Origin of the sequence: Rathayibacter sp. Leaf296 (genome assembly GCF_001423045.1) — a bacterium.
Classification (GTDB): Bacteria; Actinomycetota; Actinomycetes; order Actinomycetales; family Microbacteriaceae; genus Rathayibacter; species Rathayibacter caricis.
Genome location: NZ_LMNR01000001.1, coordinates 1,922,784 through 2,038,126, shown reverse-complemented (window position 1 = coordinate 2,038,126; position 115,343 = coordinate 1,922,784). Strand labels below are relative to the sequence as shown.

Below are 115,343 nucleotides of genomic sequence, written 5' to 3'. Positions count from 1 at the left end.
AGGGCGTCGCCCGCGATGTGCACGAAGTAGCCCAGGGTGGCCGCCACGCGCAGCCAGGCCCAGCTGCCGTCGGCGAGGCCGATCAGGAGCCCGCTGACCACTGCTGCGACGGCCCAGGCGAGCGGCCAGGACCGGGCGGTCCTGGTGGCCTTCGCCGCGAAGGCGAGCGCGGGGAGCGTCAGCAGCGCCGCCAGGGACACGGTGCCCAGCGGAGGGAGCGGGAAGCGCACCGCCGTCAGGACCGGCACGAGGTACCAGACCACGGCGATGGCGAGCAGCGAGTGCATGCCGTGGCGGTGGCCGCCGCTGATGCGTCCGGCGGTGGCCGTCAGGATCGACGCTCCCGGTGCGGAGCGGGAGATGGTCGCGCGGGCGTGATCGGCATCGGGGGCGAGCGCCCAGCCCGCGGCGACCCCGAGACCGACGAGACGGATGTCGAGCGGCAGGTCCGCGACTCCGAGCGGACCGGCGATCGCCGGCACGGAGGTGGCCACCGACCAGGCGAGAGCGGCGGAGACGGCGTGGGAGCGGCCCATCACGGCGGGTGGCACCTCGTGGTCGGATCGGAGCGGGACGGCGACGCCCGGGAGGGGCACGAGAAAACCCCCGGTGCCGCGCTGATGCACGGGCCGGGGGTGGGGGTGGGCGATACCGGACTCGAACCGATGACCTCTTCCGTGTGAAGGAAGCGCGCTACCAACTGCGCCAATCGCCCAGGAGGCCGTCTTGTGGACGACCCGAGAGACGATGTTAGCGGATCCCGGAGCGCGCGGAGCACCACGGCGGCGCGCCACGCCCGGGTGAACGGGGCGTGTCGGGGCGGTTTCCGGCGGAAAGACGGGCAAGTCGGCGACGTCCCCCCGGATCCGCGTCCGCTCGATTTGGTTTCTCGCGCAGCCGTCCTATAAAGTCTTCTAGGTCGAGCCGGGCAGCGAAAGCGCCGGGGAGACGAAGACCGGGAAGCGTCCGGCAAGACGCTGATCCGGAAGTGCTCGAAGAAGACAACTGAATACGACCTACATGCGGATGTGGCGCAGCGGTAGCGCATCACCTTGCCAAGGTGAGGGTCGCGAGTTCGAATCTCGTCATCCGCTCGAATATCGGCCTCCGGGCCGATGTTTCTGAGAGGGCCTCCGGGCCTTCTCCACCCCGGTCGGCTCGCCTCGCGGGTCGCCGACACCGAACCCAATACACGGTGGATTGGCCGAGAGGCGAGGCAGCGGCCTGCAAAGCCGTATACACGGGTTCGAATCCCGTATCCACCTCGATCGTTCCGACGAACGAGGCGCTCCTCGCGGAGCAACGGGCGATTGGCGCAGCGGTAGCGCGCTTCCCTGACACGGAAGAGGTCACTGGTTCGATCCCAGTATCGCCCACCACCTGGAACCCCGGCCCTCGGCCGGGGTTCCGTCGTTGACGGCCACCCACGCCGGCGGCTCGCCTCGAGGTTCTGCACGGGCGGCCGCGCGGACTACCCTCGGGACGTGCCCGCTCCGATCCGCCTCGACGAGAGCACGGTGCTCCGCCTCGTCGCCCGAGAGGACGGACCGGCGCTCTCAGCGGCCTACCGCCGGAACCGTCGCCACCTCGCTCCGTGGGAGCCGCTGCGCTCGGCCCGGTTCTTCGAGCCGGGTGGGCAGACGGACGCCATCGCCGACTCGCTGTTCGCCCACCGCTCCGGCAGCGTGCTGCCCCTCGTCCTCGTGCAGGGCGAGGAGATCGTCGGGCGGATCACCCTGTCGAACATCCTCCGCGGCGCCTTCGAGAGCGCCGAGATGGGCTACTGGCTCGACGCCCGCCTCGAGGGGCGGGGGACGATGACCCGCGCGGTCGGCGAGGCGATGGGGATCGCCGACGGCGAGCTGGGTCTGCACCGCGTCCAGGCGGGGACCCTCCTGCACAACGTCGGCTCGCAGACGGTGCTCGAGCGCAACGGGTTCGAGCGCATCGGCATCGCCCGCCGCTACCTCCGGATCGCGGGCGAGTGGCAGGACCACGTGCTGTTCCAGCGACTGCTCGAGCCCGCGCTGAACGCCCCGCTCACGCCGCCGGAGGGGCCGCAGCCGCCTCCGAGTCGTCTCGTCTAGGGTGGGCGACGGCCGCGCCGGTGATCCGTCGGCGCTCGGACCGAGAGGGACGGCTGGAGCATGACCCGCACCATCGGCGGACGCGAGTTCGACTTCGAGCGGCAGGTCGCCGTGATGGCGGTCGTGAACCGCACCCCCGACTCCTTCTACGACAAGGGCTCGACCTTCGCACTGGATCGAGCGGTCGCCGCCTCGGTGCGGGCGGCCGAGCAGGGCGCCGACTGGGTCGACATCGGGGGAGTGCCGTTCGGGCGGGGCCCGGCCGTCTCGCTGCAGGAGGAGATCGACCGGGTGGTGCCCGTCGTCGCCGGCATCCACGAGCGGAGCGACGTGGTCGTCTCGGTCGACACGACCCGGGCCGAGGTGGCCCGGCTGAGCATCGCCGAGGGCGCCTCCGTCGTCAACGACACCAGCGGGTTGCACGACCCGGAGATGCTCGCCGTCGTGGCGTCGTCCGAGGCGCAGCTCGTGATCACGCACAGCCTGGGCGCACCGCGCAGCGAGCCCGTGCGGCCCGAGTACGACGACGTCGTGGCCTCGGTGATCGCCCACCTGCGCGAGAGGCGGGACCGGGCGGTCGCGGGCGGAGTCCCGGACGAGCGCATCATCCTCGACCCCGGTCACGACCTCAACAAGAACACCCTGCACACCCTGGAGCTGACCCGTCGCCTGGGCGAGATCGCGGCGCTGGGACTCCCGGTGCTCGCGGCGGTGTCGAACAAGGACTTCATCGGCGAGACGCTCGACCGCCCGCAGGGCGAGCGGCTCGAGGGATCCCTCGCGGCGGCGGTGATCTGCATCCTCAACGGTGCGCGCATCGTGCGCATGCACGACGTGCGGCAGGCCGTCGACGCGGTCCGATTGACCGAGGCCGTTCTCGGCTGGCGGGCACCCGCCCACCTCCGTCACAACATCGAGGAGGAGCCCGTCGCATGAGCGCCGCGATCGACCGCCTGCACCCGTCCCCGCTCGCGGCGCTCGACGACGACACGCTCCTCGCGCTCTACTCGGCCGAGACCTCCGAGCCGTGGCTGCGGGTGAATTTCGTCTCGAGCATCGACGGAGCGGTCACCCGGGAGGGCGTCTCGGGCGCTCTGGGCGGGGACGCGGACGAGCGGGTCTTCGACCTCCTCCGTCGTCTCGCCGACGTGGTGCTGGTCGCGGCGGGCACGGTCCGCACCGAGGGCTACGGGCCGATGGTGCTGGGGGAGGAGTCGGCCGCGGCGCGCTCCGCCGAGGGGCGCCCCGCGCATCCGGTGTTCGCGATCGTCTCGGGCTCGCTGGAGCTGGACCCGGCCTCGCGGATCTTCACCGAGGCTCCGGTGCGCCCGGTCGTGGTCACCACCGGAGCGTCTCCCGCCCGTCGGCGCGCGGAGCTCGCCGAGGTGGCGGACGTGCTGATCTGCGGCGAGGAGGACCTGGACGCGGTGCGGATGCGCGACGCACTCGCCGATCGCGGTCTCGCCAGGATCCACTGCGAGGGCGGACCGGGGCTCCTCGGCACCCTGCTCTCGCAGGACGTGGTCGACGAGCTCGACCTCACCGTCAGCCCGACACTCGAGGCCGGCGACGGCGGCCGGATCGCCCGGGGCGAGGCGGAGGCGAGGACGCAGCGCCTCGCGCACGTCCTCGCCTCCGGCGACACCCTGCTGCTGCGCTACCTCCGCGCGCGCTGACGGTCGGGGCGCCCGGCCGGACGCCCCGACGGACGTCAGTCGGCGAGCACGAACTGCGGGGAGACCGCGCGCGGCACCAGACGCTCGAGCTGCGTGACGTGCGAGGGGTTCAACTCCTCGAGCGAGTTCACGCCCAGCAGGCGCATGGTGCGCGTGATCTGCTCGGACAGGATCTCGATCATCCGGTTGACGCCCGCCTCGCCGCCGGCCATCAGGCCGTAGAGGTACGCGCGGCCCACGAGGGTGAAGCGAGCGCCGAGGGCGATCGAGGCCACGATGTCGGCGCCGGACATGATGCCGGTGTCGAGGTGGATCTCCATGCCGGACGTGCTGCCCGTGCCGACCTCGCGCACCACGTCCGGGAGGAGGTGGAAGGGGATCGGAGCGCGATCGAGCTGGCGGCCGCCGTGGTTCGAGAGGACGACGCCGTCGACGCCGAGCTCGGCGACGCGACGTGCGTCGTCGACCGTCTGGACGCCCTTGACGACGATCTTCCCGGGCCACTGGTCGCGGATCCAGGCGAGGTCCTCGAATCCGACGGTGGGATCGAACATCGTGTCGAGCAGCTCGCCGACGGTGCCGGACCAGCGGTCCAGCGACGCGAACGACAGCGGCTCGGTGGTGAGGAAGTCGACCCACCACCAGGGGCGCGGCATCGCGTTCACCACGGTGCCCAGCGTCAGCTGAGGTGGGATCGAGAAGCCGTTGCGCTTGTCGCGGAGGCGCGCGCCGGCGACGGGGACGTCGACCGTCACCAGGAGCGTGTCGAATCCTGACGCGGCCGCGCGCTCCACGAGCGCCATCGAGCGGTCGCGGTCCTTCCACATGTAGAGCTGGAACCAGTTGCGGCCGTCCGGGTTCGCGGCCTTCACGTCCTCGATGGCGGTGGTGCCCATGGTGGAGAGCGAGAAGGGGATGCCCCACTTGGCCGCGTTGCGCGCGCCGGCGATCTCGCCCTCGGTCTGCATCATCCGGGTGAAGCCGGTCGGCGCGATGCCGAAGGGGAGCGAGACGGGAGCGCCGAGGACGTCCCAGCCGGTGCTGACCTCCGAGACGTCGCGCAGGATCGCCGGGTTGAACTGGATGTCCTCGAACGCCTGGCGCGCACGGCCGAGCGAGATCTCGGCCTCTGCGGCTCCCTCCGTGTAGTCGAACGCCGCCTTGGGCGTCCGGCGCTTCGCGATGCGCTGGAGATCGTGGATCGTCAGAGCCTTGTCGAGCCGGGCCTTCTTGAGGTCGAGCTCGGGCTTCTTGAACTGCATGAGGGGCGCGAGGTCGCGCACCTTCGGGATTCGTCGGTCGACCATGGTCAGTCCTTCTCCGCTCCAGTGGGTGTCAGGTGGGTCTCGGCGTAGTAGCCGGAGATGTGGGCCGCGACGAGCGCGCGGGCGCGGTCGGGGTCGGCGGCCGCGATCGCGGCGACCAGGGCGCGGTGCTCCGAGCGGAGCCGATCGCGGGTCGTCGGCCAGTCGGGCAGGGTGCGCGCGGCGGTGATCACGTAGCTCTCGACCGCGTCGCGCAGGCCCGCGGTCATCGCCGCGATCACCGCGTTCCCGGACGCCTCGGCGAGCGAGAGGTGGAACTGCGCGTCGAGGGCGAGGAACGCGTCGTGGTCGAGCACCTCGGCGTCCATCGCATCCAGGAGCTCGCGGCTCTCGCCCAGAGCCGGACCGGGCGTGCGGGCGAGGTCGTCGACGACGGCGGTCTCGAGCACGAGCCGGGTGCGGACGACGTCCTCCACCGCGAACCCGCTCGCGGCGACCTGGAGGCGCAGCAGCGCGCTCATCCCTCCGGTCGGCCGCGCCACGATCACGGCGCCCGCCGCCGGCCCGGAGCCGGAGCGGGTGCGGACGAGCCCCATCACCTCGAGGACGCGGACGGCCTCGCGGACCGAGGACCGACCGACTCCGAGTTCGAGGGCGAGGGTGCGCTCACCCGGGAGGCGGTCACCGGGTGCGAGTGCTCCGGTGAGCAGGAGGCCCTCGACATGGGCGAGGACGGCCTCCCACGCGCGTTCGCCGGTGTCGCTCATCCCGCTCCTCCTCGTGTGGTCTGACCACACCGTACCATGTGGTCCGACCACACGGCACACGCAGTGCCTAGGCTGTCGGGATGACCGGTCCGGACCTCGCGCGGCAGTACTCGCTCGAGGGCGCGGTGATCCCGGCGATCGCGCGACGGCTCGGCGGTGGCGATCCGGAGCTCGCCTGGCGCAACCAGGCGGACGGGCTGACCTTCCGCGTGCCGGCCGGGTACCTCAAGTGGAATCCCGCGGGCACAGGCATCGACCTGCGACGCGAATCGGCGCGGCTGCGCTGGCTGGAGGGTCGTCATCCGTCGCCCCGCGTGCTGGACGAGGGGGACGAGGACGGCGGCCAGTGGCTGCTCACGGCGCCGATCGCAGGGCGCAGCGCCGTCGATCCGCTCTGGATCGCGCGGCCCGGGACCGCGGTGCGAGCGATCGCACGAAACCTGCGGGCTCTGCACGCCGTCCCCGCCGGCGACCTGCCGGACGAGCTCCGCCGCGACTCCTGGTTCCACCGCGGGGCGGCACCGGAGCCCGAGCGGCCTGTGCTCGTCCACGGCGACGCCTGCGCACCCAACACGCTGATCGGCGACGACGGAGCCTGGAGCGGCACGGTCGACCTCGGCGACCTCGGTCTGGGCGACCGCTGGGCCGATCTCGCCGTCGCGACGATGAGCCTGCACTGGAACTACGGTGACGGCTTCACCGACCTGCTGCTCGAGGAGTACGGCATCGCCCCGGACGAGGAGCGGACCTCCTTCTACCGCGCGCTCTGGGCGGCGGAGTCCTGAGGGCAGGGACTCACGTCGACGAGTCGTCCTTCTTCCCGTCCTGCGCCGACTCCTTGTTCTCGGACGCGAGGCGCAGCCACCGGCCGTCGCGCAGGTCCTGCTCGTGCACGGCGGCCTTCTTGTCGCTGGCGGCGGTGTCGCGCGGCGGGAGCTGGATGGTCTCCTCCGCCTCGATGCCGGCCTGCAGCTCGCGGCCGCGCTCGAGCTCCGCGTCGAACTCCGCTCCGAAGAGCAGCGCGATGTTGGTGATCCAGATCCAGAGGAGGAAGACGATCACCGCGCCGAGCGAGCCGTAGGTCTTGTCGTAGTTCGAGAAGTTGGCGACGTAGAAGCCGAAGCCGATCGAGGCGACGAGCCAGATCAGCAGGGCGAGGACCGAGCCCGCTCCGATCCAGCGGAACTTCGGCTGACGGATGTTCGGCGCCCAGTAGTAGAGGATCGCGACGATCACGATCGCGATGACCAGCAGCACGGGCCACTTCGCGATGTTCCAGACCAGGAGGGCGGAGGACCCGAGGCCGACCACGTCGCCCACGGCCTCGGCCACGGGGCCGCTGAGCACGAGGATCAGTGCGGCGACGACGATCAGCACGACCGTGGCGAGCGTCACGCCGAGCATCGTCGGGCGCAGCTTCCAGAACGGGCGGCCCTCGTCGATCTCGTAGACGCGGTTCATGGCGCGGCCGAACGCGCCGACGTAGCCGGAGGCCGACCACAGGGCGCCGACGATACCGGTGACGAACGCGAGTCCCGCGGCCGGCGAGCTCGTGAGCGATTGGATGGGCTCGCGCAGCACGTCGACGACCTGTGCGGAAGCGAGATTCCCGACCAGCTCGAGCACGGTGTCGGTCGTGGCCTGCGCCTGGCCGAAGAGGCCGAGGACCGAGACGATCGCCAGCAGCGCCGGGAAGAGCGCGAGGACGGCGTAGTAGGTGAGTGCTGCGGCGAGGTCGGTGCACTGGTCGGCGCCGAACTCGCGCATCGTCTTCTTCAGCACGTAGCCCCACGACCGCTTCGTCAGGTCGCTCAGCTCGTCGGGCTTGCGCCTGTCGTCGGGTTCGGGCGCGCTCTTCTCGCGGGTCGTGCTCTTCTCGGCCATGCGGCCACGCTACGGCGCTCGGCGATCCGGTGGTGGCCCTTGACGGCGGTGCCCCGCGCTGTCAGGCGGCGCTCAGCCGACCGGGAGTCGCGGGGCCCGTCGCTGCCGTGCGGCGGCGATCGTTCCGAAGACGAGGAACGACGTCGTCGACGCGAGGACGACGAGCAGGGGAGCGTCCCACCCGCCGCTCGTGTCGTGCGCGATGCCGAGGACGGTGGGCGCCGTCGCGGCGACCGCGTAGCCGATGCCCTGGACGGTCGCCGAGAGCCGGGACGCGTGGGCGTCGGACTGCGAGAGACGGACCACGAGGACGAACACCACCGTGAATCCGCCGCCCTGCGCGATGCCGCCCAGAGCGCACCACAGCGCCCAGAGGTCGGGCGCGAGCAGCAGGCCGGCGGGAACCGTGCACCAGAGCGAGCCGACGAGCGCGATGCTGCCCAGCGGCGCGAGCCGGCGGACGAGCAGCGGGACGCCGAGCGCCCCCACGACGGCGGCGACCTGGAAGACGGAGGAGCTCGCTCCGGCGGTCTCGACCGAGAAGCCGTTGCGGTCGACGAGCAGGCTCGGCAGCCACGCGGTCACGCCGTAGTAGGAGAACGCCTGGCTCGAGAAGCAGACCGCCAGTGCGAGCACCGTGGCGCTGCGGAAGACGCGCGGGGGAGCGGCGGCGAGGCCCGCGGGGGACACCGGCCGGGGTGCGGGCCGGAACGCGCCCGAGGGGCCCGCGACGGCGAGCCAGCCCAGCAGCGCGAGTGCCGACAGGAGGAGCCAGGCCAGCAGGGCCCCGCGCCAGCCGAGCGCGTGCGCCAGGGGCGCGGTGCCGAGGGAGGTGATCGTGGAGCCGATGTTGAGCGCCGCCGTGTAGACGCCCGTCGTGAGGTCGACCCGTCGGGCGGGGACGTCGCGCCGGATGACGACCGGGACGACGACGTTGCCGATCGTGATGAAGACGCCGATGAGGATCGTCCCCGCGACGACCGCGACGGTGTCGCCGGCCGAGCGGACGACGGTGCCCAGGGCGACGCCGAGGACCGTCGCCGTCACGGCGGCGTCCGGTCCGGCGCGCCGGATGACCAGGAGGGCGAGCGGAGTCGCCAGGGAGAAGCAGAGCACGGGGATGCTCGTGAGGATCCCGGCCTGACCGGAGGACAGTGCCAGATCGTCGCGGACGGCGTCGATCACCGGGGCGACCGCCACGATCGGGCCGCGGAGGACCAGGGCGACGAGCGAGACGGCGACGACGAAGAGCCAGGGGGCGCTCCGACGCGGCGTCATCGGCGCATCGAGGGGGAAGCGGGGCGGCGCACCCGGCTCAGCTGCCGAGCTGGGCGAGGAACCCGGCGATGTTGACGAGGAACATGAGGCCGCCGACGGCGATGCCCACGATGCCCGTGATCAGACCGGCAGTCGCCATGCCCCGTCCGATCCCGGTCACCGTCGCCGCGGCCCGGCCGCGGACGGCGAAGACGATGGCGAGGATCGAGGGGACGAACAGCACGTTGAACACGAGGCTGAGGATCCCCATCACGAGGCTCGCGACGGCCATCGGATTGCGACCGGAGGCGGCGGTGGAGTCGTACGGATTCGACGCGTACGGATTCGTCGCGTACGGGTTCGCTCCGGAGGGCGCCGCTCCGTACGGGGTGGTCGGGGCGGCCTGGTCCGAGCCGTACGGCGCGGCCGGAGGAGTGCCGTAGGCCGCCCCGGCCGGATCGGCGTGCGGGGCGCTCGGTGTGCCGTACAGCGGGGCCTGCGGTGCGGACGGGCGCGACCGGTCGGTCCAGGCCGAGCCGTCCCAGTAGAGCTCCGAGCCGATGTCGGCGGGGTGCGGGTACCATCCGGGCGCGGGAGTGCGGGGGGAGTCGTCGGACATGGGGCGATTCTAGGGCGCGCCGATCGCCCGGGCGGTCAGTCCTTCGGCTGCTCGATGCCCAGCGCGTTGCCGTCGGGGTCGAGGATCCAGGCCGCCCAGACGCTGCCGCGATCGGCGATGCCGTCGACGGTGCGCAGCTCGTCGCTGTCGTAGTCCTCCGGCGTCACCCCGCGCGCGGCGAGGGCCTCGAGCTCGGCGCGGAGATCGTCGACGCGCCAGGCCGCCTTCGTCTGCTCGTCCTTCGAGCCGGTCGTGCTGGCGGTGACCGTCAGGCGCGTCCCTCCTGTCGAGTAGGCGACCGCGGAGTCGGACTCCTCCAGCACCTCCAGGCCGAGGGCGTCGGCGTAGAACCTGCGCGAGGCGGCGAGATCCTTCGAGAGGAGGACTGGGCCGATGGGTGAGTCGGAGAGCACGGGTGCACCTTTCGTCGAGGAGCCGCACGGGGCGGTGCGGGTGCTCCAGCCCACGCCGGAGCCGGTGGATCGACAAGGGGTTGCCAACGGCGCTGTACCGATCACGCACTGCGAAGGCGTTCCCCGCGACCCGCGCGCAGACTGTCCCCGGCGCGAGGAGGCGTGATGGACGGGCCCGAGGAACGGGACGCGGCGGTACTCGCCGATCTCGTCGCGGTGGTGGCCGGACTGGTCGGCGCCGGGGCCCTCGACGCTCGGCAGCGGGACGTGCTCGCCCGTGCCCTCGCCATCGAGGACTCCGGCGCGATCGGTCCGGGGCTCGCCGCGCTGGCGATCCGGCTCCGCACCGCGGGCTGACGCTCAGTCGCGGATCACGGCCCGCTCGAGCGCCGCCGCCAGCACCTCGAGCGCTCGGCCGGGAGTCGTCCCGCTCCCGGGCACGAGCATCCGCAGTCGCAGTCCGTCGACGAGCGCGAGGATCAGCTCCACGTGCTGCTCGAGCGGACCGCGCCGCAGCACGCCCTCCTCGGCGAGCAGATCGATCCAGCGCACGGTGCTCGCGCGGCTGCTCGCGTCGACGGCGGCGACGAGAGCGCGGCCCTGCTCCGTCGAGCCCGGACCGGCAGACGCGGCGTGGAGTGCGAACCAGCCGCCCAGGGCGGGAGGGGCGTCCTCGGCGGGGAGGAACTGCCCGACGCACTCCAGCAGTCTCTCGAGCGGATCGACGCGCCGGTCCTCGATCCGCAGGTCGCCGAGACCGGGGTCGAAGAGCTCCGCGACCACCGCGTCGTAGAGATCGCGCTGCGCGGGGAAGTGATGGCGCAGCGTGCTGGCCCCGATGCCCGCGCGCGCCGCGACGGCGCGGACGCTCAGCGCCGCGACTCCGTGCTCGGCGGCGAGCGCCCGGGCCGCCTGGAGGATCTCCTCGCGTCGGTTCATCGGATCCTCCTCCTGATCGGCCCATCGGTGTTCCATCGTGGCAGTGGAACAGTGTACCGGCACGCTGTGCCAAAGCCGTCTCGCACACCGTACCAGCGCGCAGGCGGGCTCGAGGAGCGGAGCCCGCCCGTCCGCCGTCCTGTACGGGAAACGAAGCCGGCGGGCGTTCCCCGGCTCTCTCCGCCGAAGGCTTCGCCAAGGTGGAGGGGACCCAGACGGACGCACGCGACCCGCGTCCGGGATCGGATGCATGGACACGGACCGCAGCGCGCTGCCGCTCTCCGTCGACGACGCCCTCGCGGTGGTGGCGGTCCTCGCCGTCCTCGAGGGCGCCCTCGTCTCGGACGCCCTCCCCCAGGGGGTCGAGGCCGTCCTCGTGCGCCACCTCGTGCAGAACGACCTGCTGCTCGACGGGGCCGATCGAGGCGAGCTCGTCGACGCCCTCCGCGGTCTGGACGAGCGCGTTCGGGCCGTGCTCGGCTGACGTCCGTCCGTCGCTGCCGCCGCCGGCTCCGGAACGTTCCGGCGCACGCGGGCGACTAAAGTCGAGGGGTTGGCGAAGCCCTGAGGAGTGTCCGCGCGTGTCGAACGAACCGTCGAATCCGTCCGAGAACGAGTCCGTCGCGGTGGTGACCGAGGCCGGGACGGGCTTCACGCACTTCTCCGACCGGGCCGTCGTCGCGATCCGGGTCAACGGCGAGCTGAAGGACCTGGCCGCCGACGTCGTGCCGGGCGACCGCATCGAGCCGGTCCTGATCTCCTCTCCGGACGGGCTGAACATCCTCCGCCACTCCGCGGCCCACGTGCTCGCCCAGGCGGTGCAGCAGATCAACCCGGAGGCGAGGCTGGGCATCGGCCCGCCCGTCACCGACGGCTTCTACTACGACTTCGATGTCGAGGAGCCCTTCACGCCGGAGGCGATGAAGGCGCTCGAGAAGGCGATGGACCGCATCGTCCGCCAGGGGCAGCGCTTCGTGCGCCGCGTCGTGACCGAGGACGAGGCCCGCGCCGAGCTGTCCACGGAGCCCTACAAGCTGGAGCTCATCGGCATCAAGGGCGGCGGCGGTGACGAGGAGTCCGTCGAGGTCGGCGGCGCCGAGCTGACGATCTACGACAACGTCGACCCGCGCTCGGGCGAGACGGTCTGGAAGGACCTCTGCCGCGGTCCGCACCTGCCCAACACCCGCATGATCGGCAACGGCTACGCGCTCACCCGCAACGCGGCGGCCTACTGGCGCGGCTCCGAGAAGAACCCCCAGCTGCAGCGCGTCTACGGCACGGCCTGGCCGACGAAGGACGAGCTGCGCGCGCACCAGGCCCGCCTCGAGGAGGCCGCGCGCCGCGACCACCGCAAGCTCGGGCACGAGCTCGACCTGTTCTCGTTCCCGGACGAGATCGGCTCCGGTCTCGCGGTGTTCCACCCCAAGGGCGGCATCATCCGCTACGAGATCGAGCAGTACATGCGGGAGCAGCTGCTCGCGCACGACTACGAGCTCGTCTACACGCCGCACATCACCAAGGGCGACCTCTTCACCACCAGCGGGCACCTGCAGTGGTACTCCGAGGGCATGTTCCCCCCGATGCACCTCGACGAGCTGCAGGACGAGGACGGCAACGTCACCCGCCAGGGCCAGGACTACTACCTCAAGCCCATGAACTGCCCGTTCCACAACCTGATCTTCCGCTCGCGCGGCCGCAGCTACCGCGAGCTGCCCCTGCGCCTGGCCGAGTTCGGCACGGTCTACCGCTACGAGAAGAGCGGCACGCTGCAGGGACTCACCCGCGTGCGCGGGCTCACCCAGGACGACGCGCACATCTACGTGACGCAGGAGGACGTGGCGGCGGAGCTCACCCGCAACCTCGAGTTCGTGCTGCAGGTGCTCCGCGACTACGGCCTGAACGACTTCTACCTCGAGCTCTCGACCAACGAGGAGGGCAACCCGAAGTTCGTCGGCGCCCCCGAGCAGTGGGAGGCGGCCATCGAGTCGCTCCGCGCGGTCGCGGTGGAGTCGGGTCTCGAGCTGGTCCCGGATCCGGGCGGAGCGGCGTTCTACGGTCCGAAGATCTCGGTGCAGGCGCGCGACGCGATCGGCCGCACCTGGCAGATGTCGACGATCCAGCTCGACTTCAACCAGCCCGAGCGCTTCGAGCTGGAGTACACCTCGTCCGACGGCAACAAGAAGCGCCCCGTGATGATCCACCGCGCGCTGTTCGGCTCGATCGAGCGCTTCTTCGCGATCCTCACCGAGCACTACGCCGGGGCGTTCCCCGTCTGGCTCTCGCCCGTGCAGGTGGTCGGCATCCCGATCGCGGACGAGTACCTGCCCTACCTCGAGGAGGTCGTGGGCGAGCTCAAGCGCGCCGGCGTCCGCGCCGAGATCGACTACTCCAGTGATCGGATGCAGAAGAAGATCCGCAACGCCACGCTGCAGAAGGTGCCGTTCCAGATCATCGTCGGCGAGAAGGACCGCGACGCCGGCGCGGTCAGCTTCCGCTTCCGCGACGGCACCCAGGAGAACGGGATTCCCGTCGCCGACGCCGTGGCGCGCATCCGCGAGGCGATCGCGTCGAAGGCGCAGGTGTGAGCGTGGACGGCCTCGTCCCCGAGGGAGCGGAGGGGTCCGCGCACCTCGCGGGAGTCCCCGACGAGTTCCAGCGCCTGTGGACCCCGCACCGCATGGTCTACATCCAGAAGGGACAGCCGGGAGCCGACGACTGCCCGTTCTGCGTCGCGCCCACGCTGAGCGACGAGGAGGCGCTGATCGTCGCCCGCGGCGGGCACGCGTACGTGCTGCTCAACCTCTTCCCGTACAACTCCGGCCACCTCCTCGTGTGCCCGTACCGCCACATCCCGCTGTACGACGAGGCCACCCCGGAAGAAGTGGCCGAGATCGGCGCCCTCACGCAGACAGCGATGCGCGTGATCCGCGAGGTGTCGAACAACGACGGCTTCAACCTCGGGATGAACCAGGGCGCGGTCGCCGGAGCCGGGATCGCCGCGCATCTGCACCAGCACGTGGTTCCGCGCTGGGCGACCGACGCGAACTTCTTCCCGATCATCGCCCGGACGAAGGCGCTGCCGCAGCTCCTGGGCGACGTCCGCGCGAGCATCGCGGCCGCCTGGCCCACCGAGTAGGCGGGGTCCGCGCAGGCGGACCTCGGTAGACTGGACGGCGCTGTCGGCGGCACGTGCGGCAGCGCCTCCGACGCGAGACGCCGCCCGGCCGTCGGCCCCAGACAGAGCCCAGCCGTCGGCGGGCGACAGAGCCCAGCCGTCGGCTGGAGACACAGCAGAGAAACAGGACCCGCGATCATGACCGACACCACCACTCCCTCCTCCTCCGCCGCGTCCGAGCAGTTCGGCTCGAGCCGCGTCAAGCGCGGTCTCGCCGAGATGCTCAAGGGCGGCGTGATCATGGACGTCGTCACGGCCGAGCAGGCCCGCATCGCCGAGGACGCCGGCGCCGTCGCCGTCATGGCGCTCGAGCGCGTCCCGGCCGACATCCGCTCGCAGGGCGGCGTCGCGCGGATGAGCGACCCCGACCTGATCGACGCGATCGTCTCCTCCGTCTCGATCCCCGTCATGGCGAAGGCCCGCATCGGCCACTTCGTCGAGGCGCAGGTGCTCTCGGAGCTCGGAGTCGACTACATCGACGAGTCCGAGGTCCTCTCGCCGGCCGACTACGTGAACCACATCGACAAGTGGAAGTTCACCGTCCCCTTCGTCTGCGGAGCGACGAACCTGGGCGAGGCGCTGCGCCGCATCACCGAGGGCGCGGCCATGATCCGCTCCAAGGGCGAGGCCGGCACCGGCGACGTCTCCGAGGCCACCAAGCACATCCGCACCATCTCGGCCGAGGTGAACCGCCTCAAGGCGATGACCAAGGACGAGCTGTACGTCGCGGCCAAGGAGCTGCAGGCCCCCTACGACCTCGTCGCCGAGATCGCTCAGACCGGCAAGCTGCCGGTCGTGCTGTTCACGGCCGGCGGCGTGGCCACTCCGGCCGACGCGGCGCTCATGATGCAGCTCGGCGCCGACGGCGTCTTCGTCGGCTCCGGCATCTTCAAGTCGGGCGACCCGGCCAAGCGCGCCGCGGCGATCGTCAAGGCGACCACCTTCTACGACGACGCGAAGGTCATCGCGGAGGCGTCCCGCGGACTCGGCGAGGCGATGGTCGGCATCAACGTGTCCGACGTCCCTGCGCCGCACCGCCTCTCCGAGCGTGGCTGGTAGCACCGGGCCCCGCGTCGCGGGGGAGGGCGAGACCCGCGAGTCCCTCGAGGGGCTCCGGGTCGGCGTCCTCGCGCTCCAGGGCGACTTCCGCGAGCACGCGGCCGTACTGCGCGAGCTCGGCGCGGAGGTGGTGCTCGTGCGCCGTCCCGCCGAGCTCGCCTCGGTCGCCGGCCTCGTCATCCCCGGCGGGGAGTCGACGGTGATGGACAAGCTCTCGCGCCTGTTCGGCCTCGCCGAGCCGATCGGCGAGGCGATCGAGGCGGGGCTGCCCGTCTACGGCACCTGCGCCGGCCTGATCATGCTCGCCGACCGCGTGCTCGACCGGATCGAGGGCCAGCACAGCTTCGGCGGTCTGGACGTGACCGTGCGCCGGAACGCGTTCGGCAACCAGCTCGACTCCTTCGAGACCGACCTCGACGTGCCGGTGATCGGCGACCCTCCCGTGCACGCGGTCTTCATCCGCGCGCCCATCGTGGAGGAGCTGGGGGAGCGGGCGACCGCCCTCGCCGCGATCGCGGACGGCAGGGTGGTGGCGGTCGAGCAGGGCAACCTGATGGGCACGTCGTTCCACCCGGAGATCACGGGCGACTACCGCTTCCACGAGCTGTTCCTGCGGAAGGTCGCGGCGACGCGCTTCGGAGCCTGACCGCCGGGGGTGGACCGCGTCGGTGGTGCGCGGCAGGGTAGGGCCATGCCCGAACTCCCCGAAGTGCAGGCGCTCGCGCGCGATCTCGACGGGCGGCTCGGCGGTCACGTCCTCGAGCGGCTCGACGTGTTCGCGATCTCGGCGCTCAAGACCGTCGCGATCCCTCCGTCCTCCCTCGCCGGGCAGCCGGTGCACGGAGTCGAGCGGCACGGCAAGTTCCTCGATCTCGCGGTCGGCGATGCGCACGTGCTCCTGCATCTGGCCCGCGCGGGCTGGCTGCGCTGGCGGCCGGAACGGCCGACGGCTCCTGTGAACCCCGGCCGAGGACCGCTCGCCGCCCGCTTCGTCCTCGAGGACGGCTCCGGGATCGACGTGACCGAGGCGGGCACGAAGAAGAGCCTCGCCCTCTCGATCGTGGCCGACCCGCGCGACGTCGAGCGCGTCGCCCGACTCGGACCCGATCCACTGGACCCCGCCTTCACCCGCGAGATACTCGGTGCCATCCTGGCGACCGCCGGCCGCGCCCAGCTGAAGGGCGTGCTGCGCGACCAGTCGCGGATCGCCGGCATCGGCAACGCGTACTCCGACGAGATCCTGCACGTCGCCCGCATGTCGCCGTTCAAGCCCGCGACGCTCACCGCCGACGAGCTCGACCGCCTCTACTCGGCCCTGCGCTACACCCTCGAGGAGGCCCTCGGCCGTGCCGAGGGGCTGCACGCCGCCGACCTCAAGAAGGAGAAGAAGCTCGGCATGCGCGTGCACGGCCGGACCGGCGAGGCCTGCCCCGTCTGCGGCGACACGATCCGCCAGGTGATCTTCGCCGACTCCACCCTCCAGTACTGCCCCACCTGCCAGACCAACGGGAAGCCCCTCGCGGACAGGGTTCTCTCGCGGTTGCTGAAGTAGCCGGCTCGGCCGGCCACTTCAGCAACCGCGTCCGAGCCGGTCCCTGCCCGGCTCGGCGCAGTCGGCTGTCCGAGGTGGTCTCGCGGGTGGAGCGTCCTGCGAACGCCTACGGCGATTCGCTGGCACGCGAATCGCCGGTTCGGCTCGCGGGTGGTCGCCGATCCGGCTCCTCCGAGACTGGAGCCCGCCCCCCTGCTGGTCGAGTAGGCGCACAGCGCCGTATCGAGACCCACCCGCACTGATCGTGCGGCAGCTGGCGCCTTCGGCGCCAGCGCGGGGCGGGAAGAGACGGATCTTCTGGGAGACGTGGGTCTCGATACGCCCCTTCGGGGCTACTCGACCAGCAAGGAGGCGGGCTCCTCCAAGGAGCCCCACCCTCACCTATCGTGCGGGAGTCGACGCCGCATCCCTCCTTCCGGCGTCCCACCTCCGCTGCTTCAGTGCACCACCCCCCCTGCTGGTCGAGTAGGCGCGCAGCGCCGTATCGAGACCCGCCCCTCCGGTCCTGCGGCAGCTCCCTGTCCTGCCCTGCGACTCAGCCCCTCCCGGCGAGCGGCAGCTGACTCGCTCCGCGAGGCGAACCGGCGATCCGCGTGGCAGCGGATCGGCGTAGCCGGACGCAGGACGCTCCACGTGCCGCACCGCCTGGGGAAGCCGACTGCGCGGAGCCGGGCGGGGACCGGCACCGGATGAGCACCGCCGGCTGCGCGGAGCCGGGCGGGGACCGGCTCCGAATGAGCACCGCCGGCTCTCAATTAGACTGATCCAGCTATCAGCGGCGCCTGCGGGGGTCGCATACGACGATTTTCCGAGGGAGCACCGTGTCCGGGCATTCCAAGTGGGCCACGACCAAGCACCAGAAGGCGATCAAGGACTCGCGTCGCGCGAAGTCGTTCGCCAAGCTGATCAAGAACATCGAGGTCGCCGCCAAGATCGGCGGAGCCGACCTCTCGGGCAACCCGACGCTCGTCGACGCCGTGCAGAAGGCGAAGAAGACGTCGGTCCCGAACGACAACATCGATCGCGCGATCAAGCGCGGCGCCGGCCTCACCGGCGAGGTCATCGACTACACGACGATCATGTACGAGGCGTACGGCCCGAACGGCATCGCCCTGCTCGTCGAGTGCCTCACCGACAACAAGAACCGCGCCGCGGCCGACGTCCGCACCGCGATGACCCGCAACGGCGGCACCATGGCAGACCCGGGCAGCGTGGCCTACAACTTCGCGCGCAAGGGCGTCATCAGCGTTCCCCACGGCGAGAGCGTCACCGAGGACGACGTCCTCGGCGCGGTCCTCGACTTCGGCGTCGACGACGTCCTCGACCACGGCGAGAGCTTCGAGGTCCGCGTCGAGCCGAGCGAGCTCGTGCCGGCCCGATCGGCGCTGCAGGAGGCGGGCATCGACTACGACTCCGCCGACGTCGAGTTCGTCGCATCCCTCCAGGTCGAGGCCGACGCCGAGACCGCCCGCAAGGTGTTCCGGCTGATCGACGCGCTCGAGGACTCGGACGACGTGCAGAACGTCTACACGAACCTCGACATCACCCCCGAGGTGCGCGCCGAGCTCGAGAACGAGGAGTGACCCGGTGACCCCGGATCGACGGGGAGGCGCGCACTGATGCGCGTCCTCGGGATCGATCCGGGGCTGACCCGGTGCGGCGTCGGCATCGTCGACGTCGCCCGCGACCGGCGGGCCACCCTGGTGCACGTCAGCGTGCTGCGCACTCCCGTCGACGACCCGCTCGAGCGGCGCCTGCTGGCGCTGGGCGACGGCATCGAGGCGCTCCTCGACGAGCACCGCCCTGACGCCGTCGCGATCGAACGCGTTTTCGCGCAGAACAACGTGCGCACCGTGATGGGCATCGCCCAGATCAGCGGAGTGGCGCTCGTCGCGGCCGCCCGCCGCTCCCTCCCGGTCGGCATGCACACGCCGAGCGAGGTGAAGGCCGCTGTCACGGGCTACGGAGCCGCCGACAAGCGGCAGGTCACCGCGATGATCCAGCGCGTCCTCCGTCTCGACGCGCCTCCGACTCCGGCCGATGCGGCCGATGCGCTGGCCCTCGCGGTATGCCATGCGTGGCGGGCTCCGCTCGCCTCCCGACCGTCGTCCGCGACGGAGGGGGAGACGCCGGCGCAGCGTGCATGGCGCGCCGCGGAGGCCTCCACTCGAACGCCTGTTCGAGCATCTAGACTGACGCGGTGATCTCCTCCCTCCGCGGCACCGTCCTCTCCGCCCGCGGGAGTCTCGCCGTGATCGACGTCCACGGCGTCGGCTACGCGGTCAACGTGACTCCGCAGCACGCGCTCGAGATGCGCGTCGGCGACGAGACGACGGTCACGACCACGCTCATCGTCCGCGAGGACTCGCTCACCCTCTACGGCTTCCCGGACGAGGAGCAGCTCGAGATCTTCGAGCTCCTCATCGCGGTGACCGGAGTGGGGCCGAAGTCGGCTCTGGGGGTCCTCGGAGCCGTCGAACCCGAGCGCATCGCCCAGGCCGTCGCCGACGAGGACGACGCCGTGTTCCGCAAGGTGTCGGGCATCGGCCCGAAGACCGCGAAGCTCATCATCCTGTCGCTCGCGGGCAAGCTCGCGGTCCGCCCGCGCGCCGCCCGCGGCTCGGGGCCGGGAGCGACCGCCGCGCAGAGCGTTCTGTCGGCGCTCGTCGGCCTCGGCTGGCCCGAGCGCATCGCCGCCGAGGTGGTCGACGAGATCCTCCTCGACGCCCAGGCGTCCGACGCCGCGAACGTGCAGGCGCTCCTGCGCCTCGCCCTCGCCCGACTCGGTCCGGCGGCCCGCTCGTGAGCGGCGACGGACTGCTCGGCCCCGAGGTCGTCTCCGAGGCCGAGATCGCCTTCGAGGGCGCCCTGCGGCCCAGGAGCCTGAGCGAGTTCGTCGGGCAGCGCAAGGTCCGCGGGCAGCTCGAGCTCCTGCTGAAGGCCGCGGCGATGCAGGCGCGGACGCCCGACCACATCCTGCTCGCCGGGCCTCCCGGTCTCGGCAAGACCACTCTCGCGATGATCGTCGCGGAGGAGAGCTCGTCGCCGCTGCGCCTCTCGAGCGGTCCGGCGATCCAGCACGCCGGCGATCTCGCCGCCGTCCTGTCGTCGCTCCTGCCCGGCGAGATCCTCTTCATCGACGAGATCCACCGCATGGCCCGCTCCGCCGAGGAGATGCTCTACCTCGCGATGGAGGACTTCCGGATCGACATCATGGTCGGCAAGGGCGCCGGAGCGACGTCGGTGCCGCTCGACCTCGCCCCGTTCACGCTCGTCGGAGCCACCACCCGGTCGGGCCTGCTCCCGAACCCCCTCCGCGACCGCTTCGGATTCACCGCGCACCTCGAGTTCTACGCCGAGGACGAGCTGCGCCAGGTCCTCGCCCGCGCCGCCCGGCTGCTCGAGCTCGACATCGACTCGGACGCGATCGCCGAGATCGCCGGTCGCTGCCGGGGCACGCCCCGCATCGCGAACCGTCTGCTGCGGCGCGTGCGCGACTTCGCCCTCGTGAACGGCGGCCGCGCCGACGTCACGGCCGTCCGGGCCGCGCTCGATCTCTACGACGTCGATGCGCTCGGCCTCGACCGCCTCGACCGCGCCGTCATGGAGATCGTGCTGACCCGGTTCGACGGCGGGCCCGTCGGACTCAACACCCTCGCCGTCTCGGTGGGAGAGGAGGCCGAGACGGTCGAGGCGGTGGTCGAGCCCTTCCTCGTGCGGATCGGCCTGCTGACCCGCACTCCGCGCGGCCGCGTGGCCACTCCCGCGGCCTGGCGGCATTTCGGGCTCGACCCGCGCGGGGCCGCCGGGTCCCAGCAGTCGCTCTTCGGGGATGACCTATAATCTTCAAGGCCCGACGGGCCGCTCGATCCCGCGCACCCGGCTGAGACGCCGCGCGGAGTCGCCACCCACTCCGGAAGGCTCACCCATGGATCCGACGATCATCCTGCTCGTCCTGCTGCTCGCCGTGATGATCATCTTCATGTTCCGCAACAACAAGAAGCGCCAGCGCGACGCGGAGAACATGAAGAACAACCTGGTCCCGGGGGTCGAGCTGATGACCGGCTCCGGCCTCTTCGGCACCGTCGTCTCGATCGACGACGACGCCAACAAGATCGTCATCGAGTCGACGCCCGGCACGCTGCTGACGATCCACCGCCAGGCGATCGCGCGCCTGATCGACCCGAGCGAGAACGAGGTCGCGGCCGACGAGGACGAGACCGTCGCCGTCGACGGCACCGCCCCCGCGTTCGGCGAGCGCGACGCCGCGCACCAGGCCGACCCGCTGGTCGACCCGATCGAGCGCGACCGCAAGCCCGACGCGCAGTAGTCTCCTCGGCGGGCACGGGCGCACGAGCGCCCGGCCCGCCCCTCGTTCCTCCGGGTCCGTCCCGGCACGTCATCGCCGACCGAAGAGAAAGCTGAGCCCTGGGTGGCCGCATCAACCCCCGTCCGGAAGGCCCGGCGCTCTCTGAGCTGGCTCGGTGTCCTGATCCTCGCTCTCGTCGGTCTGAACACCGCCGCCGTCCTCTGGGGCGGCGGATCCTGGACTCCGAAGCTCGCCCTCGACCTCGAGGGCGGCACGCAGATCGTGCTCCAACCGCAGCTGAACGACGGTGACACGGTCTCGACGGAGCAGCTGACCCAGGCCGTCTCGATCATCCGCCAGCGCATCGACGCGTCCGGCGTATCCGAGGCCGAGATCACGACCCAGGGCTCCAGCAACATCGTCGTCTCGATCCCGGGAACTCCCGACGACGAGACGCTGCAGCGCATCGAGGCGTCGGCGAAGCTCGACTTCCGTCCCGTCCTCGTCGGCAGCCAGGCCACGAACACCGCGGTCGGAGGCGACGCCACGTCCTCGCCGACGCCCACGCCGGTCGATCCCGCGCTCTCGACCGAGCCCACCGCGGAGCCGACCGACGCCAGCGACCTCGCGTACATCACTCCGGCCCTCGAGGCGCAGTACACCGCGTTCGACTGCGCGTTCCTCAACAGCCAGGACCCGAACCTCGCCCCCGCGGACCAGCCGCTGATCACCTGCGACGACACCGGGACGGTCAAGTACATCCTCGGCCCGGTCGAGGTGACCGGCGAGGACATCGCCGACGCCTCCAACGGCCTCGTCACGACGCAGTCGGGAGCCAGCACCGGGACCTGGGCCGTGAACCTCTCGTTCGACGACGCCGGCACCACCGCCTTCTCAGACGTCACGACCCGCCTCGTCGCCCTGCAGGGCGCGCAGAACCAGTTCGCGATCGTGCTCGACGGTCGCGTCATCTCGGCGCCGTCCACCAACGCCGCGATCACCGACGGCAACGCGCAGATCACGGGCTCCTTCACCCAGGAGTCGTCGAAGACGCTCGCGGACCAGCTGAAGTACGGCGCCCTGCCGATCGGCTTCCAGGTGCAGAGCTCGGACAGCATCTCGGCCACGCTCGGCACCGCCCAGCTCGCGAGCGGTCTGCTCGCGGGCCTGATCGGCCTGATCCTCGTCGTCGTCTACTCGCTCGCCCAGTACCGAGTGCTCGGAGCGGTCACGATCGCCTCGCTGATCGTCGCCGCGGTCGTCACCTACCTCGTCGTGACGCTCCTCTCGTGGCGGGAGGGACTGCGCCTCTCGCTCGCGGGAGTAGCGGGTCTGATCGTCGCGATCGGCATCACGGCCGACTCCTTCATCGTGTACTTCGAGCGGATCCGCGACGAGCTGCGCGACGGTCGCGGCCTGGAGTCGGCGGTCGAGGCCGGATGGCGGCGTGCGCTGCGCACCATCTTCGCCTCCGACATGGTGAACCTGCTCGCGGCGGTGGTGCTGTTCATCCTCGCCGTCGGCAGCGTCCGCGGCTTCGCGTTCACGCTCGGCATCACGACGCTGATCGACCTCGTGGTCGTGATCCTCTTCACGCACCCGATGCTGCAGCTGCTCGCCACGACGCGGTTCTTCTCAGACGGGCACAAGCTCTCCGGGCTCGACCCCCGAGCTCTGGGCGCCGTCTACCGGGGTCGAGCGGCGTTCCGGCCGCAGGACGCCGTCGTCGCCGGCAAGGGCTCCTCCGCCGCCCGCGAGGCAGCGAAGCGCCAGACCATCGCCGAGCGCAAGGCCGCCGAGGCGGCGCGCACTCCCGGCTCCTCCGACTCGACCAAGGACGCGTGATGGCCAGCTTCTCGCAGTTCGGCAACGACCTCTACACCGGCAAGCGCTCGATCGACTTCGTCGGACGTCGCCGCACCTGGTACCTGATCTCGCTCGTCCTGATCCTGATCACGGTGCTCGGGACGGTCGCCCGCGGCGGCTTCAACTTCAGCATCGAGTTCACCGGCGGCTCCGAGTTCACGGTGTCCTCGCCGTCGAGCCTCGACCAGGCGACGGCGACCGACGCGGTCACCGCGGTCTCGCCCGAGACCGTTCCGCGCGTCTCGGTCGTCGGCGACGACTCGATCCGCGTGCAGACCGACCAGCTCTCGACGGACGAGTCGACGGCGGTCCGCAACTCCCTCGCCGAGGCCTACGACGTCCCGAACGACCAGGTCACGTCCTCCTTCATCGGAGCGTCGTGGGGCAACGACATCACGCAGCAGGCCCTGCGCGGTCTGATCATCTTCGTGGTGCTCGCGTCGCTGGCCATGTGGGCCTACTTCCGCACCTGGAAGATGTCGCTCGCCGCGATCGTCGCCCTCGTGCACGACCTCGTGATCGTCGCCGGCGTGTACGGCATCACCGGCACGGAGGTGTCGCCCGCCGCGGTCATCGGCCTCCTGACGATCCTCGGCTACTCGCTCTACGACACCGTGGTGGTGTTCGACAAGATCCGCGAGAACACGGCCGAGGCGCTGGGCAGCACGACGAAGACGTTCGCCGAGACGGTGAACCTCGCCGAGAACCAGACGCTGGTCCGCTCGATCAACACGTCGATCGTGGCGGCGCTGCCCGTCGGCGCGATCCTCGTGATCGGCGCGTTCGTGCTCGGGGCCGGGACGCTCCGCGACATCTCGCTCGCCCTGCTCATCGGCATCATCGTGGGCACGTACTCGACGATCTTCGTCGCGGCGCCCCTCTACGCGCAGCTGCGCGGCCGGGAGGTCGACGTCGCCCGCAACGACAAGCGCGTCGAGGCGGCGCGACTGAAGGCGGGCACGCCGGCCGTCGAGCAGAGCGCGTAGGAGCAGCGATGGCCGAGTTCTCGCAGGTCTCCGCGGCCGACGCCGTCGGACTCGTCGCGCGCGACGAGGTGTGGCTCCTGGACGTCCGGGAGCCGCACGAGTGGGCGCTCGGCCACGCCGCCGCCGCGCACCACATCCCGATGAACCAGATCGGCGCACGCCAGGACGAGCTGCCCGCGGAGGCGCCGATCCTGGTCGTCTGCCACTCGGGGGTCCGCTCCGCGATGGTCGTGCAGGCCCTCGAGGGTGCGGGTTACGAGGCGGCCAATGTCGACGCCGGGATGACCGCGTGGGCGGCCGCCGGGGGAGACGTCGTCGACGACGAGGGGCGTCCCGGACGCATCGACTGACGGCTCCGGGGTTCGCCCCGGGCGGATCGGTCGGCGGCGCGTTCCGCAGGCGCGATAATGGGGCGATGGAGATGCCCGCGTGACGGAAACCACGACCACGTCGTCGACCGCTGCCCTGCGCAGACTGGTCCCCCGGATCTTCTCGCGCGCGCAGCCCTCCGGTGCGGTCGACACCCTCGTGCGCACGGTGCGGATGCACCACCCCAAGAGCGACATCGCCCTCATCGAGCGCGCGTACTCGGTCGCCGAGCGGGCCCACTCCGGGCAGAAGCGCCGCAGCGGCGAGCCCTACATCACGCACCCGCTCGCGGTCGCGCAGATCCTGGCCGATCTCGGCATCGGCTCGAAGACCATCGCCGCGGCCCTCCTTCACGACACGGTGGAGGACACCGACTACAAGCTCGACGAGCTCCGCGCCGACTTCGGCGACGAGGTCGCGATGCTGGTCGATGGCGTCACCAAGCTCGACAAGGTCAAGTACGGCGACAGCGCTCAGGCCGAGACCGTCCGCAAGATGATCGTGGCGATGTCGAAGGACATCCGCGTCCTGATCATCAAGCTCGCCGACCGCCTCCACAACGCGCGGACCTGGGGCTTCGTGCCCGCCGAGTCCGCCGCACGCAAGGCGACCGAGACGCTCGAGATCTACGCGCCCCTCGCGCACCGCCTCGGCATCCAGGCGATCAAGTGGGAGCTCGAGGACCTCTCGTTCGCGGTGCTCTACCCCAAGATCTACAACGAGATCGAGAGCCTCGTGAAGCGCCGGACGCCTCAGCGCGAGGAGTTCGTGCAGAGCGTCATCGACCTGATCGGCGAGGATCTGCGGGCCGGCAAGATCCGCGGCCGCGTCGTCGGGCGCCCGAAGCAGTACTACTCGATCTACCAGAAGATGGTCGTCCGAGGCCGCGAGTTCGACGAGATCTACGACCTGGTCGGCATCCGCGTGCTCGTGAACTCGGTCCGCGACTGCTACGCGGTGCTGGGGTCGATCCACGCGCGCTGGACGCCGATGCCGGGCCGGTTCAAGGACTACATCGCGACCCCGAAGTTCAACCTGTACCAGTCGCTGCACACGACGGTCGTCGGGCCCAAGGGCCGGGCGGTCGAGATCCAGATCCGCACCAACGAGATGCACCAGCACGCCGAGTTCGGCATCGCGGCGCATTGGAAGTACAAGGAGCAGATGGCGACGGGCAAAGTGCCCACGTCCGGCTCGAACGACACCGACCTCGCCTGGCTGGCGCACCTCTCGGACTGGCAGTCCGAGACGACCGACCCGAACGAGTTCCTCGACTCGCTCCGCTTCGAGATCGGCGCGAAGGAGGTCTACGTCTTCACTCCGAAGGGCCGGGTCATCGGCCTGCCCACAGGAGCGACGCCCGTCGACTTCGCCTACGCCGTGCACACCGAGGTCGGCCACCGCACGATGGGCGCCAAGGTGAACGGGCGCCTGGTGCCGCTCGAGTCCTCGCTGACCACCGGCGACGTCGTCGAGGTGTTCACCTCGAAGAACCCCGACAGCGGCCCGAGCCAGGACTGGCTGAACTTCGTGCAGAGCCCGCGGGCCCGCAACAAGATCCGCCAGTGGTTCACGAAGGAGCGCCGCGACGAGGCGATCGAGCAGGGCAAGGACTCCATCGCCCGCGCGATGCGGAAGCAGAACCTGCCGCTGCAGAAGCTGATGAGCCAGGACACCTTCACCGAGGTGGCCAGCCAGCTGCGCTACAACGACGTGGAGGCGCTCTACGCCGCCGTCGGCGAGGGTCACGTGTCGACGCAGTCGGTGCTCGAGAAGGTCGTCGCGTCGATCCAGGGCGATCCGGAGTCGGACGAGAACGAGGTCACGCTCCCGCGCTCCCCGCGACCCCGGAGTCGCAGCAGCGAGTCGGGCGTCCTGGTCAAGGGCGCGCCGGACATCCTGGTGAAGCTCGCGAAGTGCTGCACGCCGGTGCCGGGCGATCAGATCGTCGGCTTCGTCACGCGCGGAGCCGGGGTCTCGGTGCACCAGGCCAACTGCCACAACGTGCAGGAGCTCCTGAAGGAGCCCGAGCGGATCGTGGACGTCGAGTGGGCACCCTCCTCCAAGAGCATCTTCCTGGTGCAGATCCAGGTCGAGGCGCTGGACCGCTCCGGTCTGCTGAGCGACGTGACGCGGGTGCTCTCGGAGCACCACGTCAACATCCTCTCGGCGACGGTGTCGACCTCCAGCGACCGGCTCGCGATCAGCCGCTTCGTCTTCGAGATGGGCGACACCACGCATCTCGACCGCGTGCTGAACGCCGTCCGGCGCATCGACGCCGTCTATGACGTCTACCGGGTCAACGCGGGCTGAGAGGCCCTGACGGCGGCCGCGCGCCCAGCGCGGCCGTCAACCGGCGCTCGGCGATGCGGCGTCCGGCCACGGCGCTCCCCGCCGCGTCGAGCGCGGCGAGGACGTCCTCCAGGGCGGTGCCGGTCGTCAGCGCGAGCGACCGGAGCAGGGAGTCGTCGCACGCGTCCCGGGACGCGGGTCAGGTCGATCAGGGTGCGCACCGGAGTCGTGACCGGGCAGCCGCCGATCGAGACGACGTCCGCGGTGGGCAGCCGGACCTCGTGGAAGCGCACGCGGGCGCACGGCCGCGGACGCAGCCGGTGCTCCCGGTCGATCGAGGCGCTGTGCAGCGCGGGCGGCTCGGTCGTCGCTCCGTGCACCCATGCGGCGCTCGAGCGGTCGGCGACCGTGCCGCGCGGCAGGACCGCGAGGAGCGCGGCGCCCCGCTCCGCTGCTCCGGTCGGCAGATCGCACAGCACGAAGCCCTCGTCGAGGGCGCGGAGCTCGCCGTCGAGGCGGGCGGCGCACAGCTCGGCGAGCGGGAGATCGCCGGGGAGCAGAACGGAGGGGAGGCGCGTCATCCCTCGAGAGTGGACGACGCGCCTCCCCTCCGGAGGCGCTCACGACGATCTGTGGAGGGATCGGCGCGGGGGAGGGATCAGCCCAGGGCGTCCAACCACACCTTGCGGGCGTCGAGCGCCTCCTGCGCCTGAGCGATGGCGGCTCGGTCTCCGCGGGCCTTCGCCTCGTCGAGCTCGTCCTGCAGCTTCTGGATCGCCGAGGTGAGCTGCGACGCGAGACCCTCGGAGCGCGCCTTCCGCTCGGGGTTGCTGCGGTTCCAGTGCTCCTCGTCGAGCTTGCGCACGTGCGCCTCGACCTTGCGGAGCCGGTCCTCGATCGTGCGGACCTGCTCGCGGGGGACGCGGCCGACCTCGTCCCAGCGCTCCTGGATGGAGAGGAGCGCGCGCTTGGCCTTCTCGCGGTCCTGCTCCTGCAGGAGCGGCTCGGCCTCCTCGAGGAGGGCGAGCTTGCGATCGAGGTTCTCGGTGTACTCGACGCTCTCCTGCGCGACGATCTCGGCCTTCGCGCCGTAGATCGCATCGCCGGCCGCCTTGAAGCGTGCCCAGAGCGCGTCGTCGAACCGCTTGCCGGCGCGTCCGGCGACCCGCCAGCTCTCGAGGAGGGTGCGGTACTCGGGGATCGCGTCGGCGCCGCGCGGCACGAGCGCCTCGGCCTGGTCGATCAGCGACTGCTTCGCCGCCTTCGCCTCGCGGTGCGCGGAGTCGAGGTCGGCGAAGAACGCCTTGCGGTTCTGCTCGATCGTGGTGCGGGCACCGCGGAAGCGGCGCCAGAGCTCGTTGGCCTCGTTCTTGGGCAGCCGGGGACCCTGCTGCTGGTGGCTCTGCCAGCGGGCGAACAGCTCGTCGATCGCGGCGCTCGCCTGCTTCCACTGCGTCTTGGCGGGGTCGACGGCCGCGAGGGCCTCGGCCTCGGCCACGATCGCCTCGCGGTACGCGAGCGCCTCGGCCAGCACGGCCTTCGACTCGGCGGCCTGCTGCTCGGTGAGGTCCTCCACCGACCCGCTCAGGGCGCTGACGCGGGTCTGCAGGGCCTCGAGATCGCCGACGGCGTGCGCCTCGGCGATCGCCGCGGTCAGCGACTGCACCGTCCGGGCGACGTCGGCGGCGGGGGCACCGCGCTTCGCTCGCTGCTCGAGCAGGGAGACCTGCCCGGCCAGCTCGGTGTACTTGCGCTCGTAATAGGCGAGCGCCTCCTCGGGGGTGGCATCGGGGTACTGGCCGACCTCGCGCTCCCCGTCTCCGACTCGGACGTAGACCGTCCCGTCGTCGTCGACTCGTCCCCACGGCTGCTGGTCACTCATCGCTCGGAGCCTCACCTTGCTGTTCGATGTCGTGCTGTTCGATGTCCGTCGCGTCGGGTGGCCGATCGGGCTCGACGGCCGAGAGGCCGGGTACCGCGCTCGGCCGCGAACGGGCAGTGACGATCAGCCTATTGCACGGGGGCGCCCCCGGCTCCTGCCCGCGTGGGCGGCGGCCGGCCTCAGCGCGTCTACTGGACGGTGACGGAGGTGATCGCGACCGGCTCGGCGGGAGCGCCGTCGGTGGATCCGTCGGCGGTGCCCTCGGCGACGACGTCGGCGACGAGGGCGTCGAGACCCGAGGTCACCTGTCCGATGACGGTGTAGCCGCCGGCCGCGTCGGCGGGCAGGGTCGTGTCCTCGTAGACGACGAAGAACTGGCTCCCCTGGCTGTAGCCGTTGCCGGACTGCCGCGCCATCGCGATGGTCCCCGCGGGGTAGAGCCCGTCCTCCGGGGCGTTCTCGACGGGACCGTAGCTGTAGCCCGGCCCGCCGGTGCCGTCGCCGTCGGGGTCGCCGCACTGGAGGACGAAGAGGCCCTCGGTGGTCAGGCGGTGGCAGGAGACGCCGTCGTAGAAGCCCGACTGCGCGAGGGAGAGGAAGGAGGAGACGGCCTGCGGGGCCGCGGCGCCGGCGAGCGTGATCGTCAGTGCATCCGTGTTGATCGTCATCTCGCCGGTCCAGTCGCGGCCCTCGGCGATGTCGGCCGACGGCACGTCGCCCGTGTTCTCGCCGGTGGCGGCCGGCGTCGGAGTCGCACTCGCGCTCGAGGACGGCTCGGCGACGGGGGTGCCCGGTCCGCCGGAGAAGTAGAGGAGCTGGGCGAGGACGGCGAGGGCGATCACGACTACTCCGGCCACGGCGGCGATCACGTTGTCGCGTCGGCGGCGCTGCGCTCGCGTGCGGTGCAGGGCCTGGCGGGCCTGGTAGGCCCGGAGCCGGGTGCGGGCCTCGCGATCGTTCGACTTTCCCTGGGCCACGAGTTCCTCCGACGTCTCCGGTCGCGCCCCGGCGGCGCGGCGCTCCGCGCGCAGGCGCAGACCGAGAGGAGCCTACGAGAATCGGCGCGGCGACTCCACACGGCGCTCCGCCCGCGCCGGTGCCGTGTCGGAGCCCCTGGTTACGCTGGTGCGCATGACGATGCAGCAGGCAGGACTCCGCTCGGGGGCGACTCCGCTCGCCGTGCGGATGCGCCCGCGCAGCCTCGACGAGGTCGCCGGGCAGCGCCACCTGCTGACGCGGGGCTCCCCGCTCGTCGCCCTCGCCGCGGACACCACGGGGGAGCGCGGTGCCGTCTCGGTCATCCTGTGGGGGCCGCCGGGCACCGGCAAGACGACGCTCGCGCAGGCCGTGGCGCACTCGAGCGGGCGGCGTTTCGTCGAGCTCTCGGCGGTCACGGCCGGAGTGAAGGACGTGCGGCAGGTGATGGAGGAGGCGCTCTCCACGCGCGATCTCTACGGCACCTCGACGGTCCTGTTCCTGGACGAGATCCACCGTTTCACCAAGGCGCAGCAGGACGCGCTGCTGCCGGGCGTCGAGAACGGCTGGGTCATCCTGATCGCCGCGACGACCGAGAACCCGTCGTTCTCGGTGATCGCGCCCCTGCTGTCGCGCTCGCTCCTGCTCACCCTCGAGCCGCTGAGCGACGACGACCTCGGGATCCTGGTCGATCGCGCCCTCGTCGACGAGCGCGGGCTCCGCGGCACCGTCGCCCTCGATCCGGAGGCGCGGGCGAGCATCGTCCGGCTGGCCTCGGGCGATGCGCGCCGCGCGCTGACCGCACTCGAGGCGGCGGCGACGTCCGCGCGCTCCGATGCGAGGGAGGCGGACCGGGCCGCGCGCGCGTCCGACTCCGACGAGGACGAGGACGACGAGGACGACGACGCCCCCGTCGAGGACGACGCCCCGGCCCAGGAGCCCGAGCTCCCGCTCATCACGACCGAGGTCGTCGCGCGCGCGGTCGACCGGGCGCTGCTGCGCTACGACCGCAACGGCGACGAGCACTACGACGTCATCAGCGCGTTCATCAAGTCGATCCGCGGCTCCGACGTCGATGCGGCACTGCACTACCTCGCCCGGATGATCGAGGCGGGGGAGGATCCGCGGTTCATCGCCCGGCGCATCATCGTCTCGGCCTCCGAGGACATCGGCATGGCCGACCCGCAGGCCCTGGTCATCGCCGTGGCGGCCGCCGACGCCGTCCAGCTCATCGGCATGCCGGAGGGGCGGATCCCGCTCGCCCAGGCCGTCGTGCACCTCGCGACCGCTCCCAAGTCGAACGCGTCCTACACCGCGCTCGACGCGGCCATCGCCGACGTGCGCGCGGGCAAGGCGGGCCGGGTGCCGCCGCACCTGCGCGACGCGCACTACCCGGGCGCCAAGCGGCTCGGCCACGGGAAGGGCTACCGCTACCCGCACGACGCCGAGCTGGGCGTCCTGCAGCAGCAGTACCTGCCGGACTCGCTCGACGGCGCCCGGTACTACGAGCCGACCGAGCACGGCAACGAGCGCGACGTCTCGGCGCGGCTGTCGAAGCTGATGAGGATCATCCGGGGCTCCTGAGCAACCGAGTGAAGGCCGCCCGCGCCGGAGCCGATCCGGGCGGAGACCGCGCTGGGCTGAGGAACGCGGTCCCTCCGTGATAGTCTTCTCCGGTTGCCCACCGCTCTGTAGCCGAGCGGAGCAGCGCATCCCTCTGAATCGCGCAGCTCGTCACCGCGGTCACCCTTCCGCACGCACCCGCGAGCGGACACGACCACGGCGCCCGCGCTCCACCCGGAGCACGTCGGCGAGAGCTGCGACCGAACCTCTCAGACCTTGGAAGGACCACAGTGTCGACCACCTCCCGTTCTCGCTCGAAGACGCGCCTCTCGCGCGCCCTCGGCATCCCGCTGACCCCGAAGGCGGCCCGCTACCTCGAGAAGCGTCCCTACGCTCCCGGTGAGCACGGCCGCTCGAAGCGCAAGGCCGACTCCGACTACGCGGTCCGCCTGCGTGAGAAGCAGCGTCTGCGCGCCCAGTACGGCATCCGCGAGAAGCAGCTCCGCATCGCCTTCGGCGAGGCCCGCCGCACCCAGGGACTGACCGGTGAGAACCTGGTCGAGCTCCTCGAGATGCGCCTCGACGCCCTCGTCCTGCGGTCCGGCTTCGCCCGCACCACGGCGCAGGCCCGCCAGTTCGTGACCCACCGTCACATCCTCGTCGACGGCAAGACCGTCGACCGTCCCTCCTTCCGCGTGAAGCCGGGCCAGGTCATCCACGTCAAGCAGCGCTCCGAGGGCACCGAGCCCTTCCAGGTCGCCGCCGCCGGTGGACACGTCGACGTGCTCCCCAAGACCCCGGGCTACCTCGAGGTCGAGATCGACAAGCTCCAGGCGACGCTCCTGCGCCGTCCGAAGCGCGCCGAGGTCCCCGTGACCTGCGAGGTCCAGCTGGTCGTCGAGTACTACGCCGCCCGCTGATCCACTCCTGACCCGGTCGCTCGACCGACGTCCCAGAAGGCCCCGGCTCACCGCCGGGGCCTTCTGCCGTCCCGGGGGCGCACCGGCCGGAGCGCACGCCCGGCCGCAGCCCTGCCGACCCGGCCCGCGCCGCGTCGCTAGGCTGGAGTGCCGCAATCGGGCGGCGCCGAACGGAGGTCACCGTGTCCGGTGGAGACATCGCAGGACTCATCGCCGCAGGAGTGTTCGCGATCCTGGTCGCGATCGCCGCGATCCCGCTGTGGAAGCTGGGACGCGTGTTCGACAGCACCAGCGAGGCGATCAAGCAGGCCAGCGACGGTCTCACCCCGATCCTCGACGAGTCGGCCTCCACGCTCCGCGAGGCCAACCAGCAGCTCGCCCGCGTCGACACGATCACCAAGGACGTGGCGGAGGTCACCGGCAACGTGAACGCCCTCGTCGCCCTCACCGCGGCGACCATCGGCGGGCCGCTGATCAAGCTCGCCGGCTTCACGGCGGGCGTCCGCGCGGTGCTGGTGGCCGGGCGGACGGCCGACAAGGTCGGCGAGGCCGCCGGGCGGACCGCGGCGAAGCGCTCGAAGCCCACCCGCAGGTCCTCCTCCCGATAGCCGCAGGCTCGCGCCCTAGAATCGATCCGGTCGCCGCGCACCGCCGCGCCGTCCGCCACCCACCGCCGCGGAAGGAACCACCGTGAAGAACCTCGTCCTGGTCGTCGTCGGGATCGGCCTCGGCTTCGCGCTCGCGCACCAGGTCGCCCGCACGACCGCCGGCGCCCGCCTCTTCGAGGACATCAACCGGAAGGCGAAGGAGCTCGGCGACGCCGTCTCCGAGGGCTACCACCAGCGGGAGGCCGAGTTGAAGGCCGCCATCGGCGAGGGCTGATCCCGCCCGCACTCCCGGCCGTCCGGCCACTCCCGCGTCGACACCGACCGAACACGTAACGGAACCCATGCAGACCGCCGAAATCCGCACCCGCTGGCTCGACTTCTTCGGAAGCCGCGGTCACACCGTGGTGCCCTCCGCCTCGCTCGTCAGCGAGGACCCGAGCCTCCTCTTCACCGTCGCCGGCATGGTGCCCTTCGTGCCGTACCTGACCGGAGTGGTCCCCGCGCCGTACCCGCGCGCGACCAGCGTGCAGAAGTGCATCCGCACCAACGACATCGAAGAGGTCGGCAAGACCCCGCGTCACGGCACGTTCTTCCAGATGAACGGCAACTTCTCCTTCGGCGACTACTTCAAGGAGGGGGCGATCGGCTACGCCTGGGAGCTCCTGACCGGCGCCGAGGGCGACGGCGGCCTGGGCTTCGACGAGAAGGACCTCTGGGTCACCGTCTACAAGGACGACGACGAGGCCATCGCGCTGTGGAAGAAGATCGCGGGCCTGCCCGACGAGCGGATCCAGCGCCTGGACAAGGACACCAACTACTGGTCCACCGGCCAGCCCGGTCCGGCCGGCCCCTGCTCCGAGATCTTCTTCGACCGCGGACCTTCGTACGGCATCGACGGCGGCCCCGCCACCGACGACGACCGCTACGTCGAGATCTGGAACCTCGTCTTCATGCAGTACCTGCGCGGCGAGGGCACGAGCAAGGTCGACTTCGACATCCTGGGCGAGCTGCCGCGCAAGAACATCGACACCGGCATGGGGCTCGAGCGCGTCGCGTTCCTCAAGCAGGGCGTCGAGAACATGTACGAGATCGACCAGGTCCGCCCGGTCCTCGACCGCGCGGCCGAGATCTCGGGTCGCCGCTACGGCGCCGATCACGAGGACGACGTGCGCATGCGCGTCATCGCCGACCACGTGCGCTCCTCGCTGATGCTGCTGTCCGACGGGGTCACTCCGTCGAACGAGGGACGCGGCTACATCCTGCGACGCCTGATGCGCCGCACGGTGCGCGCGATGCGCCTGCTCGGCGTCGACACCGCTGTGTTCCCGGAGCTGTTCGCGGCCTCGCGCGACGCGATGGCCGCCGCCTACCCCGAGGTGCAGACGGAGTACGAGCGCCTGTCGACGAGTGCGTTCGGCGAGGAGGAGGCGTTCCTGCGCACCCTCGCCGCGGGCACCGAGATCCTGGATCTCGCGGTGCTCAAGACCAGGAAGGCCGAGGCGGAGACGCTCCCGGGCGACACGGCGTTCCTCCTGCACGACACCTTCGGCTTCCCGATCGACCTCACCCTCGAGATCGCCGAGGAGTCGGGGCTGAGCGTCGACCGCGAGGCGTTCGACTCGCTGATGTCCGCGCAGCGCGCCCGGGCCAAGGCCGATGCGAAGTCGAAGAAGTCGGCCCTCGCCGACCTCTCGGTCTACGCCGCGTTCCGCGCGCACGGCGAGACCCTGTTCACCGGCTACGACGTGCTGGACACCGAGTCCCGCATCGTCGGCCTCGTCGTGGGCGGTCAGTCCGTGACGAAGGCGTCGGCGGGCGACATCGCCGAGGTGATCCTCGAGGCGACCTCGCTGTACGCCGAGTCCGGCGGTCAGGAGGCCGACGCCGGCCGCATCGTCGGCAACGGCTTCGACCTCGAGGTCCTCGACGTGCAGAAGCCCGTCAAGGGGCTCATCAGCCACACCGTCCAGGTCGCGAGCGGCGAGGTCGGGGTCGGCGACGCCGCCACGTCGGTCGTCGACCGCGACTGGAGGCGCGGAGCGACGCAGGCGCACTCCGGCACGCACCTGATCCACGCGGCGCTCCGCCAGGTCCTCGGCCCGCAGGCGCACCAGTCCGGCTCCTACAACAAGGCCGGCTACCTCCGCCTCGACTTCTCCTGGAACCAGGCGCTGTCGCTCGACACCCGCAGCGAGATCGAGGACATCGCGAACACCGCCATCCGCGACAACCTCCAGGTCGTCACCCGCGAGCTGCCCCTCGACGAGGCCAAGGCGCTCGGCGCGATGGCCCTCTTCGGCGAGAAGTACGGCGACGTCGTGCGCGTCGTCGACATCGGCGGCCCCTGGTCGCGCGAGCTGTGCGCGGGCACTCACGTCGGGAGCTCCTCCGAGATCGGGCTGATCAGCCTCGTCAGCGAGTCGTCCGTCGGGTCCACGAACCGCCGGGTCGAGTCGCTCGTGGGTCGGGAGGCGTTCCAGGATCTGGCCGCCGAGCGCGCGCTCGTCAGCACGATCTCGTCGTCGCTGAAGACGCCGCGCGAGCAGCTGCCCGAGCGGATCGCCGACCTCGTCGCGAGCCTCAAGGCCGCCGAGAAGAGGATCGCCGCCTTCGAGGCGAAGGCCCTCGCGGACCGCGTCCCCGCGATCGTCGCGAACCAGCGCCGGATCAACGGCGTCACCGTCGTCGCCGAGAACGTCGGCACGGCGGGCTCGAGCGACGAGCTCCGCTCGCTGGTCACCTCGGTGCGCGAGCGCCTCGGCTCCGAGCCGGCCGTGGTGGCCCTCGCGGCCGACGTCTCGGGCAAGCCCGCCGTGATCGTCGCGACCAACCAGGCCGCGCGCGACTCCGGTGCCAAGGCGGGCGTGCTCGCCAAGCTGGCTGCGGGCGTGCTCGGCGGCGGCGGCGGCGGCAAGCCGGACCTGGCCCAGGGCGGAGGCTCGGACGTCTCGGCGATCGGCGCCGCCCTCGAGGCCGTGGTCGCGGAAGCGACCCGCTGAGCATGGACCGGTTCGGCGTCCGGCTCGGCATCGACGTGGGCCGCGCCCGCATCGGTGTCGCCCGCTGCGACGCCGACGGTCTGCTCGCGGTGCCGGTCGAGACCGTCGCCCGCGAGAAGGACGCCGAGGGGGACGCGGACATCTCGCGCCTCGCGGCGATCGCCGAGGAGCACGGAGCGGTCGGCATCACCGTCGGACTGCCCCTGTCGCTCTCGGGGGCCGAGACGGCCTCCACCGACGACGCGCGCGCGTTCGCAGCGCGTCTGGCCGCGGCGGTGCCGAGCGCACCCGTCCGGCTCGTCGACGAGCGTCTGTCGACGGTGACGGCGCAGAGCGCCCTCCACCGCTCCGGACGCGACACCCGCGGCTCCCGCGCCGTGATCGACCAGGTCGCCGCCGTGGTGATCCTGCAGCACGCCATCGATTCCGAGCGCTCCAGCGGTCTCCCCGCCGGCTCCCCGCTCGAACCGAACGAAGGACGACCCACCCGTGACCGACGTCCCCCCGAGCCGCCGCGACGCCCGCGGCGCCGATCAGCCGAGTCAGCTCCCTCCGAACCGCGGACCGCTCCCCGATTCGAGTGAGGCCGCGACGACGTCGTCCGGTGCGGATCAGCTCGACCGGCTCTTCTCCGGCCCCGACGTGCCCGTCGCCCGCGACCGCGGAGACGCGGTGGAGCCCGCCCACCCCGATGCGCGTGCGTCGACCCGAGGTCGCCGGGAGCGCTCCGGCGGAGCGACCCGCACGCGCCGCAGCCGTCGCGGGCTGATCGGCGGACTCCTCGCGTTCGGCGTCTTCGTGGCGCTCGTCGCCGTCGCGGTGACGATGTTCGTCGAGCCCGTCCGCGCGCTCTTCGCCGAGCCCGAGGCGGCCGACTACGCCGGCACCGGCACGAGCGAGGTCGTGTTCACGATCCACCAGGGCGACGGCGGCAGCGACATCGCGAGCAACCTCGTCGCGGACGGGGTCATCAAGTCGTACGCGCCCTTCTACGAGCTCCTGGTCTCCACGACCCCGGAGCCCGTGTTCCAGCCCGGCGCCTACTCGCTCAAGGCCGAGATGAGCGCGAAGTCGGCACTGGCCGCGCTGCTCGACTCCGAGTCGACGCGCCTGGCCAACACCTTCGTCATCCCGGAGGGGACGGCTCTCGCGGGCGCCCTCCCGCTGATCGCGGACGGCACGGGGGTCCCTCTGGAGGAGCTCCAGGCGGCGGCTGCGGACTTCGGCTCCTACGGGCTGCCCGCCGAGGCGACCAGCCTCGAGGGCTTCCTCTTCCCGGCGACGTACGACATCGATCCGAGCACCCCCGCCCACGACATCCTGCAGACGCTCGTGACGCGGATGTTCCAGGCGCTGGACGAGGCGCAGGTCGCGCCGGAGGACCGCTACCGGGTCGTCGTGTTCGCGTCGCTCGTGCAGCGCGAGGCGCGGATAGCCGACGACTTCCCGAAGGTCGCCCGCGTGTTCCAGAACCGTCTCGACCAGGGCTGGCGGCTGCAGTCCGACGCGACCGTGGCCTACGGCACCGGGGCGACGGACCGCGTGTCGACGACCGACGCCGAGCGCGCCGACGTGAACAACGTCTACAACACCTACCAGCGCGACGGCCTGCCGCCCGCTCCGATCTCGAACCCCGGCGACGTCGCGATCGAGGCCGTCCTGCGCCCCGCCGAGGGCACCTGGATGTACTTCGTCACGGTGAACCTCGAGACGGGTGAGACGGTCTACTCGACCACTGACGCCGAGCACAACGCCGCGGTCGACCAGTGGCAGGCGTGGATGCGGGCGAACCCGGAGTACCAGTGACGGCGGGTGCGCGCCTGGCGGTCCTCGGATCGCCGATCGCGCACTCGAAGTCGCCGGCCCTGCACGCGGCCGCGTACCGCGTGCTGGGGCTCGACTGGACCTACACGGCCCTCGAGACGACGGAGGCGACGCTCGCCGCCGTGCTCGCCGATCCGGTCGCCCGGTGGCACGGGCTCTCGCTGACGATGCCGCTGAAGCACGCGGTTCGGCCGCTGCTGGACGAGGAGGACCGGGTCGCCCGCGCGACCGGTGCGGTGAACACCGTGCTGCTCGAGCGCGAGGCCTGCGTCGTCCGGCGGAGGGGCTTCAACACCGACGTCGCCGGGATCGTCCGCGCGCTGAGCGAGGCGGGGGTCCCCGCCGCTGATCGGGTCGAGATCCTCGGCGCGGGAGCGACGGCCGCCTCGGCGATCGCCGCCGCGGCCGAGCGGGGAGCGACCCGCATCACCGTCACCGCCCGGTCGCCGCAGCGCGCCGAGCCCCTGCGACCGGTCGCGGCCGCCCTCGGCGCGGTGCTGGAGATCCGCTCGTTCGAGGACTGGGAGTCGGGGGAGCCGCATCCGCTCGTCGTCTCGACGCTCCCCGGTGGCGCGTCCGGTGCGCTCGCGGTGCCCGACGCCGTCGTCGCCGCCTCGACGCTCTTCGACGTCGCCTACTCGCCGTGGCCGAGCCCGCTCGCCGTCCGCTGGCGGGCCGGAGGCTCTCCCGTCGTCTCCGGGCTCGGGATGCTGCTGCACCAGGCTCTGGTGCAGGTCCGGATCTTCACGGCCGGGGATCCGGCCGCGCCGCTGCTCCGCGAGGACGAGGTCCTCGCCGCCATGCGGGCCGCTGCGGCCGACGGGGACTGACCGGCCGAGGAGCGAGCGCGGGCCCGCGGCCCGGCGGTGCGCTCCGGCCCCGTGTGCGAGAATCGGAGGATGCTCCGTTGGCTCACGGCCGGGGAATCCCACGGTCCCGAACTCATCGCCGTCCTCGAAGGACTCCCCGCGGGGGTCCCCGTCTCACTCGAGGACATCCGCAGCGATCTCGCTCGGCGAAAGCTCGGCTACGGCCGCGGCGCACGCATGAACTTCGAGCAGGACGAGCTCACCGTCTCCTCCGGCATCCGCCACGGCGCCACCGTGGGCAGTCCGATCGCCCTGCGCATCGGCAACACCGAGTGGCCGCGCTGGGTCGACGTGATGTCGGCCGAGCCGCGCGACCCCGAGACCCTTCCCAAGGGGCGCGGAGCCGCACTGACGCGTCCCCGGCCCGGCCACGCCGACCTCGTCGGCATGCAGAAGTACGGCTTCGCCGAGTCGCGCAACGTCCTCGAGCGCGCGTCCGCCCGTGAGACCGCGGCGCGAGTGAGCCTGGGCGCGATCGCCCGCCGCTTCCTCGGCGAGCTCGGCATCGAGCTCGTCAGCCACACCCTCGCGATCGGCCCCGTGCGCGTCCCCGAGGGCTCGCCGCTGCCGTCCGCTGCCGACGTCGACGCGCTGGACGCGGACCCGCTGCGCTGCCACGACGCCGCGACCAGCGCGCTGATGGTGGCCGAGGTCGACCGGGCGCACGACGACGGCGACACGCTCGGCGGCGTCGTCGAGGTCCTCGCCTACGGCCTCCCGCCGGGTCTGGGCTCCTACGTCCACTGGGACCGCCGCCTCGACTCGCAGCTCGCCGCCGCGCTCATGGGCATCCAGGCCATCAAGGGCGTCGAGGTCGGCGACGGCTTCCTCACGACGACCCGCCGCGGCTCCGAGGCGCACGACGAGCTGTTCCAGGACGCCGCCGGCATCTCGCGTTCCAGCGACCGCGCGGGCGGCACCGAGGGCGGGATGAGCACCGGAACGGTCCTCCGCGTCCGCGCCGGCATGAAGCCGATCGCCACCGTCCCGCACGCCCTGCGCACGGTCGACGTGGCCACCGGCGAGGCCGCCGGCGCGCACCACCAGCGCTCCGACGTCTGCGCGGTGCCCGCCTCGGGCGTGGTCGCCGAGGCGATGGTCGCTCTGGTGCTGGCGAACGCCGTGCTCGAGAAGTTCGGCGGCGACAGCATCGGCGAGACGCGCCGCAACCTGCGCGGCTACCTCGACGCGATCCCGGAGGAGCTGCGCACCGCCACGGCGAGCAACCCGGCCCTCGGAGCCTCCTGATGCCCGCCCCCGCCGCCCGGCGAGAGCGCTGATGGCCGGACACGATACCGGCGCGGCCCGCGCCCGAGTGGTGTTCATCGGTCCCATGGGGGCCGGGAAGACGACCATCGGGAAGCGGGTCGCGAAGTCCCTGGCCGCGCCTTTCGTCGACTCCGACGCCGACTTCGTCGCCGCCCACGGCCCGATCGCCGCCTACTTCGACGCCCACGGCGAAGCGGCCTTCCGCCGGGAGGAGCGGCTGGTCGTCGCGCGCGCGGTGCGCCGCGACGTCGTGCTGAGCCTCGGCGGGGGAGCGGTGCTCGATCCGCTCACGCGCGCCGACCTGGCCGACGTGCCCGTGGTCCTGCTGACCACGACGGCCGAGGCCGTCCGCGACCGCCTCGGCTCGGGCAGCAGACCGCTCGTGCGCGGCGGGGTCGCGGACTGGACGCGTCTGCACGAGCAGCGCCGTCCGATCTACGATGCGCTGGCGGACCTCACGGTCGACACCTCCCGCCGGCCGATCACCGCGATCGCCGCGGAGATCGCCGAGTGGGTGCGCACGAGCGCGACCGATCCCCGACACGACGCGACCGCCGCCGGCGGCCGTGCAGACGACCCGGCGGCCGCCTCCGGCCGCCCGAGCGGAAGACTCCCATGAACGACGGCTCCACCGCCATCACCGTGACAGGCGCCACCGGCTACGACATCACCGTCGGCCGGGGGCTCCTCGACGGCCTCGCCGACGCCATCGGCCCGCGCGCGGCCAAGGTGCTCATCGTGCACCCGCCGACCCTCGCCGTCCTGGCCGCCGAGATCCGCGAGAGCCTTCTCGAGCGCTACGAGGTGCTCCTGGCCGAGGTGCCGGACGCGGAGGCGGCCAAGCGCGTCGAGGTCGCAGCCTTCTGCTGGCAGGTCATGGGCCAGTCCGACTTCACCCGCACCGATGTCGTCGTCGGCTTCGGCGGGGGATCGATCACCGACCTCGCCGGCTTCGTCGCGGCGACCTGGCTCCGCGGTGTCGGCGTCGTGCAGGTGCCCACCACGGTGCTGGGGATGGTCGACGCCGCCGTCGGCGGCAAGACCGGGATCAACACGGCGGAGGGCAAGAACCTGGTGGGCGCCTTCCACGCGCCGCGCGCCGTGGTCGCCGATCTGGACGTGCTCTCGAGCCTCCCGCGGAACGAGATCCTCGCGGGCTTCGGCGAGATCGTGAAGTACGGCCTCATCGCCGAGCCGCAGATCCTCGACATCATCGAGTCCGACGTCGACCTGGCGACGGACCCGACGTCCGAGGAGTTCCGACGCCTCGTCGAGCTCTCGATCGGCATCAAGGCGCGGGTCGTCGGCGAGGACTTCACCGAGCAGGGGCTGCGCGAGATCCTGAACTACGGCCACACCCTCGGCCACGCGATCGAGCACGCCGAGCGCTACCAGTGGCGGCACGGCGCGGCGGTCTCGGTCGGGATGGTCTTCGCCGCTGAGCTCTCGCGGCTCACGGGATCGCTGAGCGATGCGGCGGTCGACCGCCACCGCAGCGTCCTCGAGTCGCTCACGCTGCCGACCAGCTACCCGCTGGGCCGCTGGGAGACGCTCCTCGCGGCGATGCAGCGCGACAAGAAGTCCCGCGCGGGCATCCTGCGCTTCGTGGTGCTCGACGACATCGCGCGCCCGAGCATCCTGCAGGGGCCCGAGACGTCCCTGCTGTTCGCCGCCTACCAGGAGATCGGCTCCTAGGGCCGCTCGGCCGCTCCGATCAGGTGCGGCCCTCGAGCGCCGCACGCCTCGCCGCGGTGTGCTCCTCGTCGCTGAGAGTGCCGTCGGCGTGCAGCCGGTCGATCTCGGCGAGTCGCTCGCTCAGCGGTCGACCGCCGCCGAAGCCGTCCTTCGCGAGCTTCGCCGCGAGATCGGTCTGGAGAGTGAGCGGATTCACTCCGAGCTTCTTCGCACGTCGCAGGTTCACGACGATCAGCACGACCATGAGGACGACGATCGCGGCGATGACGATCGGGACCGCGGTGAAGGCGGCGTCGACCGTTCCGGAGTCGAAGGGTGTCGTGGCATCCGCCATGGCGGGTCTCCTCTCGTGACGTCCTCCCACCCTCCTCCCTCCGCGAGGGCCGGGTGCGGATTCGCACCGGCCGTCCAGGCTCCCTCGGCCCCGCCGCGCCCATCGACTACACTCGACGGGTCAGCCGTACCGGCCGATATCGCCGCGCCCGGAGTCGGGCCCACCGGCAGCAGACTTCCACCGAAACGGATCCCCCTTCGCATGGCCTCTACCACCGACATCAAGAACGGCACCGTCCTCAACATCGACGGTCAGCTCTGGAACGTCATCGACTTCCAGCACGTCAAGCCGGGCAAGGGCGGCGCGTTCGTCCGCACCAAGATGAAGAACGTCCTCACCGGCAAGGTCGTCGACAAGACGTTCAACGCGGGCGCGAAGATCGACACGGCGAACGTCGACCGCCGCGACTTCCAGTACCTCTACCGCGACGGCCAGGACTTCGTCTTCATGGACACCTCGGACTACGACCAGATCACCGTCCCCGAGGCGGTCGTCGGCGACGCGGCCAACTTCATGCTCGAGAACCAGAACGTCACCCTGGCGCTGCACGACGGCGACCCGCTCTACATCGACCTGCCCGCCTCCGTGGTGCTCGAGATCACGTACACCGAGCCGGGCCTGCAGGGCGACCGCTCGACCGGCGGCACCAAGCCCGCCACGGTCGAGACCGGCTACCAGATCCAGGTCCCGCTGTTCCTCGAGCAGGGCACGAAGGTCAAGGTCGACACCCGCACGGGCGACTACCTCGGCCGCGTCAGCTGAGCCGGGCCGTCCGTGAGCGCACGCACGAAGGCGCGCAAGCGCGCCCTCGACATCATCTACAACGCCGACGTCCGGCAGATCTCCCTCGCCGACTCCCTGCGCGCCGAGGCGGAGCGGGCGGTCCACGAGCCCGCCCGTGAAGCCTCGTGGCTCTACGCGCGGGAGATCGTCGACGGCGTCATCGACCACGCCGCCGAGATCGACGCGCTGATCGAGCGGCTCTCGAAGGGCTGGACGCTCGCGCGGATGCCCCTCGTCGACCGCGCGATCCTCCGGATCGGCGTGTGGGAGATCCTGCACAACGACCAGGTGCCCGACGGCGTCGCGATCTCGGAGGCCGTCGAGGCCGCCACAGTGCTCTCGACCGACGACTCCGCGGGCTTCATCAACGGCCTGCTCGCGTCGGTGGCGGAGTCGCGCACCCCCGCCTGACCATCGAGTCCGAGCACTGCACCGCCGACCGGGCGGTCCGTCCCCGCAGGGGAACGGACCGCCCGGTCGCGTCTCAGGAGACGACGATCGCGTCGAGGATCAGGTTCGAGCCGCTCGAGGCCGCGTTCCTGGTGCTGCCGCGCTTGATCGTGATCGTGTGCGTGCCGGCGGGGAGCGCGTCGCTCGTCCACACGGTCTGGTTGTACTTCGTCGACGCGCTGTAGCGGTCGACGGTCGTGACGAGCACGCCGTCGAGGTACACCTCGTTGGTGCCGGAGGAGGACGTGCGCCGGCTCACCCAGCTGACCTTCGTCCCGGAGAACGTCAGCGCCGCCGAGGCTCCGACGCTGGTCGAGTACGAGATGCTGCCGCCGTTGTCCGCGGAGGACGACAGCGACGACCAGATCCCCTCGGTGACGATGAGGGCGTCCCCGTTCTGGTACGTGCCGGGCCCGGCCGCCGTCGGCGTGGGCGGGGTCGTGACGGGGGTGTTCTCGACGACGAAGGCGTCGAGGATGATGTTGGATCCGCTCGAGGACGGGTTCCTCGTGCTGCCGCGCTTGATCGTGATCGTGTGCGTTCCGGCGGCGAGGGGGCCGCTGGTCCACACCGTCCGGGCGTACGCGGTCGACGAGCTGTAGCGGTCGACCGAGGCGACCAGCGCTCCGTCGATGTACACCTCGTTGATCCCGGAGGAGCTCGTGCGACGGCTGACCCAGCTCACGGCGGTGCCGGTGAAGGTGAGCGAGGCCGAGGCTCCCGTGCTCGTGGAGTAGGAGATGCTGCCGCCGTTGTCCGCCGAGGCGGAGAGCGTCGACCAGGTGCCCTCGGTGACGATGGACTCCGACCCGTTCTGATAGGTGCCCGCTCCGGGTGCCGTCGGCTGCGGCGGGTTCGGCGTCTCGTCCACGGGCCCCTCGGCCAGCCAGCGGTCGAAGATGTCGAGCATGTCCTTGTTGGTCGCGCTCGGCACCACGTGACCGTACGGCGCGCCCTCGCCGGAGTGGCGGAGGATGCTCGTCTCCTTCGCGACCGGCAGCGCCTTCTCGTGCAGCGCGAGGCCGTGCTTCGCGAACGGGACGATGATGTCGTCGTCCGAGCCGCTGATCCGCAGACGCGTGCCTGCCCAGACGGACTGGGGCAGCAGTGCCGGGTTCGTGGCCGGGACGGTGGAGAGGTCGTTGCCGTAAGCGGGCAGGACGCGCAGCGGGTCGCGCTCGGCGATGTCGGCCATGTCGAAGGTGCCGCTGGCGATGTAGGCACCGCGGATGCTCGGCACGAGCCGGTTGCCGTACGCCCAGCTCAGCAGGGTGCCGCCACCGGAGTTGGAGCGGAGGAAGCTGGCTCCGACCTTCCACTGAGCGGTGACCCACTTCACGGCGTTGCCGTGAGCGGCGATCGCCTTGGGCCCGGTCCACTCGCTGCCGCCGTAGTTCGGGCAGATGCAGACGAAGCCGCGGTCGACGGCCTGGTCGGCCGCGTACTGGAAGGCGCCGGACAGAGCCGCGTAGCTGCTCCCGTTGGCGTGGTAGTACCAGAGGAAGGTCTTCGCGGAGGTAAGGCTCGGCGCGGCGGTGTGCGGCACGAAGAGCCGGGTCCGGTCACCGCCGATCGAGACGTCGATGACCTCGTAGGGGGTGCGGCCCACGCGCGACAGGACCGTGTCCGTGCGCGAGATCTCGCCGAGGAGCCTGGGGATCACCGAGTAGTTCGGCGCCGCGGCGGCGGGGGAGGCCAGCACGATCGTCGCGCCGATCCCCGCGATCGATCCGGCGAGGACGGTGCGTCGCGAGAGCGGGGATCCGCCGAAGGAGGACGTGGTCATGGAGGGGATCCTTACTTCCGGCGGGCACAGCGGCCGGGACAGGAGCAGTTCGCTCGGGAGAGTGCGCCGGGGGGCGTTCCGCGGGAGGGGGGCGTGCGGAACCAGCGACGGGAGGAGGGGCGGCGCGCCGTCGTCACCGGTCACAGGCTACCGGGGACCGAGCGGGAACGGGCGTTCTCTTCTCCCTGATCCGCCTCCCGAAAGGGGGTCCGTCGCGGTCCGGTCGATGATCCACGGCCGACTCGGGTCGTCGGCGGGACGAGGCCGTGCTCGGTCGAGCGCCCCCTATACTCGGGGGGACATTTCCTTTAAGGCCGTCCGGAGAGACGGGGAAGGAGGTCGGTGTGACGGCACGCATCGTGCTGAACGGCGCTGACATCTCGCGCGCTCTGACGCGCATCGCCCACGAGATCCTCGAGTCGAACCGGGGAGCGCAGTCGCTGGTGATCCTCGGGATCCCGACTCGCGGCGTGGTCCTCGCCCGGCGGATCGCCGACGCCATCGCCCGCATCGAGCCCGATGCCGCCCCCGTCTTCGCCGGTGCCCTCGACGTGACGATGTACCGCGACGACCTCTCCCGCCACCCGGTTCGCACCCCCGCGAGGACGACCGTCCCCGCGAGCATCGACGGCCGCACCGTCGTGCTCGTCGACGACGTGCTCTTCTCGGGGCGGACCATCCGCGCCGCGCTGGACGCCCTGAGCGACATCGGCCGCCCGCGCGCCGTCCGCCTCGCCGCCCTGGTCGACCGCGGCCACCGCGAGCTCCCCATCCGGGCCGACTTCGTGGGCAAGAACCTTCCGAGCAGTCTGAGCGAGAGGATCAACGTGCGCCTGGTCGAGACCGACGGCGAGGACCTCGTCGCCATCGAGTCCGCCCGCGACGGCGGGTCCGACGGACGGGGCGACGCGTGAAGCACCTCCTCTCGACCCGCGACCTCGACCGCTCCTCCGCGATCGGCCTCCTCGACATCGCCGAGGACATGGCGGACGTGCAGAACCGGGAGGTCAAGAAGCTGCCGACGCTGCGCGGGAAGACGGTCGTCAACCTCTTCTTCGAGGACTCCACCCGCACCCGGATCTCGTTCGAGGCGGCCGCCAAGCGGCTCTCGGCCGACGTGATCAACTTCAGTGCCAAGGGCTCGAGCGTCTCGAAGGGCGAGAGCCTCAAGGACACCGCGCAGACCCTCGCCGCGATGGGGGCCGACGGAGTCGTCGTCCGGCACAGCGCCTCGGGCGCCCCGGCCGTGCTCGCGGCGAGCGGATGGATCGACGCGTCGATCCTGAACGCCGGCGACGGAACGCACGAGCACCCCACGCAGGCGCTGCTCGACGCCTTCACCATCCGCCGGCGCCTGCACGGCCCGTCGGCCTCCCGCGGCAAGGGCCTGGACGGAGTCGCGGTGACGATCGTCGGCGACATCCTGCACTCGCGGGTGGCGCGCTCGAACGTCTGGCTGCTGACGGCGCTCGGCGCCGAGGTGACCCTCGTCGCTCCGCCCACCCTGGTGCCGGTCGACACCGTCGGCTGGCCGGCGACCATCCGATTCGACCTCGACGACGCGCTCGACTCGGGACTGCCCGACGTCGTGATGCTGCTGCGCATCCAGCTCGAGCGGATGTCGAGCGGCTTCTTCCCCAACGGCCGCGAGTACGCGCGCATCTGGGGGCTCGACGACGAGCGACTCGCCCGGTTGGGCCCCGATACCATCGTCATGCACCCCGGACCCATGAACAGGGGCGTCGAGATCTCCTCGGCCGCCGCCGATTCGAGCCGCTCCACGGTGCTCGAACAGGTCACCAACGGGGTCTCGGTCCGGATGGCCGCGCTCTACCTGCTGCTGTCCGGCGAACGGGAGATCCACTGATGAGCACGCCACTGACCAGCACCCGCGGACACGGTCGGATCCTGATCTCGGGGGCGACCCTCGCCGACGAGAGCACCGCCGACGTCCTGATCGACGGCGGAGTCGTCGTCGACATCGGAGCCGACCTCGACTCGAGCGGGGCCCGTGTCGTCGACGCCGACGGCCTGATGGCGCTGCCCGGCCTGGTCGACCTGCACACCCACCTCCGCGAGCCCGGCTTCGAGCAGAGCGAGACCGTGCTCACCGGATCGCGCGCCGCTGCCGCGGGCGGCTTCACCGCCGTCTTCGCCATGGCCAACACCTCCCCGGTGCAGGACACGGCCGGGGTGGTCGAGCAGGTGCAGAGCCTGGGCGAGGACGCCGGCTACGCGACGGTGCGGCCCATCGGAGCCGTCACCGTGGGCCTCGCGGGGGAGTCCCTCGCCGAGCTCGGCGCGATGGCCCGCAGCCGTGCGGCGGTCCGGGTCTTCTCGGACGACGGGAAGTGCGTCTCGGACGCGCTGCTGATGCGCCGCGCGCTCGAGTACGTGAAGGCCTTCGACGGAGTCGTCGCGCAGCACGCGCAGGAGCCGCGGCTCACCATCGGCGCGCAGATGAACGAGGGAGCCGTCTCGAGCGCCCTCGGACTCACCGGGTGGCCCGCGGTGGCGGAGGAGGCGATCATCGCCCGCGACGTTCTGCTGGCCGAGCACGTCGGCTCCCGCCTGCACGTCTGCCACGTCTCGACCGCCGGCTCGGTCGACGTGATCCGCTGGGCGAAGGCGCGCGGGATCGACGTGACCGCCGAGGTCACTCCGCACCACCTGCTCCTGACCGAGCAGCTGATCGCGGGGCACGACGGGGGCGGCGGCTACGATGCGCGCTTCAAGGTGAACCCGCCGCTGCGCCGCGACGAGGACGTCCTGGCGCTGCGCGAGGCCCTCGCCGACGGCACGATCGACATCGTCGCGACCGACCACGCCCCGCACCCCGTGGAGGCGAAGGACTGCGAGTGGGACGCCGCCGCGTTCGGCATGGTCGGCCTCGAGAGCGCGCTCCCGGTCGTCCACGCCGCCGTCGTCGATGACGGCCGGATGACCTGGTCGGACATCGCGCGCGTCCTCTCCGCCGCCCCGGCGCGCATCGGCAGGCTCGACGGCTACGACCGCGGTCTCGCGGTGGGCGCCCCGGCGAACGTCGTGCTCTACGATCCGGAGGCGCGCCGCCGCTTCTCCACGGCCGACCTGCGCGGTCGCAGCGCGAACTCGCCCTACCTCGGACGCGAGCTGCCCGGTCGCGTCGTCGCCACGTTCCACGACGGCTACCCCACCGTGCTCGACGGCCAGCTCGTCGACGCCGCCGAGGTCGCCGCCGCCGCGAGGTCCGCCCGTGGATAGGACCGTCATCACGATCGTCATCGCCGCGGTCGTCGTCCTGGTCTTCGCCGGGATGGCGCTGTCGTGGCGCGCGCGCCGCCGCCGCTCCGCCGACCTCGCACCCGAGGCCGTGCCGGCCGAGTCGCTGGGCGCCGAGCTCGAGTCGGTCGAGCTGCCCTACGTCGCCACGACCCGCTTCGAGCAGCCGCTCGAACGCGTGGTGCTGCCGGGCCTCGGCTTCCGCGGGAGGGCGACGCTGCGACTCCACGAGCGCGGCGTGGTCCTCGCGCCGGTCGGCGAGCGCGAGACCGTGATCCCGGCGGCCCTGCTGCGCGGGGCGGGCGAGGGCAGCTACGCCATCGACCGCGCCGTCGAGGAGGGCGGCCTGCTCGTCCTCTCGTGGTCGCCGCGCGGTGCCGAGACGGTCGACTCCTACCTCCGCGTCGCCGAACCGCCCCTGCGCCGGCACCTCGTCGCCGAGATCCGCCGGCTCGCCGGCCCCTCTTCCTCCCCCTCCACCCCGGGAGCCGCCGACGGCGACTCCTCCCCGACCCAGAAGGGCTCCTAGTCCGTGCCAACGTCACGCCTCAGCACCGAACCCACCGCCGTCCTCGTCCTCGAGGACGGGCGACGATTCTCGGGTCAGGCCTACGGCGCGCGCGGGCGCACCCTCGGCGAGATCGTCTTCGCGACCGGCATGACCGGCTACCAGGAGACCCTGACCGACCCGTCGTACGCCGGGCAGATCGTGGTGCAGACCGCACCGCACATCGGCAACACCGGGACCAACGACGAGGACAAGGAGTCGCGGCGCATCTGGGTCGCCGGCTACGTCGTCCGCGATCCCTCCCGTGTCGTCTCGAACTTCCGCGCCCAGCGGTCGCTCGACGACGACCTCGAGTCCGACGGCATCGTCGGCATCTCGGGTGTCGACACCCGCGCGATCACGCGCCACATCCGCTCGGCCGGCTCGATGCGCGCCGGCGTCTTCTCGGGCGACGACCTCGCCCTGGGGGAGGAGGAGCAGCTCGCGCTGGTCCTCGGCGGCGCGCAGATGGAGGGGATGAACCTCTCCTCCGCCGTCTCGACGACCGAGCAGTACACGGTGCCCGCCCAGGGCGAGCGCGTGGGCTCCGTCGCGGTCATCGACCTCGGAGTGAAGACCTCGACCGTGCACTACCTGTCGGAGCGCGGCTTCGACGTCCACGTGCTGCCGGAGTCGGTCACCGCCGAGGAGGTGCTCGCGCTCGACCCGTCCGCCCTGTTCTTCTCGAACGGACCGGGCGACCCGGAGGCCTCCGACCGCCACGTCGACCTCCTGCGCACGACGCTGCGCGCCGACCTGCCCTTCTTCGGCATCTGCTTCGGCAACCAGCTCCTGGGCCGCGCGCTCGGCTTCGGCACGTACAAGCTGCCCTTCGGCCACCGCGGCATCAACCAGCCGGTGCTCGACAAGCTGACCGGCCGTGTCGAGATCACCGCGCAGAACCACGGCTTCGCGGTGGACGCGCCCATCGAGGGCGAGCTCGACTCGCCCGAGGGCTTCGGCCGCGTCGAGGTCAGCCACTACAGCCTGAACGACTCCGTCGTGGAGGGCCTGCGCTGCCTCGACATCCCCGCCTTCTCGGTGCAGTACCACCCGGAGGCGGCCGCCGGTCCGCACGACTCGAACTACCTCTTCGACCGATTCCGCGCCATGGTCGTGCAGCGCACGGCCGAGCAGGGCGGCGCCGAGCCCGCGAACGACATCCTTTCGACCAGCACCACCGGAGAGCAGAAGTAATGCCGCGCAGGGAAGACATCAACAGCGTCCTCGTCATCGGCTCCGGCCCGATCGTCATCGGGCAGGCGGTCGAGTTCGACTACTCGGGCACCCAGGCGTGCCGCGTCCTGCGCGCCGAGGGGGTGCGCGTGATCCTCGTCAACTCCAACCCGGCGACGATCATGACCGACCCCGACTTCGCCGACGCCACCTACGTCGAGCCGATCACCCCGCAGGCGATCGAGGCGATCATCGCCAAGGAGAAGCCGGACGCGATCCTGCCGACCCTGGGCGGCCAGACCGCGCTCAACGCGGCGATCCAGCTGCACGACCTCGGGATCCTCGAGAAGTACGACGTCGAGCTGATCGGCGCGAGCTTCGAGGCGATCAACCGCGGCGAGGACCGCCAGATCTTCAAACAGCTCGTGCTGGACGCGGGCGCCGACGTGGCGAAGTCCTACATCGCGCACACCGTCGAGGAGGCGATCGAGTTCGCCGAGGACCTCGGCTACCCGCTCGTGATCCGTCCCTCCTTCACCATGGGCGGTCTCGGCTCCGGCTTCGCGTACACCCGCGAGGAGCTCGTGCGCATGGTCGGCGACGGACTGCACCAGAGCCCCACCACCGAGGTGCTCCTCGAGGAGTCGATCCTCGGCTGGAAGGAGTACGAGCTCGAGCTCATGCGCGACACCGCCGACAACACGGTCGTCGTCTGCTCGATCGAGAACGTCGACCCGGTCGGCGTCCACACCGGCGACTCGATCACCGTCGCCCCCGCGCTCACGCTGACCGACCGCGAGTACCAGAAGCTGCGCGACATCGGCATCCGGATCATCCGTGACGTCGGAGTCGACACAGGCGGCTGCAACATCCAGTTCGCGGTCGACCCCGCCGACGGCCGGATCATCGTCATCGAGATGAACCCGCGCGTCTCGCGCTCGTCGGCCCTCGCCTCCAAGGCGACCGGATTCCCGATCGCCAAGATCGCGGCGAAGCTCGCCATCGGCTACCGCCTCGACGAGATCCCCAACGACATCACGAAGGTCACCCCGGCGAGCTTCGAGCCCACCCTCGACTACGTCGTGGTCAAGGTCCCGCGCTTCGCGTTCGAGAAGTTCCCGGCGGCCGACAAGACGCTGACGACCACCATGAAGTCGGTCGGCGAGGCCATGGCGATCGGCCGCAACTACGCCCAGGCCCTGCAGAAGGCGCTCCGCTCGCTCGAGAAGCGCGGCTCCTCCTTCCACTGGGGCGAGCAGCAGCACTCGGTCGAGGAGCTCCTCGAGATCGCGAAGACCCCGACCGACGGCCGGATCGTCACGGTGCAGCAGGCGCTGCGGCTGGGAGCGAGCGTCGAGCAGGCCTTCGAGTCCACCAAGATCGACCCCTGGTTCCTCGACCAGATCGTGCTGATCAACGAGATCGCCGACCTGGTGCGCGAGCACCCGTCGCTGGACGCGGGGCTGCTGCGCCTCGCGAAGGACCACGGATTCTCGGACCTGCAGATCGCGGAGCTGCGCGGCCTCGAGGAGGCCGAGGTGCGCGCGACCCGCTACGAGCTGGCCGTCCGCCCCGTCTACAAGACCGTCGACACCTGCGCGGGGGAGTTCCCCGCGCTCACGCCGTACCACTACTCCTCCTACGACGAGGAGACCGAGGTCGTCGCGGCCGACCGCCGCAAGGTGGTCATCCTCGGCTCCGGCCCGAACCGCATCGGCCAGGGCGTCGAGTTCGACTACTCGTGCGTGCACGCCTCCTTCGCGCTCTCGGAGGCCGGCTACGAGACGATCATGATCAACTGCAACCCCGAGACGGTCTCGACCGACTACGACACCTCCGACCGCCTGTACTTCGAGCCGCTGACCCTCGAGGACGTCCTCGAGGTGATCCACGCGGAGTCGCAGTCCGGCGAGCTCGTCGGCGTCGTGGTCCAGCTCGGCGGCCAGACCGCTCTGGGCCTCGCGAAGGGCCTCGAGGAGGCGGGGGTCCCGATCCTCGGCACGACCCCCGCGGCGATCGATCTCGCGGAGGAGCGCGGCGCGTTCTCGCGCATCCTCGACGAGGCGGGCCTGCTCGCTCCCCGGAACGGCACGGCGATCGACCTCGAGGGCGCCCTCGGCGTCGCGACCGGCATCGGCTTCCCCGTCCTCGTCCGCCCGTCGTTCGTCCTCGGCGGCCGCGGCATGGAGATCGTGTACGGCGCCGCGCAGCTCGAGGACTACTTCGAGCGGATGGCCGACCAGGGCATCATCGACGCGACGCACCCGCTGCTCGTCGACCGCTTCCTGGACGACGCGATCGAGATCGACGTCGACGCGCTCTACGACGGCGAGCAGCTCTACATCGGCGGCGTGATGGAGCACATCGAGGAGGCCGGGATCCACTCCGGCGACTCGGCCTGCACCCTGCCGCCCGTGACGCTCGGCCGCCGGCAGATCGACGAGGTCCGCGACGCGACGCTCGCCATCGCGCAGGGCGTCGGGGTCCGCGGACTCCTCAACGTGCAGTTCGCGATCGGCCAGGGCGTGCTGTACGTCCTCGAGGCGAACCCGCGCGCTTCGCGCACCGTGCCCTTCGTCTCGAAGGCGCTCGGCATCCCGCTCGCCAAGGCGGCGTCGCGCCTGATGGTCGGCGAGACGATCGCCGAGCTCAAGGCCGAGGGCCTGCTGCCCGAGCGCGACGGCTCCGATGTGCCGATGGACTCGCCGATCGCGGTCAAGGAGGCGGTTCTGCCCTTCAAGCGCTTCCGCACCAAGGAGGGCCAGATCGTCGACTCCCTCCTCGGCCCCGAGATGCGCTCGACCGGAGAGGTCATGGGCATCGACCGCGACTTCCCCCGGGCCTTCAAGAAGAGCCAGGACGCGGCCTACGGCGGCATGCCCTCCTCCGGCACCGTCTTCATCTCGGTCGCCGATCGCGACAAGCGCGCGATCGTGCTGCCGGCGCTGCGCCTGCGCCAGCTCGGCTTCGAGATCCTCGCGACCGAGGGCACCGCAGAGGTGCTCAACCGCAACGGGATCCCGACCCGCATCGTGCGCAAGTACAGCGAGGAGGCCGTCGGCGACTCGCCGTCGATCGTCGAGCTGGTCAGCCGCGACGAGGTCGACGTCGTGATCAACACGCCCAGCGGAGGCGCCTCCCGCGCCGACGGGTACGAGATCCGGGCCGCCGCGGTCGCCGCCGACAAGCCGCTCTTCACCACCATCGCCCAGCTGGCCGCCGCCGTCGCCTCGCTCGACGTGGCCGGCGAGCCCTTCGAGGTCACGAGCCTGCAGGACTACGCCCTGCGTCGGGCGGAGCGCCTGGCGTGAGCGAGTCGTTCGGGGCGCGCCTCGAGCGCGCCTTCGACGAGCACGGACAGCTCTGCGTCGGCATCGACCCCCACGCGTTCCTCCTGGACGCGTGGGGGCTCGGCGACGACGCGGCCGGCCTGGAGTCGTTCGGCCGCCGGGTCGTCGAGGCCGCGGCCGGACGCGTGGGCGTGGTCAAGCCGCAGGTCGCGTTCTTCGAGCGCCACGGCTCGGCCGGCTACCTCGCGCTCGAGCGCGTCCTCGCCGACGCGCGCGCGGCAGGGCTCCTCGTGATCGCCGACGTCAAGCGCGGCGACATCGGCACGAGCGTCACCGCCTACGCCGAGGCGTGGCTGCGCCCGGGCTCGCCCCTCGAAGCGGATGCGATGACCGCCTCCGCCTACCAGGGGCTCGGCTCCCTCGACGGCATGCTCGAGCTCGCCGAGGAGGCGGGGAAGGGCGTCTTCGTCCTCGCCGCCACCTCCAATCCGGAGGCCGGACCGGTGCAGCGCGCTCTCGTGCAGGACGGCGAGCACGCGGGATCCCCGCTCGCCAGCGCCGTGCTGGCGGACGTGGCATCCTGGAACGCGCACCACGCGCGCTCCCCGATCGGCTCGGTCGGCGTCGTCCTGGGGGCCACGGTCGCCCTGGGCGACTACGGCATCCGGACCGACACGGCGCTCACCCCGGGGCTCCCGGTGCTGGCACCCGGCTTCGGCCACCAGGGCGCCGGCGTCGCGGACGCGCCCCGGCTGTTCGGGGCCCTCGCGGCGACGACCCTCGTGAGCGAGTCGCGCAGCGTGCTCGGCGCCGGTCCCGACGGGATCGCCGCCGAGATCGACCGCCGCGCCCGAGACATCCAGGAGACCCTTGTCCGCTGAAGCCGCCCCCGCCGATCCCGGGACCGTCGCCGCCCCCCGCCGGCCGTCGCCTCCCGAGGTCGACCGCCGCGCCGCCTCCGCCGCGGCCATCGCCGCCCGGCGCGCCCGTGCCGGCGTGAAGAAGGACGTCGCCTCCGGTGAGCGTCCGGCGACGGCCGTGCTCGCGGCCGCGCAGAGCGACCCGACCGGCGTCGAGGGGCGGATGCGCGTGAGCGAGCTCCTGCGCTCGGTGCCCGCCCTCGGCGTGGTCAAGACCCCGCGCGTGATGGAGCAGCTGCAGATCGCTCCGTCCAAGCGTCTGGGCGGCCTCGGCCGCCGCCAGGTCGAGGGGCTGCACTCGTTCCTCGAGCAGCGCGAGGCGCGTCAGCGTCGCGGGGAGCGCACCCGCCTCGTCGTCCTCGCCGGACCGACGGCGGTCGGCAAGGGCACCGTGTCCACCTACATCCGCGAGAACTACCCCGAGGTGCTGCTGTCGGTCTCGGCGACGACCCGCGCGCCGCGCCCGGGCGAGATCGACGGCGTCAGCTACTACTTCGTCGACGACGCCGAGTTCGACCGCATGGTCGAGGCGGGGGAGTTCCTCGAGTACGCGACCGTCCACAACGCCTACCGCTACGGCACTCCGCGCGGGCCGATCGACGCCGCCCTCGCGCGGGGGCGCCAGGTCATGCTCGAGATCGACATCCAGGGCGCGCGGCAGGTCCGCGAGCGGATGCCGGACGCCAGACTCGTCTTCCTCCTCCCGCCGAGCTGGGACGAGCTCGTGCGCCGGCTGGTCGGCCGGGGCACCGAGAGCCCGGAGGAGCAGCAGCGCCGACTGGCGACCGCGCGCATCGAGCTGGCCGCGCAGGACGAGTTCGATTTCGCCGTTGTGAACAGCACCGTGCCCGAAGCGGCTCGCGAGGTCGTAGAATTGATGTCGCCTCGTTCCGACGGCGCGCCCGCCGACCCGGGCCGCTGACGTCCGGGCCACCGACCACCTCCGGGCCGACGCCCCGATCGCCGACGGGGCTCCGCCCTCCGGTGCCGCGGCGTCGAGCGCCTCCGGAGCCGCAGATCGGCGCTCACGCGCCCCGCAGTGCTGACAAGCCACCAAGCTGACAAGCCAACAAGGAGACACCATGGCCAACAACCTCGGCATCATCGACCCGCCCATCGACGAGCTCCTCTCGAAGGTCGACTCGAAGTACGCGCTGGTGATCTTCGCCTCCAAGCGCGCGCGTCAGATCAACGACTACTACGCCGACCTCCACGAGGGCAGCCTGTTCGACAACGTCGGCCCGCTGGTCGACTCGACGATCGACGACAAGCCGCTCTCGGTCGCTCTCCACGAGATCAACGAGGACAAGCTCGTCGCCCAGCCCCTCGCCGAGTAGTCCGGCCCCCTCCGGGTGCGCTCCTCGCAGAAGACCGCTCGGCGGTTGAACGTCGTCGTCGGGATCACCGGCGGCATCGCCGCGTACAAGGCGGTCGGCGTGGTGCGCGCCCTCGTCCTCGAGGGGCACGACGTCCACGTCGTGGCCACCGAGGCCGCGCTTCGCTTCGTCGGGAAGCCGACGCTCGAGGCGATCTCGCGGAACGCCGTGCACACCGAGCTCTACGAGGGCGTCGCCGAGGTCCGCCACGTGGCGATCGGCCAGGCGGCCGATCTCATCGTGATCGCCCCGGCGACGGCGCACACCCTCGCCAAGCTGGCGACGGGTCTCGCCGACGACCTCCTCGGCAACACCGTGCTCGCGAGCACGGCCCCGCTCATCGTCGCCCCGGCGATGCACACCGAGATGTGGGCGAACCCCGCCACCGTCGCGAACGTCGAGACCCTCCGTTCGCGCGGCGTCCATCTCGTCGGCCCCGCCTCGGGTCAGCTGACCGGGTCCGATTCCGGACCGGGGCGGATGGAGGAGCCCGCGACGATCGTCGCCGAGGCCCTCGCCGTCCACCGCCGCGCGGTCGGTGCGAAGCGCGACCTCGAGGGGCTCCGCGTCCTCGTGACCGCCGGCGGCACCCGCGAGCCGCTCGACCCCGTCCGCTTCGTGGGCAACCGCTCGAGCGGTCGCCAGGGCGTCGCCCTCGCCCTCGCCGCCGCGGCCAGGGGAGCGAGCGTCACCGTGCTCGCCGCCAACCTCGACGTCGAGGCGCCCCGCGGGGTCGAGGTCGTCGCCGTCGGCACGGCGCTCGAGCTGCGGGAGGCGGTACTCGCGGCCGCCGCCGACGCGGACATCGTGATCATGGCCGCGGCCGTGGCCGACTACCGTCCCGCCGACGTCTCGGAGTCGAAGATCAAGAAGGAGCAGCAGGGCGATCGTCTCGTCCTCGAACTCGTCAAGAACCCGGACATCCTCGCCGAGATCGCCGCGGCGAAGACGGGGAACCAGCTCGTGGTCGGCTTCGCCGCCGAGACGGAGCCGGATCGCGAGGCGATGCTGGCCCTCGGACGCGCCAAGATCGCCCGCAAGGGCTGCGATCTGCTCGTCCTCAACAGGGTCGGCTGGACCGAGGGTTTCCAGAGCGACAGCAATACCGTCGTGGTCCTCGATCGGGCCGGGGATATAGTGATCGAGGCTTCCGGCACCAAGGCGTCGGTGGCCGACCGCGTCCTCGACGTGGTCGCGCGCTAGCCGACGGCGGCTGCTCTCAGGCGGTCCCGCGCGTGCGCGGACCAGGTCCGAGCGCGGCACCTCCGCCGGTCGGGCGCGGAACACCCCCGAGCCCGGCGATCCGAGTCCGCACGTCGCCGCGCCCCGCTGCCGTCGCCGGTGGACCCCGCTCTCCGTGAGCCGGCCGCGCTCGACGCCCCGGCCACAGCCCCCGGAACGAAATGAGACCCCCCGCATGACCTCCTCCGGACCGCTCCGCCTGTTCACCTCCGAGTCCGTGACCGAGGGGCACCCCGACAAGATCTGCGACCAGATCTCGGACCGCATCCTCGACGCGCTGCTGCGCGAGGACCCCAGGAGCCGCGTCGCCGTCGAGACGCTCGTCACCACCGGCCTCGTGCACGTGGCAGGCGAGGTCTCGACCACCGGCTACGTCGAGATCCCCAAGATCGTGCGCGACACGATCGTCGAGATCGGCTACGACTCCTCCGAGAAGGGCTTCGACGGCCGCTCCTGCGGAGTCTCCGTCTCGATCGGGCAGCAGTCGCCCCAGATCGCCGCCGGTGTCGACACCGCTCTGGAGGTGCGCACCGATGCCGACGACGACGACGCCTTCGACCGGCAGGGTGCCGGCGACCAGGGCCTGATGTTCGGCTTCGCCACCGACGAGACCCCCGAGTACATGCCCCTGCCGAGCTGGCTCTCGCACCGGCTCGCCGAGCGCCTCGCGGCCGTCCGCAAGTCGGGCGAGCTCGACTACCTCCGCCCCGACGGCAAGACCCAGGTCACCGTCGGCTACGACGGCACGACGCCGCGCTCGATCGACACGGTCGTGCTCTCGACGCAGCACGCTGAGCACGTGAGCACCGAGACGATCCACGCCGACATCGAGGCGCACGTGATCCGGCCGGTCCTCGAGACGGTCGACCTCGACTCCTCCGCCGTCCGCCTGCTGATCAACCCGACCGGGCGCTTCGAGATCGGCGGCCCGCAGGGCGACGCCGGGCTCACCGGCCGCAAGATCATCGTCGACACCTACGGTGGAGCGTCGCGGCACGGCGGTGGCGCGTTCTCGGGCAAGGACCCGTCGAAGGTCGACCGCTCGGCGGCCTACGCGATGCGCTGGGTCGCCAAGAACGCCGTCGCGGCGGGCCTCGCCCGGCGCCTCGAGGTGCAGGTCGCCTACGCGATCGGCAAGGCCGCCCCCGTCGGCCTCTACGTCGAGTCGTTCGGCACCGGCACCGTCTCCGACGAGCAGATCACGGAGGCGATCCGCTCCGTCTTCGATCTGCGTCCCGCCGCGATCATCCACGCTCTCGATCTCCTCCGCCCGATCTACTCGCAGACCTCGGTCTACGGGCACTTCGGCCGCGAGCTCCCCGACTTCACCTGGGAGCGCCTCGACCGCGTCGACGACCTCCGCTCCGCCGCGGGTCTCTCGTAGCGGGCGCGGCGCAGGCGGTGGAGCCCTCCTCCGGCGCGTCGGGCGCCGTCGCGCGCGTGCTCCTGGACTCGCCGCTGCCCCAGCTCGACCGGCTCCTGGACTACGCCGTCCCCGAGTCGATGCGGGCCGACGTGCGCCCCGGCGTGCGGGTGCGCGTCCCGCTGCGCACCGGCGGGCGCATCGCCGACGCCTTCGTCGTCGAGGTCGGCGAGGGCTCCGAGCACGTCGGGACCCTCAGCGAGATCGAGGAGCTGGTCTCGCCGGTGGTCGTCCTCACGCCCGAGGTGTGGGCGCTGGCGCGCCGCGTGGCCGACCGGGCCGCCGGAGGGGCGAGCGACGTGCTGCGCCTGGCCGTGCCGCGCCGGCACGTCCGGGTCGAGCGCACGCACCTCGCGGCGGAGCCGGTCGTGGTCCCGGTGCCGGTGGCAGCGGCGTCCGTCGCCGGATACGCCGCCGACGCCTTCGACTCCCTCGCCCTGGGCGGTCGCCTCGCCGTGGGCGCGGTGCCCGCGCCGGTGCAGCTCTCGACGGGCACGTGGGTCGGCGGCTGGGCTCTCACGCTCGCCGAGCTGGCGCGCAACACCGTGGTCTCGGGCGGCGACGCGATCCTGGCGGTGCCGGACTACCGCGACCAGGAGCAGCTCGAGCTCGCGCTCGCGGATCTGCTGCCCGCGGAGCTCGTCCTGCGGCTCGACGCCCGGCAGAAGGGAGCGGAGCGCTACGCCGCGTTCCTCCGGTGCCTCGGTCCGGGGCCGCGGGTGATCGTCGGCAACCGCTCCGTCCTCTACGCGCCCTCGCGGGCTCCGCGTCTGATCGCGCTGTGGGACGACGGCGACCCGCTCTTCGCCGAGCCGCTCGCCCCCTACGCCCACGCCCGTGACGTCGCCCTCGTGCGCCAGGAGCAGAGCGGAGCCGGACTCGCGCTCCTCGGCCACACCCGCACCGTCGAGGTCGAGCGCCTCGTCGAGATCGGCTTCGCGGCCGAGGTCGAGCCGCGCCCGGCGAAGCGGCCGCACGTCGTGCCGACCGCCCAGCAGTCGTCGGCCGACGAGCACGACGCCGCGGCCCGCATCCCGTCGTCGGCCTGGCGGCAGGCGCGCCTCGGACTCGACTCCGGCCCCGTCCTCGTCCAGGTCGCGCGCCCGGGCTACGCGCCCGTCGTCGCCTGCGCCCGCTGCCGCACGGTCGCCCGCTGCAACCGCTGCCAGGGCCCGCTCGCCGTGCACGCCGCAGGCGCCCGACCGAGCTGCGGCTGGTGCGGCCTGATCGCCGCCGAGTGGCGCTGCTCGGTCTGCGAGGCCACCGCACTCCGACTCGTGACCCTCGGCGCCGGTCGGACGGCGGAGGAACTCGGCCGCGCGTTCCCGGGAGCGAAGGTCGTCGTCGCCGACGGCCAGCGCCCGGTCCTGACCCTGCCCGACGAGCCCGCGCTCGTCGTCGCGACGCGGGGGGCCGAGCCCCGGGCGGACGGCGGCTACCACGCCGTCCTCCTCCTCGACGGCGAGCGGATGCTGGCGCGCGAGAGCCTGCGGGTCGCCGACGACGCCCTGCGCACCTGGTCGAACGCCGCCGCCCTGGCCCGGCCCGGCGCCCCGGTCCTGCTCGTCGGAGTCGGCGGACGGATCGCGACCGCCCTCGCCACCTGGCGCCAGGCCGAGTACCTCCGGGCCGAGCTGCTGGAGCGGCGCGCCCTCCGCTTCCCGCCCGCGGTGCGCCTGGCCACCGTCAGCGGCGACGCCCATGCGGTCGAGGAGGCGCTCGACGCGCTGGACGAGAGCGACCGGCACGAGGTCCTCGGCCCGGTCGGCCTGGAGGACGGCTCCGTCCGGGCCATCGTGCGCTTCGACTACGCTCGCGGTGCGGAGGTCGCCGCCCGGCTCCGATCCGCTGTCGTGCGGAACGCCACCCGTCGCCGCCGACCGCCGACCACCCCCGGCCGCTTCCGCCCGGCCCCGAAGCTGCGGGTCCGCCTCGACGATCCCGACATCCTCTAGTCCCACCCGCACCACCGCCACCCAGGAGCCCCTCGTGCGCCTCGTCTTCGCCGGCACCCCGGCCCCCGCCGTCCCGACCCTGCGCGCCCTCGCCGCTTCCGGTCACGAGATCGTGGCCGTCGTCACCCGCGAGGACGCGCCCGTCGGGCGCAAGCGCGTGCTGACGCCCTCGCCCGTGGCGGTCGTCGCGGAGGAGCTCGGCCTCCCCGTGCTGAAGGCGAACCGCCTCGACGAGGCCGTCACCGACCGTCTCGAGGCGCTGGCTCCCGAGCTCGGCGTGATCGTCGCCTACGGCGGGCTCGTCCGCGCCCGGCTGCTCGCCGTGCCGGTGCACGGCTGGATCAACCTGCACTTCTCGCTCCTGCCGCGCTGGCGCGGAGCGGCGCCGGTGCAGCGTGCGCTGATGGCGGGGGAGGAGTCGATCGGCGCGAGCGTGTTCCAGCTGGTCGCGGAGCTCGACGCCGGCGACGTCTACGCCGAGCTGTCCGAGGAGGTGCGCGACCGAACGGCGGGGGAGCTCCTCGAGGTGCTCGCCGACTCCGGCGCCGGGCTGACGGTCGAGGTCGTCGAGGCGATCGCGGCGGGCACCGCACGGGCCGTGCCGCAGTCCGGCGAGGTGACGCTCGCTCCCAAGCTCGACGTGTCGGACGGCCGCCTGGACTGGTCAGCGCCGAGCGCCCGCGTCCTCGCCGTGATCCGCGGCACGACCCCGGAGCCCGGCGCCTCCGCGGCCGTCGGCGACGCGCGGCTGAAGGTGCTCGCCGCCCGCGCCGCCCAGGAGCCGCCGACCCTCGAGCCCGGCCGGGTGCTCGTCGAGCAGGGCCGCGCGCTGGTCGGCACCGGCGACGGAGCCGTCGAGCTCGTGACCGTGCAGCCCGCGGGCAAGAAGCCGATGGCCGCGGCCGACTGGGCCAGGGGACTGCGCGAGAGCACGGTGCTGCGATGAGCGCCCGCCGGGAAGCCGCCCCCGCCCGCCGCGTCGCCTACGACGTGCTGCGCGCCGTCAGCGGATCGGACGCCTACGCCAACCTCGTCCTGCCCGGCCGGATCCGCGCCGCGGAGCTCTCGCCCGCCGACGCGGGCCTCGCGACCGAGCTCTGCTACGGCACTCTGCGGATGTCCGGCTACTACGACCGGGTGATCGTGCTGGCGGCGGGCCGCCCGATCGAGTCCGTCGACGCCCCCGTCCTCGACGCGCTCCGCCTCGGCGTGCACCAGCTGCTCAGCACCCGGGTGGCCCCGCACGCCGCCGTGAACGAGAGCGTCGCGCTCGTGGCCGCCGACGGCTCCCGCGGAGCGGTCGCCTTCGCGAACGCCGTGCTGCGATCGGTCTCGCGGGGCACGTCGGAGGAGTGGCGGGAGCGCGTCTCGACCGCCGCCGTCTCGACCGACGACCGCATCGCCGCGCTGAGCTCCCATCCGCTCTGGATCGTCAAGGCGCTGCGCCGCGCCCTGGCCGCGGAGGGGCGGGCTGAGGAGCTCGACGCGCTCCTCGCGGCCGACAACGCGGCGCCGCGGGTGAACCTCGTCGCGCTCCCGGGTCTCGCCGAGGCGACGGAGCTCCCCGACGCCGAAGCGGACCGCTGGTCGCCGGTCGGCCTCGTCAGCACCGGCGGCGATCCCGAGGCCGTCGACGCCGTGCGCGAGGGGCGCGTGCGGGTGCAGGACGAGGGCTCGCAGCTCGCGGCGCTGGCGCTGTCGCGCGTCCGACCGATCCGCCAGGGGGAGCGCTGGCTCGACCTCTGCGCCGGTCCCGGCGGCAAGGCCGCTCTGCTCGCGGCGGAGGCACGCCTCGGCGGGGCCTCGCTGCTCGCCAACGAGGTCGTGCCCGGCCGGGCCGGCCTCGTCCGGCAGGCCCTCGCCGCGGTCGACCCGGACGTCGAGGTGCGCACGGGCGACGGTCGCGATCTCGGCGCGGAGCAGCCCGGCGCGTTCGACCGGATCCTCCTCGACGCCCCGTGCACCGGCCTCGGAGCCCTGCGCCGGCGACCCGAGGCGCGCTGGCGCAAGACGGCGGCGGACGTCGAGCCGCTCGCCTCCCTGCAGGGGGAGCTCCTCGATTCGGCGCTCCAGGCCCTCGCTCCGGGCGGTGTGCTCGCCTACGTCACGTGCTCGCCGCACCTCGGCGAGACCCGGCGGGTCCTGGCGCTCGCCCAGGAGCGCTACGGCGACGGCCTCGAGCTGATGGACACTCCCGAGGTCCTCCGCGGCGTCACTCTCGACGAGCTCGACCTGCCGGAGGGAGCGCGCCACGTGCAGCTCTGGCCTCACCGGCACGGCACCGACGCCATGTTCATCCAGCTGCTCCGGCGTGCGGAGCCGTCCGAGACGATCTCCTAGGCTGGTCGGCATGCCCGCACGGATCAACCCCAGCATCCTCTCCGCCGACTTCGTCAACTTCGAGGCCGAGCTGCAGCGGATCGCCTCGGCCGACCTCGTGCACGTCGACGTCATGGACAACCACTTCGTGCCGAACCTCACGTTCGGGCTCCCCATGGTGCAGCGCCTCCAGGAGGTCTCGCCGCGGCCTCTCGACGTGCATCTGATGATCGACGACCCGGACCGCTGGGCGCCGGGGTACGCCGAGACGGGGGCGTTCTCGGTCACCTTCCACGCCGAGGCGGCGCGCGACGCCGTGGCACTGGCCCGACGGCTCCGCGACATCGGCTCGCGCGCCGGGATCGCGCTGAAGCCGGGGACGGCGGTCGAGGAGTTCCTCGAGCTGCTGCCCGAGTTCGACCAGGTGCTCGTGATGACGGTCGAGCCCGGCTTCGGCGGGCAGTCCTTCATGGAGGAGACGATGCCCAAGCTGCACGCGCTCCGCCGCGCCGTCCGCGACTCCGGACTCGACGTCTGGCTGCAGGTCGACGGCGGCATCGCCCCGGGCACCATCGAGATCGCCGCCGAGGCGGGCGCCGACACCTTCGTGGCCGGCTCGGCCGTCTTCGGCGCCGACGACCCCGAGAAGGCGATCGCCGCCCTCCGCGACACCGCGTCGTCGATCCTGCACCGCCACTGATCCTGCCCCGGGGCGCCGCGCGTATAGACTTCCCCGGTGAAAACTTTCGACGACCTCTTCGCTGAGCTGGGCGAGAAGGCCGCCGCGCGACCCGAGGGCTCGGGCACGGTCCGCGAGCTCGACGCCGGTGTGCACTTCATCGGCAAGAAGATCGTCGAGGAGGCCGCCGAGGTCTGGATGGCCGCCGAGTACGAGGGCGACGAGCGCACCGCGGAGGAGATCTCGCAGCTGCTCTACCACCTCCAGGTGCTGATGCTGGCGAAGGGCCTGACGACGGCCGACGTCTACCGACATCTGTGAGCCTCCCTCCGATCGCCGGAGTCCGCCGACGCTCCGTCGCCGCGCGCACCCACGCACATCGAGGCGCGTCCGCGACCGCAGCGTCGCCGACGAGACCGCCGCTCACCGAATCACCCTCGAGCTCCAGAGGACGTCCTGCCGTGACCACCACCCCGCCCGCGCTCCTGCGCGTCGCCGTGCCCAACAAGGGCTCGCTCTCCGAGACCGCCGGCCAGATGCTGGCCGAGGCCGGCTACGTCGGCCGCCGCGACCCCAAGGAGCTGCACGTCGTCGACGAGCGCAACGGCGTCGAGTTCTTCTACCTGCGCCCGCGCGACATCGCCACCTACGTCGGCTCCGGCGCCCTCGACGTCGGAGTGACGGGCCGCGACCTGCTCATCGACTCGGGCTCCGAGGCCCGCGAGATCGCGAGCCTGGGCTTCGCGAACTCGACCTTCCGCTTCGCCGGACCCGCGGGCCGCTACACCGAGCTCTCCCAGATCGACGGCCTGCGGGTCGCCACGAGCTACCCCGGCCTCGTCGGCTCCTTCCTCCGCGAGCACGGCGTCGAGGTGTCGCTCATCCGCCTCGACGGAGCGGTCGAGTCGGCGATCCAGCTCGGCGTCGCCGATGTGATCGCCGACGTCGTCGAGACCGGCACCACCCTCCGCAAGGCGGGCCTGGAGATCTTCGGCCCGGTCATCCTCGACTCCACGGCCGTGCTCGTGTCGGCCGCGGGGGAGCCCGAGGGCATCCCCGTCCTGCTCCGCCGCCTGCAGGGCGTCCTGGTCGCCCGCGAGTACGTGCTGCTCGACTACGACTGCCCGGTCGCGCTCCTCGAGCAGGCCACCGCGATCGCTCCCGGCTTCGAGTCGCCGACGGTCTCGCCGCTGCACGACGCCGAGTGGGTCGCCGTCCGCGTCATGGTTCCGCGCGCCGACATGAACCAGGTGATGGACCGCCTCTACGACCTCGGCGCCCGCGCGATCCTGGTCACGTCGATCCACGCCGCGCGCCTCTAGGACGGCAGCGATGAGCCTCGCCGTCCGCGTGATCCCGTGCCTCGACGTCGCCGCCGGGCGCGTCGTCAAGGGCGTCAACTTCCAGAACCTCCGCGACGCCGGCGACCCGGTCGAGCTCGCCCGGCTCTACTTCGAGCAGGGCGCCGACGAGCTGACCTTCCTCGACGTCACCGCGACCGTCGACGACCGCTCCACCACCTACGACGTGGTCCGCGCGACGGCCGAGCAGGTCTTCATCCCGCTGACCGTCGGAGGAGGGGTGCGCGCCGTCGACGACGTCTCGCGCCTGCTCGCCCACGGCGCCGACAAGGTGGGCGTCAACTCCGCCGCCCTCGCCCGCCCGGCGCTCGTCGGTGAGATCGCCGACGTGTTCGGCGCGCAGGTGCTCGTCCTCTCGCTCGACGTCAAGCGGAGCGACGCCACGCCGTCCGGCTTCGTCGTCACGACCCACGGCGGTCGCCGCGAGACCACGGTCGATGCGCTCGCCTGGGCGGCCGAGGCCGTCGAGCGCGGGGCGGGCGAGCTGCTCGTCAACTCGATCGACGCCGACGGCACGAAGCAGGGCTTCGACCTCGAGCTCGTCGCCGCGATGCGCGAGGTGAGCTCGGTCCCGGTCATCGCCTCCGGAGGTGCGGGCGCGGTCGAGCACTTCGCCCCGGCGATCGAGGCGGGCGCCGACGCTGTGCTGGCGGCCTCGGTGTTCCACAACCGCGAGATGACCATCGGCGACGTGAAGCGCGCCCTCGACGGCGCAGGCCTGGAGATCCGACGATGACCGAGACCGAGCTCGACGCCGTCCTCGACCGAGCCTCCTTCGATGCGACCGGGCTGCTGCCCGCGATCATCCAGCAGCACGACACCCGCGAGGTGCTGATGATGGGCTGGATGGACAGGGAGGCCCTGCGCCGCACCCTGACCGAGGGCCGCGTCACCTTCTGGTCGCGCTCCCGGCAGGAGTACTGGCGCAAGGGCGACACCTCCGGGCACGCCCAGTACGTCCGCGGAGCCGCCCTCGACTGCGACGCCGACACCCTCCTGGTGCAGGTGGAGCAGATCGGCGCCGCCTGCCACACCGGCGCGCACTCCTGCTTCGACGTCGACCCGCTCGACCCGGTCGCCTCCGCGGAGGCGTGAGCCGGTGAGCGGGCGCAGGCTCAAGTACTCGGTCATCCTCGGGATCGTCCTGCTCGCGGCGCTGGAGCTGACCTCCTCGACGCAGTCGTGGTTCGCGCTGGAGCTCGCGGACGACTCCGGAGCACTGGACGTCACGGGCACCGTCGCCGCACCTGCGCTCTCGGCTCTCGCGCTCGCGGGACTCGCGCTGGCGGCCGCTCTCGCGATCGCCGGTCCCGCCTTCCGCATCGCGCTCGGACTCCTGCAGGTGCTGCTCGGCGGCTCCGTCGTGCTGGCGTCCGCGACCGCGCTCGGCGACCCGGTGCGCGCGGGCTCCGCCACCGTGACCGAGGCGACCGGCATCGCGGGCGAGCGGTCGGTGGCCGCGCTCGTCGACTCCTCGAGCTCGACCGCCTGGCCCGTCCTCGCCGTGATCGCCGGCGCCCTGACCGCCCTGCTGGGCGTCCTGGTGCTCGCGACGGTCCGCCGCTGGCCGGACGCGCGGAAGAAGAAGCGCGTGTCGCGCTTCGAGCCCGCCGACGGCTACGGGCACGGTGCCTCGAGCGTCGAGACGGACGACGGCACGATCGACCCGGTCGTCTCGTGGGACGAGCTCTCGCGCGGCGACGACCCCACGTCCCGACGCTGACCGGGAGCCCGCGACCCGCCTCCCCGGCGCGGGGGGCCTCGGGCGCGAACCGCTAGACTGCTGTGGTCCCGATGCCCGTCCAGGAGGAGAACCATGAGCACCGAGCACGACGAAGACAGCCACGGCCACTCGCCGGCCGCATGGACGGCCGTCGTCATCATGCTGGTCGGGTTCACCATCGGCACGATCGCCTTCTGGTTCGACGTCCCGCTCGTCGTCTGGCTCTCCGCCGGTCTCGTGATCGTCGGCCTCCTCGTCGGTATGGGCATGGCCAAGGCCGGCTACGGAGTGAACGGCTCCAAGGCCAACCCGAAGGCGCGCGCCTAGGTGCTGACCGATCTGACCGCCGGCGCCCTGGCCGACGCGGCGACGCGCCGCGAGACCGTCCCCCTCGCCGAGGTCGAGCGGCGCGCAGCCCTGCGCGCCCCCGCGATCGACGCGCTGGCGGCGCTGGCCCCCGCCGAGCGCGTCCGCGTCATCGCGGAGGTCAAGCGCTCGAGCCCCTCGCGCGGCGCCCTCGCCGAGATCCCCGACCCCGCCGCCCTCGCCGCGCAGTACGAGCAGGGCGGAGCGAGCGCGATCAGCGTCCTCACCGAGCAGCGCCGATTCAAGGGGTCGCTCGACGACCTCGAGGCGGTGCGCGCCCGGGTGTCGATCCCCGTGCTGCGCAAGGACTTCATCGCCGAGCCCTACCAGGTGCTCGAGGCGCGCGCCGCGGGAGCCGACCTCGTGCTCCTCATCGTCGCCGCCCTCGAGCAGAGCGTGCTGACCGAGCTGCACGCGCTCATCCTCGAGCTCGGCATGACCCCGCTCGTCGAGACCCACTCGGCCGACGAGCTCGAGCGCGCCTCCGACCTCGGCGCCCGCCTCATCGGCGTGAACGCCCGCGACCTGTCCACCTTCCAGCTCGACCGCGACCTCTTCGGCCGCCTCTCCGAGCGCTTCCCCGCCGACGCGGTGAAGGTCGCCGAATCGGCGGTCCTCTCCGCCGACGACGTGGCCCACTACAGGCGCTCCGGCGCCGACGTCGTCCTCGTCGGGGAGGCCCTCGTCACCGGCGGCGACCCCGTTTCCACCCTCGCCAGCTTCCTGGCGCACTGACACCGACTGGCGGTACTGCCATGGCCCTCCGAGACGAACTCGGCCCCTACTTCGGCGACTTCGGCGGTCGCTACGTCCCCGAATCCCTCGTGGAGGCGCTCGACGAGCTGAGCGCCGAGTACGAGCGCACCAAGGTCGACCCGGAGTTCCACGCGGAGCTCATGGAGCTGCACCGCAGCTACACCGGGCGCCCCTCGATCATCACCGAGGTGCCGCGCTTCGCCGCGCACGCGGGCGGTGCGCGCATCATCCTCAAGCGCGAGGACCTGAACCACACCGGCTCGCACAAGATCAACAACGTGCTCGGCCAGGCGCTGCTCACCAAGCGCATCGGCAAGTCGCGCGTCATCGCCGAGACCGGCGCGGGACAGCACGGCGTCGCCACCGCGACCGCCGCGGCCCTCTTCGGCCTCGACTGCGTCGTGTACATGGGCGAGGTCGACACCGAGCGCCAGGCGCTCAACGTCGCCCGCATGCGCCTCCTGGGCGCCGAGGTCGTCTCGGTGAAGACCGGCTCGCGCACCCTCAAGGACGCGATCAACGACGCCATGCGCGACTGGGTGACGAACGTCGAGACGACGAACTACATCTTCGGCACCGTCGCGGGCCCGCACCCGTTCCCGGCGCTCGTGCGCGACTTCCAGAAGATCATCGGCGAGGAGGCGCGCGAGCAGGTCCTCGAGCTGACCGGCTCGCTCCCCACGGCCGTCACCGCCTGCGTCGGCGGCGGCTCCAACGCCATGGGCATCTTCCACGCCTTCCTCGACGACCCCGAGGTCCGCCTCGTCGGCTTCGAGGCCGGGGGCGACGGGATCGACACCCCGCGCCACGCGGCCACGATCAGCAAGGGGCGCCCCGGCGTCCTGCACGGCGCGCGCAGCTTCCTCCTCCAGGACGAGGACGGCCAGACCGTCGAGTCGCACTCGATCTCGGCCGGTCTCGACTACCCGGGCGTGGGCCCGGAGCACGCCTGGCTCGCGAGCATCGGCCGCGCCGACTACCGCGCGGTCACCGACGGTGCCGCGATGGACGCGCTCAAGCTCCTCAGCCGCACCGAGGGCATCATCCCCGCGATCGAGTCCGCGCACGCCCTCGCCGGCACGCTCGAGCTCGGCCGCGAGCTCGGCCCCGAGGCGACGATCCTCGTCAACCTCTCTGGGCGCGGCGACAAGGACATGACGACGGCCGCGCACTACTTCGGCCTGATGGACCAGGGAGCGGTGCAGTCGTGAGCGGAGTGGGACCGAGCGTCGCCGAGACCGTCCGCCGTCGCAACACGGAGGCGGCGGGCGCCCTCATCGGCTACCTCCCGGTCGGCTTCCCCGACCTCGCGACGAGCATCGACGCCGCGGTCGCCATGGCCGAGAACGGCGTCGACGCGATCGAGCTGGGCCTGCCCTACTCCGATCCGGTCATGGACGGCCCCGTGATCCAGGAGGCGACGCAGACCGCGATCGCCGGCGGGTTCAAACTGCGCCACGGCTTCGAGGCCGTGCGCGAGATCCGCGCCCGGGTCGATGTGCCCGTGCTGGTGATGACCTACTACAACCCGGTGCTGCAGTACGGGGTCGAGCGCTTCGCGATCGACCTCGCCGAAGCGGGCGGCTCGGGCCTCATCACCCCCGACCTGATCCCGGACGAGGGCGCCGAGTGGATCGCCGTCTCCGAGCGGCTCGGTCTCGACCGCGTGTTCCTGGCCGCTCCGTCCTCGACCGACGAGCGACTGCGCCAGGCGGTCTCCTCGAGCCGCGGCTTCGTCTACGCGGTGTCCACCATGGGCATCACCGGGGCCCGCACCGACGTCGACACCGCCGCGCGCACGCTCGTCGACCGCCTGCGCAGCGCGGGCTCCGACAGCGCGTGCGTGGGCCTGGGCATCTCGACGGGGGAGCAGGTCGCCGAGATCCTCGCCTACGCCGACGGTGCGATCGTGGGCTCGGCCCTCGTCCGCGCCCTCGCCTCCGGAGGAGTCGACGCGGTGGCCGAGACGGCACGCGGTCTGGCAGCCGGAACGCGTCCGCGCGCCTGACGCCTCCCACTACAATCGGGATGCCCGTCGGGGCGCGACGTCGTCGTGCCCGGGGAGCCCCTCCGTTCGAAAGGTCGACGTACCGGTGTCCGTACCGCTGAGCATTCCGAGCCCGCCCGAGGCGTGGAGTCAGTACGACTTCACGCTCTTCGAGCGGACCTTCTCGATCCACACCTACGCGCTGTGCATCCTCGCCGGCATCGTGGTCGCGACGATCATGACGAACGCGCGCCTCAAGCGCCGCGGCGCCGAGCCGTGGGTCGTGCTCGACATCATCATCTGGGCCGTCCCGCTCGGCATCGTCGGTGCTCGGGTGTACCACGTGCTCACCCACCCCGGCGACTACTTCTTCGAGGGCGCCGATCTGCTGCGCACCCTCTACATCTGGGAGGGCGGCAACGCCATCTTCGGCGGTCTGATCGGAGGCGCGGTCGGCGCCTGGATCGGCTGCCGCTGGACCGGGATCCGCTTCTGGACCTTCGCCGACGCCCTCGCGCCCGGCATGCTCGCCGCGCAGGCCCTCGGCCGCCTGGGCAACTGGTTCAACGTCGAGCTCTACGGACTCCCGACCACCCTGCCGTGGGGGCTCGAGGTCCCGTCCTCGAACCCCGCCTTCCCCGTCGGACTCCCCGCCGACACCCTGTTCCACCCCACCTTCCTGTACGAGATCCTCTGGAACGTCGTCGGCATCGGCGTCATCCTGGTCGCCGAGCGCCGCTTCCGGCTCCAGTGGGGCGACGTCTTCGGCGTGTACCTCGTCTGGTACGGCATCGGCCGCATCTGGTTCGAGTCGATCCGCATCGACCCGAGCGAGGTGCTCCTGGGGCTCCGCACCAACGTGTGGGCCGCCCTGATCGCCGTCGTGATCGGCCTCGCGATCGTCATCGTCCAGGGTCGCGAGCATACCGGCGACGAGCCGTCCCCGTACCGGCCCGGCAAGGAGTGGAAGCCCGAAGCGGCTGGGGTAGAATTCGAGGACGTCGAGTCCGACTCGCACGCACCCACCAGCACTGCTTCCGGCGACGACGCCGACACGAAGACGGTCTCCCGCACCTGACGGAGGCCGCGGAACTCCGCGGCCGCCCGCCCGATGCCCGACAACCGCACGATCGCACTCCACGGCTCAGCCACAAGCGCTGCCGCGTGTCGTCCGTGCGGTCACGCCGACGGCGCGTGACCCCCACGACACGGCCCTCCCGATCGGGGAGCCGACCCTCCATCACCACCCTGCGGGCCAGCGACGTCCCCATCCGCCACAACTCTCGTGAGGACGGTTCCTGACATGGCACCCGCCCAGCCCTCGCCCCGCGTCCCCGTCGTGCCGTTCCTCGGCACACCGCCCGCTCAGGGGATGTACGACCCCAGCGCCGAGAAGGACGCCTGCGGACTCGCGATGGTCGCCACCATGCGCGGCACCGCCGGGCACGACATCATCGACGCCGCGCTCGACGCCCTGCGCAACCTCGAGCACCGCGGCGCGGTCGGCTCCGATGCGGGCACCGGCGACGGCGCCGGCATCATCACGCAGATCCCGGACGACTTCCTCCGCGCGGTCGCGACGTTCGAGCTGCCCCCGCTCGGGCAGTACGCCGTCGGCAACGCGTTCCTCCCGGTCGACGTCTTCGAGCGCGAGCGGGTGAAGTCGACGATCGCCGAGATCGCCCGCGAGGAGAACCTGACGGTCGTCGGCTGGCGCTCCGTCCCGGTGCAGCCGGACGAGATCGGCACGCTCGCCCGCGCCGCGATGCCCGCGATCGAGCAGCTCTACGTCCGGAGCGACCTGACCGACGAGACCGGCACTCCGTTCTCCTCCGTGCGCCTGGACCGGCTGACCTTCCGCCTCCGCAAGCGCGTCGAGCGCGAGCTCGAGGTGTACTTCATGTCGTTGTCGAGCCGCACGCTCGTCTACAAGGGCATGGTCACGACCCTCCAGCTCGAGCCGTTCTATCCCGACCTGCAGGACGAGCGCTTCACCTCGAAGCTCGCCCTCGTGCACTCGCGGTACTCGACGAACACGTTCCCGTCGTGGCCGCTCGCGCAGCCGTTCCGGATGATCGCGCACAACGGCGAGATCAACACCGTGCAGGGCAACCGCAACTGGATGCGCGCCCGCCAGTCCCAGCTGAAGAGCAAGGAGCTGGGCGACCTCTCGCCGCTGTTCCCGATCGTCTCTCCCGGCCGCAGCGACTCCGCCTCGTTCGACGAGACCGTGGAGCTCCTCAACCTCGCCGGCCGCTCGCTGCCGCACGCGATCATGATGATGGTGCCGGAGGCGTGGGAGAACCAGGCCGCCGCGATCGACCAGAAGCGCCGCGCGTTCTACGAGTACCACTCGATGCTCATGGAGCCGTGGGACGGCCCCGCCGCGATCGTCTTCACCGACGGCGAGCTCGTCGGCGCCACGCTCGACCGCAACGGGCTCCGTCCGGGCCGCTACGTCGTCACCGACGACGGACTCGTCGTGCTCGCGAGCGAGATCGGCGTGCTCGACATCGACCCCGCGAAGGTGGTCCGCAAGGGACGCCTGCAGCCCGGTCGCATGTTCCTGGTCGACACGGAGCAGGGCCGCATCGTCGAGGACGAGGAGATCAAGGGGCAGCTCGCCGAGTCCGGTCCCTTCGAGGAGTGGCTCGACAAGGGCCGGATCAACCTCAAGGACCTGCCCGAGCGCGAGCACATCGTGCACACGCCCGCGTCGGTCAACCGCCGTCAGCGCACGTTCGGCTACACCGAGGAGGAGGTCCGCCTCCTCCTGCTGCCCATGGCGAAGGCCGGCGCCGAGCCGCTCGGAGCGATGGGCTCGGACACGCCCGTCGCCGTGCTGTCCAAGCGCCCCCGGCTGCTCTTCGACTACTTCACCCAGGCGTTCGCGCAGGTCACCAACCCGCCGCTCGACTCCATCCGCGAGGAGGTCGTCACGTCGCTGCGCCTCGGGCTCGGCCCGGAGCGCAACCTGCTGTCGGCCGGAGCCGAGCACGCCCGCCAGGTCGTCCTCGACTTCCCGGTGATCGACAACGACGAGCTGGCCAAGATCCAGCACATCGCGCCGCGTCCGCTCAGCCACATCACCACGACGATCCGCGGCCTCTACCGCGTCGACGCCGGTCCCCGCGCCATGCAGGACCGCATCGACGAGATGTGCAGCGAGGCCGATGAGGCGATCGCCGCCGGAGCGCAGTTCCTCGTGCTCTCGGACCGCGACTCCACGAAGGACCTCGCTCCGATCCCGTCACTGCTGATGCTCGCCGCCGTGCACCACCACCTGATCCGCACCGAGAACCGGATGCGCGTCGGGCTGGTCGTCGAGGCCGGCGACGTGCGCGAGGTGCACCACGTCGCGACGCTGATCGGCTACGGCGCGTCCGCGGTCAACCCGTACCTCGCGATGGAGACCTGCGAGCAGCTCGTCCGCAGCGGCATGCTCTCGGACATCTCGCCCGAGAAGGCCGTGAAGAACGTGATCAAGGCGCTCGGCAAGGGCGTCCTCAAGATCATGTCCAAGATGGGCATCTCGACCGTGTCGAGCTACGCGGGAGCGCAGACCTTCGAGGCCGTCGGCCTCAGCCAGGCCTTCGTCGACCAGTACTTCACCGGCACCGTCTCGAAGCTCGGCGGCATCGGGATCGACGTCGTCGCCGAGGAGAACGCCGCGCGCCACCGCGCCGCGTACCCGGAGGACGGCGCGGTCGTCGCGCACGAGCGCCTGGCGGTCGGCGGCGAGTACCAGTGGCGCCGCGACGGGGCTCCGCACCTCTTCAACCCCGACACCGTCTTCCGCCTGCAGCACTCCACGCGCAACCGCCGCTACGACGTGTTCCGCGAGTACACGAAGATGGTCGACGACCAGGCGAGCTCGCTCATGACCCTGCGCGGGATGTTCACGCTCGACACCGAGGGTCGCACGCCGGTGCCGATCGACGAGGTCGAGCCGGTCGAGTCGATCGTCAAGCGCTTCTCGACGGGAGCGATGAGCTACGGCTCCATCTCGCCCGAGGCGCACGAGACGCTCGCGATCGCGATGAACCGGCTCGGCGCCAAGTCGAACACCGGCGAGGGCGGCGAGGACACGGAGCGACTGCTCGACCCCGAGCGCCGCTCCGCGATCAAGCAGGTCGCCTCCGGGCGCTTCGGCGTCACGAGCATGTACCTCACCCACGCCGACGACATCCAGATCAAGCTCGCCCAGGGCGCCAAGCCCGGCGAGGGCGGTCAGCTGCCGCCGACCAAGGTGTACCCGTGGATCGCGCGCACCCGTCACGCGACTGCGGGAGTCGGCCTGATCTCGCCGCCGCCGCACCACGACATCTACTCGATCGAGGACCTCAAGCAGCTGATCTTCGATCTCAAGCGCGCGAACCCCTCGGCCCGCATCCACGCCAAGCTGGTCAGCCAGTCCGGCATCGGCGCGGTCGCGGCGGGAACGGCGAAGGCCCTGGCCGACGTCATCCTCGTGTCAGGTCACGACGGCGGAACGGGCGCGAGCCCGGTCAACTCGCTCAAGCACGCGGGCACCCCGTGGGAGCTCGGCCTGGCCGAGACCCAGCAGACGCTCATGCTCAACGGCATGCGCGACCGCGTCGTGGTGCAGGTCGACGGCCAGATGAAGACCGGACGCGACGTCGTGATCGGCGCGCTGCTCGGTGCAGAGGAGTTCGGCTTCGCTACCGCTCCGCTGATCGTCGAGGGCTGCATCATGATGCGCGTCTGCCACCTCGACACCTGCCCGGTCGGCGTCGCCACGCAGAACCCGGAGCTGCGCAAGCGCTTCTCGGGCAAGCCCGAGTTCGTCGTGAACTTCTTCGAGTTCATCGCCCAGGAGGTGCGCGAGTACCTCTCGCAGCTCGGCTACCGGAGCATCGACGAGATCGTCGGCCACCGCGAGCTGCTCGACGTCAACCAGGCGATCGAGCACTGGAAGGCGAGCGGTCTCGACCTCACGCCGATCCTGGTCGGCCCCGTCTTCACGGCCGAGGAGCCGCGCCGCCACGGACGCGCGCAGGAGCACGAGCTCGAGAAGCACTTCGACAACGAGCTCATCCGGCTCGCGGCGAACGTGCTCGACCACCGCGGCACCGTCGCGATCGAGCGCGAGATCAAGAACACCGAGCGCGCCGTCGGCACGATGCTCGGCCACGAGGTCACCGTCCGCTTCGGCGAGAACGGGCTGCCGGCCGACTCCATCGTCGTGTCGCTGCGCGGCTCGGCCGGGCAGTCGCTCGGCGCCTTCCTCCCCGCGGGCATCACCCTGCGGCTCGAGGGCGACTCGAACGACTACGTCGGCAAGGGTCTCTCGGGTGGTCAGATCGTGGTGCGGCCCGACCGCCGCAGCACCTTCGACGCGTCGACCAACGTGATCGCGGGCAACGTCATCGGCTACGGGGCGACCCAGGGCACGATGTTCATCCGCGGCATGGTCGGCGAGCGCTTCCTGGTCCGCAACTCCGGAGCGACCGCGGTCGTCGAAGGAGTGGGCGACCACGCCCTCGAGTACATGACCGGCGGACTCGCCGTCATCCTCGGCGACACCGGGCGCAACCTCGGCGCCGGCATGTCCGGCGGCACGGCCTACGTGCACGGCCTGAAGCGCGAGCTCGTCAACCGCGACGCGCTCGCCTCCGGGGAGCTCACGCTCTCGGCGCTCGACAGCGCCGACGTCGAGATGCTCCGCGACCTGCTCGAGCGACACGTCGCCGAGACCGAGTCCACCCTGGCCCAGGGCATGCTCGACGATTTCGACGGAACCGTCTCGCGTTTCGTCAAGGTACTGCCCCGCGACTTCGCCGCGGTGCTCGCGACGCGCGCATCCGCTGTCGAGGAGGGGCTCGACCCCGACGGCGACGTCGTCTGGGGACGGATTCTGGAGGTGACCGGTGGCTGATCCCAAGGGATTCCTGAAGGTGCAGGACCGGGAGCTGCCCAAGCGGCGCCCGGTGTCCGTGCGTCTGATGGACTGGAAAGAGGTGTACGAGCAGGGCGACTCCGCCGTGCTGCGTCGCCAGGCCGGACGCTGCATGGACTGCGGCATCCCGTTCTGCCACAAGGGCTGCCCGCTCGGGAACCTGATCCCGGAGTGGAACGACCTGATGTGGCGCGGCGAGGGCCGCCAGGCCATCGAGCGCCTGCACGCGACGAACAACTTCCCGGAGTTCACGGGTCGGCTCTGCCCGGCTCCGTGCGAGTCGTCCTGCGTGCTCGGGATCAATCAGCCCGCGGTCACGATCAAGCAGATCGAGGTCTCGATCATCGATCAGGCCTTCGGCAACGACTGGGTGCAGCCGCACCCGCCCGAGCGCCTGACCGGCAAGACCGTCGCGGTCGTCGGCTCCGGGCCCGCGGGCCTCGCAGCCGCGCAGCAGCTCACCCGTGCCGGGCACACCGTCGCCGTGTACGAGCGCGACGACCGGATCGGCGGCCTCCTGCGCTACGGCATCCCGGACTTCAAGATGGAGAAGAAGCACCTCGAGCTGCGACTGAACCAGATGAAGGCCGAGGGAACCCGCTTCCGCGCGGGCGTCGACATCGGCTCGGACATCACCTGGGACGACCTCCGGGCGCGCTACGACGCCGTCGTGGTCGCGACCGGTGCCCTCGTGCCGCGCGACCTGCCGATCCCGGGCCGCGACCTCTCGGGCGTGCACTTCGCCATGGAGTACCTCGTGCAGTCCAACCGCGTGCTCGCGGGCGACACCGTGTTCGAGCAGATCAGTGCGGAGGGCAAGCACGTCGTGGTCCTCGGCGGCGGCGACACCGGAGCCGACTGCATCGGCACCGCGCACCGCCAGAAGGCCGCCTCGGTCACCAACCTGGCGATCGGCAAGCAGCCGCCGTCGGAGCGTCCGGACAGCCAGCCCTGGCCGATGGACCCGACCGTGTTCGAGGTCTCGAGCGCCCACGAGGAGGGCGGCGAGCGGATGTTCCTCGCCTCCACCGTGGAGTTCCTCTCGAACGAGGTCGGCGAGGTCCGCGCGGTGCGCGTGGCCGAGACCGAGTACCTCGACGGCCGCCGCGTCCCCAAGAGCGGCACCGAGCGCGAGATCCCGGCCGACCTGGTCCTGCTGGCCCTGGGCTTCACCGGCCCGGAGTCGGACCGCCTCGCCGGTCAGCTGGCGGTCCCGTTCACGGACCGGGGCAACGTCGACCGCGGCGCCAACTTCGAGACGACCGCGCCCGGCGTGTTCGTCGCCGGAGACGCCGGTCGCGGCCAGTCCCTCATCGTGTGGGCGATCGCCGAAGGCCGCTCCGTCGCGGCCGAGGTCGACCGCTACCTCGAGGGCACCACGCAGCTCCCCGCGCCCGTCGGCCCGAACGACCGCGGCTTCACCCTCTAGTCGCGCCGAGGCGATAGTCTCGCGCTGGCAATTCCTGCTCACCCTCCCCGCTAACGACGCGCCTCCGGGCGCAGAACAACGGAGCACCCCCTCAATGAGACGAGCGAAAATCGTCGCCACCCTCGGCCCGGCAACGTCGTCGTACGAGACCATTCGTGCGATCATCGACGCCGGCGTGGACGTGGCCCGCATGAACCTCAGCCACGGCAGCTACGACGTCCACGAGGGCATCTACCGCATCGTCCGCAAGGCGGCCGACGACGCCGGCCGCGCGGTCGCGATCCTGGTCGACCTCCAGGGCCCGAAGATCCGCCTCGGCAAGTTCGAGGGCGGCCCGTACGCCCTCGCCGAGGGCGACGTCTTCACCATCACGACCGAGGACGTCGTGGGCACCAAGGAGCTCTCGGGCACCACGTTCAAGGGCCTGCCCGACGACGTGAACCCGGGCGACATGCTCCTCATCGACGACGGCAAGGTCGCGGTCCGCGTCACGGCCGTCGAGGGCCCCCGCGTCGTCACCGAGGTCGTCGTCCCCGGCAACGTCTCGAACAACAAGGGCATCAACCTGCCCGGTGTCGCCGTGAACGTCCCCGCGCTGTCGCAGAAGGACGAGGACGACCTGCGCTGGGCGATCCGCCTGGGCGCCGACATCATCGCGCTGTCCTTCGTGCGCAACGCGAGCGACATCACCCGCGTGCACGAGATCATGGCGGAGGAGGGTCGCAAGGCCCCCGTCATCGCCAAGATCGAGAAGCCGCAGGCGGTCGACAACCTGCAGGAGATCATCGACGTCTTCGACGGCATCATGGTCGCCCGCGGCGACCTCGGAGTCGAGCTGCCCCTGGAGGCGGTGCCGATCGTGCAGAAGCACGCCGTCGAGCTCGCCCGCCGCTGGGCCAAGCCCGTCATCGTCGCCACGCAGATGCTCGAATCCATGATCGAGAGCCCCCGACCCACCCGCGCCGAGGCGTCCGACGTCGCGAACGCGATCCTCGACGGTGCCGACGCGGTCATGCTCTCGGGCGAGACGAGCGTCGGAGCCTGGCCGGTCGTGACCGTCCAGACCATGGCGCGCATCGTCGAGTCGACCGAGGAGCACGGCCTCGAGCGGATCCCCCCGCTCGGCAGCAAGCCGCGCACCCAGGGCGGCTCGGTCACCCTCGCCGCCGCCGAGGTCGCCGAGTTCGTCGAGGCGAAGTTCCTCTGCGTGTTCACCGAATCGGGCGACTCCGTGCGCCGCATGACCCGCCTGCGCCACGGCATCCCGATCATCGGCTTCACCCCCGAGCCCGCCGTCCGCCGCCGGATGGCGCTCAACTGGGGCGTCCAGTCCTTCGTCACGCCGCGCGTCAACCACACCGACGCGATGTTCGCGCAGGTCGACGCCGTGCTGCTCAACAAGGGCCTCGCCAAGCCCGGCGAGACGGTCGTCGTCGTCTCCGGCTCGCCCCCCGGACGCGCCGGCACCACCAACGACATGCGCGTGCACGTCGTCGGCTCCTCCAGCTCGGTCGAACCGGTGGAGAACTGGGACCACTGAGTCGTTGAAAAGGGGCCCGGCCGCACTGCGGCCGGGCCCCTTTTCGACGTTCTCCTCGTTCCTCGTCGATCGTCGCGCGGTCGGCTTTCGCAGAGGGTCGCGTATCAGGGAGCGGGTCGCGTTCCGGGTACGACGATCCGCTGGCACGCGGATCGCCGGTGACCCTGGGAAGGGCGAAGGTGGTCGTCCGCGGCACTGCGGGACCAGGAGCCTGCGCCACCCTTGCTGGTCGCGTAGCCGCGCAGCGGCGTACCGAGACGCACGTCCTCCCGGCTGTCGGACTCCGCTCACGCGGTCGTCCTGCTGATCTCGCCGCGCGAAGGGAACGGCTCTTCAGGCCGCAGCAGCTCCGGACCTCGGTCGCGGGCGGGTCAGGCGTGTCCGGAGCGCGGGCGGGGCCGCGCTAGCGTGGGCGCATGCGACTCGGCGTGCTCGACATCGGCTCCAACACGGTCCACCTGCTCCTCGTCGACGCTCATCCCGGAGCCCGTCCCGTCCCGTACCGCTCGCACAAGCGCAGCCTCGCGCTGGTCGCGTACCTGGACGCCGCAGGGGACATCACCGAGGAGGGGCAGCGCGAGCTGATCTCGTTCGTGACGGAGGCGCGCGACGTCGCTCGCGAGCACCGCGCCGAGGACGTGCTCGCCTTCGCGACCTCGGCGATCCGCGAGGCCGGCAACGGCGCCGAGGTCCTCGCCCGCGTCCGCGAGGAGACCGGTGTGCACCTCCAGGAGCTGGGCGGAGAGGCCGAGGCGTCCGCCACCTTCCTGGCCGTCCGTCGCTGGTTCGGCTGGGGCGCCGGCTCGATCCTCGACCTCGACATCGGCGGCGGCTCGTTCGAGCTGTCGATGGGAGTCGACGAGGTGCCGGAGCTGGCCGCTTCCGTGCCGCTGGGCGCGGGACGGGTGACGCGCGACCTGCTGCAGGGCGATCCTCCGTCGGCGGTGAGCGTCAAGGCGGCCCGACGGCACGCCCGCGATCTGCTCGCCGACCCCGCCCGCGCGTTCCTCGCGCTGGGCCGCCCCGACCTGGTGGCCGGCACCTCCAAGACGTTCCGCTCGCTCGCGCGCATCACCGGCGCCGCTCCGAGCGCCGCGGGCCCCCTGGTGCGCCGCGAGCTGCACCTCGTCGACCTGCGGCTCTGGAGCTCACGACTGGCGGCGATCAGCGCGGCCGACCGCTCCGCACTGCCCGGTGTCTCCTCCCTCCGCGCGCCGCAGCTGCTCGCCGGCGCCCTGGTCGCCGAGGCCGCCATGGACGCGCTGGGCGTCGAGAAGCTCGTGATCTGCCCGTGGGCGACCCGCGAGGGGCTGATCATCCGCCGCTTCGAGCTCCTCGACGCGCAGCTGCAGCGCGAGGACCTTCAGCTGAGCGCGATGCTGTAGGAGAACGCCCGCTGCTCGCCCGGTGCCAGCACGAACTGCCCGGGCTTGTCGACGATGTCGCCGTCCCAGCCCGCCGGCGTGGGGATGCTGCGCCAGGGCTCGATGCAGACGAACGGGGCGCCCACCGGCTTCCAGATGCCGACGACGTCGAAGTCGCCCGCGTCGACGGTGATCGAGCGGGCTCCATCGGCCTCGAGAGTCATCACTCGGCGCTTCGGAGTGTCGAAGATCACCGCGTCCTTCTCGAACCAGGCGTCGTCGACGACGAGGGCGCCGTCGACGAGCGGCGAGGGGAAGCGCGGCTGGGCCAGCAGGTTCCCCGGCGCGCGGCGGAAACCCTCGGGCTCCTCCTCGGCGAAGCGGATGCGGTGCTCGCCGTTCCCGCCGGGGAGCGGCAGCGCGAACGCAGGGTGATTGCCCACCGACGCGCCCAGCGGACCGGCTCCGCGGTTCTCGACGGTCTGCGTGATCCGCAGCGTCGATCCGGTGACGGCGTAGGCGACGAGCAGGGTCCAGTCGAACGGGAAGACCTCGCGGGTCGCGGCGTCGCTGCGGAGGCGGAACACGGCCTCGTCGCCCGAGGCGCCCGCGAGCTCGAACGCCCGATCGCGGGCGAAGCCGTGCTGCCCCATCGGGTAGGAGACGCCGTCGTGGTGGAGCGTGTCGTCGGGCAGGCGGCCGATGATCGGGAACAGGACGGGCGCGTGCCGCCGCCACTCCGGGCCCGCCTGCCAGAGGTACTCGAGTCCTCCGGCATCACGGAGCGACGTGAGCTCGGCTCCGGCCGTGGTGACGGAGACGCGGAGCTCGTCGCTCCCGATCTCGAGGCGGACGGGGGTGGGGGAGTCGCTCGTGGTCATGCGCCGATTCTCCTCGCCGCAGCGGTCCTGCGGGGGACCGGCGAGCGTGTCGGAGGGCCGTGGGAGCATGGGTCCGTGCCTCCCGAACCGCTCCCGTCCGCCTGGCGCGCCCGACTCGGCGAGCTCAGCGGCTCGGAGGAGCGGCCGGACGCCGTGGCCGGGCCGCTCACTCCGATAGGGCTGCAGTTCGAGCTGCGCCGCCTCGTGCGACGCGCTGACGACCCGTGGCGGGCGCCGACGAGCGAGCGCGTCGGACCGAAGGACTACGACCCCTCCGAGCGCGACGACCACCGGCTCGCCACGCGACCCGTCGTCCCTGGGCGCGGCGGGGCCTGGAACCGCTCGACGCTCACCTGGAAGTCGCTGAACTTCCAGACGCACCGTCTCTCGCTCGATCCGGCCCACCAGCGCTGGTTCGCGGAGTTCGCCGCCCTGCACCGCGCGACGCGGACCGTGCACCTCGGTCAGGACCCAGACTGGATCCACCTCGACGACTACGAGAGCCCGCTGCTCTGGAGCCTGCTCGAGCAGGCACCCGCCCTCGGGATCCCCCTCCTGGCACCGGACCGCCGCGCGGTGCGCCTGGGCCCCGCGGCGCACGTCGCGCTCCTCGCGACCGATCGGTCCGGAGCCCTCGAGCTGCGCCCGGTCCTCCGGCTCGGCGAGGAGGATCGGCTGCTCGACGAGGTCCGCCCGGTCGCGCGCCACGGCGTCTACGTCGTCGAGGGCGGGGATCCGTCCGCGCTGCTCCTCGCGCCGGCCGCGGCTGCGCTGGAGGACGAGGAGCTGCGTCTGCTCCGCCATCCGGAGGCGACGAGCGTGCCTGCGGACGACGTCGACGAGTTCCTCCACGACCATCTGCCCGCCCTGCGGGGCCGGGTCGCCGTCCGTCCGAGCGGACCGGGCATCGAGATCGACGAGCCGGAGCCGCCGAGGCTGGTCTGCACGGTGTCCTTCGAGCCCCGCCGCGCGGTGCGGGTGAGCTGGCGTTGGTGGCGCAGCGCCGATCGCTCGAGCGAGATCGACGGCGAGGGCACGGGGTTCCTCGAGGCGGCGATCCTGCGGCGCGCGACCGCCGTGCTCGCGGATGCCGGATCCCCGGTCGTCCCCGATCTCGCGGCCGGTGCACTCCTGCGCGGAGCGGACGCCGCGGTGTTCGTCGTCGAGCACCTGCCTCGTCTCGAGGAGGTCGGAGGGGTGCGGGTGGAGCCCGAGGGCGTCCCGCCCGACTACCGGCTCCTGAACGGCGACCTCACCCTCACGGTGACCGCCGCCGACACGGCGGACGCAGACTGGTTCGACCTCGCGGTCGTCGTGACGATCGGCGATGTCAGCGTGCCGTTCCTCCCGCTGTTCCGCGCGCTCTCGGCCGGGGGCGACCGCATCCGGCTCGTCGACCACTCCTACCTCTCACTCGCCCATCCGGGGCTCGATCGTCTGCGCGAGCTGCTGAACCGCGCCGATCAGCTCGACGAGTGGGAGACGGGTCCGCGGCTCGGCCGGCACCAGACGGCGCTGTGGGAGGAGCTGGAGGAGCTCGCCGACGACAGCGTCGCCTCGGACGCGTGGCGGCAGGTCCTGCAGCAGGCGCTGGCCGCCGGGGTGCCGGGAGACGTCGCCGCTCCCGAGGGCCTCCGCGCCCAGCTCCGGCCCTATCAGCAGGAGGGGTACTCGTGGCTGGCCCACCGCCGACGGCACGGCCTCGGCGGGATCCTCGCCGACGACATGGGACTCGGCAAGACCCTGCAGGCCCTCGCGATGATGCTGGAGGCCGTCGAGCAGGCGCGCGCGGCGGGGGAGCGGTGCGCGCCGTTCCTCGTGGTCGCGCCGACGTCGGTGGTGCCCGGCTGGGCCTCCGAGGCGGCGCGCTTCGCCCCCGGGCTCCGGGTGCACACGGTGTCGAGCGCGCGGACCGGGGTCGCGGGGATCCCCGATGACGCCGAGCTCGTCCTCACGAGCTACGCCGTTCTGCGCCTGGCCGCGGAGGAGTGGGCTGCTCGGAGCTGGTCCGCCCTGGTCCTCGACGAGGCCCAGTTCGTCAAGAACCCCGCCTCGCAGACCCACCGGGCGGCTCGCTCGCTCGGCGCGCCGATCGTGCTCGCGCTGACCGGCACTCCGCTCGAGAACTCGCTCGACGAGCTCTGGGCGATCCTCGCGCTGACGGCGCCCGGCCTCCTGCCCCCGCTGCGCAGGTTCCAGGAGGAGTACACGCGGCCGATCCAGCACGCGGAGGCGCCGCTGGGCATCGCGTCGCCCGACCTGTCCGAGGGACGGACCGTCTCGCAGGAGGAGGGGGCGCGCCGGCGGCTCGAGCGCCTCCGCCGACGCGTGCGCCCGTTCCTCCTGCGCCGGACGAAGGAGGCGGTCGCGCCCGAGCTGCCCGAGAAGCAGGAGCAGACGATCGAGGTGACCCTCGCTCCCGCGCACCGGGTGCTCTACGACGGCTACCTGCAGCGCGAGCGGCGGAAGCTGCTGGGCCTGGTCGAGGATCTCGACCGGCAGCGGTTCACCGTCTTCCGCTCGCTCACCCTCCTGAGGATGCTGGCGCTGGACGCCTCCCTGGTCGATCGCTCCTACCGGCACGTGCCCTCGGCCAAGCTCGATGCTCTGGTGGAGCAGCTCGACGACGTGCTGGCCGAGGGACGGCGCGCGCTGGTCTTCAGCACGTTCACCTCGTACCTGGAGCGGGCGGCGGAGCGATTGAGGGCGCGCGGGATCCCGTTCGTGCAGCTCGACGGATCGACGCGCGACCGGGCCGGAGTCGTCGAGTCCTTCCGCTCCGGCGACGCGCCGGTGTTCCTCATCAGCCTGAAGGCGGGCGGCACCGGCCTCACCCTCACGGAGGCCGACCACGTCTTCATCCTCGACCCCTGGTGGAATCCGGCGGCCGAGGCCCAGGCCGTCGATCGAGCCCACCGCATCGGGCAGCAGCGCCGGGTCAACGTCTACCGTCTGGTCGCCCTCGACACGATCGAGGAGAAGATCGTGCGGCTGAAGGAGCGCAAGGCCCGCCTCGGCGCCGCCGTCCTGGACGACGGGGAGCTGTTCTCGCAGGCGCTGACGGCCGACGACGTGCGCGAGCTGCTGGCCGAGTAGCGAGGCGCGTTCGGCCGAAAGGGTGACAGACAGCCGCGGCACAGGGGGCGAGCGCACACTGGCCGGATGAGCCGCCGCCCCCGCCCCCGCCCCGACTGGGTCGTCGCACTCGAGCAGGGCGATGGCCCGGGGCTCTTCGGTCCCGGCAGCGCGGTGTGGGCGGTCAACGGAGCGATGCCGACGATGATCGCCGGCGTCAGAGCGCTCCTGATGCAGACGCTGCACGCGGGCGCGATGGCCGGGGTCCACGACCATTCGACGTATCGCGAGGATCCGATGGGGCGTCTGGACAACACCGTCCGCTGGGTGCTGACGACGAGCTTCGGCGACCGCGCCGCCGCCACCGGGGCCGCCCGCTGGGTGACCGGCGTGCACGAGCGGATCACCGGGACCTACGAGGACGCGGCGGGCGCCGAGCGCCCCTACTCGGCGCAGGATCCGCACCTCCTGCTGTGGGTGCACGACGCCTTCACCGACGCCTTCCTCAGCACCCACGAGATCTGGGGTCGCCCGATTCCGGGCGGTCCCGACGCCTACGTGCGCGAGTGGGCGGAGTCGGGCCGCCTGCTCGGAGTGCCGAACCCGCCCGAGAGCGTCGCCGAGCTCCGGCAGCAGCTCGCGGGCTTCGCGGCGGAGCTCAAGCCGGACGAGCGGGTCCGCGAGGCCGTCGGGTTCCTCCGCGACATCCGCCTCCCCGGCGAGGCCGGCGTCGTCTACCCGCTGCTCTTCGCGGGCGCCGTCGCCTCCCTCCGCCCGGAAGTCCGTCGGCTCCTCGGCCTCCGCCGCCCGTGGTGGCCGGCGATCACGGCCAACCGGCTCCTGATGCGGGGTCTGGAGCTCCATCTCGGTCGCCTCTCGCCCAGCGAACGCGCGGCGAGGACGCGGCTCGGCCGACTCGAGGAGGCGCACCGCCGCTGACGACGGCACCACGTGACCGTCACTCCCGAACACCTGTCCGGGAAGTGGTAGACTGTCGTCGATGACTTCCGCTCGCGTCGCCTCCCTGCACGGAGCGGGCGCACCCCACGGCCCCACGTCGGCCGATCCCCGGGCCCGCCGGACCCGCCGCCGCGTCTTCGATGCGGTCGAGCGCCTCGTGATGCACGACGGCGAGCAGCGGACCGAGGGCATCGCCGTCAGCGACATCGTCCGCGAGGCCGGCATCAGCCGCAGCTCCTTCTACGCGCACTTCGAGGACGCGGCTGCGGTCGCCTCCGCCCTGCTGCGCGAGGACCTCGTCGTCGCCGAGGTCGCCGAGGGGGACGCGGAGGACCGCACCGGATCCACGGCCCTGCGGCGCGGCTACGCGCGGCTCGTCGAGCGCCTCGTCGACCGGCACGCCTTCCACGCCCGGCTCCGCGCCCGCGCGTCGGCGCGCGTCGCCTCGGACGACGCCGTGCTCGACACGGTGCTGGGCCTGCACCGCGAGGTCCTGGCCCGCGTCGATGTTCCCGCGTCCGTCGATCCGGAGCTCACCGCGACCTTCGCCGCGGGCGGCGTCCTCGCCGTCGTCGGAGCCTGGCTCGCCGGCTCGATCGACGGCACCGACGAGGAGCTCGTCGAGCAACTCGTCGCCCTCCTTCCTCCGTGGCTGGCCGATGCGCCGCTCGGATCCCCGATCCCTCCCACCACAGGCCCCACGATGAAAGGCACGACATGATGACATTCGAGGTCGGCGAGACCCTGGTCTACCCGCACCACGGAGCGGTGACGATCACCGGGCTCGAGAAGCGCTCGGTCAAGGGCGTCGAGAAGACGTTCATGACCATGAACGTGCACACCAGCGAGCTCACGATCACCCTGCCCGTCGAGAACGCCGAGCTGGTCGGCGTGCGCGAGATCATCGACGACGCCGGGGTCCAGGCCGTCTACGACGTCCTGCGCAGCGACGTCGCGGAGGAGGCCAGCAACTGGTCCCGCCGCTTCAAGGCCAACCAGGAGAAGATGGCCAGCGGCAGCGTGTACCGCGTCAGCGAGGTCGTCCGCGACCTGTGGCGCCGCGAGCAGGCCGGCGGAGTGTCGGCCGGCGAGAAGCGCATGCTGCTGAAGGCCCGTCAGATCCTGGTCTCCGAGCTGTCGCTCGCGCTCAAGGGCTCCGACGAGGAGGCCTCGGCCAAGCTCGACGAGGTCCTCGCCTCGGCGATCTGAGCCGCCGTCGCGGCGTGCCCGGTCACTCCGACCGGCACGCCGCGGCCACCCGCCGGGCGACCTCGTCCTGTCCGGCGCTGCCGTCGACGCGCACGAGGATCCCCGCCTCGGCGTAGACCTGCTCGAGCGGAGCGGTCTCCTGCTCGTACACCGAGATCCGGTGGCGGATCACCTCGGCGTCGTCGTCGGCCCTCTTCTGCTGCACGGCGCGCGAGAGCAGCCGGTCCACGACCACCTCCGTCTCCGCCGCGAGCAGCACCGCCCGCGCCAGTCGCACGTCGCGCTCCCGGAGCATCCGGTCGAGCTCCGCGACCTGCGCCAGCGTCCGCGGGTACCCGTCGAGGATGAAGCCGTCCTGCGCGTCCGGCTCGTCGAGCCGCTCCGCGACGAGCGCGTTCGTGATCTCGTCGGGGACGTAGCGGCCCGCCTCGACGATCGTGCGCAGGCGCCGTCCGAGGTCGGTGCCGTCGGCCACGTGAGCGCGGAAGAGCTCGCCGGTCGAGATCGCCGGGACGCCGAGCGTCCGGGCCAGGATCGCCGCCTGCGTGCCCTTGCCCACGCCGGGCGGTCCCATCATGATGACGCGCATCGCTCGTCCTCCCTCGGTGTCGTCAGGCGATCGTATCCGGGCCCGTCCGCCCGGCCCGCCGATTCGGATCAGCTCTGCCACCCGTTCTAGGCTGGCCGGAACGGACCGGAGGAGGCCCATGACGCACTCGACCGACGCAGCGCGGGCCGCCGAGCGCCTCGGCGAAGTGCTCGCCTCGATGGTCGCCGAGCTCGAGCGCCGAGGCGTCGCCGATCAGGCCCTCGCCGAGCTGCGCCGGCCCCGGGCGATCCTCGGCTTCCGACGCGCGCCGGTCATGGCGCCGGTCACCAGGGCCTGGCGACTCGGCGTCCTGCTCCTGGAGAGGACCGGCTCGCTCTACGCAGTCGGGTCGGTCACCCGCGCGGTGGCGCCGCTGCACGCGAACAACCAGTCGGAGTCGCAGGAGGCGCGCCGCGAGATCCGCCGCGCCGCCTTCGACGGACCGTTCCGCGAGGGCGAGATCGTCAACTACGGCTGGCGGAGGCTCGCGCTGGACGCCGACGGTCTGACCGCCGATCCGGACCCGCTCGCTCTGCGGGGCGCGGAGGTCCTGGTCCGCTGGGCACCGGGCCTCGGCGAGCAGGGTCTCATGCCGATCGAGCGCTACCTCTCGGAGCGCCTCGATCTGCAGAGCGGGACGTGATCCGCGCTCACTCCTCCTCGGCCGCGACCGGGTGGAACCAGGGCGGGTAGACCGCGACGCGCGGTGACGCCGAGCTGCCCTCGAAGAGCGCCTTCACCTTGTTGCGGGTGGTGACCGAGGGCACGCCGACCACGGCGATCTCCTCGAGCGGGAACCGCTCCGGCACGAGGGCCTCGGCGCTGCGCAGCGCGGGCTCGTCGACGAGCAGGCGGGCGAAGGTGCGGACGAGGGCGTCGCCCTCGGTGAAGCGGGTCAGGACGTGGGACGCGTCGCCGTCGCTCAGGACCGGCGCCGAGGCCAGCGATCCGACGAGGACGACGTACTGCGAGGCCGTCGTGTCGTGGGCGCGGGGCGACCAGTGGGGGAGCACCCGCTCGCCGCGGAGGTCGGCCCAGAGGGCCGCGTCGGGGGAGAGGAAGAAGGGGACGAAGCCGGCGACGCTCGCTCCGTCGCGGACCTGGACGGCGCGGCGGTGCTCGCGCGTGGTCTCCGCGCTGACGTCCATGGCGGGACGCTCGGGGAGGTGCTCGTCGGCCAGGATCGCTCCGTCCGCCACGATCGCGGCGAGGTTGTCGATGTGCGTGACGTGGTAGATCCGCTGGGCGGCGATGTCGACCTTGGGCAGGGGCTTCTCGCGGGCCGTTCCTCGCGCCGCCGCTCGCGCGGTGGCCGCGCGGGAGGTCCCGGGGACGCGCGCCGGGGTGCGCGTGCGCCCGGCCGCGGGCTCGGGAGCCTTGGCGGGGGAGCAGACGTCGCAGAGCGCGATGTCGAGGCCGTGGATGCATTCGGTGGGCACGCTGGATCCTTCTGCGCACGGTCTCGGGGGGTCCGGCGCAAGGACGACGTTACGCGACGGACGGGTCGGCGTGCCGCCGGGGCGGTGATCCGCGGTCGCGGGACGCGGGGCCGCCGGGCATCGGCTGGGAGGCGGAGGACCGCTCGGCGGTCGCGCGTAGCGTGGAGGGATGAAGCGCGTACCGCCCGCCGAGGGCCAGGAATCCGTCTGGGACTACCCGAGGCCGCCGCGGGTCGAGCCGAGCTCCGAGCACGTCGTCGTGCGGCTCGGCGGGGTCGTCGTCGCCGACACCCGCACCTCCTTCCGGGTCCTCGAGACCAGCCACCCGCCCGTCTACTACCTGCCCCGCTCCGCGTTCGCGGACGGCGCGCTCGAGCCGGCTCCGGGGCGCAGCGTCTGCGAGTTCAAGGGCGCTGCCTCGTACCTGAGCGTCCGCGGCGGCGGATCGATCGCCGAGAGCGCGGGCTGGACCTACCCCGAGCCGATGCCCGGCTTCGAGGTGCTGCAGGACACCGTCGCCGTGTATCCGGGCCGGATGGACTCGTGCACGGTCGACGGCGAGACGGTGCAGCCCCAGCCGGGCGACTTCTACGGGGGCTGGATCACCTCCCGCGTCGTCGGACCGTTCAAGGGCGCGCCGGGCACGATGTTCTGGTGATCCGATCCGGTCGTCGCCGCCGCCCCTGCTGAAGGAGGCACCGGCTCGGCCCGTCCCGCGCGCTGCACGTCACGCCGGGTAACGTCCGCCACCCTCCGCTCGGCCGCATGCCATCGTGGGGCACCGCCGCGGGGCGGGGACGGGAGGCGGAGCAGGATGAACGAGCGGACGCGCGACTGGGGGTTCTCGACCCGCCAGCTGCACGAGGGTGCGGCCGAGGACGCGCTGCACGCGAGGCGCACCCCGATCTACCTCACCGCCGGGTTCAGCTTCGACTCGTTCGACGAGGCGCGCGACCGCTTCGCGGGAGCCGACGGCTACACCTACACGCGCGTCGGCAACCCGACGACCGACGCGGTCGAGCGCCGTCTCGCCGCGCTCGAGGGCGGCGCGGAGGCGCTCCTCGTCGGCAGCGGGCAGGCCGCGGTCTCGGTCGCCCTCCTCGCGCTCGCCTCGGCCGGCGACCACGTCGTGGCCGCCGCGAGCCTCTACGAGGGAACCAGGAACCTCCTGCTCGAGAACCTCGCGCGTCTGGGCATCACCACCACCTTCGTCGAGGACGCCGACGATCCGCTCGCGTGGGAGGACGCCATCACTCCGCGGACCCGGGTCGTCCTCGTCGAGTCGATCCCCAACCCGCGGAACGACGTCGTCGACCTCCGTCTCGTGGCCGACGTCGCGCACCGCGCGGGCGTCCCGCTCGTCGTCGACAACACGTTCGCGACCCCGTACCTCCTGCGCCCGATCGAGCACGGCGCCGACGTCGTCGTCCACTCGGCCAGCAAGTTCCTGGCCGGGCACGGCGCCGTGATCGCGGGGGCGATCGTCGACGCCGGCCGGTTCGACTGGAGCGCCCGGGCCGGCGCGTTCCCGCACCTCGCGGCGATGTCCGCCGCTCCCGGCCGGGCCTTCCTCGCCTACGCCAGGGACGTCGTCGCCGGCCGCATGGGCCCGACCGTCTCCCCGCTGACGGCGTTCCTGCTCGAGCAGGGACTCGAGACGCTCTCCCTCCGCGTGCGCCACCAGTCGCGCAGCGCACTCGTCGTCGCGCGCTGGCTCGAATCCCGTCCCGAGGTCGAGAGCGTCGATTACAGCGGGCTCGCCTCGAGCCCGTCGCACGCTCTCGCGCAGCGCTACCTCCCGCGCGGGCAGGGCTCGGTCTTCTCGTTCACGCTGCGCGGGGGAGCGGAGGCGGCGCGCCGGTTCACGGACGCCCTCGCCCTCTTCACCCGCATGACGCACCTCGGCGACGTGCGCTCGCTGGTCCTGCACCCGGCGAGCACGACGCACACGGGTCGGACGGAGGCGGAGCGCGCGGCCGCCGGGATCGGCCCGGGCCTGCTCCGTCTGTCCATCGGGATCGAGGACGTCGAGGACCTCCTCGCCGACCTCGAGACCGGACTCCTCGCCTCCGTGACCCCGCTCGTCCTGGCGGCGGCCTCGTGAGCGGGCTGCAGCACTTCGCCTGGTTCCTCTCGCGCGGCTTCGGTCCGCAGGCGTGGGGGCAGCCGAACTGGGACTGGGACCGGCGCTGGACCGGACCCGACCTCTACCGGCAGAGCGCCCGTGAGCTCGAGCAGGCGGGCTTCGATTTCGTGATCATCGAGGACGCCCTCTCGCTCGGCAGCGCCGACACTCTCGACTTGCGCGTGCGCCGCGCGTACGGCGGGCCGAAGCACGACCCGCTCCTGCTCGCTCCGTACCTCTTCGAGGCGACGCGGCACCTCGGCGTCGCGCCCACCGTGAATCCGATGGCCTGGAGCCCGTATCAGGCGGCGCGCCAGTTCGCGACGCTGCAGCACCTGAGCGAGGGCCGGCTCGGGCTCAACGTGGTCACCGACGTCGGCAGCAGCCGGCACTTCGGACTCGAGCCGCTGCCGCACGACGGCGCCTACGATCGCGCGCACGAGTGGCTCGACTCGATCCGCGAGCTCTGGCGAAGCTGGGACGACGGCGCCCTGATCCAGGATGCGGCGACCGGCGTGTTCGCGGACGGCACCCGATTGCGCCCGGTCCACCACCGCGGGGAGCACTACACCTTCGACGGTCCGCTGAACGCGCTGCCCTTCGACACGGGCGAGCCGGTCATCGTGTCCCCCGGAGGCTCGCCGCGCGGCATCGACTTCGCCGGAGCGCAGTCCGACGTCCAGCTCGCCCTGGCCTCGCTCGACGTCGCGACCGTGCGCGCCTATCGCGAGAAGGCGCGGGCGGCGGCCGCGTCGCACGGCCGCGACCCGGACGACCTCACGGTCCTCTTCGTCGTGAAGCCGATCGTCGTGTCGAGCCGGGAGGAGGCGGAGCGCCTCGTCGCCGCGTCCGCGCACCCGGACGAGGCCGCGCTCCTCGCGATCGCCTCCGCCTGGTCCAGCGATCTCGAGACAGATCTCACCGCGCTCGACCTCGATCGGGCGATCGACCCCTCCGTCTTCGGCGGGCACGTCTCGCGCGGCAGCATCGCCGGGCTCTACGGCTCGGCGGACTCGGACGCGCCCCTGCGGGAGCTCCTCACGGCGAAGGCGCGTCTCGGACTCGTCGCCGACCGGGCCGGGCTCGTGGGCACGGCGGAGGAGGTCGCGGACTTCGTCCAGGAGCTGGGCGACGACGCTGACAACGACGGCATCGCCTTCTCGGGCGACTTCCATCCCGTGACGCTGCACCGGATGCTCGACGAGCTGGTCCCGATCCTGCGGCGGCGGGGGATCCTGCGCCGCGAGCATCCGGGCGGAGGCCTGCGGCGGAGCCTCGCGGGGTTCTAGTCCGCCGGAGGACCGAGCAGGACGCGGCGCGCGTTCTCCAGGCCGCCGACCTCGAGGGTCCATGCAGGCCGCACGAAGGTGCCGGGAGTGACGCGGAACCGGGTCTCCTCGACGCCCGCGCCGTCCGCTCCCACGGTCCGGCTCGTCCCGTTGGGCTCGTAGCCGAGCGCGGAGGAGACGCGGATCGAGGCGTCGTTCCAGGCCAGAGCACTGCTCTCGGCCACCTCGGCACCCAGGTGATCGAACGCCAGCATCAGCACGGCGGCCCGCATCTCGCGACCGAGTCCGCGCCCCTGCGCCGAGCGGGTGAGCCAGGATCCGGAGGAGACCGAGCGGGTCGCGCGGAAGCGGTCGGCGAGCAGGTCCTGGCAGCCGACCACGACGCCGTCCTCGAGGATCGCGAACGCGACGCGCCAGGAGTCGTGCGTCGTCGCAGCCCGCAGCGACCAGTGGTAGCGGGCGAGCTGCGCGGGCAGCTCCTCGGCGGGAGCCTCGGCCCAGGGCGCCGGGAACGGCGACCGTCCCGGCTCGTGGATCCCGGCTGCAGCGGCCCGCGCGAGTCCCGGCAGATCGGCGTCGGCCACCGGGTGCAGCTCCAGCCGCGGCGTCCGCAGCACGAGATCGAACAGGGGCCAGGTCGAGGTCCATCCGCTCATCCGTCGACGCTAGCGGACCCGCCGGGCCGGGACGGACCGCCCCGACCGCATCGGTACCGGTGGTGGGACTCGAACCCACAAGCCCTCTCGGACAGAGCATTTTGAGTGCCCCGCGTCTGCCATTCCGCCACACCGGCTCATCACGAGCCCGTCGAGAATACCGTAGGCTCGTCCGCGTGACAGACCAGGAAACCGCGCCGACCGCACCCCGTCGGGTCGTCGTCGCCGAAGACGAATCGCTCATCCGCCTCGACATCGTGGAGATCCTCCGCGACAACGGCTTCGAGGTCGTGGGCGAGGCGGGCGACGGCGAGACCGCTGTGGCCCTCGCCACCGAGCTCCGCCCCGACCTGGTGATCATGGACGTGAAGATGCCCCAGCTCGACGGCATCTCGGCGGCCGAGCGCCTCTCGAAGGCGCACATCGCCCCCGTCGTCCTCCTCACGGCGTTCAGCCAGAAGGAGCTCGTCGAGCGTGCGAGCGAGGCCGGCGCGCTGGCCTACGTGGTCAAGCCGTTCACGCCGAACGACCTGCTGCCCGCGATCGAGATCGCCCTCTCGCGCTACGCCCAGATCCTGACCCTCGAGGCCGAGGTCGCCGACATGGTCGAGCGCTTCGAGACCCGCAAGCTCGTCGACCGGGCCAAGGGGCTCCTCAACGAGAAGATGGGCCTCAGTGAGCCCGAGGCGTTCCGCTGGATCCAGAAGGCGTCGATGGACCGCCGCCTCACGATGCACGACGTCGCCCAGGCGATCATCGAGCAGCTGAGCCCGAAGAAGTAGCCGCCGGGGCGTCGTCCCCGATCACGGCCAGAGGCGGGTGCGCTCCCACGGGGAGCCGCCCGCCTCCGTCGTTCCCGGGCGGTACTCGAGGCGGACGTGGTCCTGCTCGGGTGCGCTGGACCCCTGCCAGAACTCGATGCGCTCGGGGACGACCCGGTAGACGGCCCACTCGCGGTCGAGCGTCGCGGGAGAGCAGCTCACGGCCACGCTCGTCTGGAGCGTGACGAGGCCGAAGTCGGCGGCGGAGGCCATCGGCTCGCTCTGGCGACCGACCAGCAGCGCGGTCCGCCCGGCCTCCGAGCGGCGGCGGAAGTCCTCGGCCGACTCGGTGGCGGAGCCGCGCTCGACGCGGCCCTCCACGCGCACCTGGCGCCCCTGGACAGGCCAGAAGAAGGTCAGCGCGGCGTGCGGGTTCTCCTCCATCGCGCGGCCCTTCGGGCTCGTGGCGTGGGTCGAGAACGCCCAGCCCTGCTCGTCCGCGTTCCGCAGCACGAGGATCCGCGCCCCGACGACTCCGCCGGCGTCGGCCGTCGAGAGGGTCGCGCCGTGGGGAAGGAGCTGCCCGGCGGCGGCGGCCTCCTCGAGCCACTGCCCGAACAGCTCGAGCGGCTCCTCGGGAGCCGCGTCGACGTCGAACGCGGGGAGCTCGGAGGGCATGGACGGGAGGCTCTTGAGGAGATCGCGGAAGGTCACGCTGCGAGCCTAGGCTCCGAGCCTCCCGGCGACCGGGGCTTGCGTTCCGCGCCCGGGCCGGTCGCCTCAGCGCAGGATGTTGGTGATCCGCACCGTCGAGAGGCGGCGTCCGGCCTCGTCGCGCACCACGATCTCGTGGGTCGCCAGCGTGCCCCCGAGGTGGATCGCGTCGCAGGTGGCGATCACGAAGCCGGAACGGACGGAGCGGCTGTGGCTCGCGTTCAGCTCGATCCCCATGGCGATCCGGCCCTCGCCCGCATGGATGTTCGCGGCGATCGAGCCCATCGACTCCGCGAGGACGACGTGGGCGCCGCCGTGCAGGATCCCGACCGGCTGGCGGTTGCCCTCGACCGGCATCGAGGCGACCGAGTGCTGCGGTGACAGCTCGTGCCAGACGATGCCCATCCGCTCGGCGAGCTCGCCCATGCCGCGACCGATGCCGGCCACGAGGTCGAGCGCAGGAGGACGGACCCAGGGGGTGTCGAGGGGGGCTGAGTCGGTCACGGATCTCCTCGTCGTCGCGTCCTGCGAGGCGCCCGACGAGCGGCTCGGAACCGTCCTGATCCGGTGTCGGAGGCGCTGTGTAGTCTTGCCGTGTGTCAGATCCGGAACAGCCTACCCTCCTGCTCGTCGACGGCCATTCCCTGGCGTTCCGGGCGTTCTACGCGCTCCCGGTCGACAGTTTCCAGACCCGCGACGGTCAGCACACGAACGCCATCCACGGCTTCCTGTCGATGCTGATCCTGCTGCTCAAGAACGAGAAGCCGACGCACCTCGGCGTCGCGTTCGACATCTCCCGGTACTCCTTCCGCACCCGCGAGTACCCCGAGTACAAAGGCACGCGCGGCGAGACGCCGCCGGAGTTCAAGGGCCAGGTGCCGCTGCTCGAGCAGGCGCTGCACGCCATGAACATCCGCACCGTCTCGAAGGAGGACTTCGAGGCCGACGACATCCTCGCCACCCTCGCCAAGCAGGGCGCCGAGGCCGGCTACCGGGTGCTCGTCGTCTCGGGCGATCGCGACACGATCCAGCTCGTCACCCCCGACGTCACCCTCCTCTACCCCTCCACTCAGGGCGTCTCGCAGCTCACGCGCTACGACCGCGACAAGGTGTTCGAGAAGTACGGAGTAGAGCCGCACCAGTACCCCGAGATCGCGGCCCTGGTCGGCGAGACGAGCGACAACCTTCCCGGGGTCGACAAGGTCGGGCCCAAGACCGCCGCCAAGTGGGTCAACCAGTACGGCACGGTGGCCGACATCATCGCCCACGCCGACGAGATCAAGGGCGTCGTCGGCGAGAAGCTGCGCGAGCAGAAGGAGAACGCCCTCCGCAACCGCCGCCTGAACCGGCTCGTCACCGACGTCGAACTCCCGCTGGGCCCCACCGATCTCGCCCGGCAGCCCATCGACCCGGACGCCGTCCGCGAGATCTTCTCGCGACTGGAGTTCAAGACGCTCCAGGAGCGCGTGCTCACGATCGCCGCCGACGAGGGCGTCGAGGGCGCGGCCGCCGCGCTCGCGGGCGACACCGTCACGACCGCGGCCCCCGCGGTGCGGACGATGGTCGACGAGGAGCTCACTCACTGGCTCGACACGGTCTCGGCCAAGGGCACGACCCCCGTCGCCGTCCACGCGCACGTCGGCCCCGAGGGCCTCGAGGGCATCGGCCTGTCGGTCGAGAAAGAGTCGGCGTACGTCCCGTGGGCGGCCGACCGCCCCGACTACTCAGGTCTCGAGCAGTGGCTGGCGAGCGACGCTCCGAAGTACTTCGCCGACGCGAAGCCGCAGGTGAAGGCGCTGCGCACCGCCGGTCTGCCGGTCGCCGGCCTCGCTTTCGACACCCGCATCGCGGCATGGCTCCTGCAGCCCACGGGGCACGCGGCGACGCTGCCCGCGCAGGTCTCGCAGTACCTCGACGAGACGATGGCGCAGGGCGATCCGAACCAGCTCGTGCCGACGGTCGAGCCGATGAGCCCCGCGACCGAGGCGTGGTACGCGTTCCGCCTCGTCGGCGCTCTCACCGAGCTGCTCGGCGAGGGCATGCTGTCGGTCCTCGTCGACATCGAGCTGCCGATCGTGCAGGTCCTCGCGACGGTCGAGCTCACGGGCGTGGCGATCGATCCCGAGGTGCTCGCGCGCCTCCGGGGCGAGCTGACGACGACGTCCGCCGACCTCGCGAGTCGCGCGTTCGCCGAGATCGGCCACGAGATGAACCTCGGCTCGCCGAAGCAGCTCCAGCAGGTCCTGTTCGAGGAGCTCGCGATGCCGAAGACCCGCGCGACCAAGACGGGCTACACGACCGACGCCTCCGCTCTCGCCGATCTGCAGGAGTCGCACCCGCACCCGTTCCTCGGTCTCCTCCTCGAGCACCGCGACGCGACCAAGCTCAAGCAGATCATCGAGACGCTCGAGAAGTCGGTGACGCCCGACCGGCGGATCCACACCAGCTACGACCAGACGGGGACGGCCACCGGTCGCATCTCCTCGAACGACCCCAACCTGCAGAACATCCCCGTGCGCAGCGAGGTGGGCCGCCGCATCCGCACCGCCTTCGTGCACAGCGCCGAGGCGAGCACCCTGCTCACCGCCGACTACTCGCAGATCGAGATGCGGATCATGGCGCACCTCTCGGGCGACGCGGGGCTCATCGAGGCGTTCCACAGCGGCGAGGACCTGCACCGATTCGTCGGCTCGCGCATCTTCGGCGTCGAGCCGGGCGACGTCACCTCGGCGATGCGCAACAAGGTCAAGGCCATGTCGTACGGCCTGGCCTACGGCCTCAGCGCGTTCGGCCTGTCGAAGCAGCTGCGCATCTCCAGCGCCGAGGCCAAGCAGCTGATGACCGACTACTTCGTCCGCTTCGGGGCGGTCCGCGACTACCTCCGCAGCGTCGTCGAGCAGGCCCGTGAGACCGGGTACACCGAGACGATCTTCGGCCGGCGCCGTCCCTTCCCGGATCTGCAGAGCGCCAACCGGGTGCTGCGCGACAACGCCGAGCGCGCGGCTCTGAACTCGCCGATCCAGGGCTCCGCCGCCGACATCATGAAGATCGCGATGATCGGCGTGCAGTCCGACATCGACGAGCAGGGCCTGGGCTCCCGGATGCTCCTCCAGGTGCACGACGAGCTGATCTTCGACGTCGCGCCCGGCGAGGAGGAGGCGCTCGAGTCCGTCGTGCGCGCGCGGATGGCGCACGCCGTCGACCTCTCCGTGCCCCTCGAGGTCCAGGTCGGCCACGGAGCGAACTGGGACGCCGCCGCGCACTGACCCGTCCCGACGGTCGCGCCGTCGCCGTGGCTAGGCTCGGAGCATGACCGTCACCCCCCGCGAGCCCACGTCCGTCGACCAGGTCGCCGAGCGCTGGGTCGACGCCCTCGTCGAGCTCGATCCCACCGTCGGGACCTGGCTCGGCCGGCCCGGCGGCGGGCTCGCCGACCTGTCTCCGGTCGGTCTCGAGCGCGCGCGTAGCGCGACCGCCGCGGCGCTGGCCGATCTCGAGGCCGCGACGCCGGTGGACGACGTCGACCGCGTCACGGTCGCCGATCTCGGCGCCGAGCTCCGCCTGACCCTCGACGCGCACGAGGCCGGCCTCCCGTTCCGCGATCTGAACGTCATCGCGTCGCCCGCGCAGGAGCTGCGCGACGTCTTCGACCTGATGCCGACCGCCGCGGTCGGCGACTGGGAGGACGTCGCCGAGCGGCTCCGCGCACTGCCGGCCGCGCTCACCGGGTACGCCGAGACCCTCCGCGAGGGCATCCGCAGGGGAGTCGTCCCCGCGCGACGCCAGGTCGGTCTCGTCGCGGAGCAGGCCGCGAAGATCGCGGCACCCCACGGCTTCTTCGCCGAGCTCGCCGCCGACGCGGCACCGGCCCAGGGGTCCCTGCCCGCCTCGCTCGCCGGTCGGCTCGAGGACGGTGCGAGGCGCGCCGCCGCCGCCTACGGCGAGCTCGAGCGCTTCCTCCGCGGCGAGCTCGCACCCGCCTCGACCGAGCAGGACGCCGTCGGCCGCGAGCACTACGCGCTGCAGTCGCGCCGCTTCCTCGGAGCGGTGGTCGATCTGGACGAGACCTACGAGTGGGGGATCGAGGAGCTGGCCCGGATGACGGCGGAGCAGGAGGCCGTCGCCCGCGAGATCCTCCCCGGCGCCTCGGTCGCCGAGGCGATCGCGCACCTCGAGGCCGATCCCTCCCGCACGCTGCACGGCGTCGACGCTCTGCAGCGCTGGATGCAGGAGACGAGCGACCGCGCCGTCCGCGAGCTGGCCGGCACGGCGTTCGACATCCCGGACGAGCTGCTCGCGCTCGAGTGCCTGATCGCGCCGACGCACGAGGGCGGGATCTACTACACCGGCCCCAGCGACGACTTCGCACGCCCGGGACGGATGTGGTGGTCCGTCCCCGACGGCGTGACCGAGTTCGCGACCTGGCGCGAGCTGACCACCGTCTACCACGAGGGCGTCCCCGGACACCACCTGCAGGTGGGCCAGGCCGTCTACAACCGGGCGAGCCTGAACACCTGGCGTCGCCAGCTGGCCGGGAGCTCGGGCCACGCCGAGGGCTGGGCCCTCTACGCCGAACGGCTGATGGAGGGCTTCGGCTACCTCGACGATCCGGCCGACCGTCTCGGCATGCTGGACGGCCAGCGGATGCGCGCCGCGCGCGTCGTGCTCGACATCGGCGTGCACCTGGGCAAGCGGATGCCGGGGTCGGACGAGATCTGGTCCGCGGACTCCGCCCTCGCCTTCATGAGGCGGAACGTGAACATGGACGACGCCTTCATCCGCTTCGAGGTCAACCGCTACCTCGGCTGGCCGGGGCAGGCGCCGTCCTACAAGGTCGGCCAGCGGATCTGGGAGCAGCTGCGCGACGACGCCGCGACCCGCGAGGGGGAGTCCTTCTCGCTCGCGGCGTTCCACCGGCGAGCACTCGACCTCGGTGGAGTGGGCCTCGACACGCTCCGCGCGAGTCTCGCGTCCTGACGCGGCACCGCTCCCTCTCCCGGATCGCTCCGAGCGGAACCGCGGACGATTGCCACTGCGCTCCCGGGTTCGATAGTCTTGACCGTCACGTTTGTGGCGCCGCCGTGCCACGGCGAGCGAAGAGGCCCCGGGTCACGGCCCGGTGGTGCTCGGAGCCGCCTCCGGTCGACGGCACATCCCCTCACACACCGCGGTGGTCACCACTCGGTCGCGTCGCCAGTCGCGCCGGTGCCCGCCGCCCGATACCCATCCATCCTGGAGCATCCCTTAATGACAACCGCAACGACCGAAAAGGCAGCCAAGCAGGTCGCGATCAACGACATCGGGTCTGCTGAAGACTTTCTTGCCGCGGTCGAAAAGACTCTGAAGTTCTTCAACGACGGAGACCTCATCGAAGGCACCGTCGTGAAGATCGACCGCGACGAGGTCCTCCTCGACGTCGGCTACAAGACCGAGGGCGTCATCCCCTCGCGCGAACTCTCCATCAAGCACGACGTCGACCCCTCCGAGGTCGTCAACGTGGGCGACAGCGTCGAAGCCCTCGTCCTGCAGAAGGAGGACAAGGAGGGTCGCCTGATCCTCTCGAAGAAGCGTGCGCAGTACGAGCGCGCGTGGGGCGACGTCGAGAAGATCAAGGAGTCCGACGGTGTCGTCACCGGTTCGGTCATCGAGGTCGTCAAGGGCGGGCTCATCGTCGACATCGGCCTCCGCGGCTTCCTCCCGGCCTCGCTCATCGAGCTGCGCCGCGTCCGCGACCTCACGCCGTACCTCGGCCAGGAGATCGAGGCGAAGATCCTCGAGCTCGACAAGAACCGCAACAACGTGGTCCTGTCGCGCCGTGCGCTCCTCGAGCAGACCCAGTCCGAGAGCCGCACCACGTTCCTGAACAACCTGCACAAGGGTCAGGTCCGCAAGGGCGTCGTGTCCTCGATCGTCAACTTCGGTGCGTTCGTCGACCTCGGCGGCGTGGACGGTCTCGTCCACGTCTCCGAGCTCTCCTGGAAGCACATCGAGCACGCCTCCGAGGTCGTCGAGGTGGGCCAGGAGGTCACCGTCGAGATCCTCGAGGTCGACCTCGACCGCGAGCGCGTGTCGCTCTCGCTCAAGGCGACCCAGGAGGACCCGTGGCAGGTCTTCGCCCGCACCCACGCGATCGGTCAGGTCGCCCCGGGCAAGGTCACGAAGCTGGTCCCGTTCGGTGCGTTCGTCCGTGTCGCGGACGGCATCGAGGGCCTCGTCCACATCTCCGAGCTGTCGGGCAAGCACGTCGAGCTCGCCGAGCAGGTCGTGTCCGTCGGTGAAGAGGTGTTCGTCAAGGTCATCGACATCGACCTCGACCGCCGTCGCATCTCGCTCTCGCTCAAGCAGGCGAACGAGAACGTCGACCCCGAGGGCACCGAGTTCGACCCGGCCCTCTACGGCATGGCCACCGAGTACGACGACCAGGGGAACTACAAGTACCCCGAGGGCTTCGACCCGGAGACCAACGAGTGGCGCGAGGGCTTCGAGTCCCAGCGCGAGGCCTGGGAGCAGGAGTACGCCGCTGCTCAGGCTCGCTGGGAGGCCCACAAGGCCCAGGTCGCCAAGTCGCAGGAGGAGGCGGCCACCGTCTCCGAGGGCGTCTCGGTCGGCGGCGGCTTCACCAACGAGTCGACCACCGGCGGCACCCTCGCCGACGACGAGTCGCTCGCCGCTCTGCGCGAGAAGCTGTCCTCGAACAACTGATCGAGTGCACACCACGAACGGCCGGTCCCCTCGGGGGCCGGCCGTTCGGCGTTCCCGGGGGCGCTGGGTAGGGTGGCGGCGTGCATCTCGTAGCCCTCACCGGAGGCATCGCCTCGGGGAAGTCGACCGTCGCCCGCCGCCTCGCCGAGCACGGAGCGGTCGTCGTCGACGCGGACCGTCTCGCCCGCGAGGTCGTCGAGCCGGGCGAGCCCGCCCTCGCCGCGATCGCCGAGCGCTTCGGCGCCTCGATGCTCCGCGAGGACGGCACCCTCGACCGCGCCGCGCTCGGCGCGCTGATCTTCTCGGACGCTCAGGCGCGCGCGGACCTCAACGCCATCACGCATCCCGCGGTCACCGCCCGGTCGCAGCGGCTCTTCGCCGAGGCCGCCGAGGCCGACCCGCACGCGGTCGTCGTGTACGACGTGCCGTTGCTCGCCGAGGGGCGCGGCGTCGGCGAGTTCGACGAGGTCGTCGTCGTCCACGCACCGCCCGAGCTAAGGGTCGACCGTCTGGTCGCCCTCCGCGGTCTGTCCGAAGCGGACGCCCGTGCGCGCGTCTCCGCTCAAGCGACCGACGAGCAGCGCCTGGCACTGGCGGACGTGGTGATCGACTCCTCCGGGAGTCTCCAGCAGACCCTGGCGCAGACGGACGGCCTCTGGGCGCGACTCCGTCCCCGCGTCGACTGAGACACCGTGCGGGCAGTCGGCCGCCGTCGAACGATCCTCGAGCACGGCCCTCGCCCTGGCCGCCGATCACAGGGGGAGTGCTCATGAATCAACCCGGACCGCCCACCTCGGGGTCTCGCAGGCTTCTGCTCGCGTCCGGCGCAGGAGCGCTCCTCGGGGCGGGGGCCCTGGCTGCGAGGGCCGGAGTGGCACCCGTACAGGTCATCCAGCGCCCGGCGGGGATCGCTCGCGTCGTCGACGTGCACGACTTCCTCGACGACTCCGTCCCCGCGGGTGCGCGACGCGACACGCTCGCGTGGAAGGCCGCGCTGGCGGCCGCCGTCGTCGTGGACGACGGAGTCGACCCGGCCGAGCACCACGCGGTCGTCACGGCGCCCGGTGGGAGCTTCACCGTCGACGAGACTCTCGCCTGGGACACGCGGGTCAGCATCGACGGACAGTGCGAGATCCGGAACGCCGGCGACGGCGTCCTGCTCGAGACCGTCAGCCCGGTCGTGCAGACGTCCGCCGCGGGGTTCACCCGTCAGCACCTGACGGTCCTCAGCAACATCCACCTGAGCGGAGACGGCGGCAACAGGGGGATCTCGATCGCAGCGGATCCCCATCTCCGATCGCCCGGTCCCAAACCCGCGTACCTCTCGTTCGCGAACGTCGTCGTGCGCAGCTTCGACACGGCGATCGAGCTGGGATCGCACGCCTATCTGCTCGAGTTCAGGTCGTGCTCGATCCAGGGCAACCGGATCGGAGTCCTCGCGCCGGAGGACGCCGTCGATTCGGGGGAGCGCATCGCCTTCCAGGGCTGCGACCTCACCAGCAACACCGAGAGCGCCATCGACATCCGGCGCGATCAGGAGTTCTTCGTCGACCAGTGCTCGTTCGACACGTTCTCGACGAACCAGGGACGCGCGGTGACGATAGCGCGGGGGCAGGCGCACTTCTCCCACTGCCACTTCGAGATGCAGATCCCCGATCAGAACGGGTGGTTCCAGCTCTCCGGCTGGGGCGCCCTCCTCACGCTCACCGACTGCCGCTTCCTCGTACGGAAGAGGACGGAGATCGACATCCGAGCCGAACGGGGAGTGATCGAGTTCTCGGGTGCCGGCGGTCAGCGTGCCGTCGTGCGGGGCGGGCAGTTCCAGGGAGGCACGTCGCTCCTGCCCTTCCTGGCACGGGGCGAGGGAACGCTCACGATCTCCGAGACGTCCGCTCTGCCGTCGACGTCGCTCCGATTCCACGCGGCGGAGGGCATCCGCGGACTCCTCGACGGCGATGCGGAGCGGTCGGCCCTGGCGGACGACTGGGTGGGCGCACGAGGCGCGAGCGTGTCGCCCGACGACTCGCCCGTCGAGGGGCTCCGCGCGTTCTCCATCGAGGACGGCGGAGGACGGGGGGCCGTCCATCTCTTCGTCCCACTCCAGGCGGGTGCGCGGGTGCTGGTGTCACTGGACGGGCTCTACGACGGCGCAGGCTCCGCGGAGATCGCCCTGGGTTTCGCGACCGAGCGCCGTGCGGAGGGGCTGGGCGGTGAGTGGTACTCCTCGACGACCGTGACCGCGACGGGCGGATTCACCGGGGTCGTACTCGACGACGCCTACTCCCTCCCCGCTCCTGACTGGGCGAGCCGTGCTGTCGTGCGTGTGCGGACCGAGCGGATGTCGGTGGGGGACCGGTTGTTCCTGAGAGGGCTGCGCATCTCCCGGCTCTGACCACCGTTCGCCGCCAGCGCACGCCGCCTCCGGTGTCGGTGGTCGCGGCTACGCTTCGAGTCATGGAGCCCACCCGTGCCGTGCACCCGTTCGAGGTCGTCAGCGAATACAAGCCGAGCGGCGACCAGCCCCGCGCGATCGCCGATCTGAGCGCCCGCATCACCGCAGGTGAGACCGACGTGGTCCTCCTCGGCGCGACCGGCACCGGCAAGTCCGCGACGACCGCGTGGCTGGTGGAGGCCGTGCAGCGGCCCACTCTCGTGCTGGCGCACAACAAGACCCTGGCCGCGCAGCTCGCCAACGAGTTCCGCGAGCTCTTCCCGAACAACGCCGTCGAGTACTTCGTCTCGTACTACGACTACTACCAGCCCGAGGCGTACGTCCCGCAGACCGACACCTTCATCGAGAAGGACAGCTCGGTCAACGCCGAGGTCGAGCGCCTGCGGCACTCCACCACCAACTCGCTGCTCAGCCGGCGCGACGTCATCGTCGTGTCGACGGTCTCGTGCATCTACGGCCTGGGCCAGCCCGAGCAGTACCTCGAGGCGATGGTCGCCCTGCAGGTGGGCCAGCGCGTCGACCGCGACCGGTTGATCCGCAAGTTCGTGTCGATGCAGTACGCGCGCAACGACGTCGACTTCGCGCGCGGGACCTTCCGCGTCCGCGGCGACACGATCGAGATCATCCCGATGTACGAGGAGCTCGCGATCCGCATCGAGATGTTCGGCGACGAGATCGAGGCGCTCTACACTCTGCACCCCCTCACCGGCGACATCGTCCGCAAGCTCGAGTCCGTCTCGGTGTTCCCCGGCTCGCACTACGTCGCGAGCCAGGACGTCATGCACCGGGCGATCGACACGATCCAGCAGGAGCTCGAGGTGCGCCTGTCCGACCTCGAGAAGCAGAACAAGCTGCTCGAGGCGCAGCGCCTGCGGATGCGCACCACCTTCGACCTCGAGATGATGCAGCAGATCGGCTTCTGCTCCGGCATCGAGAACTACTCGCGCCACATCGACGGCCGCGAGTCCGGCGAGGCTCCGCACTGCCTGCTCGACTACTTCCCGGACGACTTCCTCGTGGTCATCGACGAGTCGCACGTCACCGTGCCGCAGATCGGGGCGATGTACGAGGGCGACGCGTCCCGCAAGCGCACCCTCGTCGAGCACGGCTTCCGCCTCCCGTCCGCGATGGACAACCGCCCGCTGAAGTGGGAGGAGTTCAAGGAGCGCGTGGGCCAGACCGTCTACCTCTCGGCGACCCCGGGCCGGTACGAGATGGGCATCGCCGACGGCATCGTCGAGCAGATCATCCGCCCCACCGGCCTCATCGACCCCGAGATCGTCGTCAAGCCGACCAAGGGCCAGATCGACGATCTGCTCGAGGAGATCAAGCGCCGCACCGAGCGCGACGAGCGGATCCTGGTCACGACCCTGACCAAGCGGATGGCCGAGGAGCTCACCGACTTCCTCACCGAGGCGGGCGTGCGGGTGCGCTACCTGCACTCCGACGTCGACACCCTCCGCCGGGTCGAGCTGCTGTCCGAGCTCCGCGCCGGCGTGTACGACGTCCTCGTCGGCATCAACCTGCTCCGCGAGGGCCTCGACCTGCCCGAGGTCTCGCTGGTCGCGATCCTCGACGCCGACAAGGAGGGCTTCCTCCGCTCGTCGACGTCGCTCATCCAGACCATCGGCCGCGCCGCCCGCAACGTGTCCGGCGAGGTGCACATGTACGCCGACAAGGTGACCGACTCGATGCGGCTCGCGATCGACGAGACCGATCGCCGCCGCGAGAAGCAGGTCGCCTACAACCTCGAGCACGGCATCGATCCGACCCCGCTGCGCAAGAAGATCGCCGACATCACCGAGGTGCTCGCCCGAGAGGGCGCCGACACGGCGAAGCTGCTCGCGGGCCGCGACGCGAAGAAGAAGAGCCCCACTCCGAACCTGCGCCGTCAGGGTCTCGCCGCCAACGGCGGCAACGACCTCGAGGCGATCATCGGCGACCTGAACGGCCAGATGCTGCAGGCGGCGGGCGAGCTCAAGTTCGAGCTCGCGGCGCGCCTGCGCGACGAGGTGTCGGAGCTCAAGCGCGAGCTGCGGCAGATGGAGAAGGCCGGTCATCTGACCTGATCCGCAAGCTCGGAGGGGCCGGATCAGCGCCCAGCGAACGCCCGCCGGCGATGTCGGTGGCTCCGCATACACTTTCGAGGTGTCGATCTCGAACGCTGTCAAAGACCCTGCTCCCGCTCCCTCCGAGCACTCCCACCACCCCCACCGGTTCGTCTCCCAGCTCGACGACTCCGTCTCGAAGCTGGTGGTGAGCGGCGCCCGGGTGCACAACCTGCAGGACGTCGACCTCGAGATCCCGCGCGACTCCATGGTCGTGTTCACGGGCCTCTCCGGCTCGGGCAAGTCCTCACTCGCGTTCGACACGATCTTCGCCGAGGGGCAGCGCCGCTACGTCGAATCGCTCTCGGCCTACGCCCGTCAGTTCCTCGGGCAGGTCGACCGGCCCGACGTCGACTTCATCGAGGGCCTCAGCCCCGCCGTCTCGATCGACCAGAAGTCGACCAACCGCAACCCGCGGTCGACCGTCGGCACGATCACCGAGATCTTCGATTACATGCGCCTGCTCTGGGCGCGCATCGGGGTCCCGCACTGCCCGGTCTGCGGCGAGAAGATCTCGGCCCAGACCGTCCAGCAGATCGCCGATCAGCTCATGGAGCTCGACGCCGGCACGCGCTACCAGATCCTCAGCCCCGTCGTCTCGCAGAAGAAGGGCGAGTTCGTCGACCTCTTCAAGGAGCTGACCGCGGGCGGCTACTCCCGCGCCATGGTCGACGGCAAGCTGATCCAGCTCAGCGAGCCGCCGACGCTCAAGAAGCAGTTCAAGCACGACATCTCGGTGGTCGTGGACCGCCTCGTCGCAGGGCCCGATATCCTCGGCCGCCTGACCGACTCGCTCGAGACGGCGCTCCGCCTCACCGACGGCATCGTGCAGATCAACTTCGTCGACGGCGAAGGCGACGGCGCCTGGACCACCTACTCCGAGAAGCTGTCCTGCCCCAACAACCACCCGATCTCGCTGACCGAGATCGAGCCGCGCACCTTCTCGTTCAACGCGCCGTTCGGCGCCTGCCCCGAGTGCTCCGGCCTCGGCACGCGCATGTCGGTCGACGACGAGCTCCTGCTCGGCGACCCCGACCTCAGCATCGCCGAGGGCGTCATCATCCCGTGGACCACGCAGGGCAAGGGCCTCTTCCAGTACTACGAGAAGCTCCTGGACGGCCTGTCCCGCGACCTCGGCTTCTCGCTGTCCACCCCGTGGAAGCGCCTCAGCTCCGAGGTGCAGCAGGCCGTGCTCCACGGCGACAACTTCGAGGTCAAGGTCAAGTGGAAGAACCGCTACGGCCGCGAGATGAGCTACACCTCCGGCTTCGAGGGCGTCGTCCCCTACATCGAGCGCCAGTACGTCCAGGCCGAGACCGACGTTCAGCGCTCGCGCTGGGCCGAGTTCCTCCGTGAGGTGGCGTGCCCCGTCTGCAAGGGCTCGCGGCTCAAGCCCGAGGTGCTCGCCGTCCTCGTGCACGGGGCGAGCATCGCCGACGTCGCCGACCTCAGCCTCGGCGATGCCCAGGAGTTCATGGGGAAGCTCGAGCTGACCGATCGCGAGGCGCACATCGCCGCGCAGGTCCTGCGCGAGATCACGGCGCGCCTCGACTTCCTGATCGAGGTCGGGCTGAACTACCTCAACCTCTCGCGCGCGGCAGGATCGCTCTCGGGCGGCGAGGCGCAGCGCATCCGTCTCGCGACGCAGATCGGCTCCGGACTGACCGGCGTGCTCTACGTCCTCGACGAGCCGAGCATCGGCCTGCACCAGCGCGACAACCGCCGCCTCATCGACACCCTGATCAAGCTGCGCGACCTCGGCAACACCCTGATCGTGGTCGAGCACGACGAGGACACCATCCGGACCGCCGACTGGATCGTCGACATCGGCCCCGGCGCGGGCGTGAACGGCGGCAAGGTCGTGCACTCCGGCTCCTACGAGGAGCTGCTCGAGAACACCCACTCGCTCACGGGCGACTACGTCTCGGGCCGCAAGTCGATCGAGGTGCCGAAGAAGCGCCGCAAGATCGACCGCAAGCGCGTCATCAAGGTGGTCGGCGCCTCGGCGAACAACCTGCAGAAGGTCGACGTCGAGTTCCCGCTCGGCGCCTTCGTCGCGGTGACCGGCGTCTCCGGCTCCGGCAAGAGCACGCTGGTGAACGACATCCTCTACCGGGTCCTCGCCAACCAGCTCAACGGCGCGCGCAAGGTGCCGGGCAAGCACACCCGTGTCACCGGGCTCGAGAACCTCGACAAGGTCGTGCACGTCGACCAGAACCCCATCGGACGCACCCCCCGCTCGAACCCCGCGACGTACACGGGCGTGTTCGACCGCATCCGCAACCTCTTCGCCGAGACGACGGAGGCGAAGGCCCGCGGCTACCTGCCCGGCCGGTTCAGCTTCAACGTCAAGGGCGGGCGCTGCGAGGCGTGCTCGGGCGACGGCACCATCAAGATCGAGATGAACTTCCTGCCCGACGTCTACGTGGCGTGCGAGGTGTGCGGGGGAGCGCGCTACAACCGCGACACCCTGACCGTGCACTACAAGGGCAAGAGCATCGCGGAGGTCCTCGACATGCCGATCGCCGAGGCGGCCGACTTCTTCGAGCCGATCACCGCGATCCACCGCTTCCTCAAGACCCTCGTCGACGTCGGACTCGGCTACGTCCGGCTCGGGCAGAGCGCCACCACGCTCTCGGGCGGCGAGGCGCAGCGCGTCAAGCTCGCGACCGAGCTGCAGCGGCGCTCGAACGGCCGCAGCGTCTACGTGCTCGACGAGCCGACGACGGGTCTGCACTTCGAGGACGTCCGCAAGCTCCTGCTCGTGCTGAACGGCCTCGTCGACAAGGGCAACACGGTCATCACCATCGAGCACAACCTCGACGTCATCAAGTCGGCCGACTGGCTGATCGACATGGGTCCCGAGGGCGGTGCGGGCGGCGGCCAGGTCGTCGCCATCGGCACCCCCGAGAAGGTCGCGAAGGTGCCCGAGAGCCACACCGGCTCGTTCCTCGCCGAGATCCTCGAGTGACCGGGGTGGACGGACAGACCGAGGCATGACGCAGACCGTCGACTACCGGCCCAAGGCCGGCGAGATCCCGACCCTCCCGGGCGTCTACCGCTTCAAGGACGCCCGGGGCCGGGTGCTCTACGTGGGCAAGGCCAAGAACCTCCGCGCCCGGCTGAGCAACTACTTCGCGCCGCTCCCGTCGCTCCACGAGCGCACCCGGCGGATGGTCACCTCGGCCTCCGGCGTCGAGTGGACCGTCGTCGGCACCGACGTCGAGGCGCTGCAGCTCGAGTTCACCTGGATCAACGAGTTCGATCCGCCCTTCAACGTCAAGTTCCGCGACGACAAGTCCTACCCCTACATGGCGGTGACCCTCGGCGACGAGGCGCCCCGGGTGATGGTGACGCGCAACGCCAAGATCCGCGGTGCCCGCTACTTCGGGCCCTACCCCAAGATCTGGGCGATCCACGAGACGATCGATCTGATGATCAAGGCGTTCCCGATCAGGACCTGCAACGACTCCAACTACAAGCGCGCGATGCAGAGCGGCAAGCCCTGCTTCGCCTCGCAGATCGGTCGCTGCGGCGGGCCCTGCTCGCACCGGGTCACCTTCGCCGAGCACCGCGCGATGGTCGACCGCTTCGTCGCCTTCATGGGGAGCCACGACCGCCGGATGATCGGCGAGCTCGAGAAGGAGATGCGCGAGGCCGCGGCCGACTTCCAGTACGAGCGCGCCGCGAAGCTGCGCGACCAGGCCGCCGCCCTCGACGCCGTGCTCGCCAAGAGCGCCGTCGTGCTCAAGGACAACGTCGACGTCGACCTCTACGCGATCGTCCACGACGAGCTCGCGGCCTCGGTCCAGCAGTTCCGCGTGCGCGGTGGGCGGATCCGCGGCGAGCGGGGCTGGGTGGTCGACAAGGAGCTCGACATGAGCACCGCCGAGCTCGTCGACACCGCGCTCCAGGCCGCGTACGAGACGGGCGACATCCCTCCGCGCGAGGTCGTCGTGCCCGAGCTGCCCGAGGATCACGAGGCGCTCGAGGAGTGGCTGAGCGGTCTGCGCGGCGCGAACGTCAAGCTCCGCGCCGCCCAGCGCGGCGACAAAGCCGCGCTGCTCGAGACAGCGACGCAGAACGCCGGGCACTCGCTGATGCTCTACAAGACCCGGCGCTCCGCCGACTTCACGGCGCGCACGCAGGCGCTGGAGGACATCCGCGACGCCCTCGGCATGGAGGAGGCGCCGCTGCGGATGGAGTGCTACGACGTCTCGCACCTCAGCGGCACGAACATCGTCGCCTCGATGGTCGTGTTCGAGGACGGGCTGGCCCGGAAGGACCAGTACCGCCGCTTCTCCATCGCCGACTCGACGGACGACACGGAGTCGCTGCACCAGGTTCTGACCCGCCGCCTCGCCTACCTGAAGGAGCCGGTCGAGCCGGCCGCCGTCGATCCCGAGACGGGGGAGGCGAAGCGGCGCAAGTTCGCGTACCCGCCGAACCTGCTGATCGTCGACGGCGGTCAGCCGCAGGTCGCCGCCGCCCAGCGGGCGCTCGACGAGTCCGGAGTCACCGGCATCACGCTGTGCGGCATAGCGAAGAGGCTGGAGGAGATCTGGCTCCCCGACTCCGACTTCCCCGTGATCCTCCCGCGCAACAGCGACGCGCTCTTCCTCTTCCAGAGGATCCGCGACGAGGCCCACCGCTTCGCCATCACGCACCAGCGGCAGCGCCGCAAGCGCGACATCTCGTCGCAGCTGAGCGAGGTCCCGGGGCTCGGCGGCACCCGCGTCCGCGACCTGCTGAAGCACTTCGGGTCGGTCGCGCGACTGCGCGAGGCGAGCGATGCCGAGATCGCCGAGGTCAAGGGCATCGGCCCCACCCTGGCTGCCGCGATCCACTCCCACCTCCACCCCTGAGGGGCGGCCTCGCAGGGCGCACACCCTAGGCTGGACATCCGGGCGCCCGTCCACCGGGGCCCGACACTTCACACACGAGCACGGAGACACCATGAGCACGGAGAGCGAGCAGCAGGACGTGCTGATCGTCACGGGGATGTCCGGCGCAGGCCGATCGACGGCCGCGAACGCCCTGGAGGACCTGGGCTGGTACGTCGTCGACAACCTGCCGCCGCAGATGCTCCGGCCGCTCGTCGACCTCGCTCAGCGCGCGGGCGACACCCTGCCCAAGATCGCCGCCGTCGTCGATGTCCGCGGTCGCGACTTCTTCGCCGACCTCGGCGAGATCGTCCGGGAGCTGCGAGCCGGGGTCGATCTGCGGGTCGTGTTCCTCGAGGCGACGGATGCGGCGCTCGTCCGCCGCTTCGAGCAGGTCCGCCGCCCGCACCCGCTGCAGGGGCGCGGCACCCTCCTCGACGGCATCTCGGCCGAGCGGACGCGGCTGGCGCAGCTGCGGGAGTCGGCCGACATCGTCATCGACACCTCCGACCTCAACATCCACCAGCTGGCGACCTCGATCACCGAGCGCTTCGCCGAGGCGGGCCGGGCCGGCCTGCAGGTCACGGTGATGAGCTTCGGCTTCAAGTACGGACTGCCGACCGACGCCGACATGGTCGCCGACGCGCGGTTCCTCCCCAACCCCTACTGGATCCCCGAGCTGCGCCCGCACACGGGGCTCGACGAAGAGGTGCGAGAATACGTGCTGGCCCAGCAGGGCGCGGAGGAGTTCATCGACTCCTACTCGCGCGCGCTCCGCCCGGTCCTCGACGGCTACCAGCGCGAGAACAAGCGTCACGCGACCATCGCGGTCGGATGCACGGGCGGGAAGCACCGCTCTGTCGCCATCGCCGGCCGCGTCGCGGCCCGGCTGGCCGAGCTCCCCGGAGTCGCCGTCAACGTGGCGCACCGCGACCTCGGCCGAGAATGATCCCCGCGCGCTCCGCCGCGCACCCGACGTAAGGAAGACTCCGTGGCCCTCACCGCAGACGTCAAGGGCGAACTGGTCGCGATCGTCTCGCGCAAGAACACCGTCCGCGCCGCTGAACTGGCGACCGTCCTCCGCTTCTCCGGAGGACTGCACATCATCTCGAACCGGCTCGCGGTGGAGGTGGAGCTCGACTCCGCACCGCTCGCGACCCGTGTCCGCCGCGACCTCGCCGAGCTCTACGGGGTCCGCAGCGAGGGCAGCATCGTCTCGGCCGGCGGCTCGCGCCGCACGACCAGCTGGCTGGTGCGCGTGGTCGAGGGCGGCGACACCCTCGCCCGCCAGACCGGACTGCTCGACCAGCGCGGGCGCCCCGTCCGCGGGCTGCCCAACCGCCTGACCACCGGCTCCCGCGAGGAGCTCGCGGCGGTCTGGCGCGGGGCCTTCCTCGCGCAGGGCACGCTCACCGATCCCGGGCGCTCCGCCGCGCTCGAGATCGTCTGCCCCGGCAACGAGGCCGCCATGGCGATCGTCGGAGCCGCCGGCCGCCTCGGCGTGCAGGCGAAGTCGCGCGAGGTCCGCGGCGTGCACCGCGTGGTCGTCCGCGACGGGGAGAGCATCAGCGCGATGCTGACCCTCATGGGAGCGACCGCGACGGTCGCGAGCTGGGAGGAGCTGCGCCAGCGCCGCGAGGTCCGGGCGACGGCGAACAGGCTCGTCAACTTCGACGACGCGAACCTCCGCCGCTCGGCGCAGGCCGCCGTCGCCGCGTGCGCCCGCGTGGAGCGCGCGATGGAGATCCTCGGCGACGACATCCCTGAGCACCTGCGCTACGCGGGTCGTCTCCGCCTGTCGCACCGCGACGCGAGCCTGGACGAGCTGGGGCACCACGCCGATCCGCCCATGACGAAGGACGCCGTCGCCGGCCGTATCCGGCGCCTCCTGGCGATGGCCGACAAGCGCGCCACGGAGCTCGACATCCCGGGCACCGACGCGAACCTCCCCCCGGAGCTCCAGGACCTGTGACCGTCTGAGACCGGTGCGCGAACGCTGAGTGTCTCCTGGTTGAACGGCGGAGGGACTCCGAGTGCGCAGGGCCCTCGTCACTAGACTGGGCAGGTCGCTCAGGTCGCCGCCGGCGCCCGCTCTCCTCCCCGTGAGGAGTCGGATCGAGGCCGGCCGACCTCTCGAGATCGACGATCACGAACAGGAGATTGCGAATGGCTGACTACACGCTCGCCGAACTGCCCTACGACTACTCGGCCCTCGAGCCGAACATCAGTGGGCGGATCATGGAGCTCCACCACGACAAGCACCACGCCACCTACGTGACGGGCGCCAACACCGCCCTCGCCGCGCTCCAGGAGGCTCGCGACAGCGACAACCTCGCGAACGTGAACAAGCTGCAGAAGGACCTCGCGTTCAACCTCGCCGGTCACGTGAACCACACGGTCTTCTGGAACAACCTCTCTCCCGACGGAGGCGACAAGCCCGTCGGAGAGCTCGCCGCGGCGATCGACGACTCCTTCGGGTCCTACGACAAGTTCCGCGCGCACTTCACCGCCTCGGCCCTCGGCATCCAGGGGTCCGGCTGGTCGATCCTCGCGTGGGACTCGCTGGGCGAGAAGCTCATCATCGAGCAGCTCTACGACCACCAGGGCAACCTCGCCGCCGCCACCGTGCCGGTGCTGCTCCTGGACATGTGGGAGCACGCCTTCTACCTCGACTACGTCAACGTGAAGGCCGATTACGTCAAGGCTTTCTGGAACATCGTCAACTGGGCGGACGTGTCCGCGCGCTTCGAGAAGGCCCGCGAGAAGACTTCCGGCCTGCTGCTACTGTCGTAGCGATGTCGGCGTCCCGGGCCCGGCCCGGGGCGCCTTCTCGCAGCGTTCCAACCCTCCACTGCACCGTCCGGGTGCCCTTCCTCACCAGGAGAAATCTGTGTCCGTAAAGATCGGCATCAACGGCTTCGGCCGTATCGGCCGTAACTTCTTCCGTGCGGCCCTCGCCAAGGGCAGCGACCTCGAGATCGTCGCGGTCAACGACCTCACCGACAACAAGGCGCTCGCGCACCTCCTGAAGTACGACTCCATCACCGGCCGTCTGGACGCCACCGTGGAGCTCGACGGCGACAAGATCGTCGTCAACGGCAAGCCCATCATCGTGCTCGAGGAGCGCGACCCCGCCAACCTCCCGTGGGGCGAGCTGGGAGTCGACGTCGTCATCGAGTCGACCGGCCGCTTCACCAAGTCCGAGGACGCGCGCAAGCACATCACCGCGGGCGCCAAGAAGGTCATCGTCTCGGCTCCCGCGACCGGCAGCGACGTCGCGACCCTGGTGCTCGGCGTCAACGAGGGCACCTACGACCCCGCGACCCACGACATCATCTCGAACGCCTCCTGCACCACGAACTGCCTCGCGCCGCTCGCCAAGGTGCTGCTCGACAACTTCGGCATCGAGCGCGGCCTCATGACCACGGTCCACGCGTACACCGCCGACCAGAACCTGCAGGACGGCCCGCACAGCGACCTCCGCCGCGCCCGCGCCGCCGCCGTCAACATCATCCCGACCTCGACCGGTGCCGCGAAGGCCCTCGGCCTGGTCATCCCGGAGCTCGTCGGCAAGCTCGACGGCTACGCTCTCCGAGTCCCGGTCCCGACCGGCTCGATCACCGACCTCACCGTCGAGCTCTCGAAGCCCGCCACGGTCGAGGAGATCAACGCCGCGTACAAGGCCGCCTCCGAGGGCGACCTCAAGGGCATCCTCAAGTACACCGAGGACCCGATCGTCTCCAGCGACATCGTGACCGACCCGCACTCCTCGATCTTCGACGCCGGCCTCACGAAGGTCATCGGCAGCCAGGTCAAGGTCGCGTCCTGGTACGACAACGAGTGGGGCTACTCCAACCGCCTCGTCGACGTCACCGAGTTCGTCGCCGGCAAGCTCTAAGGGCCTGACGCAGTGACGTTCCGCACCCTGGACTCACTGGGCTCCCTGGCAGGCAAGCGCCTCGTCGTCCGCTGCGATCTGAACGTCCCCCTGAAGGACGGAACGATCACGGACGACGGCCGCGTGCGCGCCTCGCTGCCCACTCTCCAGCGGCTCGTCTCCGAGGGCGCCCGAGTCGTGGTCGTGAGCCACCTCGGGCGCCCCGACGGGGAGCCCAACCCGAAGTACAGCCTCGCGCCGGTCGCGGAGCGACTGGGCGAGCTGCTCGACGCTCCGGTGTCGTTCGCGGACGACACCGTCGGCGACTCCGCGGCCTCGGCCGTCGAGAGCCTCGCCGCGGGCGAGGTCGTCGTGCTCGAGAACCTCCGCTTCAACGCGGGGGAGACGAGCAAGGACGAGGCCGAGCGCCGCGCCTTCGCCGAGAAGCTGGCCGCCTTCGGCGACGCCTTCGTCTCGGACGGGTTCGGCGTCGTGCACCGCAAGCAGGCGAGCGTGTACGAGCTCGCGCAGCTGCTCCCCAGCGCTGCCGGCACGCTCATCGCGGCCGAGCTCGAGGTGCTCGACCGGCTCACCGAGAAGCCCGAGCGCCCCTACACGGTGGTGCTCGGCGGCTCGAAGGTGTCGGACAAGCTCGGCGTGATCGACCACCTCCTCCCGCGGGTCGACTCGATCCTCATCGGCGGAGGCATGCTGTTCACCTTCCTCAAGGCCCAGGGCCACGAGGTCGGCTCCAGCCTGCTCGAGGCCGACCAGATCGACACCGTGCTCGGCTACCTCGCGAAGGCGGAGGAGCTGGGCGTCGAGATCGTTCTGCCCACGGACGTGGTCGTCGCGTCGAAGTTCGGCGCCGACGCGGAGTACGAGACGGCGTCGGCCGACGCGATCGAGGGCACCCCCTGGGGCGGCTCCGGTCTGGGCCTCGACATCGGACCGGACACCGCGAAGCGGTTCGCCGAGATCGTCGCGGCGTCGAAGACCGTGTTCTGGAACGGCCCCATGGGCGTCTTCGAGATCGAGCCGTTCGCGGCCGGCACGAAGGCCGTGGCCCAGGCCCTCACCGAGGTCGACGGACTCAGCGTCGTCGGCGGCGGCGACTCGGCAGCCGCAGTGCGCGCCCTCGGATTCGAGGACGAGCAGTTCGGCCACATCTCGACGGGAGGCGGAGCGAGCCTCGAATTCCTCGAAGGCAAGCGTCTCCCCGGACTGGAGGTCCTCGGATGGCAGTAGACACCCGCACCCCGCTCATCGCCGGCAACTGGAAGATGAACCTGGACCACCTCCAGGCCATCGCGTTCGTCCAGAAGCTCGCGTGGAGCCTCAAGGACGCGGACCACGACTTCGACGGCGTCGAGGTCGCGGTGTTCCCGCCGTTCACCGACCTGCGCCCGGTGCAGATCCTCGTCGACTCCGACAAACTGCCGCTCAAGTACGGCGCGCAGGACCTGTCGAAGTTCGACAGCGGGGCCTACACCGGTGAGATCTCGGGGCAGTTCCTGAAGCAGCTCGACTGCGACTACGTGATCGTCGGCCACTCGGAGCGTCGCACGCTCCACGGTGAGACGGATGCGGACATCGCTGCGAAGACGGCCGCGGCCGTCAAGCACGGCGTCCCGCCGATCGTCTGCGTCGGAGAGACCGCCGAGGACCTCGAGAAGCACGGACCGTCCGCGGTTCCGGTCGCCCAGCTGAAGGAGGCCCTCACCGGCCTCCCCGCAGACGCCGACCTGGTCGTCGCGTACGAGCCCGTCTGGGCCATCGGCTCCGGACAGGCCGCGACGCCCGAGCAGGCCCAGCAGGTCTGCAAGGCGCTGCGCGGCGTCGTCTCCGAGATCCTCGGAGCCGAGACCGCGGCGAAGACCCGGATCCTCTACGGCGGTTCCGTGAAGTCGGGCAACATCGCCGGCTTCATGCGCGAGCCCGACGTCGACGGCGCCCTCGTCGGAGGCGCGAGCCTCCAGGTCGAGGAGTTCGCCGCGATCGCGCGCTTCCGCAACCACGTCGGGGTCTGAGTTCCTGCGACAGAAGGGGCGGGCCCATCGGGCCCGCCCCTTCTGTCGTCCACGCCGCTCCTGTGCTCGTTTCCACGCCGCTCCTCGCGCGGCGTGGCGCGGTCGGCGGGTCGACGTGGTCGCGTTCCGCGGAGCGTCCTGCGTTCGGCCACGACGATTCGCTCGCACGCGAATCGCCGGTCGGCCTCGCTGCGCGAGGGCCGTCATCCGGTCGATCGTCCGGACGGGGGCCCATCGAGCCAGCCCCTCTTGTCGTCAATGCCGCTGCCTGCACGGCGTGGCGCGGTCGGTCGGTCGAAGCGGTCGCGTTCCGCGGAGGGTCTTGCGTTCGGCCACGACATTCGCGCGCACGCGAATCGCCGGTCGGCCGCCTCGTTGGGCGAGGGCCGGCTTCCGATCGACGACCGGACGGAGCCGATCCCACCCCACGCTCGTTTCGAGGTCGTATGCCGCTACGGCTGGTGGGGGCCTCGCGGAACGCGGGCGG

104 protein-coding genes and 5 tRNA genes (1 of these 109 only partly in view) are annotated in these 115,343 nt (G+C 71.6%); 88 read left to right on the top strand and 21 right to left on the bottom strand.

The features are described from left to right. Positions 1-596: the 5' portion of a metal-dependent hydrolase gene (locus ASF46_RS09480; RefSeq protein ID WP_157602318.1), read on the bottom strand. 226 nt of this gene lie to the left of the window's left edge; the window shows 596 of its 822 coding nt (coding positions 1-596); the start codon lies at positions 594-596; its stop codon lies beyond the left edge, outside the window. A 46-nt stretch (positions 597-642) separates the two neighbouring features. After that, positions 643-715, bottom strand: a tRNA-Val gene (locus tag ASF46_RS09475). 307 nt (positions 716-1,022) lie between these two features. Between ASF46_RS09475 and ASF46_RS09470 the strand changes: the two genes are divergently transcribed. The 6 genes from ASF46_RS09470 to ASF46_RS09445 all read left to right on the top strand — a co-directional run bounded on the left by ASF46_RS09470 (position 1,023) and on the right by ASF46_RS09445 (position 3,763). Continuing rightward, positions 1,023-1,094: transfer RNA gene (locus ASF46_RS09470), tRNA-Gly, on the top strand. A gap of 100 nt (positions 1,095-1,194) precedes the next feature. Then, positions 1,195-1,265: transfer RNA gene (locus ASF46_RS09465), tRNA-Cys, on the top strand. A gap of 39 nt (positions 1,266-1,304) precedes the next feature. After that, a tRNA-Val gene (locus ASF46_RS09460) sits at positions 1,305-1,379 on the top strand. 105 nt (positions 1,380-1,484) lie between these two features. Next, positions 1,485-2,087 (top strand): GNAT family N-acetyltransferase, encoded by a 603-nt coding sequence (locus ASF46_RS09455; protein ID WP_200919674.1) that lies wholly within the window; start codon positions 1,485-1,487, stop codon positions 2,085-2,087. Positions 2,088-2,147: 60 nt separating this feature from the next. Further along, a complete protein-coding gene (gene folP, locus ASF46_RS09450) occupies positions 2,148-3,023 on the top strand; it encodes a dihydropteroate synthase (protein ID WP_056867250.1) in 876 nt (291 codons plus the stop codon). Then, the gene (locus ASF46_RS09445) at positions 3,020-3,763 is read left to right on the top strand and encodes a pyrimidine reductase family protein (protein WP_056867249.1); all 744 of its coding nucleotides are present in this window, start codon (positions 3,020-3,022) and stop codon (positions 3,761-3,763) included. Before folP ends, ASF46_RS09445 begins: the two co-directional genes overlap by 4 nt. Before the next feature lie 35 nt (positions 3,764-3,798). Here ASF46_RS09445 and ASF46_RS09440 read toward each other — a convergent pair whose 3' ends face one another. Both ASF46_RS09440 and ASF46_RS09435 read right to left on the bottom strand, forming a co-directional pair. Then, entirely contained in the window at positions 3,799-5,070 is a 1,272-nt protein-coding gene (locus tag ASF46_RS09440) for an alpha-hydroxy acid oxidase (RefSeq protein WP_056867248.1), read from the bottom strand. A 2-nt stretch (positions 5,071-5,072) separates the two neighbouring features. Continuing rightward, positions 5,073-5,795, bottom strand: a complete 723-nt coding sequence (locus tag ASF46_RS09435; RefSeq protein WP_056867247.1) for a FadR/GntR family transcriptional regulator — start codon at positions 5,793-5,795, stop codon at positions 5,073-5,075. 80 nt (positions 5,796-5,875) lie between these two features. On the opposite strand from ASF46_RS09435, the gene ASF46_RS09430 reads away from it, so the two are divergent. Continuing rightward, entirely contained in the window at positions 5,876-6,580 is a 705-nt protein-coding gene (locus ASF46_RS09430) for an aminoglycoside 3'-phosphotransferase (protein WP_082485337.1), read from the top strand. A 10-nt stretch (positions 6,581-6,590) separates the two neighbouring features. Here the strand turns inward: ASF46_RS09430 and ASF46_RS09425 are convergent, their stop codons facing one another. From ASF46_RS09425 to ASF46_RS19405, 4 genes are all read right to left on the bottom strand, one after another. Beyond that, positions 6,591-7,679 (bottom strand): YihY/virulence factor BrkB family protein, encoded by a 1,089-nt coding sequence (locus ASF46_RS09425; RefSeq protein WP_056867246.1) that lies wholly within the window; start codon positions 7,677-7,679, stop codon positions 6,591-6,593. A 72-nt stretch (positions 7,680-7,751) separates the two neighbouring features. After that, positions 7,752-8,957 carry a CynX/NimT family MFS transporter gene (locus ASF46_RS09420; protein ID WP_056867245.1) on the bottom strand — a complete coding sequence of 402 codons (1,206 nt, stop codon included), beginning with the start codon at positions 8,955-8,957 and terminating at the stop codon, positions 7,752-7,754. Between the two features lie 37 nt (positions 8,958-8,994). After that, positions 8,995-9,555: a DUF4190 domain-containing protein gene (locus ASF46_RS09415; RefSeq protein WP_056867244.1), complete on the bottom strand. Its 561-nt coding sequence runs from the start codon at positions 9,553-9,555 to the stop codon at positions 8,995-8,997. A 35-nt stretch (positions 9,556-9,590) separates the two neighbouring features. Beyond that, positions 9,591-9,968, bottom strand: coding sequence for a VOC family protein (locus tag ASF46_RS19405; protein WP_056867243.1), 378 nt, complete (start codon positions 9,966-9,968; stop codon positions 9,591-9,593). Positions 9,969-10,133: 165 nt separating this feature from the next. On the opposite strand from ASF46_RS19405, the gene ASF46_RS09405 reads away from it, so the two are divergent. Then, entirely contained in the window at positions 10,134-10,325 is a 192-nt protein-coding gene (locus tag ASF46_RS09405) for a hypothetical protein (protein ID WP_056867242.1), read from the top strand. Between the two features lie 3 nt (positions 10,326-10,328). Here ASF46_RS09405 and ASF46_RS09400 read toward each other — a convergent pair whose 3' ends face one another. After that, a complete protein-coding gene (locus ASF46_RS09400; protein ID WP_056867241.1) occupies positions 10,329-10,907 on the bottom strand; it encodes a TetR/AcrR family transcriptional regulator in 579 nt (192 codons plus the stop codon). Between the two features lie 250 nt (positions 10,908-11,157). On the opposite strand from ASF46_RS09400, the gene ASF46_RS19400 reads away from it, so the two are divergent. From ASF46_RS19400 to ASF46_RS09325, 15 genes are all read left to right on the top strand, one after another. Next, entirely contained in the window at positions 11,158-11,391 is a 234-nt protein-coding gene (locus tag ASF46_RS19400; RefSeq protein WP_056867240.1) for a hypothetical protein, read from the top strand. A 142-nt stretch (positions 11,392-11,533) separates the two neighbouring features. Continuing rightward, positions 11,534-13,492, top strand: coding sequence for a threonine--tRNA ligase (thrS, locus tag ASF46_RS09390; RefSeq protein WP_056867535.1), 1,959 nt, complete (start codon positions 11,534-11,536; stop codon positions 13,490-13,492). Between the two features lie 2 nt (positions 13,493-13,494). Then, positions 13,495-14,043, top strand: coding sequence for an HIT family protein (locus ASF46_RS09385; protein ID WP_056867239.1), 549 nt, complete (start codon positions 13,495-13,497; stop codon positions 14,041-14,043). Positions 14,044-14,220: 177 nt separating this feature from the next. Then, complete coding sequence (gene pdxS, locus ASF46_RS09380) at positions 14,221-15,141, top strand: pyridoxal 5'-phosphate synthase lyase subunit PdxS (RefSeq protein ID WP_055791734.1); 921 nt, start codon at positions 14,221-14,223, stop codon at positions 15,139-15,141. After that, a complete protein-coding gene (gene pdxT / locus ASF46_RS09375; protein WP_056867238.1) occupies positions 15,131-15,787 on the top strand; it encodes a pyridoxal 5'-phosphate synthase glutaminase subunit PdxT in 657 nt (218 codons plus the stop codon). The genes pdxS and pdxT overlap by 11 nt, the downstream gene beginning before the upstream one ends. A 45-nt stretch (positions 15,788-15,832) precedes the next feature. Next, a complete protein-coding gene (locus ASF46_RS09370; protein WP_056867237.1) occupies positions 15,833-16,693 on the top strand; it encodes an Fpg/Nei family DNA glycosylase in 861 nt (286 codons plus the stop codon). A gap of 821 nt (positions 16,694-17,514) precedes the next feature. Then, positions 17,515-18,276, top strand: coding sequence for a YebC/PmpR family DNA-binding transcriptional regulator (locus ASF46_RS09365; RefSeq protein ID WP_056867236.1), 762 nt, complete (start codon positions 17,515-17,517; stop codon positions 18,274-18,276). Between the two features lie 36 nt (positions 18,277-18,312). Then, a complete protein-coding gene (gene ruvC / locus ASF46_RS09360; RefSeq protein WP_056867235.1) occupies positions 18,313-18,897 on the top strand; it encodes a crossover junction endodeoxyribonuclease RuvC in 585 nt (194 codons plus the stop codon). Next, positions 18,894-19,499 (top strand): Holliday junction branch migration protein RuvA, encoded by a 606-nt coding sequence (ruvA, locus tag ASF46_RS09355; protein WP_056867234.1) that lies wholly within the window; start codon positions 18,894-18,896, stop codon positions 19,497-19,499. The genes ruvC and ruvA overlap by 4 nt, the downstream gene beginning before the upstream one ends. Beyond that, complete coding sequence (ruvB, locus tag ASF46_RS09350; protein WP_056867233.1) at positions 19,496-20,536, top strand: Holliday junction branch migration DNA helicase RuvB; 1,041 nt, start codon at positions 19,496-19,498, stop codon at positions 20,534-20,536. Before ruvA ends, ruvB begins: the two co-directional genes overlap by 4 nt. A gap of 85 nt (positions 20,537-20,621) precedes the next feature. Continuing rightward, complete coding sequence (gene yajC, locus ASF46_RS09345) at positions 20,622-21,023, top strand: preprotein translocase subunit YajC (RefSeq protein WP_056867232.1); 402 nt, start codon at positions 20,622-20,624, stop codon at positions 21,021-21,023. Between the two features lie 102 nt (positions 21,024-21,125). Continuing rightward, positions 21,126-22,847, top strand: coding sequence for a protein translocase subunit SecD (gene secD, locus ASF46_RS09340; protein WP_056867231.1), 1,722 nt, complete (start codon positions 21,126-21,128; stop codon positions 22,845-22,847). After that, positions 22,847-23,854 (top strand): protein translocase subunit SecF, encoded by a 1,008-nt coding sequence (gene secF, locus ASF46_RS09335; RefSeq protein WP_055791755.1) that lies wholly within the window; start codon positions 22,847-22,849, stop codon positions 23,852-23,854. The genes secD and secF overlap by 1 nt, the downstream gene beginning before the upstream one ends. A gap of 8 nt (positions 23,855-23,862) precedes the next feature. Further along, positions 23,863-24,204, top strand: coding sequence for a rhodanese-like domain-containing protein (locus ASF46_RS09330; protein WP_055791758.1), 342 nt, complete (start codon positions 23,863-23,865; stop codon positions 24,202-24,204). Between the two features lie 79 nt (positions 24,205-24,283). Further along, complete coding sequence (locus ASF46_RS09325; protein ID WP_055791761.1) at positions 24,284-26,536, top strand: RelA/SpoT family protein; 2,253 nt, start codon at positions 24,284-24,286, stop codon at positions 26,534-26,536. Here ASF46_RS09325 and ASF46_RS09320 read toward each other — a convergent pair. The 3 genes from ASF46_RS09320 to ASF46_RS09310 form a co-directional block, all read right to left on the bottom strand. Then, positions 26,515-27,096 (bottom strand): type IV toxin-antitoxin system AbiEi family antitoxin, encoded by a 582-nt coding sequence (locus tag ASF46_RS09320; protein ID WP_056867230.1) that lies wholly within the window; start codon positions 27,094-27,096, stop codon positions 26,515-26,517. The genes ASF46_RS09325 and ASF46_RS09320 overlap by 22 nt on opposite strands. Positions 27,097-27,173: 77 nt before the next feature. After that, entirely contained in the window at positions 27,174-28,397 is a 1,224-nt protein-coding gene (locus ASF46_RS09315) for a DUF349 domain-containing protein (RefSeq protein WP_056867229.1), read from the bottom strand. Between the two features lie 188 nt (positions 28,398-28,585). Continuing rightward, entirely contained in the window at positions 28,586-29,374 is a 789-nt protein-coding gene (locus tag ASF46_RS09310; RefSeq protein WP_056867228.1) for a peptidylprolyl isomerase, read from the bottom strand. A gap of 154 nt (positions 29,375-29,528) precedes the next feature. On the opposite strand from ASF46_RS09310, the gene ASF46_RS09305 reads away from it, so the two are divergent. The 11 genes from ASF46_RS09305 (at position 29,529) to aroB (ending at position 41,119) form a co-directional block, all read left to right on the top strand. Further along, a complete protein-coding gene (locus tag ASF46_RS09305) occupies positions 29,529-30,956 on the top strand; it encodes a replication-associated recombination protein A (protein WP_082485333.1) in 1,428 nt (475 codons plus the stop codon). Positions 30,957-31,225: 269 nt separating this feature from the next. Further along, entirely contained in the window at positions 31,226-31,855 is a 630-nt protein-coding gene (rpsD, locus tag ASF46_RS09300) for a 30S ribosomal protein S4 (RefSeq protein WP_055791772.1), read from the top strand. Positions 31,856-32,037: 182 nt separating this feature from the next. After that, the gene (locus ASF46_RS09295) at positions 32,038-32,463 is read left to right on the top strand and encodes a DUF948 domain-containing protein (RefSeq protein ID WP_055791774.1); all 426 of its coding nucleotides are present in this window, start codon (positions 32,038-32,040) and stop codon (positions 32,461-32,463) included. Between the two features lie 82 nt (positions 32,464-32,545). Then, positions 32,546-32,737 (top strand): hypothetical protein, encoded by a 192-nt coding sequence (locus ASF46_RS09290; protein ID WP_056867227.1) that lies wholly within the window; start codon positions 32,546-32,548, stop codon positions 32,735-32,737. Between the two features lie 67 nt (positions 32,738-32,804). Beyond that, positions 32,805-35,462 (top strand): alanine--tRNA ligase, encoded by a 2,658-nt coding sequence (alaS, locus tag ASF46_RS09285; RefSeq protein WP_056867226.1) that lies wholly within the window; start codon positions 32,805-32,807, stop codon positions 35,460-35,462. A gap of 2 nt (positions 35,463-35,464) precedes the next feature. Next, entirely contained in the window at positions 35,465-36,046 is a 582-nt protein-coding gene (ruvX, locus tag ASF46_RS09280) for a Holliday junction resolvase RuvX (protein ID WP_416351484.1), read from the top strand. Next, a complete protein-coding gene (mltG, locus tag ASF46_RS09275) occupies positions 35,952-37,268 on the top strand; it encodes an endolytic transglycosylase MltG (RefSeq protein ID WP_235576892.1) in 1,317 nt (438 codons plus the stop codon). The genes ruvX and mltG overlap by 95 nt, the downstream gene beginning before the upstream one ends. Continuing rightward, positions 37,265-38,116 carry a shikimate dehydrogenase gene (locus tag ASF46_RS09270; protein WP_082485332.1) on the top strand — a complete coding sequence of 284 codons (852 nt, stop codon included), beginning with the start codon at positions 37,265-37,267 and terminating at the stop codon, positions 38,114-38,116. The genes mltG and ASF46_RS09270 overlap by 4 nt, the downstream gene beginning before the upstream one ends. Positions 38,117-38,185: 69 nt before the next feature. Continuing rightward, positions 38,186-39,403: a chorismate synthase gene (gene aroC / locus ASF46_RS09265; RefSeq protein WP_056867224.1), complete on the top strand. Its 1,218-nt coding sequence runs from the start codon at positions 38,186-38,188 to the stop codon at positions 39,401-39,403. Between the two features lie 31 nt (positions 39,404-39,434). Beyond that, positions 39,435-40,043 (top strand): shikimate kinase, encoded by a 609-nt coding sequence (locus ASF46_RS09260; protein WP_082485331.1) that lies wholly within the window; start codon positions 39,435-39,437, stop codon positions 40,041-40,043. Continuing rightward, entirely contained in the window at positions 40,040-41,119 is a 1,080-nt protein-coding gene (gene aroB, locus ASF46_RS09255; RefSeq protein WP_055791787.1) for a 3-dehydroquinate synthase, read from the top strand. The genes ASF46_RS09260 and aroB overlap by 4 nt, the downstream gene beginning before the upstream one ends. A gap of 19 nt (positions 41,120-41,138) precedes the next feature. On the opposite strand, the gene ASF46_RS09250 is transcribed toward aroB, so the two are convergent. Further along, positions 41,139-41,453, bottom strand: a complete 315-nt coding sequence (locus tag ASF46_RS09250) for a hypothetical protein (RefSeq protein WP_056867223.1) — start codon at positions 41,451-41,453, stop codon at positions 41,139-41,141. A gap of 201 nt (positions 41,454-41,654) precedes the next feature. Between ASF46_RS09250 and efp the strand changes: the two genes are divergently transcribed. Together efp and nusB are read left to right on the top strand one after the other, a co-directional pair. Next, on the top strand, positions 41,655-42,215 hold the full coding sequence (efp, locus tag ASF46_RS09245; protein ID WP_055791792.1) for an elongation factor P: 561 nt from the start codon (positions 41,655-41,657) through the stop codon (positions 42,213-42,215). A 12-nt stretch (positions 42,216-42,227) separates the two neighbouring features. Beyond that, positions 42,228-42,647, top strand: coding sequence for a transcription antitermination factor NusB (gene nusB / locus ASF46_RS09240; protein WP_055791796.1), 420 nt, complete (start codon positions 42,228-42,230; stop codon positions 42,645-42,647). A gap of 73 nt (positions 42,648-42,720) precedes the next feature. On the opposite strand, the gene ASF46_RS09235 is transcribed toward nusB, so the two are convergent. Then, complete coding sequence (locus tag ASF46_RS09235) at positions 42,721-44,472, bottom strand: hypothetical protein (RefSeq protein WP_056867222.1); 1,752 nt, start codon at positions 44,470-44,472, stop codon at positions 42,721-42,723. Between the two features lie 344 nt (positions 44,473-44,816). Here ASF46_RS09235 and pyrR point away from each other — a divergent pair, with 344 nt between their 5' ends. From pyrR to ASF46_RS09090, 29 genes are all read left to right on the top strand, one after another. Continuing rightward, positions 44,817-45,386: a bifunctional pyr operon transcriptional regulator/uracil phosphoribosyltransferase PyrR gene (pyrR, locus tag ASF46_RS09230; protein ID WP_056867221.1), complete on the top strand. Its 570-nt coding sequence runs from the start codon at positions 44,817-44,819 to the stop codon at positions 45,384-45,386. Then, complete coding sequence (locus tag ASF46_RS09225; RefSeq protein ID WP_056867220.1) at positions 45,383-46,339, top strand: aspartate carbamoyltransferase catalytic subunit; 957 nt, start codon at positions 45,383-45,385, stop codon at positions 46,337-46,339. The genes pyrR and ASF46_RS09225 overlap by 4 nt, the downstream gene beginning before the upstream one ends. Continuing rightward, positions 46,339-47,715, top strand: a complete 1,377-nt coding sequence (locus ASF46_RS09220; RefSeq protein WP_056867219.1) for a dihydroorotase — start codon at positions 46,339-46,341, stop codon at positions 47,713-47,715. The genes ASF46_RS09225 and ASF46_RS09220 overlap by 1 nt, the downstream gene beginning before the upstream one ends. Next, on the top strand, positions 47,708-48,262 hold the full coding sequence (locus ASF46_RS09215; protein ID WP_056867218.1) for a hypothetical protein: 555 nt from the start codon (positions 47,708-47,710) through the stop codon (positions 48,260-48,262). The genes ASF46_RS09220 and ASF46_RS09215 overlap by 8 nt, the downstream gene beginning before the upstream one ends. A 3-nt stretch (positions 48,263-48,265) precedes the next feature. Then, the gene (gene carA / locus ASF46_RS09210; protein WP_056867217.1) at positions 48,266-49,477 is read left to right on the top strand and encodes a glutamine-hydrolyzing carbamoyl-phosphate synthase small subunit; all 1,212 of its coding nucleotides are present in this window, start codon (positions 48,266-48,268) and stop codon (positions 49,475-49,477) included. Further along, the gene (gene carB, locus ASF46_RS09205) at positions 49,477-52,767 is read left to right on the top strand and encodes a carbamoyl-phosphate synthase large subunit (RefSeq protein WP_056867216.1); all 3,291 of its coding nucleotides are present in this window, start codon (positions 49,477-49,479) and stop codon (positions 52,765-52,767) included. The genes carA and carB overlap by 1 nt, the downstream gene beginning before the upstream one ends. Then, entirely contained in the window at positions 52,764-53,627 is an 864-nt protein-coding gene (gene pyrF, locus ASF46_RS09200) for an orotidine-5'-phosphate decarboxylase (RefSeq protein ID WP_056867215.1), read from the top strand. The genes carB and pyrF overlap by 4 nt, the downstream gene beginning before the upstream one ends. Then, on the top strand, positions 53,617-54,588 hold the full coding sequence (gene gmk / locus ASF46_RS09195) for a guanylate kinase (protein WP_056867214.1): 972 nt from the start codon (positions 53,617-53,619) through the stop codon (positions 54,586-54,588). The genes pyrF and gmk overlap by 11 nt, the downstream gene beginning before the upstream one ends. 160 nt (positions 54,589-54,748) lie before the next feature. Continuing rightward, positions 54,749-55,003, top strand: coding sequence for a DNA-directed RNA polymerase subunit omega (gene rpoZ, locus ASF46_RS09190; RefSeq protein WP_055791825.1), 255 nt, complete (start codon positions 54,749-54,751; stop codon positions 55,001-55,003). A 45-nt stretch (positions 55,004-55,048) separates the two neighbouring features. After that, on the top strand, positions 55,049-56,245 hold the full coding sequence (gene coaBC / locus ASF46_RS09185; RefSeq protein WP_056867532.1) for a bifunctional phosphopantothenoylcysteine decarboxylase/phosphopantothenate--cysteine ligase CoaBC: 1,197 nt from the start codon (positions 55,049-55,051) through the stop codon (positions 56,243-56,245). 214 nt (positions 56,246-56,459) lie between these two features. After that, complete coding sequence (gene metK / locus ASF46_RS09180; RefSeq protein WP_056867213.1) at positions 56,460-57,668, top strand: methionine adenosyltransferase; 1,209 nt, start codon at positions 56,460-56,462, stop codon at positions 57,666-57,668. Between the two features lie 17 nt (positions 57,669-57,685). Next, positions 57,686-59,662: a hypothetical protein gene (locus tag ASF46_RS09175; RefSeq protein ID WP_056867212.1), complete on the top strand. Its 1,977-nt coding sequence runs from the start codon at positions 57,686-57,688 to the stop codon at positions 59,660-59,662. A gap of 34 nt (positions 59,663-59,696) precedes the next feature. Continuing rightward, positions 59,697-60,608 (top strand): methionyl-tRNA formyltransferase, encoded by a 912-nt coding sequence (gene fmt, locus ASF46_RS09170; protein WP_056867211.1) that lies wholly within the window; start codon positions 59,697-59,699, stop codon positions 60,606-60,608. Next, the gene (locus ASF46_RS09165) at positions 60,605-62,002 is read left to right on the top strand and encodes an RsmB/NOP family class I SAM-dependent RNA methyltransferase (RefSeq protein ID WP_056867210.1); all 1,398 of its coding nucleotides are present in this window, start codon (positions 60,605-60,607) and stop codon (positions 62,000-62,002) included. Before fmt ends, ASF46_RS09165 begins: the two co-directional genes overlap by 4 nt. 10 nt (positions 62,003-62,012) lie before the next feature. Beyond that, complete coding sequence (gene rpe / locus ASF46_RS09160; RefSeq protein WP_056867209.1) at positions 62,013-62,681, top strand: ribulose-phosphate 3-epimerase; 669 nt, start codon at positions 62,013-62,015, stop codon at positions 62,679-62,681. A gap of 36 nt (positions 62,682-62,717) precedes the next feature. Then, positions 62,718-62,981 (top strand): phosphoribosyl-ATP diphosphatase, encoded by a 264-nt coding sequence (locus tag ASF46_RS09155; RefSeq protein ID WP_055791842.1) that lies wholly within the window; start codon positions 62,718-62,720, stop codon positions 62,979-62,981. Positions 62,982-63,121: 140 nt separating this feature from the next. Then, the gene (gene hisG / locus ASF46_RS09150) at positions 63,122-63,982 is read left to right on the top strand and encodes an ATP phosphoribosyltransferase (protein WP_200919673.1); all 861 of its coding nucleotides are present in this window, start codon (positions 63,122-63,124) and stop codon (positions 63,980-63,982) included. Positions 63,983-63,992: 10 nt separating this feature from the next. Further along, complete coding sequence (hisF, locus tag ASF46_RS09145; protein WP_056867208.1) at positions 63,993-64,757, top strand: imidazole glycerol phosphate synthase subunit HisF; 765 nt, start codon at positions 63,993-63,995, stop codon at positions 64,755-64,757. After that, the gene (gene hisI / locus ASF46_RS09140) at positions 64,754-65,116 is read left to right on the top strand and encodes a phosphoribosyl-AMP cyclohydrolase (RefSeq protein WP_056867207.1); all 363 of its coding nucleotides are present in this window, start codon (positions 64,754-64,756) and stop codon (positions 65,114-65,116) included. The genes hisF and hisI overlap by 4 nt, the downstream gene beginning before the upstream one ends. A gap of 4 nt (positions 65,117-65,120) precedes the next feature. Further along, entirely contained in the window at positions 65,121-65,744 is a 624-nt protein-coding gene (locus ASF46_RS09135; protein ID WP_056867206.1) for a Trp biosynthesis-associated membrane protein, read from the top strand. Between the two features lie 93 nt (positions 65,745-65,837). Continuing rightward, positions 65,838-66,071, top strand: coding sequence for a DUF6704 family protein (locus ASF46_RS09130; RefSeq protein ID WP_056867205.1), 234 nt, complete (start codon positions 65,838-65,840; stop codon positions 66,069-66,071). Beyond that, positions 66,072-66,845, top strand: a complete 774-nt coding sequence (trpC, locus tag ASF46_RS09125) for an indole-3-glycerol phosphate synthase TrpC (RefSeq protein ID WP_056867204.1) — start codon at positions 66,072-66,074, stop codon at positions 66,843-66,845. A 20-nt stretch (positions 66,846-66,865) separates the two neighbouring features. Beyond that, on the top strand, positions 66,866-68,077 hold the full coding sequence (gene trpB, locus ASF46_RS09120) for a tryptophan synthase subunit beta (RefSeq protein WP_055791860.1): 1,212 nt from the start codon (positions 66,866-66,868) through the stop codon (positions 68,075-68,077). Beyond that, complete coding sequence (gene trpA / locus ASF46_RS09115; RefSeq protein WP_056867203.1) at positions 68,074-68,874, top strand: tryptophan synthase subunit alpha; 801 nt, start codon at positions 68,074-68,076, stop codon at positions 68,872-68,874. The genes trpB and trpA overlap by 4 nt, the downstream gene beginning before the upstream one ends. Before the next feature lie 85 nt (positions 68,875-68,959). Then, positions 68,960-69,931 (top strand): prolipoprotein diacylglyceryl transferase, encoded by a 972-nt coding sequence (gene lgt / locus ASF46_RS09110; protein ID WP_235576891.1) that lies wholly within the window; start codon positions 68,960-68,962, stop codon positions 69,929-69,931. 225 nt (positions 69,932-70,156) lie between these two features. Then, positions 70,157-74,752 carry a glutamate synthase large subunit gene (gene gltB / locus ASF46_RS09105; protein ID WP_056867202.1) on the top strand — a complete coding sequence of 1,532 codons (4,596 nt, stop codon included), beginning with the start codon at positions 70,157-70,159 and terminating at the stop codon, positions 74,750-74,752. Continuing rightward, complete coding sequence (locus ASF46_RS09100; protein WP_055791868.1) at positions 74,745-76,202, top strand: glutamate synthase subunit beta; 1,458 nt, start codon at positions 74,745-74,747, stop codon at positions 76,200-76,202. The genes gltB and ASF46_RS09100 overlap by 8 nt, the downstream gene beginning before the upstream one ends. 94 nt (positions 76,203-76,296) lie before the next feature. Continuing rightward, positions 76,297-77,742 (top strand): pyruvate kinase, encoded by a 1,446-nt coding sequence (pyk, locus tag ASF46_RS09095; protein WP_056867201.1) that lies wholly within the window; start codon positions 76,297-76,299, stop codon positions 77,740-77,742. Positions 77,743-78,158: 416 nt separating this feature from the next. Then, a complete protein-coding gene (locus tag ASF46_RS09090) occupies positions 78,159-79,127 on the top strand; it encodes an exopolyphosphatase (protein ID WP_056867200.1) in 969 nt (322 codons plus the stop codon). Here the strand turns inward: ASF46_RS09090 and ASF46_RS09085 are convergent. Then, complete coding sequence (locus ASF46_RS09085; protein ID WP_056867199.1) at positions 79,106-79,987, bottom strand: aldose 1-epimerase family protein; 882 nt, start codon at positions 79,985-79,987, stop codon at positions 79,106-79,108. The genes ASF46_RS09090 and ASF46_RS09085 overlap by 22 nt on opposite strands. 75 nt (positions 79,988-80,062) lie before the next feature. On the opposite strand from ASF46_RS09085, the gene ASF46_RS09080 reads away from it, so the two are divergent. From ASF46_RS09080 to ASF46_RS09065, 4 genes are all read left to right on the top strand, one after another. Beyond that, positions 80,063-83,083, top strand: a complete 3,021-nt coding sequence (locus tag ASF46_RS09080) for a DEAD/DEAH box helicase (RefSeq protein WP_235576890.1) — start codon at positions 80,063-80,065, stop codon at positions 83,081-83,083. Between the two features lie 66 nt (positions 83,084-83,149). Next, complete coding sequence (locus ASF46_RS09075; RefSeq protein ID WP_056867198.1) at positions 83,150-84,001, top strand: oxygenase MpaB family protein; 852 nt, start codon at positions 83,150-83,152, stop codon at positions 83,999-84,001. Between the two features lie 61 nt (positions 84,002-84,062). Then, positions 84,063-84,743: a TetR/AcrR family transcriptional regulator gene (locus ASF46_RS09070; RefSeq protein ID WP_056867197.1), complete on the top strand. Its 681-nt coding sequence runs from the start codon at positions 84,063-84,065 to the stop codon at positions 84,741-84,743. Continuing rightward, positions 84,743-85,231: a CarD family transcriptional regulator gene (locus ASF46_RS09065; RefSeq protein ID WP_055793090.1), complete on the top strand. Its 489-nt coding sequence runs from the start codon at positions 84,743-84,745 to the stop codon at positions 85,229-85,231. The genes ASF46_RS09070 and ASF46_RS09065 overlap by 1 nt, the downstream gene beginning before the upstream one ends. Positions 85,232-85,253: 22 nt before the next feature. On the opposite strand, the gene ASF46_RS09060 is transcribed toward ASF46_RS09065, so the two are convergent. Continuing rightward, a complete protein-coding gene (locus ASF46_RS09060) occupies positions 85,254-85,820 on the bottom strand; it encodes an adenylate kinase (protein ID WP_056867196.1) in 567 nt (188 codons plus the stop codon). A 118-nt stretch (positions 85,821-85,938) separates the two neighbouring features. Here ASF46_RS09060 and ASF46_RS09055 point away from each other — a divergent pair, with 118 nt between their 5' ends. Beyond that, complete coding sequence (locus tag ASF46_RS09055; protein WP_056867195.1) at positions 85,939-86,463, top strand: hypothetical protein; 525 nt, start codon at positions 85,939-85,941, stop codon at positions 86,461-86,463. A gap of 7 nt (positions 86,464-86,470) precedes the next feature. Here ASF46_RS09055 and ASF46_RS09050 read toward each other — a convergent pair whose 3' ends face one another. Then, the gene (locus ASF46_RS09050) at positions 86,471-87,259 is read right to left on the bottom strand and encodes a DarT ssDNA thymidine ADP-ribosyltransferase family protein (protein ID WP_056867194.1); all 789 of its coding nucleotides are present in this window, start codon (positions 87,257-87,259) and stop codon (positions 86,471-86,473) included. Positions 87,260-87,428: 169 nt separating this feature from the next. On the opposite strand from ASF46_RS09050, the gene ASF46_RS09045 reads away from it, so the two are divergent. The 3 genes from ASF46_RS09045 to ASF46_RS09035 all read left to right on the top strand — a co-directional run bounded on the left by ASF46_RS09045 (position 87,429) and on the right by ASF46_RS09035 (position 90,673). Continuing rightward, the gene (locus ASF46_RS09045; protein WP_056867193.1) at positions 87,429-87,917 is read left to right on the top strand and encodes a DUF427 domain-containing protein; all 489 of its coding nucleotides are present in this window, start codon (positions 87,429-87,431) and stop codon (positions 87,915-87,917) included. Positions 87,918-88,073: 156 nt separating this feature from the next. Further along, complete coding sequence (locus ASF46_RS09040; RefSeq protein ID WP_056867192.1) at positions 88,074-89,363, top strand: O-acetylhomoserine aminocarboxypropyltransferase/cysteine synthase family protein; 1,290 nt, start codon at positions 88,074-88,076, stop codon at positions 89,361-89,363. Next, complete coding sequence (locus tag ASF46_RS09035) at positions 89,360-90,673, top strand: NtaA/DmoA family FMN-dependent monooxygenase (protein ID WP_056867191.1); 1,314 nt, start codon at positions 89,360-89,362, stop codon at positions 90,671-90,673. Before ASF46_RS09040 ends, ASF46_RS09035 begins: the two co-directional genes overlap by 4 nt. Here ASF46_RS09035 and ASF46_RS09030 read toward each other — a convergent pair. Further along, positions 90,670-91,329: a GNAT family N-acetyltransferase gene (locus ASF46_RS09030; RefSeq protein ID WP_056867190.1), complete on the bottom strand. Its 660-nt coding sequence runs from the start codon at positions 91,327-91,329 to the stop codon at positions 90,670-90,672. The two genes, ASF46_RS09035 and ASF46_RS09030, sit on opposite strands and share 4 nt — an antisense overlap. 54 nt (positions 91,330-91,383) lie before the next feature. Continuing rightward, positions 91,384-91,466, bottom strand: a tRNA-Leu gene (locus tag ASF46_RS09025). Positions 91,467-91,505: 39 nt separating this feature from the next. Between ASF46_RS09025 and ASF46_RS09020 the strand changes: the two genes are divergently transcribed. Continuing rightward, entirely contained in the window at positions 91,506-92,111 is a 606-nt protein-coding gene (locus ASF46_RS09020) for an ANTAR domain-containing response regulator (protein ID WP_056867189.1), read from the top strand. Positions 92,112-92,132: 21 nt separating this feature from the next. On the opposite strand, the gene ASF46_RS09015 is transcribed toward ASF46_RS09020, so the two are convergent. Then, positions 92,133-92,804, bottom strand: a complete 672-nt coding sequence (locus ASF46_RS09015) for a pyridoxine/pyridoxamine 5'-phosphate oxidase (protein WP_056867188.1) — start codon at positions 92,802-92,804, stop codon at positions 92,133-92,135. A 66-nt stretch (positions 92,805-92,870) separates the two neighbouring features. Continuing rightward, positions 92,871-93,230: a PaaI family thioesterase gene (locus tag ASF46_RS09010; RefSeq protein ID WP_055793093.1), complete on the bottom strand. Its 360-nt coding sequence runs from the start codon at positions 93,228-93,230 to the stop codon at positions 92,871-92,873. Between the two features lie 170 nt (positions 93,231-93,400). Between ASF46_RS09010 and polA the strand changes: the two genes are divergently transcribed. From polA to tpiA, 14 genes are all read left to right on the top strand, one after another. Then, positions 93,401-96,070, top strand: a complete 2,670-nt coding sequence (gene polA, locus ASF46_RS09005; protein WP_056867187.1) for a DNA polymerase I — start codon at positions 93,401-93,403, stop codon at positions 96,068-96,070. 43 nt (positions 96,071-96,113) lie between these two features. Next, a complete protein-coding gene (locus ASF46_RS09000; protein WP_056867186.1) occupies positions 96,114-97,781 on the top strand; it encodes a DUF885 domain-containing protein in 1,668 nt (555 codons plus the stop codon). Positions 97,782-98,051: 270 nt separating this feature from the next. Further along, entirely contained in the window at positions 98,052-99,506 is a 1,455-nt protein-coding gene (gene rpsA / locus ASF46_RS08995; protein WP_055791923.1) for a 30S ribosomal protein S1, read from the top strand. A gap of 80 nt (positions 99,507-99,586) precedes the next feature. After that, on the top strand, positions 99,587-100,192 hold the full coding sequence (gene coaE / locus ASF46_RS08990; protein ID WP_056867185.1) for a dephospho-CoA kinase: 606 nt from the start codon (positions 99,587-99,589) through the stop codon (positions 100,190-100,192). Between the two features lie 185 nt (positions 100,193-100,377). Continuing rightward, positions 100,378-101,898, top strand: coding sequence for a hypothetical protein (locus ASF46_RS08985; RefSeq protein ID WP_056867184.1), 1,521 nt, complete (start codon positions 100,378-100,380; stop codon positions 101,896-101,898). Positions 101,899-101,960: 62 nt separating this feature from the next. Further along, complete coding sequence (gene uvrB, locus ASF46_RS08980) at positions 101,961-104,027, top strand: excinuclease ABC subunit UvrB (RefSeq protein ID WP_056867183.1); 2,067 nt, start codon at positions 101,961-101,963, stop codon at positions 104,025-104,027. A 181-nt stretch (positions 104,028-104,208) separates the two neighbouring features. Continuing rightward, positions 104,209-107,037: an excinuclease ABC subunit UvrA gene (gene uvrA / locus ASF46_RS08975; protein WP_056867529.1), complete on the top strand. Its 2,829-nt coding sequence runs from the start codon at positions 104,209-104,211 to the stop codon at positions 107,035-107,037. Between the two features lie 25 nt (positions 107,038-107,062). Continuing rightward, positions 107,063-108,931, top strand: a complete 1,869-nt coding sequence (uvrC, locus tag ASF46_RS08970) for an excinuclease ABC subunit UvrC (RefSeq protein WP_056867182.1) — start codon at positions 107,063-107,065, stop codon at positions 108,929-108,931. Positions 108,932-109,022: 91 nt separating this feature from the next. Next, positions 109,023-109,898: an RNase adapter RapZ gene (gene rapZ / locus ASF46_RS08965; protein WP_055791934.1), complete on the top strand. Its 876-nt coding sequence runs from the start codon at positions 109,023-109,025 to the stop codon at positions 109,896-109,898. Positions 109,899-109,940: 42 nt separating this feature from the next. Further along, complete coding sequence (gene whiA / locus ASF46_RS08960; protein WP_056867181.1) at positions 109,941-110,921, top strand: DNA-binding protein WhiA; 981 nt, start codon at positions 109,941-109,943, stop codon at positions 110,919-110,921. Between the two features lie 194 nt (positions 110,922-111,115). After that, the gene (locus ASF46_RS08955) at positions 111,116-111,742 is read left to right on the top strand and encodes a superoxide dismutase (RefSeq protein WP_056867180.1); all 627 of its coding nucleotides are present in this window, start codon (positions 111,116-111,118) and stop codon (positions 111,740-111,742) included. Between the two features lie 97 nt (positions 111,743-111,839). Beyond that, on the top strand, positions 111,840-112,847 hold the full coding sequence (gene gap / locus ASF46_RS08950) for a type I glyceraldehyde-3-phosphate dehydrogenase (protein ID WP_055791953.1): 1,008 nt from the start codon (positions 111,840-111,842) through the stop codon (positions 112,845-112,847). A 12-nt stretch (positions 112,848-112,859) separates the two neighbouring features. Further along, positions 112,860-114,074, top strand: a complete 1,215-nt coding sequence (locus tag ASF46_RS08945) for a phosphoglycerate kinase (protein WP_056867179.1) — start codon at positions 112,860-112,862, stop codon at positions 114,072-114,074. Continuing rightward, positions 114,065-114,856, top strand: a complete 792-nt coding sequence (tpiA, locus tag ASF46_RS08940) for a triose-phosphate isomerase (protein WP_055791958.1) — start codon at positions 114,065-114,067, stop codon at positions 114,854-114,856. Before ASF46_RS08945 ends, tpiA begins: the two co-directional genes overlap by 10 nt. Positions 114,857-115,343 lie beyond the last annotated feature (487 nt).

What these genes read in the sequence shown, in the direction of transcription:
- folP (WP_056867250.1), top strand. Translation starts at nt 2,148, where the DNA reads ATGACCCGCACCATCGGCGGACGCGAGTTCGACTTCGAGCGGCAGGTC.
- ASF46_RS09445 (WP_056867249.1), top strand. Translation starts at nt 3,020, where the DNA reads ATGAGCGCCGCGATCGACCGCCTGCACCCGTCCCCGCTCGCGGCGCTC.
- ASF46_RS09440 (WP_056867248.1), bottom strand. Translation starts at nt 5,070, where the DNA reads ATGGTCGACCGACGAATCCCGAAGGTGCGCGACCTCGCGCCCCTCATG.
- ASF46_RS09435 (WP_056867247.1), bottom strand. Translation starts at nt 5,795, where the DNA reads ATGAGCGACACCGGCGAACGCGCGTGGGAGGCCGTCCTCGCCCATGTC.
- ASF46_RS09430 (WP_082485337.1), top strand. Translation starts at nt 5,876, where the DNA reads ATGACCGGTCCGGACCTCGCGCGGCAGTACTCGCTCGAGGGCGCGGTG.
- ASF46_RS09425 (WP_056867246.1), bottom strand. Translation starts at nt 7,679, where the DNA reads ATGGCCGAGAAGAGCACGACCCGCGAGAAGAGCGCGCCCGAACCCGAC.
- ASF46_RS09420 (WP_056867245.1), bottom strand. Translation starts at nt 8,957, where the DNA reads ATGACGCCGCGTCGGAGCGCCCCCTGGCTCTTCGTCGTCGCCGTCTCG.
- ASF46_RS09415 (WP_056867244.1), bottom strand. Translation starts at nt 9,555, where the DNA reads ATGTCCGACGACTCCCCCCGCACTCCCGCGCCCGGATGGTACCCGCAC.
- ASF46_RS09405 (WP_056867242.1), top strand. Translation starts at nt 10,134, where the DNA reads ATGGACGGGCCCGAGGAACGGGACGCGGCGGTACTCGCCGATCTCGTC.
- ASF46_RS09400 (WP_056867241.1), bottom strand. Translation starts at nt 10,907, where the DNA reads ATGAACCGACGCGAGGAGATCCTCCAGGCGGCCCGGGCGCTCGCCGCC.
- ASF46_RS19400 (WP_056867240.1), top strand. Translation starts at nt 11,158, where the DNA reads ATGGACACGGACCGCAGCGCGCTGCCGCTCTCCGTCGACGACGCCCTC.
- pdxS (WP_055791734.1), top strand. Translation starts at nt 14,221, where the DNA reads ATGACCGACACCACCACTCCCTCCTCCTCCGCCGCGTCCGAGCAGTTC.
- ASF46_RS09370 (WP_056867237.1), top strand. Translation starts at nt 15,833, where the DNA reads ATGCCCGAACTCCCCGAAGTGCAGGCGCTCGCGCGCGATCTCGACGGG.
- ruvC (WP_056867235.1), top strand. Translation starts at nt 18,313, where the DNA reads ATGCGCGTCCTCGGGATCGATCCGGGGCTGACCCGGTGCGGCGTCGGC.
- yajC (WP_056867232.1), top strand. Translation starts at nt 20,622, where the DNA reads ATGGATCCGACGATCATCCTGCTCGTCCTGCTGCTCGCCGTGATGATC.
- secF (WP_055791755.1), top strand. Translation starts at nt 22,847, where the DNA reads ATGGCCAGCTTCTCGCAGTTCGGCAACGACCTCTACACCGGCAAGCGC.
- ASF46_RS09330 (WP_055791758.1), top strand. Translation starts at nt 23,863, where the DNA reads ATGGCCGAGTTCTCGCAGGTCTCCGCGGCCGACGCCGTCGGACTCGTC.
- ASF46_RS09320 (WP_056867230.1), bottom strand. Translation starts at nt 27,096, where the DNA reads ATGACGCGCCTCCCCTCCGTTCTGCTCCCCGGCGATCTCCCGCTCGCC.
- ASF46_RS09315 (WP_056867229.1), bottom strand. Translation starts at nt 28,397, where the DNA reads ATGAGTGACCAGCAGCCGTGGGGACGAGTCGACGACGACGGGACGGTC.
- ASF46_RS09305 (WP_082485333.1), top strand. Translation starts at nt 29,529, where the DNA reads ATGACGATGCAGCAGGCAGGACTCCGCTCGGGGGCGACTCCGCTCGCC.
- alaS (WP_056867226.1), top strand. Translation starts at nt 32,805, where the DNA reads ATGCAGACCGCCGAAATCCGCACCCGCTGGCTCGACTTCTTCGGAAGC.
- ruvX (WP_416351484.1), top strand. Translation starts at nt 35,465, where the DNA reads ATGGACCGGTTCGGCGTCCGGCTCGGCATCGACGTGGGCCGCGCCCGC.
- aroC (WP_056867224.1), top strand. Translation starts at nt 38,186, where the DNA reads ATGCTCCGTTGGCTCACGGCCGGGGAATCCCACGGTCCCGAACTCATC.
- ASF46_RS09260 (WP_082485331.1), top strand. Translation starts at nt 39,435, where the DNA reads ATGGCCGGACACGATACCGGCGCGGCCCGCGCCCGAGTGGTGTTCATC.
- aroB (WP_055791787.1), top strand. Translation starts at nt 40,040, where the DNA reads ATGAACGACGGCTCCACCGCCATCACCGTGACAGGCGCCACCGGCTAC.
- ASF46_RS09250 (WP_056867223.1), bottom strand. Translation starts at nt 41,453, where the DNA reads ATGGCGGATGCCACGACACCCTTCGACTCCGGAACGGTCGACGCCGCC.
- efp (WP_055791792.1), top strand. Translation starts at nt 41,655, where the DNA reads ATGGCCTCTACCACCGACATCAAGAACGGCACCGTCCTCAACATCGAC.
- ASF46_RS09235 (WP_056867222.1), bottom strand. Translation starts at nt 44,472, where the DNA reads ATGACCACGTCCTCCTTCGGCGGATCCCCGCTCTCGCGACGCACCGTC.
- ASF46_RS09220 (WP_056867219.1), top strand. Translation starts at nt 46,339, where the DNA reads ATGAGCACGCCACTGACCAGCACCCGCGGACACGGTCGGATCCTGATC.
- carB (WP_056867216.1), top strand. Translation starts at nt 49,477, where the DNA reads ATGCCGCGCAGGGAAGACATCAACAGCGTCCTCGTCATCGGCTCCGGC.
- rpoZ (WP_055791825.1), top strand. Translation starts at nt 54,749, where the DNA reads ATGGCCAACAACCTCGGCATCATCGACCCGCCCATCGACGAGCTCCTC.
- metK (WP_056867213.1), top strand. Translation starts at nt 56,460, where the DNA reads ATGACCTCCTCCGGACCGCTCCGCCTGTTCACCTCCGAGTCCGTGACC.
- ASF46_RS09165 (WP_056867210.1), top strand. Translation starts at nt 60,605, where the DNA reads ATGAGCGCCCGCCGGGAAGCCGCCCCCGCCCGCCGCGTCGCCTACGAC.
- rpe (WP_056867209.1), top strand. Translation starts at nt 62,013, where the DNA reads ATGCCCGCACGGATCAACCCCAGCATCCTCTCCGCCGACTTCGTCAAC.
- hisF (WP_056867208.1), top strand. Translation starts at nt 63,993, where the DNA reads ATGAGCCTCGCCGTCCGCGTGATCCCGTGCCTCGACGTCGCCGCCGGG.
- hisI (WP_056867207.1), top strand. Translation starts at nt 64,754, where the DNA reads ATGACCGAGACCGAGCTCGACGCCGTCCTCGACCGAGCCTCCTTCGAT.
- ASF46_RS09130 (WP_056867205.1), top strand. Translation starts at nt 65,838, where the DNA reads ATGAGCACCGAGCACGACGAAGACAGCCACGGCCACTCGCCGGCCGCA.
- trpB (WP_055791860.1), top strand. Translation starts at nt 66,866, where the DNA reads ATGGCCCTCCGAGACGAACTCGGCCCCTACTTCGGCGACTTCGGCGGT.
- gltB (WP_056867202.1), top strand. Translation starts at nt 70,157, where the DNA reads ATGGCACCCGCCCAGCCCTCGCCCCGCGTCCCCGTCGTGCCGTTCCTC.
- pyk (WP_056867201.1), top strand. Translation starts at nt 76,297, where the DNA reads ATGAGACGAGCGAAAATCGTCGCCACCCTCGGCCCGGCAACGTCGTCG.
- ASF46_RS09090 (WP_056867200.1), top strand. Translation starts at nt 78,159, where the DNA reads ATGCGACTCGGCGTGCTCGACATCGGCTCCAACACGGTCCACCTGCTC.
- ASF46_RS09085 (WP_056867199.1), bottom strand. Translation starts at nt 79,987, where the DNA reads ATGACCACGAGCGACTCCCCCACCCCCGTCCGCCTCGAGATCGGGAGC.
- ASF46_RS09075 (WP_056867198.1), top strand. Translation starts at nt 83,150, where the DNA reads ATGAGCCGCCGCCCCCGCCCCCGCCCCGACTGGGTCGTCGCACTCGAG.
- ASF46_RS09070 (WP_056867197.1), top strand. Translation starts at nt 84,063, where the DNA reads ATGACTTCCGCTCGCGTCGCCTCCCTGCACGGAGCGGGCGCACCCCAC.
- ASF46_RS09065 (WP_055793090.1), top strand. Translation starts at nt 84,743, where the DNA reads ATGACATTCGAGGTCGGCGAGACCCTGGTCTACCCGCACCACGGAGCG.
- ASF46_RS09060 (WP_056867196.1), bottom strand. Translation starts at nt 85,820, where the DNA reads ATGCGCGTCATCATGATGGGACCGCCCGGCGTGGGCAAGGGCACGCAG.
- ASF46_RS09055 (WP_056867195.1), top strand. Translation starts at nt 85,939, where the DNA reads ATGACGCACTCGACCGACGCAGCGCGGGCCGCCGAGCGCCTCGGCGAA.
- ASF46_RS09045 (WP_056867193.1), top strand. Translation starts at nt 87,429, where the DNA reads ATGAAGCGCGTACCGCCCGCCGAGGGCCAGGAATCCGTCTGGGACTAC.
- ASF46_RS09040 (WP_056867192.1), top strand. Translation starts at nt 88,074, where the DNA reads ATGAACGAGCGGACGCGCGACTGGGGGTTCTCGACCCGCCAGCTGCAC.
- ASF46_RS09030 (WP_056867190.1), bottom strand. Translation starts at nt 91,329, where the DNA reads ATGAGCGGATGGACCTCGACCTGGCCCCTGTTCGATCTCGTGCTGCGG.
- ASF46_RS09010 (WP_055793093.1), bottom strand. Translation starts at nt 93,230, where the DNA reads ATGGGCGAGCTCGCCGAGCGGATGGGCATCGTCTGGCACGAGCTGTCA.
- ASF46_RS09000 (WP_056867186.1), top strand. Translation starts at nt 96,114, where the DNA reads ATGACCGTCACCCCCCGCGAGCCCACGTCCGTCGACCAGGTCGCCGAG.
- rpsA (WP_055791923.1), top strand. Translation starts at nt 98,052, where the DNA reads ATGACAACCGCAACGACCGAAAAGGCAGCCAAGCAGGTCGCGATCAAC.
- uvrB (WP_056867183.1), top strand. Translation starts at nt 101,961, where the DNA reads ATGGAGCCCACCCGTGCCGTGCACCCGTTCGAGGTCGTCAGCGAATAC.
- uvrC (WP_056867182.1), top strand. Translation starts at nt 107,063, where the DNA reads ATGACGCAGACCGTCGACTACCGGCCCAAGGCCGGCGAGATCCCGACC.
- rapZ (WP_055791934.1), top strand. Translation starts at nt 109,023, where the DNA reads ATGAGCACGGAGAGCGAGCAGCAGGACGTGCTGATCGTCACGGGGATG.
- ASF46_RS08955 (WP_056867180.1), top strand. Translation starts at nt 111,116, where the DNA reads ATGGCTGACTACACGCTCGCCGAACTGCCCTACGACTACTCGGCCCTC.
- tpiA (WP_055791958.1), top strand. Translation starts at nt 114,065, where the DNA reads ATGGCAGTAGACACCCGCACCCCGCTCATCGCCGGCAACTGGAAGATG.